General features: G+C 48.2%; 79 protein-coding genes, 4 tRNA genes and 1 other RNA gene. 36 read left to right on the top strand and 48 right to left on the bottom strand.

Annotation, left to right across the window (positions count from 1 at the left end; translation table 11 throughout):
- Positions 1-62: 62 nt before the first annotated feature.
- Genes B7991_RS02125 through purU form a run of 5 tightly spaced genes read right to left on the bottom strand, consistent with a single transcriptional unit; the run spans position 63 to position 4153 of the window.
- On the bottom strand, positions 63-1319 hold the full coding sequence (locus tag B7991_RS02125; protein WP_088629371.1) for a hypothetical protein: 1257 nt from the start codon (positions 1317-1319) through the stop codon (positions 63-65).
- Positions 1316-2011, bottom strand: a complete 696-nt coding sequence (locus B7991_RS02120) for a hypothetical protein (RefSeq protein ID WP_088629370.1) — start codon at positions 2009-2011, stop codon at positions 1316-1318. Before B7991_RS02120 ends, B7991_RS02125 begins: the two co-directional genes overlap by 4 nt.
- A gap of 6 nt (positions 2012-2017) precedes the next feature.
- On the bottom strand, positions 2018-2686 hold the full coding sequence (gene pyrE, locus B7991_RS02115; RefSeq protein ID WP_088629369.1) for an orotate phosphoribosyltransferase: 669 nt from the start codon (positions 2684-2686) through the stop codon (positions 2018-2020).
- A 9-nt stretch (positions 2687-2695) separates the two neighbouring features.
- Positions 2696-3304: a hypothetical protein gene (locus tag B7991_RS02110; protein ID WP_088629368.1), complete on the bottom strand. Its 609-nt coding sequence runs from the start codon at positions 3302-3304 to the stop codon at positions 2696-2698.
- Positions 3305-3313: 9 nt separating this feature from the next.
- Positions 3314-4153, bottom strand: coding sequence for a formyltetrahydrofolate deformylase (gene purU / locus B7991_RS02105; protein ID WP_235002919.1), 840 nt, complete (start codon positions 4151-4153; stop codon positions 3314-3316).
- A 106-nt stretch (positions 4154-4259) separates the two neighbouring features.
- Between purU and B7991_RS02100 the strand changes: the two genes are divergently transcribed.
- Positions 4260-5381, top strand: a complete 1122-nt coding sequence (locus tag B7991_RS02100) for a fibrobacter succinogenes major paralogous domain-containing protein (RefSeq protein ID WP_088629366.1) — start codon at positions 4260-4262, stop codon at positions 5379-5381.
- 90 nt (positions 5382-5471) lie between these two features.
- Here B7991_RS02100 and argS read toward each other — a convergent pair whose 3' ends face one another.
- From argS to miaB, 11 genes are all read right to left on the bottom strand, one after another.
- Complete coding sequence (gene argS / locus B7991_RS02095; RefSeq protein WP_088629365.1) at positions 5472-7184, bottom strand: arginine--tRNA ligase; 1713 nt, start codon at positions 7182-7184, stop codon at positions 5472-5474.
- Positions 7171-7590, bottom strand: coding sequence for a ribosome silencing factor (rsfS, locus tag B7991_RS02090; protein ID WP_012820303.1), 420 nt, complete (start codon positions 7588-7590; stop codon positions 7171-7173). Before rsfS ends, argS begins: the two co-directional genes overlap by 14 nt.
- Positions 7574-8026, bottom strand: coding sequence for a LytR C-terminal domain-containing protein (locus tag B7991_RS02085; protein WP_088629364.1), 453 nt, complete (start codon positions 8024-8026; stop codon positions 7574-7576). The genes rsfS and B7991_RS02085 overlap by 17 nt, the downstream gene beginning before the upstream one ends.
- A gap of 74 nt (positions 8027-8100) precedes the next feature.
- Positions 8101-8688, bottom strand: coding sequence for a hypothetical protein (locus B7991_RS02080; RefSeq protein ID WP_088629363.1), 588 nt, complete (start codon positions 8686-8688; stop codon positions 8101-8103).
- 168 nt (positions 8689-8856) lie between these two features.
- Positions 8857-9414, bottom strand: coding sequence for a hypothetical protein (locus B7991_RS02075; RefSeq protein WP_254917808.1), 558 nt, complete (start codon positions 9412-9414; stop codon positions 8857-8859).
- 93 nt (positions 9415-9507) lie between these two features.
- The gene (locus B7991_RS02070; RefSeq protein ID WP_088629361.1) at positions 9508-11025 is read right to left on the bottom strand and encodes a flotillin family protein; all 1518 of its coding nucleotides are present in this window, start codon (positions 11023-11025) and stop codon (positions 9508-9510) included.
- A gap of 142 nt (positions 11026-11167) precedes the next feature.
- Complete coding sequence (gene panD / locus B7991_RS02065) at positions 11168-11524, bottom strand: aspartate 1-decarboxylase (RefSeq protein WP_088629360.1); 357 nt, start codon at positions 11522-11524, stop codon at positions 11168-11170.
- A 9-nt stretch (positions 11525-11533) separates the two neighbouring features.
- The gene (locus tag B7991_RS02060; RefSeq protein WP_088629359.1) at positions 11534-12265 is read right to left on the bottom strand and encodes a hypothetical protein; all 732 of its coding nucleotides are present in this window, start codon (positions 12263-12265) and stop codon (positions 11534-11536) included.
- Between the two features lie 25 nt (positions 12266-12290).
- Positions 12291-12374, bottom strand: a tRNA-Leu gene (locus B7991_RS02055).
- Between the two features lie 117 nt (positions 12375-12491).
- Positions 12492-13418 carry an SPOR domain-containing protein gene (locus B7991_RS02050; protein ID WP_088629358.1) on the bottom strand — a complete coding sequence of 309 codons (927 nt, stop codon included), beginning with the start codon at positions 13416-13418 and terminating at the stop codon, positions 12492-12494.
- A gap of 136 nt (positions 13419-13554) precedes the next feature.
- Complete coding sequence (miaB, locus tag B7991_RS02045; RefSeq protein ID WP_088629357.1) at positions 13555-14877, bottom strand: tRNA (N6-isopentenyl adenosine(37)-C2)-methylthiotransferase MiaB; 1323 nt, start codon at positions 14875-14877, stop codon at positions 13555-13557.
- A 218-nt stretch (positions 14878-15095) separates the two neighbouring features.
- Here miaB and B7991_RS02040 point away from each other — a divergent pair, with 218 nt between their 5' ends.
- The 4 genes from B7991_RS02040 (at position 15096) to B7991_RS02025 (ending at position 18760) form a co-directional block, all read left to right on the top strand.
- Positions 15096-16040: a TonB family protein gene (locus B7991_RS02040; RefSeq protein ID WP_217898028.1), complete on the top strand. Its 945-nt coding sequence runs from the start codon at positions 15096-15098 to the stop codon at positions 16038-16040.
- A 23-nt stretch (positions 16041-16063) separates the two neighbouring features.
- A complete protein-coding gene (locus tag B7991_RS02035; RefSeq protein ID WP_088629355.1) occupies positions 16064-16675 on the top strand; it encodes a DUF2238 domain-containing protein in 612 nt (203 codons plus the stop codon).
- A gap of 52 nt (positions 16676-16727) precedes the next feature.
- Positions 16728-17972, top strand: coding sequence for a tyrosine-protein phosphatase (locus B7991_RS02030; RefSeq protein ID WP_088629459.1), 1245 nt, complete (start codon positions 16728-16730; stop codon positions 17970-17972).
- Positions 17973-18037: 65 nt separating this feature from the next.
- Complete coding sequence (locus tag B7991_RS02025; protein ID WP_088629354.1) at positions 18038-18760, top strand: hypothetical protein; 723 nt, start codon at positions 18038-18040, stop codon at positions 18758-18760.
- Between the two features lie 14 nt (positions 18761-18774).
- Here the strand turns inward: B7991_RS02025 and B7991_RS02020 are convergent, their stop codons facing one another.
- Genes B7991_RS02020 through B7991_RS02010 form a run of 3 tightly spaced genes read right to left on the bottom strand, consistent with a single transcriptional unit; the run spans position 18775 to position 21606 of the window.
- On the bottom strand, positions 18775-19635 hold the full coding sequence (locus B7991_RS02020) for an ATP-binding protein (RefSeq protein ID WP_073423897.1): 861 nt from the start codon (positions 19633-19635) through the stop codon (positions 18775-18777).
- Positions 19636-19654: 19 nt separating this feature from the next.
- Positions 19655-20776: a cysteine desulfurase family protein gene (locus B7991_RS02015; RefSeq protein ID WP_088629353.1), complete on the bottom strand. Its 1122-nt coding sequence runs from the start codon at positions 20774-20776 to the stop codon at positions 19655-19657.
- A 41-nt stretch (positions 20777-20817) separates the two neighbouring features.
- Positions 20818-21606: an HAD family hydrolase gene (locus tag B7991_RS02010; protein ID WP_088629352.1), complete on the bottom strand. Its 789-nt coding sequence runs from the start codon at positions 21604-21606 to the stop codon at positions 20818-20820.
- Positions 21607-21700: 94 nt separating this feature from the next.
- Here B7991_RS02010 and B7991_RS02005 point away from each other — a divergent pair, with 94 nt between their 5' ends.
- Positions 21701-22375: a hypothetical protein gene (locus B7991_RS02005; RefSeq protein ID WP_217898027.1), complete on the top strand. Its 675-nt coding sequence runs from the start codon at positions 21701-21703 to the stop codon at positions 22373-22375.
- Positions 22376-22492: 117 nt separating this feature from the next.
- A tRNA-Pro gene (locus B7991_RS02000) sits at positions 22493-22566 on the top strand.
- 120 nt (positions 22567-22686) lie between these two features.
- Here the strand turns inward: B7991_RS02000 and B7991_RS01995 are convergent.
- The 3 genes from B7991_RS01995 to B7991_RS01985 are packed head-to-tail and all read right to left on the bottom strand — an operon-like array spanning position 22687 to position 27684.
- Positions 22687-24549 (bottom strand): LTA synthase family protein, encoded by a 1863-nt coding sequence (locus B7991_RS01995; protein ID WP_176421740.1) that lies wholly within the window; start codon positions 24547-24549, stop codon positions 22687-22689.
- 58 nt (positions 24550-24607) lie between these two features.
- A complete protein-coding gene (locus B7991_RS01990) occupies positions 24608-25831 on the bottom strand; it encodes a glycosyltransferase (RefSeq protein ID WP_088629349.1) in 1224 nt (407 codons plus the stop codon).
- Positions 25831-27684, bottom strand: a complete 1854-nt coding sequence (locus B7991_RS01985) for a CHC2 zinc finger domain-containing protein (protein ID WP_254917807.1) — start codon at positions 27682-27684, stop codon at positions 25831-25833. Before B7991_RS01985 ends, B7991_RS01990 begins: the two co-directional genes overlap by 1 nt.
- Positions 27685-28097: 413 nt before the next feature.
- On the opposite strand from B7991_RS01985, the gene ruvC reads away from it, so the two are divergent.
- From ruvC to mpaA, 3 genes are all read left to right on the top strand, one after another.
- Complete coding sequence (ruvC, locus tag B7991_RS01980; RefSeq protein ID WP_088629347.1) at positions 28098-28667, top strand: crossover junction endodeoxyribonuclease RuvC; 570 nt, start codon at positions 28098-28100, stop codon at positions 28665-28667.
- On the top strand, positions 28664-29344 hold the full coding sequence (locus B7991_RS01975; RefSeq protein ID WP_088629346.1) for a M15 family metallopeptidase: 681 nt from the start codon (positions 28664-28666) through the stop codon (positions 29342-29344). Before ruvC ends, B7991_RS01975 begins: the two co-directional genes overlap by 4 nt.
- A 129-nt stretch (positions 29345-29473) precedes the next feature.
- Positions 29474-30172 (top strand): murein tripeptide amidase MpaA, encoded by a 699-nt coding sequence (gene mpaA / locus B7991_RS01970; RefSeq protein WP_088629345.1) that lies wholly within the window; start codon positions 29474-29476, stop codon positions 30170-30172.
- A gap of 86 nt (positions 30173-30258) precedes the next feature.
- On the opposite strand, the gene B7991_RS01965 is transcribed toward mpaA, so the two are convergent.
- The 10 genes from B7991_RS01965 to B7991_RS01920 form a co-directional block, all read right to left on the bottom strand.
- Complete coding sequence (locus B7991_RS01965; protein ID WP_088629344.1) at positions 30259-31056, bottom strand: phosphatidylcholine/phosphatidylserine synthase; 798 nt, start codon at positions 31054-31056, stop codon at positions 30259-30261.
- A 60-nt stretch (positions 31057-31116) separates the two neighbouring features.
- Positions 31117-32898 carry an ABC transporter substrate-binding protein gene (locus B7991_RS01960; protein ID WP_088629343.1) on the bottom strand — a complete coding sequence of 594 codons (1782 nt, stop codon included), beginning with the start codon at positions 32896-32898 and terminating at the stop codon, positions 31117-31119.
- A gap of 83 nt (positions 32899-32981) precedes the next feature.
- A complete protein-coding gene (locus B7991_RS01955; protein WP_088629342.1) occupies positions 32982-35513 on the bottom strand; it encodes a PQQ-binding-like beta-propeller repeat protein in 2532 nt (843 codons plus the stop codon).
- Positions 35506-36222, bottom strand: coding sequence for a response regulator transcription factor (locus tag B7991_RS01950; protein ID WP_088629458.1), 717 nt, complete (start codon positions 36220-36222; stop codon positions 35506-35508). Before B7991_RS01950 ends, B7991_RS01955 begins: the two co-directional genes overlap by 8 nt.
- A 2-nt stretch (positions 36223-36224) precedes the next feature.
- Entirely contained in the window at positions 36225-38186 is a 1962-nt protein-coding gene (locus B7991_RS01945) for a cell wall metabolism sensor histidine kinase WalK (RefSeq protein ID WP_235002923.1), read from the bottom strand.
- A 214-nt stretch (positions 38187-38400) separates the two neighbouring features.
- Positions 38401-39558, bottom strand: a complete 1158-nt coding sequence (locus B7991_RS01940) for a LysM peptidoglycan-binding domain-containing protein (RefSeq protein ID WP_088629340.1) — start codon at positions 39556-39558, stop codon at positions 38401-38403.
- A gap of 39 nt (positions 39559-39597) precedes the next feature.
- A complete protein-coding gene (locus tag B7991_RS01935) occupies positions 39598-40992 on the bottom strand; it encodes a hypothetical protein (protein WP_088629339.1) in 1395 nt (464 codons plus the stop codon).
- Between the two features lie 21 nt (positions 40993-41013).
- Positions 41014-42798: an AAA family ATPase gene (locus B7991_RS01930; RefSeq protein WP_088629338.1), complete on the bottom strand. Its 1785-nt coding sequence runs from the start codon at positions 42796-42798 to the stop codon at positions 41014-41016.
- Between the two features lie 41 nt (positions 42799-42839).
- Positions 42840-44456, bottom strand: a complete 1617-nt coding sequence (thiC, locus tag B7991_RS01925) for a phosphomethylpyrimidine synthase ThiC (protein WP_088629337.1) — start codon at positions 44454-44456, stop codon at positions 42840-42842.
- Positions 44457-44609: 153 nt separating this feature from the next.
- Complete coding sequence (locus B7991_RS01920) at positions 44610-45908, bottom strand: DUF1565 domain-containing protein (RefSeq protein ID WP_088629336.1); 1299 nt, start codon at positions 45906-45908, stop codon at positions 44610-44612.
- A 139-nt stretch (positions 45909-46047) separates the two neighbouring features.
- Here B7991_RS01920 and B7991_RS14750 point away from each other — a divergent pair, with 139 nt between their 5' ends.
- Both B7991_RS14750 and B7991_RS01915 read left to right on the top strand, forming a co-directional pair.
- A complete protein-coding gene (locus B7991_RS14750; protein WP_159462289.1) occupies positions 46048-46221 on the top strand; it encodes a hypothetical protein in 174 nt (57 codons plus the stop codon).
- 3 nt (positions 46222-46224) lie between these two features.
- Positions 46225-47745, top strand: a complete 1521-nt coding sequence (locus B7991_RS01915) for a Na+/H+ antiporter NhaC family protein (protein WP_088629335.1) — start codon at positions 46225-46227, stop codon at positions 47743-47745.
- A gap of 54 nt (positions 47746-47799) precedes the next feature.
- On the opposite strand, the gene B7991_RS01910 is transcribed toward B7991_RS01915, so the two are convergent.
- Positions 47800-48687: a DMT family transporter gene (locus tag B7991_RS01910; protein WP_254917806.1), complete on the bottom strand. Its 888-nt coding sequence runs from the start codon at positions 48685-48687 to the stop codon at positions 47800-47802.
- An 88-nt stretch (positions 48688-48775) separates the two neighbouring features.
- On the opposite strand from B7991_RS01910, the gene B7991_RS01905 reads away from it, so the two are divergent.
- Entirely contained in the window at positions 48776-50443 is a 1668-nt protein-coding gene (locus tag B7991_RS01905) for a glutamine--tRNA ligase/YqeY domain fusion protein (protein ID WP_088629333.1), read from the top strand.
- Between the two features lie 63 nt (positions 50444-50506).
- Here B7991_RS01905 and B7991_RS01900 read toward each other — a convergent pair whose 3' ends face one another.
- On the bottom strand, positions 50507-51130 hold the full coding sequence (locus B7991_RS01900; protein WP_088629332.1) for a histidine phosphatase family protein: 624 nt from the start codon (positions 51128-51130) through the stop codon (positions 50507-50509).
- A 37-nt stretch (positions 51131-51167) separates the two neighbouring features.
- Positions 51168-51264: signal recognition particle sRNA small type (ffs, locus tag B7991_RS01895), an RNA gene on the bottom strand.
- Between the two features lie 230 nt (positions 51265-51494).
- Between ffs and B7991_RS01890 the strand changes: the two genes are divergently transcribed.
- The 8 genes from B7991_RS01890 to B7991_RS01855 all read left to right on the top strand — a co-directional run bounded on the left by B7991_RS01890 (position 51495) and on the right by B7991_RS01855 (position 71398).
- Positions 51495-56942, top strand: a complete 5448-nt coding sequence (locus B7991_RS01890) for a cadherin repeat domain-containing protein (RefSeq protein WP_088629331.1) — start codon at positions 51495-51497, stop codon at positions 56940-56942.
- A gap of 429 nt (positions 56943-57371) precedes the next feature.
- Positions 57372-66113, top strand: coding sequence for a cadherin repeat domain-containing protein (locus tag B7991_RS01885; protein WP_088629330.1), 8742 nt, complete (start codon positions 57372-57374; stop codon positions 66111-66113).
- A 73-nt stretch (positions 66114-66186) separates the two neighbouring features.
- Positions 66187-66513: a stress response translation initiation inhibitor YciH gene (locus B7991_RS01880; protein ID WP_088629329.1), complete on the top strand. Its 327-nt coding sequence runs from the start codon at positions 66187-66189 to the stop codon at positions 66511-66513.
- A 90-nt stretch (positions 66514-66603) separates the two neighbouring features.
- The gene (locus tag B7991_RS01875; protein ID WP_088629328.1) at positions 66604-67920 is read left to right on the top strand and encodes a FecR domain-containing protein; all 1317 of its coding nucleotides are present in this window, start codon (positions 66604-66606) and stop codon (positions 67918-67920) included.
- Positions 67917-70199, top strand: a complete 2283-nt coding sequence (locus B7991_RS01870) for a hypothetical protein (RefSeq protein WP_088629327.1) — start codon at positions 67917-67919, stop codon at positions 70197-70199. Before B7991_RS01875 ends, B7991_RS01870 begins: the two co-directional genes overlap by 4 nt.
- A 2-nt stretch (positions 70200-70201) precedes the next feature.
- On the top strand, positions 70202-71029 hold the full coding sequence (locus tag B7991_RS01865) for a deoxyribonuclease IV (protein WP_088629326.1): 828 nt from the start codon (positions 70202-70204) through the stop codon (positions 71027-71029).
- Between the two features lie 92 nt (positions 71030-71121).
- Positions 71122-71194 (top strand) — tRNA-Asn (locus B7991_RS01860).
- 131 nt (positions 71195-71325) lie between these two features.
- Positions 71326-71398, top strand: a tRNA-Asn gene (locus tag B7991_RS01855).
- Positions 71399-71606: 208 nt separating this feature from the next.
- Here the strand turns inward: B7991_RS01855 and B7991_RS01850 are convergent.
- The 3 genes from B7991_RS01850 to B7991_RS01840 all read right to left on the bottom strand — a co-directional run bounded on the left by B7991_RS01850 (position 71607) and on the right by B7991_RS01840 (position 75220).
- Positions 71607-72434 carry a hypothetical protein gene (locus tag B7991_RS01850; RefSeq protein ID WP_088629325.1) on the bottom strand — a complete coding sequence of 276 codons (828 nt, stop codon included), beginning with the start codon at positions 72432-72434 and terminating at the stop codon, positions 71607-71609.
- A gap of 22 nt (positions 72435-72456) precedes the next feature.
- Positions 72457-73431, bottom strand: a complete 975-nt coding sequence (gene floA, locus B7991_RS01845; RefSeq protein WP_088629324.1) for a flotillin-like protein FloA — start codon at positions 73429-73431, stop codon at positions 72457-72459.
- 250 nt (positions 73432-73681) lie between these two features.
- Entirely contained in the window at positions 73682-75220 is a 1539-nt protein-coding gene (locus B7991_RS01840; RefSeq protein ID WP_088629457.1) for a nodulation protein NfeD, read from the bottom strand.
- 217 nt (positions 75221-75437) lie between these two features.
- On the opposite strand from B7991_RS01840, the gene B7991_RS01835 reads away from it, so the two are divergent.
- From B7991_RS01835 to B7991_RS01805, 7 genes are all read left to right on the top strand, one after another.
- Entirely contained in the window at positions 75438-79577 is a 4140-nt protein-coding gene (locus B7991_RS01835; protein ID WP_254917805.1) for a response regulator, read from the top strand.
- Between the two features lie 297 nt (positions 79578-79874).
- The gene (rpsO, locus tag B7991_RS01830) at positions 79875-80147 is read left to right on the top strand and encodes a 30S ribosomal protein S15 (RefSeq protein ID WP_014547011.1); all 273 of its coding nucleotides are present in this window, start codon (positions 79875-79877) and stop codon (positions 80145-80147) included.
- Between the two features lie 20 nt (positions 80148-80167).
- Positions 80168-82408: a polyribonucleotide nucleotidyltransferase gene (pnp, locus tag B7991_RS01825; RefSeq protein WP_088629322.1), complete on the top strand. Its 2241-nt coding sequence runs from the start codon at positions 80168-80170 to the stop codon at positions 82406-82408.
- Positions 82409-82579: 171 nt separating this feature from the next.
- Positions 82580-84289, top strand: a complete 1710-nt coding sequence (locus B7991_RS01820; protein WP_088629321.1) for an HD domain-containing phosphohydrolase — start codon at positions 82580-82582, stop codon at positions 84287-84289.
- A gap of 23 nt (positions 84290-84312) precedes the next feature.
- Complete coding sequence (locus B7991_RS01815) at positions 84313-86079, top strand: HD domain-containing phosphohydrolase (protein WP_088629320.1); 1767 nt, start codon at positions 84313-84315, stop codon at positions 86077-86079.
- An 89-nt stretch (positions 86080-86168) separates the two neighbouring features.
- Positions 86169-87917: a (E)-4-hydroxy-3-methylbut-2-enyl-diphosphate synthase gene (gene ispG / locus B7991_RS01810; protein WP_088629319.1), complete on the top strand. Its 1749-nt coding sequence runs from the start codon at positions 86169-86171 to the stop codon at positions 87915-87917.
- Between the two features lie 30 nt (positions 87918-87947).
- Positions 87948-89114, top strand: a complete 1167-nt coding sequence (locus B7991_RS01805; protein WP_088629318.1) for a phosphoglycerate dehydrogenase — start codon at positions 87948-87950, stop codon at positions 89112-89114.
- A gap of 5 nt (positions 89115-89119) precedes the next feature.
- Here the strand turns inward: B7991_RS01805 and B7991_RS01800 are convergent, their stop codons facing one another.
- Entirely contained in the window at positions 89120-90889 is a 1770-nt protein-coding gene (locus tag B7991_RS01800; protein ID WP_235002927.1) for a long-chain fatty acid--CoA ligase, read from the bottom strand.
- Between the two features lie 61 nt (positions 90890-90950).
- On the opposite strand from B7991_RS01800, the gene B7991_RS01795 reads away from it, so the two are divergent.
- The gene (locus B7991_RS01795) at positions 90951-91283 is read left to right on the top strand and encodes a hypothetical protein (protein ID WP_088629316.1); all 333 of its coding nucleotides are present in this window, start codon (positions 90951-90953) and stop codon (positions 91281-91283) included.
- A gap of 276 nt (positions 91284-91559) precedes the next feature.
- On the opposite strand, the gene serS is transcribed toward B7991_RS01795, so the two are convergent.
- The gene (serS, locus tag B7991_RS01790) at positions 91560-92846 is read right to left on the bottom strand and encodes a serine--tRNA ligase (protein ID WP_072827301.1); all 1287 of its coding nucleotides are present in this window, start codon (positions 92844-92846) and stop codon (positions 91560-91562) included.
- 449 nt (positions 92847-93295) lie between these two features.
- Here serS and B7991_RS01785 point away from each other — a divergent pair, with 449 nt between their 5' ends.
- Together B7991_RS01785 and B7991_RS01780 are read left to right on the top strand one after the other, a co-directional pair.
- On the top strand, positions 93296-94762 hold the full coding sequence (locus B7991_RS01785) for a carbohydrate binding domain-containing protein (protein WP_088629315.1): 1467 nt from the start codon (positions 93296-93298) through the stop codon (positions 94760-94762).
- Between the two features lie 87 nt (positions 94763-94849).
- Positions 94850-95365, top strand: coding sequence for an LptE family protein (locus B7991_RS01780; protein ID WP_088629456.1), 516 nt, complete (start codon positions 94850-94852; stop codon positions 95363-95365).
- A 150-nt stretch (positions 95366-95515) separates the two neighbouring features.
- Here B7991_RS01780 and B7991_RS01775 read toward each other — a convergent pair whose 3' ends face one another.
- Positions 95516-96001 (bottom strand): 8-oxo-dGTP diphosphatase, encoded by a 486-nt coding sequence (locus B7991_RS01775; protein WP_085492312.1) that lies wholly within the window; start codon positions 95999-96001, stop codon positions 95516-95518.
- Positions 96002-96125: 124 nt separating this feature from the next.
- On the opposite strand from B7991_RS01775, the gene B7991_RS01770 reads away from it, so the two are divergent.
- Entirely contained in the window at positions 96126-96539 is a 414-nt protein-coding gene (locus B7991_RS01770; RefSeq protein WP_088629314.1) for an ATP-binding protein, read from the top strand.
- Positions 96540-96577: 38 nt separating this feature from the next.
- Entirely contained in the window at positions 96578-96874 is a 297-nt protein-coding gene (locus B7991_RS01765) for an STAS domain-containing protein (RefSeq protein WP_088629313.1), read from the top strand.
- Between the two features lie 76 nt (positions 96875-96950).
- Here B7991_RS01765 and gmk read toward each other — a convergent pair whose 3' ends face one another.
- The 3 genes from gmk to B7991_RS01750 all read right to left on the bottom strand — a co-directional run bounded on the left by gmk (position 96951) and on the right by B7991_RS01750 (position 101267).
- Positions 96951-97511, bottom strand: coding sequence for a guanylate kinase (gene gmk, locus B7991_RS01760; RefSeq protein ID WP_012820245.1), 561 nt, complete (start codon positions 97509-97511; stop codon positions 96951-96953).
- A 232-nt stretch (positions 97512-97743) separates the two neighbouring features.
- Positions 97744-98655 (bottom strand): glycosyltransferase family 2 protein, encoded by a 912-nt coding sequence (locus B7991_RS01755; RefSeq protein ID WP_088629312.1) that lies wholly within the window; start codon positions 98653-98655, stop codon positions 97744-97746.
- A 53-nt stretch (positions 98656-98708) separates the two neighbouring features.
- Positions 98709-101267: an NPCBM/NEW2 domain-containing protein gene (locus B7991_RS01750; protein WP_088629311.1), complete on the bottom strand. Its 2559-nt coding sequence runs from the start codon at positions 101265-101267 to the stop codon at positions 98709-98711.
- A gap of 194 nt (positions 101268-101461) precedes the next feature.
- Here B7991_RS01750 and B7991_RS01745 point away from each other — a divergent pair, with 194 nt between their 5' ends.
- The 3 genes from B7991_RS01745 (at position 101462) to B7991_RS01735 (ending at position 105133) form a co-directional block, all read left to right on the top strand.
- Positions 101462-103537 carry a transketolase gene (locus B7991_RS01745; protein WP_088629310.1) on the top strand — a complete coding sequence of 692 codons (2076 nt, stop codon included), beginning with the start codon at positions 101462-101464 and terminating at the stop codon, positions 103535-103537.
- Positions 103538-103623: 86 nt separating this feature from the next.
- Positions 103624-104067 (top strand): transcriptional regulator NrdR, encoded by a 444-nt coding sequence (gene nrdR, locus B7991_RS01740; protein WP_012820241.1) that lies wholly within the window; start codon positions 103624-103626, stop codon positions 104065-104067.
- A 25-nt stretch (positions 104068-104092) separates the two neighbouring features.
- Complete coding sequence (locus B7991_RS01735; protein ID WP_088629309.1) at positions 104093-105133, top strand: class I SAM-dependent rRNA methyltransferase; 1041 nt, start codon at positions 104093-104095, stop codon at positions 105131-105133.
- A 24-nt stretch (positions 105134-105157) separates the two neighbouring features.
- On the opposite strand, the gene B7991_RS01730 is transcribed toward B7991_RS01735, so the two are convergent.
- From B7991_RS01730 to B7991_RS01715, 4 genes are all read right to left on the bottom strand, one after another.
- Entirely contained in the window at positions 105158-106714 is a 1557-nt protein-coding gene (locus B7991_RS01730; RefSeq protein WP_088629308.1) for a sigma-54 dependent transcriptional regulator, read from the bottom strand.
- Positions 106715-106722: 8 nt separating this feature from the next.
- Positions 106723-107097 (bottom strand): response regulator, encoded by a 375-nt coding sequence (locus B7991_RS01725; RefSeq protein WP_012820238.1) that lies wholly within the window; start codon positions 107095-107097, stop codon positions 106723-106725.
- Positions 107097-109391, bottom strand: coding sequence for an ATP-binding protein (locus tag B7991_RS01720; RefSeq protein ID WP_176421739.1), 2295 nt, complete (start codon positions 109389-109391; stop codon positions 107097-107099). The genes B7991_RS01725 and B7991_RS01720 overlap by 1 nt, the downstream gene beginning before the upstream one ends.
- 108 nt (positions 109392-109499) lie before the next feature.
- Complete coding sequence (locus B7991_RS01715) at positions 109500-115340, bottom strand: glycoside hydrolase family 9 protein (protein WP_088629306.1); 5841 nt, start codon at positions 115338-115340, stop codon at positions 109500-109502.
- Positions 115341-115343: the final 3 nt, after the last annotated feature.

Below are 115343 nucleotides of genomic sequence, written 5' to 3'. Positions count from 1 at the left end.
AGTGAGCGCAAATTTAGAAAATAGACGAGAGACGTGAGACGAGAGATGAGAAAAAGCAGGGGTTATAGAGTCCAGTGGTATTCAAACCCGAGGCTTACAAAGCAATCGATGGTAGATTTTCCGATGGTTGTGGGGGCGGCGCCAGCATCGGGTGACGGTGCCACGTAAAGATCCCTGCCACGGCTCGAAACACCAGTACGCAAATCGATACCGTAATGCTTCTTAAATACGAATTGTCCGCCTACGCCAATTAAAGCCCCTTTATAAAGGTCTTCGAATTTAATGCGATACTTGTAGGCTCTGGAGGGTTCTTGTTTTTCGTTCTTTAGTCCGATATCTTCGACGTAGAAGGTGTATTGGAACCCAAGGAAAAATAGCGGAGTAATGTCTAGCCATGGCGTGATGGGGTATGTCATGGAAAGGAGTGCGTTGAGCCCGATATCATGTTGCCCGAAATTCCAATGGTCGAGTTCACGATAGACCGTATCGGACTTGTCTGTTTTCATGTCCCGGTTGGAATAGCGGTACATGAATTCAACACCGATGAACCCGTGCCAAGTCAGGCCCGCATAAAGGCTCAGGAAAGCATCGCTGTCTTCGATAAAGTTCCAGAGGCTAACGGAGTCCTTGGTGACGCGGTAATTTTTGACACGGCTTTTGGTGTGGCTGCTTGTCCAGTTGTCCGGAGTGAGCGGGAAATGGGCCTGGGAATAACCGATGCCTACGCCTGCCCAGACTTTGAGATTCGGGACTTCTTTATAGAGGTCGTCGGGCTCGGTCTGTTTTTTGAGACGTTCTTCCCTGGTGAGGCGGCGCTTGGTGCGCTTGTCAAAAAATGTGGCTGCAATGTCGTCGCTGAGGGCGACTTTGTCATTGTTTGCCTTGACGATGCCTGCGGCTTTGGGTTCCTGGGCTGTTTCGTCAAAAATGGCGACCTGGATGAACTTTCCTTGCGGAATGAGCAAAAGAACGATGTTGTCTTCGAGGGCCTGAATTTTGGCGGCCATGCCGGGGTGTCTTGCGCGCAGGTAACTTGAGGGTAATCCTTTTTCAAGGTTGTTCGAAAGCCAGGAACCGTAACGTGTGGCGACGGTGTCTCGTTCCCATTCACCGAGTTCGCGACACTTGGGTTCTCCAATACCCGTGTTGTTTCGGCGGAGCGAAAGGCAAAATTCATTGGCGTTGACCGGAGAATTGCCATCAAGCGTCCAAATGTAAACGGTTGCGTCTTTCCAGAGCGTAAAACGGGAATCGAAATACACCTCAGATGCGCTTGCCCAGGCGACCAAAATCATCAAGATAACGAGGAGCTTTTTCATTTGACAACTCCTTCGTAAAGGTTCTTGCGAATCTTTTGGATGGCAATTTGAATGAGGTTTGTCAGGTCTTTTAACTTATACGTCGTGATGGGCTGCTGGATTTCGTCAACGGCGCTGAATAGCGGGCGCTGCTTCAGGTTGTCCCAGAGCGTGTAAGAGAATATGGCGCTGACGTTATCTGGCTTGCGGATGCTGCCGCTTTCGTTATGGATAAGAGCGTAGTCAAAGAAATTTTCGCGCTTCAGGTCTGTGCCGATGATGAATTCGTGCAGAATGAGGACTATGGGAGGGACGTTTCCTGCCGAGTCTTTGAGCGTGACGCCTTGTTCCGGAATGTGCCCCTTGATGAATATGCGTTCATCAAGTTTTAGGCTTTCTTCGGGAAATTTGCTGTTGGCTGTATCGGCGAGGACGATGAGGTTCCCGTAGGCCTTGCGCAATTCTGTTTCGAATGTTTTGCGGCAGTGCTCGGTTCCTTTGATCTGGATGCTGTCGGTACTGATTTCGAGACGCTTGGCAAACCAATTGGAACGTGTAATGACAAAAGCGTTTTCGATACCTGTTACCGCAATACCGCCATAAGGAGCCTTATGGTACGAGGGGTGGCTTGCGGTCCAATGATAAGAATCTGCACACCCCATGAGCATGCAGATTGCAAATCCGATGGAAAGTATCGACTTCTTGAACGCCATTAGCTTTTAGACGGCGCCCCACTTTTCGCGGTAAGCGTAAACGCGGTCAAGGATTCCTTCGGGAGCATTAATTGCCTTGCGGTTTTCTTCGCTTTCGAGGAATGCAATGATGTCGTTGATGTCTACGATGGAGTGGGCTTCAATGCCGTACTGTTCCTGAACAGTCTGCAATGCGGACTTGCCATTTTCGAGCTTTTCCTTGCGGTCCACAGAGATGAGAAGGCCGATGACGTTGGCGTTTTCGATCTGGGAAAGTGCCTGCATGGTTTCGTTGACGGAAGTACCTGCGGTAATCACGTCTTCGATAATGACGACGTTTGTCTTTTCGGCGTACTTGTAACCGACGAGGGAACCGCCTTCACCGTGATCCTTGACTTCTTTTCTGTTGTACGTGAACGTAAGGTTCTGGGCGTACAAGTCAGAGAGCTTCATGGCTGTAGCAGCGCAGAGCGGAATGCCCTTGTAGGCCGGTCCGTAAAGGTTCTGAGCCTTGCCGTCGAAATGAACCATAAATGCAGCTGCATAGAATTCAGCGAGCTTCGAAAGGGAGGCGCCCGTACGGAACTCTCCAGTATTGATAAAGTAAGGCGTTTCGCGACCGCTCTTGGTGACGAAGTTGCCGAACTTGAGGGCTCCAGATTCTACGAGGAAGTGTACAAAGTTGTCTTTATTCATTGCTAATTCCTAGGCTTTAGCTCCGACGAGGAGCGCAATAACTTCAGAGATGATGTTGTAGTCGGTAATAAACTGGATTGCGAACATGGCGACCAAGCATATGACGCAAAGTACTAAATAGCTGTGGAAGGATTTTTCAAAACCCTTGATTTTCATCTTGAAAATGAGCCAGACGCCAAAACTCAAGATGGAACTGAAGACCCAAGCTGCAGAAGTGTTCAGGTCAACGAGACGGCTTACTGCAAACGTGATGGTAATGCCCGGCAAAAAGAAGAATGCAAAGCTCAAAACCACGAGAAGAGCAAAGCCGACGTAGTAGGCGAGTCCGCGGTCTTTCTTGACGATGACCTGGGAGCCAATCGAAGTCTGTTCTTCTTCGCCCGTCATCGGATTCACGAATGTTTCCGGCTTGAACTGCTTGTACGGAGAGTTCGATGACTTTTCCTTGGGCTTCTTCGGAGAGATGACTTCGCCTGTCAGCGGATTGACGAGTTCTTCTGTGGAAGAAGTTTCGATACGAGTCTGGTTGACTTCGGTTGTAGCTTCGGTCTTGACTTCGTTGTCTGCGGAAGTAATCGGCTCTTGAGCGGGGGCTTCATTCTTGATTTCTTCGGACATGAGTAACTCCTAGAGAATAAATGTTCTGCCGGCGTGAACGAACACGCGATGTTCAAGCCACAGCTTAAGCGCCTGTGAAAGCGTGCGCTTTTCGATGTCCTTGCCTAGTTCGACGAGTTCATCGATGCTTGCGGTTTCAGGAACGCGCTGGATGTCTTGGCAAATAATCGGCCCCTGGTCGAGGTCTTCAGTGGCAAAATGCGCTGTTGCACCGATAATCTTTACACCCTTGTGCCATGCCTGGTGGTAGGGCTTTGCTCCCTTGAATGCCGGGAGGAACCCGTGGTGGATGTTGATGATGCGGTACTTGAATTCTTCTGTGAACTGCGCAGTCAAAATCTGCATGTAGCGGGCAAGAACGATGGTATCCGTCTTGGTTTCTTCGATAATTTCGCGGAAACGGTTTTCGGGAATCGACTTGTCCGGGTTGGACGGCACATAGTAGAACGGCACGCCAAAGGAACCGCCCACGGGGCCTAAATCCGGGTGGTTACCCACGATGCAGCTGAATTCGCAGGGAAGGTCGCCATCGCGGCGCTTGAGGAGCAAGTCGTAAAGGCAGTGGTCCGTCTTGGAAACAAAAATGGCAACGCGTTCGGTCTTGGAGGTGTCGAACAATTTCCAGTTCAATTGGAGGTGCGGGGCAATTGTTTCGAGGTGTCTTTTGACTTCGGGAATGCCATCCGCTTCAATGTCGAAAACGGCGCGCAAGAAAAATGTTTCGATATCCTTGGCTGTGTGTTGCTGGAGGTCGATAATGTTTGCTCCGGCTTTAGCAAGGACTTGCGTGGTGCCGGCGATAAGCCCTTTTTGGTCAGGGCAAAGGATCTGGAGAATATAACGAGTCATAGACATACTATAATATTAAAAAATTTAGGCCATGTTACCAAATATTTTATTTCCAAGTAGATGAAAAATAACTAACATTACACCAAGAAATAAAAAGTATTGAAAAATGGAGAGAATTAAATTGTTCAGACTGGGAATTTACTCCGTGCTCGCTTTGTCTGTCGCTCAGGTGTTTGCAGCACCTCCTAAGACATGGGATGCCATTTTTAACGCTGAAGGTCAGGGCGAATATGCCGCGGCCAAGATTGACGGAAATATCCGTTTTGGCGAATACACCCATTATAAGAATATCCAGCCGGTTTCCTTCCGCGTTTTGGATGACAAGTTTGACTTTTCTGTTGCTGGTAACATGACTGTTCCGGCAAAGTTGGTCGAAGATCCGAACTTCTACGAGAATTGCCGCAATACCATGGAAGCGTGGATTTCTTATTTCGATAAGCCGCGCCATTTTGGTAGCGAAGACCTTATCATCAACATTGCCGGTGTGGACTTTGCTTGCGGTAACGACTTGTTCAACGTCCATGACTTGCGTATAAAGTTTACCAATCCGCAGGCTCAGAAAGCTTGGGTGAACGAACTTGAAGGCCGTCAGAAGTACAAGCGCGAACAGCTCTCTGAATTCCGCATTGCCGAACAGGAACACCGCGCTGAAATTCGCGACAAGTCCACTTCGTTTACGGACCCGCGCGATGGTCAAGTTTATCGAATCATCAAGGTCGAAGGCCGTGAATGGTTTGCTCAGAACGTGAACTACAATGTCGAAGGACACTCCTGGTGCTACGAAGACAAGGACTCTTACTGCGCACGTAGCGGTCGTCTGTACGACCTCGAAGGTGCTCGCAAGGCTTGCCCGGAAGGTTGGCACTTGCCGCGTGACCGCGAATGGTCCGACATGCTCAAGGGCCTCACGGGTTGCTACGATGGTGTGGACAAGTGCGGTAACTTTGCTACAAAGATGAAGGCTACGACTGGCTGGCAGGGCGGTGGCGGTACCGATGAATACGGTTTCACCATTTTCTCTTCGGGCTATCGCAAGCTTCTTGGCAAGTCTACGGTTCGCTATGAAGATATGGGCGAATACGCTGGTTTCTGGTCTGCACAGAACGGCCGTAACGAAACCATTTGGCTCTGGGCTATGGGTCGTATGAGCGACCAGATGGTTCGCCAGCTCGTCCCGGCAACCGCGAAGAACAACGGTTATTCTGTCCGCTGCATCAACGGTAACTAGGGCTTGCGCAGAGCGCAAAAAAAGAGAGCTTAAAAAGCTCTCTTTTTTTATATGCATAAAAAATGCGTCGCGCCGAGGGCGCGGCGTATTTTACATCTGGCGGATTGGGAAGAGGCCGAGCAAGTCGAGGACGTTTTCGAGCACAATCTGCGTAGACTGTACGAGGAAGAGTCTGGACTTTTCTTCGGCAGATCCGAGCACGCGGTCTTCGTGGATGAACTTGTGTGCGGCTTCGGCAATTTCGAGTGCATATTGTGCGAGCACGCTCGGTTCATCGTCCTTGACTGCGGCGAGAATCTTTTCACCCTTCTTGGCGAGAATGTTGATGAGGCTGTAGGCGGCGTCATCGGTAAGCTGAGCGTAATCCACGTCAGCCACCGGAACGGTGTAGCCGGCCTTGCGCATAATGCTGCAAAGACGGACGTGTGCGTTCTGCACGTACGGACCTGTGTCGCCTTCGAAGCTCATGACGGCATCCCAGTCAAAGCGGACATCCTTCAAGCGGCTGTTCTTGAGGTCGTTGAAGGTAAGAGCGCTGATACCGATCTGGCGTGCAATGAGTTCCTTGTTTTCGAGGCCCGGATTCTTTTCGTCGATGAATTCGAGAATCTTCTTCTGGGCGGCTTCAATCACATCGCGGAGGAGGCTTGCCGTACCGGTACGGGTCTTGCCCTTTTCCCACTTGCCGTCGACCATCTGGAGGATCACGCCGAACGGAATGTGGTACATGTCCTTGTACCATTCGCGGCCCATCTTCTTGAGCACGTGGAACACCTGCTTGAAGTGGAGAGCTTGTCCCAAGTCCACCACATAAAGGCACTTGTCGAAGTTGTATTCCTTTTTTCGGTAAATTGCGGCAGCGAGGTCGCGGGTTGCGTACAACGTGGAACCATCACTCTTGCGGATAAGGCACGGGTTCAGATCGAATTCGTCGAGCATCACCACGTCGCGTTCCTGGCTGTTCACCAACAAGTTCTTTTCGCGGAGTTCGTCGAGCACTGCCGGAATCTTGTCTTCAAAGAAGGATTCACCGGTGTAGTGGTCAAAGCCAACGCCCATCATGTCGTAAATGCGCATGAGTTCCTTGAGCGTTGCGGCGCGGAATGCGGTCCAAAGCTTGCGGTAGAATTCGTCGCCCTGTTCGAGCTTCGTGAATGCAGCGCGTGCTTCGTCTTCAAGACCGGGTTCTTCCTTGGAGGCCTTGGAGAAGCTTGCGTAAAGGATGTTGAGTTCCTTCACGGTGAGTGCGTTCAAAGTAGCTTCGTCGGTCGGGAGCTTTTCGCGGAGGTACATCACGATGAGCTTACCGAATGCAGTGCCCCAGTCACCGAGGTGGTTGATGCGTTCGACCTTGTAACCGGCAGCCTTGTAGATGCGGGCGAGCGAGTTACCGATCATTGTAGAACGCAAGTGGTGGAAGGCGAGTTCCTTACCGATGTTCGGGGAGCTGTAGTCGATGCAGACAACCTTGCCATTCGATGCGGCGTGGCCGTATTCCAAACCCTTGGCGGCGATTTCGTCGAGCGTAGACTTGGCGAGGAATCCGCGGTCGATGAAGAAGTTGAGGTAACCGTTCACGGCTTCAACTTTAGAAAGTCCAGCCGGGAGCTGAACCTTTGCTGCTAAATCTTCGGCAATGAGCTTCGGTGCCTTGCGGAGTGTCTTTGCAAGAGAAAAGCAAGGAATGGTGTAGTTGCCGTGACTTGTATCAGGCGGTACGGAAATAAGTTTCAATGCGGCTTCTTCGTCAAAAGCTCCAGTTGCTGCAAGTGCCTTTGCGATTTCTGCATTAAATGAGTTCATTGTCGTCTCCAGACTTCTTAGCGTCTTCGCGGATGAAGTCATGTTCATCGAGGTTCATGAGTTTGCCGTCTGCATAGAGGCGGTCGAAGGAAATTTCGTTTCTCTTTTCTTCTTCGAAGAGGTGAACCATCAGGTCAAGACCAGCATCGAAGATGGCCCAGCGTACGCCTTCCTTGTATTCAACGCCGACATAGTGGAGCTTGCGAGCCTTAAATTCCTTAGTAAGTTCATTCAGAATGGCCTGCATCTGGGCTTCACTTTCGCAAGTGGCGATGAGGAAATAGTCCGCTTCGTTTTTGACGCCGCGGAGGTCGATGAGCTGCACGTTTTGGGCGCGGAGTTCAAAAAGGATACCTGCACCAAGCTTAACGGTTTCAGAAAAATCTTGGTTATTTGTTGCTGTCATGTTGTTCTCCCTGATCGGGTTCTATTATTTGTTGAAAATCTCTACCAGTGTGTACGACGGCATCGACTGTGGCGTTTTTGTCGAGTAGCACAAGAACGTTCTTTGTTTTTAGGGTGGCGGCGAGAGCCTGTGCGCCTTCCCATTCCGGGTTCCTAAGCACGATGACCGTTTCTTCGTAGTTCTGGAGGCGTTCGTTGTCAATGTAGACTACGTCAAATCCGTTTTTGCGCAAGAAAGCACGCATCTTAGTTGCTGCTCCCTTCATGCTGCAGCTGTTCAGAACTTCCACATCACCTTTGATGGGACGGACTTTGCGAACGACGGCAGGGGCAGGCTTTTCTTCTTCACAGCCTGTAAAGAGGCATGCGGCAAAAACAGCCGAAGAAACTCCTACGGCAAATTTTAGGCGGAGCGCTTTAGAATAGTTGTAGAACATTCTTTGATACAAATCTAGCAAAAATAAAAAAGCCCTCGGAATAAATCCGGGGGGACTATATAGAATAGAAGAGCTTACTGGCAGAGGATGGAACTGCGACTAGGACATTCGTTGTGGAAGAAACTGCGTGGGCCGTAGGCCTTCTGTGCGTCGCGTTCATTGACGTAGGAAATTCTTATTAATGTGTTTTCGCTAGGTTTGTATTCCAGCGAAACATCTGGAATCAACATATTGACATTGCCCTGGCGTAGGTCCTCTCTTGCAATGCGGGAACCATTGCTAATGTTTGCGTAGATTGGCATCCAGAGACCGACATTTGCGTACAAGTGAAGATTCGGTGTGAAATCGTAGGCGAAATGCCCCATAAAGCTTTGGTTTGCGAACGACCCGAAACTACCTGCAACGAAATTGAGTGAATAGGAGTATGCGACTTTTAAGGCCGGGTCGAATGTCTGATGACGGACCATACGGTCTGAATCAAATTCGCGGTTCCAGGGAATTCCATCGTTTCTAAATTCGTAATTGGCTTCGGCTTTATCGCTTTTGGATACTGATGTTTCGGCAATGACTTGGGATGCCATTTCGGACGATTCGATGTTTGTTGTTACGTTTGCAAATGCAAACGTTGATATGCAAAGAGCAGATAAAATAATTTGTTTCATGAAACCGAATATACAAAAGTGTGCAAGGCGAGAGTAGTAAAATTGAACTTGTTCAATTTTATTACCGAGCCGCCGCCACGGACGCCGAAGGCGTCAAAAGTGTGCGAGGCGAAAGTAGCAAGAAAGCTTGCTTTCTCATTACCGAGCCGCCGCCACGGACGCCGTCGATTACCAGCAATAATGCGGGTTTCTCCATGGACAACCGTCGTAGAAGTAACGATGCGGTCCATAAGCTCTGAATGCGTCTCTTTCGTTGATGTACATGACCCTCAAAGTCATCTTGTCACTTGGCTTGTATTCGAGCGTAATATCTGGAATCAATACGCCTACGTTCCCTTGTTTCACATCTTCTCTTGCAATACGGTTCTCGAAATGGATGCTCGAATAGAGTGGCATCCATAAGCCTACATTGGCATACAAGTGAAGGTTTGGGGTGAATTCGTAAGCGAAATGAGCCATAAAGCTTTGTTGTGCAAAAGACCCCAAAGAGCCGCCGATAAAGCTTACAGAGTAGGTGTAGGCCACCTTGAGCGCCGGGTCAAAAGTGTCGTGGCGAATGAGGCGCTCTGGGTCAAAGTGCTCGCGGTTCCACGGGATTCCGCTTTCCTGGATGACGTAAATTGTATCGACAACTGTGTCTTGGACTGCGACCAATGTTTCCGAGAGCGCGGTAGAATCGTCCTTCGCGGGGGAGGCCGCAAAGGCAAGCGCTGCTAGGAATAACACTGTAAGGCTCATGAATCGCATATAATGAATATATAAAAAAAGAAGGCTTCATGATAAAATGAAGCCTCCCGGTCGAGATGAATTTCTCAGGAATTATTTGTTATTGTTGTCGTTTTTTGGATCGTCGCTTTTGGTGACTCCGGCGAGTTTTGCCCCGAACATGGAACCAAGAACCGTGCGGAGGTCAATGCCGAGCGAGTCCGTAAGGCCGTTCGTGACCTGCGTGAGCGTCTTGGTGATGTCTCCAGTGAGCTTTGCTGTATTGCCTTCGCCGTACATCGTGATGTTTCCGATCTTTTCCATCGGCTTTGCAATGGCGGCTGCAATTTGCGGCATCTGTTCGAAGTACTTTTCAATCGTCTTGAGCTGCATTTCCTGACGGGCGGCGTCACCGTAGAGCTTCATGGCTTCGGCCTTCTTGTTGAGTGCTTCGGCTTCGGCAAGGCCTTGGGCCTTGATGGCTTCTGCTTCTGCTAAACCCTTTGCCTTGGTCGCTTCGGCTTCGGCGAGGGCTTTGGCTTTCGTAGCTTCGGCTTCTGCGAACGCCTTTTCCTTTTCGGCTTCTGCAATCTGCTTGATGGCCTTGGCACGCTGTTCTTCCTTGTAGCGGACGGCTTCTGCGTCTTTCTGCTGTTGGAAAAGCTCGGCTTCGGAACGCTGGATTTGAGCCTGGCGTTCGGCTTCGGCTTTCTTTTCGATTTCCGCTTTAAGTTCCTTTTCGGTCACCATGACCATGCGTTCGCGAATTTCAATTTCCTTTTCTTGCTTGGCGACTTCGGCTTCAGCCTGGGCAACGTTGATTTCCTTTTGCTGAGTCTGCTTCTGGATTTCGTAAGCAGCGTCTGCGATTGCCTTTTCTGTATCAGAAATCTTCTGCAAGTTGGCCTTTTTCACGGCGAGGTCGTTTTGCTTCTGGGCGATTTCGAGTTCTGCGGCAACGGCTGCATCGTTAGCTTCTTTCTTGGCCTGCGATTGGGCAACGCTGATATCGCGTTCGGCGTTGGCCTTGGAAATGGCCGCTGCCTTGCGGATGGCGGAAGTCTTATCGACACCGAGGTTTTCAATCACGCCGTTGGCATCTTCAAAGTTCTGGATGTTGAACGTCTGCACCACGATACCGAGTTTTTCAAGGTCCGGGATGGCGTTTTCGAGCACGAGTTCAGAGACCTGCTTGCGGTCGCCCACGAGGTCCACGAGCTGCATACGGCCGACAATTTCACGCATGTTTCCTTCGAGAATGTCGACGATCATGGCGCGAATGTCTTCGGGTTTCTTGTTCAAGAAGTTCTGTGCAGAAGATTTAAGACGGTCCGGATTGTCCGAAATCTTGGCGGTCACGACGGCGTCGACGGATACGTTGATGTAGTCTTTGGTGGGGACCGGGCTTCCTGTCTTCACGTCAATCTGAATCAATTGCAGGGAAAGGTGGTCAGCGCGTTCGAAGAACGGGATGCGCAACCCTGCGCGACCGATGATGACTCTTGGAACCTTACGGATACCGGAAACGATGATGGCTTCGTCCGGAGCTGCCTTGATGTAGGACATCACGAAAACGATAATCAGTAAAAGTATAGCCGCTGCAATAGCGATGTAGTGGATGTTTTCTGGCATTAAAAACCTCATTATTTTAGTTTACATTTAATATACAACATTTACATTGTCATAAACCGCCAAATCGTAAAAAAAAATGGTGTTATGTACAAAAAAAAGCCCGGCAAATGCCGGGACCATTAAACGCGAGTTGTTTGCGCTTTTAGATTTTTTCGATGATTTCGTTTTTGCCGTTGACGCGGATGACGGTCGGTTTCCAGGTCTTGGCTTCTTCCGGGGACATCGTTGCATAAGCTACGATAATCACGAGGTCCCCAGGCTGTACCAAGCGGGCTGCTGCACCGTTCAGGCAGATGACTCCTGATTTTGCCGGGCCTTCGATGACATACGTATCAAGGCGGGAACCATTATTGACGTCAAGAACGCCGACTTTTTCGAAGGGGAGGATGCCTGCTGCATCCATTAAATCGCGTGCGATAGTGATGGAACCTTCATAGTTGAGATTCGCATCGGTAACTGTAGCACGATGAATTTTGGCTTTAAGTAATTCTAGCTGCATTTTTGCTGCTTAGAACTTGACATTAAGGAAGCTTGCTACGCCCTGGTCTGGTGTCGGAATAATACCGAAGCTAAAGCGGTTTGCATCCGGATTGCTATCCCACTGGGTGCTGATGAATGCATCTGCAAAAGACCAAAGGTGTGCGGCGGCGATTCCAAGGAATCCGTACCACCAATAGCTCTTATCCTGAACGGCAAGTACTACGGTGACTGTGATACTACCAATTTCAAGGACATCCATGAAGGTTGCCTTGGCGGTTTGTTTTGTCTTCCACTGATAATAGGATGGAATCAAAAGAGAGATATAAGCGCTGGATTGATCACCATTGCGATAGCGGTAAGAACGGTCGATGTCTGCATCTTCCATACCTTCGGCACGCTGGCTAAGCCAATCTTCTTCGCTCACGCCGAGTCTGTTCCAGGGCTTTTGGAGATATTCTGTCGGGCGAATGCCAAGCTCAACAAGCTTTGTCAATTTTTCGCGAGAAACGCCTTGTTCTTTAGCCTGCTGATATTCCCACTGGGTAAGGCCCATATCTTCGTACTTGAAACCTTCCCACTGGCCACCAACAGCCTGAGCGTTACCAATGTTTGCTTGAGTCGTTGCTTCGGCGTTTGCCTGAGCGATAGAGTCTGCTGTTGCAGCATCTTGGAAATCGTCAGAGAAGAGGTCATCAGACTGAGCAAACGCTAGTGAGCCCGCGAAAAGAACAGCAGAAAGCACTTTGAACATGTTACTCATTTTGATCTCTTTCTTAAACGTTTAATGCCGGGGGAGGGAATCGAACCCTCACACTCTCGCGAGTACTGGATTTTGAGTCCAGCGCGTCTACCAATTTCACCACCCCGGCGGGGGAGCACAACAAATATAGCACTATTTTTGCTTTTTTTGTAGGTATAATGCAAAAAAACGCATGTTTTAGGCGTTAAAATCTGTAAAAAAATTTTTCGAGTATAATTTTATTTGCTTAAAGGGCTTGTTTTACAAGCATTGGCCTGAATTCCACATTGAGCGGGGCGAGTTTTTTAGCTCCGTAATCCACAGCACTTTCCTTTGTATCAAATGGACCTGTGCGTACGATATAGAGGACTTTCCCGCTTTCAAGCGTGTTCTGGCTGATGGTGCAGGCGATGTTGCGCTTTTTAAGATTGTCTACGAGCAAGTCGGCGTTGGACTTGACTCCAAATGCCCCTAGTTGTAGCTGCCATGCGGATTTGTCTTCGGCTGGCTTTGTTTCGGGCGCCTTTGTTGGCGCGGGTTCGGCCTTGGTGTCTGCTACTTTGGCAACGTCATTGTTTGCAGCTGGAGTGCTGCTTGCAGGCTGATTGGTGCTGGCGAGTTGTTCCGCTTTTGCTTGTTCCCTCTTGGCGGCGGCTTGCTTTATGGCTTCGGGATTGCCGAGATTCTTGCAAGCTTCGTTCAAATCTTCGCTATGGGCGCGGTCTTGGACGGCGACGCAGACTTTCTGCAGCACGGTCATTTGATGCGGTTGCGAAGTTTCGATTGCGTGTACGAGGGATTCGGCGGCCTTGTTGTAGCGGCCAAGGTACATCTGGAACTGAGCTTTGGTCATCATGAGGTCCGCGTAAATGGCTTGTTGCGGGTTCGTCTTGTCGATGAGACTGTCGAGACGCTTGCCAGCCTTGCTGAAATCAGCGGCAATGCCCGTTTGAGAAAGGGCAAGAACATTCCATAAATAGCATTCAGTACGAGAGGCTTCGGGCTCGTTCGGGCAAACCTGCTCATATGCGGCTGCGGCGACTTTCCAGTTGCCGTTTACGTAAGCTTTTTGGGCGGTGGCGAGAGTTGGTGCGGCCTCAGCGAAGGATGCTGTGGTGGCAAACGCGCACAGTGCGCCTGTAATAACCAAATTGTGAATAAAATATTTAGCCATATTACCCTCTAGTTACCCTCAAGAGTAAAGATATAAATATTTTTACAAAATGGCTTGCGCTGAACGCGTAACTCGTTGATATTCCGTAAGTTACGTAAATTCGACTAGGGTGCGTGGTCTGTGGCGACCGGTCGTACTACACTAGGGTTCCGCGGAGCGTCCAGCCTCGGATGTCGTCAATTTTCACCTTGACGTAATCGCCCGGCTTGATGATGCGGCCTTCTTCCGGCTTGAAAATGACCTTCTTGAAGTTGTCCGTCTTGCCGACGAGTTCCGTCTTGTCGCGGGAGGAGCCGTGTTCGACGAGGATTTCTTCGGTGCGGCCAATCATCATCTGGTTGCGCTTGAGCGTGATGGCGTTCTGAAGTTCCACGAGGCGCGAATGGCGTGCCGATTTTTCTTCGGGCGTGAGGATTTCGGCTTCGTTGAACGATTCTGTGCCCTTGCGCGGGCTGTAGATGAACATGTATGCCGTGTCAAATTGGCAAGCTTCGAACGCCTTGATCGTCTGTTCGAAATCTTCGTCGGTTTCGCCGACAAATCCGCAGATGACGTCTGTCGAAATGGCGTAGTACGGATCCTTGCTGCGCAACTGCTCGATGACGGTCATGTACTGTTCCATATTGTGCTGGCGGCGCATCTTCTTGAGGATGGCGTCGGAGCCGCTCTGGAGCGGAATGTGCGCGTAATGGCAAACTTTCGGGTTATTTAAAAGAACATCGATAAGTTCGTTCGTATAATGGCGCGGGTGCGGGCTTGTAAAGCGGATGCGCTTGATACCACCGATTTCGGAAACTTTTGTCAGTAATGTCGTGAAGTCAGCGTTTGGCGTCTTGTAGGCATTCACCGTCTGGCCGAGCAACATTACTTCGGTGATGCCCTTGTCGGCGGCTCGCTTGACTTCTGTCAGCACGTCGTCCATGTCGCGGTATTTCTCGGGGCCGCGGAGGTACGGCACGATGCAGTAGCTGCAGCGCTTGTTGCAACCGCGCTGGATCGCGACGAATGCGCTCACGTCATTCTGCAGCTTGGCGTATTCGCCGAGGTAGTTCTCGTCGCGGTCTTCGTCGATGAACATCTTGTGGTGCGTCTTGTGCAGCGGGCTCTGGGCATCCCCGAACAGGAGTTCTGGAATTTTGCGGTACTGGTCCGGGCCTACGATGTAGTTCACGTTTTTGAGGCGCTTGAGCAGTTCCGGCCCGCGATTCTTGGCCATGCAACCGCATACGACGACTTTCACGTCGGGATTCTTCTTGCGCAAGTACTTGAGCTTGCTGATGTTGACGATGGCTGTTTCCTCGGCCTTTTCACGCACGCTGCAGGTGTTCACGATGATGATGTCGGCGTCTTCCTGATTGTTCGTCTCGACGCAACCGCACATGTCCAGCTCCTGCGCAATCATCGCGGAGTCGTATTCGTTCATCTGGCAGCCGTATGTGGCCAAGTGGTATTTTTTCATGCGCGCAAAGATAGTTTTTTAGACGAGAGATGAGTGACGAGAGACGAGGGATAAATGGTGCAAATGGCGGATGTTGCTGCTCGAATATGCGGGAAATGCGAAAATCTTATAATCTTAATGGCAAGTTCTAAAAAACTTTAAGCCCAAACGATGTGAAAAAATTGTAAAAGAAATCTTTTTGCTTTGATTGTTTGTTCTGAATTTTGTTATTTATGGCCATGGCAAATTTCTTTAGCAAATGTTTTAGCGAATTGGCTTTGATGGCTACAGCGATGCTGTGGGCTGGCTGTGGTAACGTCGATAAAGATTCGAAAAATGAAAAGTCGGTAAGCAGCGCTTCGGACAGTTTCGGTGTAGCTGAAGTGTCCAAACCCGCTGAATCGCCTGATTCTGCAGCGTTGCCGCATGTATCGGAAAAAGACGATTCTGTTGCGAGTGAAATTCTCAAAGATTCACTTGATGCGAACGCCCAAACAGTCGTATTGCTGGATTCTGCGGCGCAACTTGAAGTGCAGCGGACAAGAGATAGCTTGATGAAGGCTTTTTTCCCGATTGAATGGAATGATACAGAAAAAAATAAATACGAATATCAAAATGTTTTTATACAGAGATATCTTTTTGCAAAAAATCGTGATTCGGTTAGGAAAGCTAGAGCAGATTTGGGCTCTGTTATGTGTTATTACGGTGTTATTGCAAGACCTAATCGATTCGGTTTAAATAATGGTTCTGAAGGTCGTTTTATTAATGGTCCTGAAAATCAAATGTTGGGTAATACGAATGTAATTAAACTTAGAGGATTTGTGAAAGTTCTTTATGAAAAGATTGAATCCGTTGATAACCTAACTCTTGATCAAGAAATGCTTTTTAGAGTTAAACGTGTTTTTAAGCAAAGAATACCCGGGTTAAGGCTTATATACGGAAAATTTCTCAAAAAAAATAATGCATTTCAAGGTAAAATTGTTTTAAAAATGGCGATTGCTGCTGATGGAACAGTAAAAGAATCTTCTATAAAGAAATCAACTACGGGTGTTAAAGACTTTGATGAAGAGATAAGAAACTCTGTAAGTCGATGGACGTTCTCTAAGGTTAAATCAGGGACGACTGTTGTTTATGTGCCTATTCATTTTTATGAAGATGCCAAGCTATCATCGCAGCCTAAATAATTGAAAATTTATATCTTCTAAGCATGAATAATATTGCTAAATCTCATTTGTTCTTGCTTGGCTTAGTTCTCCTGACAACGCTTTGGTCTGTTATTGGAGTTGAAGATACTTACCTCACCTGGATTCTTGAAGCGGCTCCCGCGATTGTCGGGCTGTTGGTCCTTGTATTTACCTACAAAAAGTTCAGGATGCCCACGTATCTTTACGTGGTAATGGCGCTTCACATGGCGGTGCTTTTGGTTGGAGCGCACTATTCGTATGCGAAGGTTCCGCTTGGATTCTGGATGCAGGATTGGTTTGGCTTTGCGCGAAACAACTACGATAAAATCGGGCATTTGATGCAGGGCGTGACGCCGGCACTTGTGATGATTGAACTTTTGCGCCGCACGACTCCGATCAAGACGGCTGGCTGGACGGGATTTTTGTCGGTGTGCGTGGCCGAGGCAATTTCTGCGCTTTATGAAATTATTGAGTGGCTGGCATCGCTTAGCAATCCGACGGATACGGAAGCATTCCTGGGAACGCAGGGCTACATTTGGGATACACAGACGGATATGTTCATGTGCCTTATCGGGGCGACCATTTCTGTTTTAATTTGTTTGAATGTTAAAAAGTTCCGCAAATTAGAAACTTAAAAAATATATTTAAGTCATGGTTGGTTTTTGGGTTAAAGCTTTATATAAAAAGATGGCGGCGTTTTGCGCGCTAGCCTTTGCGCTGCTTTTTGCTGCTTGTAGCAACGATGATAACGGTTTTGTTTCGGTGAATCCTATAGGTGGCGAAAGTTGCGCTGCCGTTGAAGAATCGAGTTCTTCGGATTACGCTTTGTCCTCGTCTATTGTGGCATCGAGTTCTTCCGCGGATGGGTTAGTTTCGATTTCAACGACTGTTATGGAGGATACGCTTGAAATTTTTGCATTCGGGGGTGTGAAAATTGATGTTGTTGCGGATTCGTTCCTGACAAAGTTTGATTATGGCGATGTCGTGACGGTGATGATTGCGGGGTACGATACGGTGGATGTTCCTGTAGTTGCGGGTTACGGATATGTTTTCCCCGGTGAATTCTTTTTGTATGTCTCTGAGGGATTGAATTATATCAAGCTTGAGGCTCGTTACGGCCAAATGGCTGAGGTCGTTGGTCTCGGGCGCGATTTGAAATTCCCGATAGATGTTGTTGTGCAGATGAAGGAAAAGGGTGGCTATGTGGACCATCTTGAAAATTTGAAGTCGCTTTCAATTGCGAATTATCCGGGGGCTTATCCTGATTTGTCTATTGAGGAGTTTGCGAATTTTAGAATGGTGCGTACAACCGGAATGGGCGAGGGGGTGCTTTATCGTTCTTCAAGTCCGATTGATCCTTCTATTTATCGCAATGCAATTGCGGATTCATTGGCGGAAGTGGCTGGCGTCAAGACTTTTGTGAACCTTGCAGATGAATTGCAATATGCCGAAGAATACAAAGGCTTTGCAGATTCTTATTATGCAACGCAGAATGTGGTCTATCTTAATGTGGAACCTGCTTTTGCGAATTCGCCGTTCAAGGAAGGGCTTGTCAAAGGCTTGCGCTATATGATAGAGCATGAAGGCCCGTATCTAGTGCATTGCACGTATGGTATGGATCGAACTGGGTTTACGATTGCTGTACTCGAAGCGCTGATGGGGGCGACCGCTGGTGAAATCAAGGCAGATTACGCCACGACTCACAAGAATTTTTACAACGTGGTCGATGGTAAACATGTTGATTTAACAACAAAGCAGGTTGAGCTGCTTCAGGCGATTATTGTAAGACTTATGCAGAATGCGTACAAAACGGAAGGCGTTGATATCTCTGATTTCGAAAATGCAGATTTAGCGTCCGCCACAGAAAAGTATTTGCTTGCGCTCGGGATGGAAAAGAGCGAAATCGAAGCGCTGAGAGATCGGCTGAAATAGATAAAAGTCTTTGGGATTATTTATTGGAGTTGTTTGCGTCTCTTAAATTTTGTTATTTATAAAGCATGGTGAAAAACTTTAGCAAATTTCTTGGCAAAATCGTTTTGATGACTGCTGCAGCGTTGTGGTCGGCTTGTAACGATTCTGATAAAAAGGAATCTTCTAAATTTGATACACCTAAAGCGGAGAAGGCCAATGAACAGCAGTCTGATACTCTCAAAGAAAGGGCTATAGTTTATCCGTTAAAATTAAAAAAGGTTGATGTCCCTAAAGTTAATATCGATACTTTCTCGGGACGGATTTCAAAGGGATTGGACGGTCTTTTGCAGAATGCAGCTCTTTATGGTGTCCTTCCGGATGTTGTTCACAAAGGGGGTGATGGCAAGGTGGTCCCTAGATGCCGTATTAAGCCTTTGTCTGCAAAAAACGTTGTCGTTGAAGGTCGTGATATTGATGTTCAGACTTTTTTAAAGGTTTATCGCCAACGAGTTCATGGTTTACGCTTTATCTGCGATAAGAATGTAAGGCGAAGTGAATTTGAAGGAAGAATAGTCTTGACTTTGAAAATTGCTTCAAGCGGCGAAGTTGAAAATGTTCAAATTAAATCGACTACAATTGCCGAAAATAGCCCCTTTAGCGCTATTAATGAAGATGTCAAGGAATCTGTCAGCCATTGGGTGTTTCCGAAATCGAAAAACGGGGCGACATTCTCGTTCCCGATTTCCTTTTACGGGGAGCTTCCGCAACCATCGATGTTTGATGATTCGTCTTCAATAAAGAACAAGTAGCTTGTTGCTGAGTTCTATCCTTTCTGAGGTTCGCGATTTTCGTAGTCTTCTAGGAACGAATGCAGCTCGCCGCCGGCCTTGAATCCGGGGAATGTCTCGATGCAGACGGAGTGCAGGCTGTTGAAAATGCTCTTTTCGATGTTCGGGTTTTCGCGCTTGAGGCGCTTGATGAGCGCCTTGATTTCTTGACGCTTGCTGCCGCCACCGCCGTTGTCGCAGACGGTGCAGCTTTCGGTAAAGCGGCAGGCGCACTGGATAAATTGCAACCCGTTGTAGTTTTTCCAGTTGATGATGTCCTGCTCGTTGATGCAATACATGGGGCGGATGAGTTCCATGCCGCCGAAATTCAGACTATGGAGTTTGGGCATCATGCCCTGCAGTTGCGAGCCGTAGAACATCGCCATGACGGTGGTCTCGATGACGTCGGAGAGGTGGTGACCCAGCGCAATCTTGTTGCAGCCTAGGTCTTTTGCCTTGTGGTAGAGGTGGCCGCGGCGCATCTTGGCGCAAACGTAGCAGGGGGAACGTTCGGTGTTGTTTGCCACGTCGAAAATGTTCGTCTCGAAAACGGTGATGGGGATTTCCAGGAGCTTCGCGTTGCTTTCGATTTTCTGACGGTTGATTTCGTTGTAGCCGGGGTCCATCACCAGGTATTCCACGTCGAATTTCACGTCGCTATGGCGGTGGAGCATCTGGATGAGCTTCGCCATGAGCATGGAATCCTTGCCGCCGGAAATGCAGACGGCGATTTTGTCGCCTTCTTCGATGAGCTTGTAGTTTTTGATGGCGGTAATGAACGGCGTCCAGAGCCTTTCGCGGTATGTTTTTGAAATGCTCCGTTCTACGCTTTGGACAAATGAAAGTTCTCGTGCCATTTTCATTACCTTTTTGCGGTTACTCGCAAAGTTCCTTGTAGCAGCTGTCGAATGCGGCCATGAATTCGTCGATTTCTTTTTCGGTGGTGAGGTGCGAAAGGCTTATGCGCCAGGAGTTCAAGGCGTTTTTGCGGTCGCGGCTGACGGCAAAAACGGCGCGGGAGGGGAGTGCATCCACGCTGCAGGCGGACTTGACCGACACGTAAATTCCTTTGTCCGAAAGTGCCTTTTGGAAAACGCTTCCGCGGACCCCTGCGACGCTCAGGTTCAAGATGTGCGGGACTGCGTCTGCGGGCGAATTGATGCGGACTTTCGGATAGCCGCAGAGTTTTTCTTGCAAAATCTTTCGCAGCTCCTTGACGCGGGCAAATCGCTCTTCGAAATGTTCCATGGCAAGCGACAGCGCTGTTTCAAGGGATGCGTCCAGCGCGAGCGTCGGGGTTCCGCTGCGGTAAATGGTGGTACTGGCACCGCCGTAAATGAGCGGCTCCATGGCGATTCCGTTTTTCTTGTACAAAAGCCCGCTGCCCGAAAGTCCGTAGAACTTGTGCGCGCCGATGCTTGCCGTGTCTGCCAAATTCAGGTTTATGGGCGTTTTCCCGATGGCCTGCGTCGCATCCACGTGAAGGCTGCAGTTCGGGAATTCGTGGACAATCTTGCTGATGGATTCTAGCGGCTGCACGGTCCCGAGTTCGCTATCCACCGCGTTTACCGTCACAAGCACCGTATCTTTGCGTAGCAGGCCGCGCAAGTCTTCCAGGTCAATTTTCCCGTCGGTGCCGATCTTTACCATCTCAATTTCGTAGCCCGCTTCTTGCAGGGCCGTGAGCGTGGCGCTTACCGAAGAATGTTCCAGCGGGTTCGTGATGATGTGCTTGCCCACATGGCGCTTGGCCTGGACGATGCCGCGGATGGCGGTGTTGTTGCTTTCGCTTGCGCCCGAGGTGTAAATGATTTCGTCGGGGTTTACGCCCAAAAGTTTCGCGACGGAAGCTGTCACTTGGGCGAGGAAAGCTTTTGCTGCATGCCCTGCTTCGTGATTCGAATTGGCGTTGCCGATAAACCTGCGTTCAACTTCGCAGAATCGTTGCAAGGCTTCTTCGCATGCCGGGGTGTTTGCCGTGTAGTCGAAATAGGACATAACTATCAAAAAGATAGAAAATTGGGAGGTGCCTTCTGCGGTTAAATGAACTCGGCAAAGTCCTTGATGTGGCCGGCAGTGTAACGCGGCTCTAGTGGGAGCAAGTTTTCCGCTTTGCCGAAGCCTTCAAAAAGCGTGATACAGTCAATGCCTGCGTTTTTTGCTGCTAGAACGTCGGGCGTGTCGTCACCAATTATGATTGCTTTTTCGGGGGCGATTCCTGTTTGGCGGAGAATCTCGAAAATCCCGGCGGGGCTTGGCTTGCGTTCGGGGGTGGTGTCGCCGCAGAGGTATGTGGCGAAAGAATTTTCAAGACCGAATTTTTTGAGAATCTTTTGTGCGGGGGCGACCGGCTTGTTTGTGAGCATTGCCGCGCATTTAGCCCCGGCGCAGTTCCCATTACTTGTCGCGCAATCCCCATCACGGTTTTCATCGGCGATTCGTTGCACGAGTTCTATAACGCCTTCGTACGGTTCCGTATTTTCTATGCAATGCTCCCAATAGAAATCTGAATAAACTTTATGGATTTCCTTGATTTTCTCTTCGCTGTAGTTTTCGCGGGCTAGCGTTTCTGCGACTTTTTCCATGTCGCGGGTGCTTACGACGGGAATGAAATTGGCAGCGACAGCTCGGCGGATCAAGTTCATGGAACCGTTTCCGATGAATGTGCGCACGTCATCGTTTGAATGCGTGTGCAGGCCGAATTGCGTCATCGCGTAGTTCACTGCTGGTGCCAAATCGCCAAGCGTATTGAATAGTGTACCGTCCAAGTCGAAAATGAACAGTTCTTTTTGCGCGATGAGAGCCTTGATTTCGTCGAGTGAAGTCATGGCGCCAAAGCTAGAAATTTTGTATATTCACACCATGATGTCTAAAATTTTTAAATCTGTTTTTGCGACGGCACTCGCTTTTTCGGCGACAGTCATGGCTGAAGATATTATCCGCTTTGTGCCGGATCCGTATCCGATTGGTTATGCAGACCAGGGCGATGTGCGCCATATCGTCATCAAGGGTGCCAATATTACGAATAAAGAAATTGTTCTTGAAACTGTGATGGGCCAGGGCATTGGCATGTCGAACTTCAAGTATCCGACGAAAATTGCGCCGAATGCTCCGGTGACGATTGAGTTCGATATGGATTTTGCAGGCATGGACGGCCAAATCAACCCGGTCGTGGTGATGGTCGATAATCAGGGCAAGTCGTATGCAGCACAGCTCGACGGTTATGTGAAAAATCCGATTTTCTTTGGCGAAAAGCTTTTTGATACGGGCTATTATGCCGCCAATGAAAAGCGTGAATGGACGTTCTACGTCTGGGGAACGGACAAGAAGACTCGCCCGGACTTGGCGCTTGATGAAAATGCCCAGAAGGAATTTAAGCTCAAAACTAAGAACGTGATGCTCAATGTCGATGACATGGGCAAGATCAAGGAAGGTGGCAAGGTGCCTGGCATCAAGGTCACGCTTTCGACCGCTGGACTTACACGCACGGGCTGGGAACTCAAGCAGAAGAGCATCCGCAAGATTGTGGGCTTCAAGAGCAAAAAATTCCCGAAGGCAACGCCCGAAGTGCTGATTGTTGGTTACTGGAAGGACTAGCGCTATTCTAGAAAGGACTGGAACTGCCGGAATGGGCTAATTAATGCTTTTTTCGGGAGTTTGCCTTGAAAAAATACCGTGGTTTAACTAACTTTGGCATACTCTTGTAAGAGACCTCGGGATGTAGCTCAGCCTGGTAGAGCGCTTGAATGGGGTTCAAGAGGTCGCTGATTCGAATTCAGTCATCCCGACTAAAAAGACTCGTCATTGACGAGTCTTTTTTGCGTTAAGGTCTGCGGGCTTGGGGCGCGCATCTTGCAAAACTTTTGCCGTTTGAATTGCGCGCGCCTTGTGCGCGGGCATTTCGTGGATTATAGCCCGTGTTCGAGCGTGTAATCCGAAATCTTGATGAGCGTATCGAGCAGGTTCAGATTCTCAAGCTTGATGGCTTCATCGCTTTTGTTTTCGGCAAGATTGTTTGTCTGGTGTGTATCCCCTTCGTCGAATAGTCCCTGGATTTCTCCTGTAATAGGATATTTGGCGATGAGTCGCTTGCCCTTGTAGCCGATGTCGGCATAGCCGGTGTAGGTCCCGAGGGAGAGGCCTTCTCCGTAACCCCTCAGAAGATTGTGCCCCATGAAAATGTTTGGTGCTGCAATCCCGGCGAGTTCCAAAATCGTTGGTGCGACATCGATTTGTGCTGCGGTCGTTGTGTCGCTAAAGGCGTCAATGCCTTTGCCATGTATGAGGAACGGAATCCAGGTGGCGTTGGAGTAGGCTCCGCCGTTCATTGTGGAAACCCCGTTTTCGCCGAGGGGGAAGCCGTGGTCTGCAATGACAATCAAATAAGTGTTCTTGTACCAGTCTTTATCTTCGAATGTTCGTATAAAGCGTGCAAGTTGCCTGTCGGCGTAGCGCATGGTAATATTGATGCGTTCGGTGAGCGGTTTTTGCTTGTCTTCATCGGACATGCCGGCGGCAAAGTTAAACGGATAATGGTTAGAGCGCGTTGCGAATGTGGCGAGGAACGGCTTGCCTGTTTTCGCGAGCGTGTCGTTGACGTAAATTGCTGCATGGTCAAAGAAGGTGGAGTCGTCTTCGCGATTGCGGTCGTAATGGACTCCGTTGTACCATTTGGACATCCAGACACCGAGATTATCCCAGGCTGGGTCTGCAGCCGAGAAGTAGTGTGTCACATAGCCGGAGTCTGTCATGATGGATGCAAAACTCGGGAGGGTGACATGTGTGAGTTCTGTTGCCTGCGCCAGTCTAGAGTGGTGCGGAATACCGATAAGTGTTGAAAGAACGCCGCCAGTTGTGGGTACGCTGCTGGCATGCATTCGGGTCCATGTTCTGGAGTGCGCTGCGAGAGAATCGAGGAATGGTGTGGGCGAAGGCTGAATTTGCGGATTCATGTAGCCCGTGTTGAGCCCGCGGTGGGATTCCATGAACACGAAAATGAAGTTTGGCTGTTCAACGCGCTTGGCTTTCAAGGTTTCATTTTGGCGGAGCTGTTCAGTCGGAATGCGGTAGAAGGGTATCTTGGATTCTGGACTTGCCTTAACAAATTCCCAAAGACTATCACCTTCGATTTTCTGCCATAAAGCTTGGTAGGCCTTCCCGTATTTTTCCGCATCCTCATCGGATAAGCTTGCGTTCTGGCTTGCATTGAAGAGCTCGTTATACACATTGGAAACGAACGGTCGTAGCTTTTTCATTCGTCCGTTACCGGTCCATATGAAGTTGATGAACAGGTACGAGGCTACGTAGAAAATCGCCATAGCAATAATTGTTTTGGTCACAGGTGCATTTGCATTAGCGTAAGTCCGCTTGCGCATGAAAAGCTTAAATACAAAGTATGTCAAAGGCAGGATAAGAACGAGTACAAAGAACTGCAAATAGGGAACGGAAAGGTCATTTGCCACGTAGTCATAGAACATGGCAATGGACGATACGTCTTTGTATGTATTTGTAAGTCCTAGCGTGAGGTGGCTTCCGAGGAATCGTTGGACCTCGTTATCTAGGAGCGTAAATAGCAAAACAACGGAATGGAATGCGACATAGAATTTGCTAATAAAGGATTTGAATGAAGCCTTGGTGGAAATGAGCGAAATGAGCGCAAATACGATAAGTGCATTGCAAATCCACAGAAAGTCGATACACACGGCATGGAAAATGTACCAGTCCGGTTTCGAAACAAATGGGAATCCGTAAGGGTTGTTACGGAATAGCAAAAGAATTCGCAAAACAATATGCGAAACCCAGAAGGCAAGAGAAATAAAGATTAAGTTTTTAGAAGGTTCTAATCGTGAGACGATTTTCCGTATAAAATCTTTCATTTTTTAGTCCAGAAATTTCTTTGTACAAATCTAGCTGGCGCTTGAAACAATCGTTCCAGCTGAATTTTTCGGCGTACTTTCGTGCTTTAATCTTCTTGTCGGTGAGGTCGGAATGGTAGAGCTCGACAATAGCTTCTGCCAAGGCTTCGGGCGTGCGTTCTTTGAGAATCGTGCCTGCGCCCGATTCCGTGACGTGTTCGAATGCGGCTCCGGCGGCAGCTCCGACGAGTGCGTTTCCGCTTGCCATGCTTTCCAGAATCGAAAGTCCAAAAGTTTCCCAACCAGAAAGTGCAAGCCCCATATCGACGCTTGCGTAATAGCGAGCCATCTCGTCGATGGAATTCACAAAGCCGATATAGCTGACGTGCTTGTATTTTGCGGCTGCTTCTTGCACGAGCGGGAGGCTTGGACCTGTGCCAGCAAAGACAATGGCGGGTTCGTGCCCGAGCTTTTGCGTCAAGATGTCGTAAGCGCCGAGAACGAGGTCAATGCCTTTTTCATTGCAATGCCTGTGCGGGAAAAATATCGTGAGGCGGTTTGGGTCGCCATCCTTGAGCTCGTTGACGAGCGCTTCGTCGCGGCGGCTTGGCGAGAACGTGTCGATGTCGCAACCGAGCGGAATCCAGCGCGGGTCTGGGAGTCCGTTTTTCTTGAGGCGAGCCATCGCTTCTTTCGATGACGCTTGTACGCAATCGTAACCTTTGAATTCTTGTTTCGCGTACCAGAATGCAATTTTTCGGGTGAATACGCCTGCGTTTGCGCCGAATTTTTTTGCAACGGGGCGGCCCACGTATGTCACGGGGAAGTCTGCATGCCAAAAGCTGAATAGTGCGGCTTTGGGGACAACCTTTTTTGCAATGCGGCGTACGGCCGAGGGCAAAATGTAGGGAGAGCCCACTTCGATCACATCCGGCTTGTACTTCTCAAGAATCGGTCGAATTTGTTTGGACTTCCACATAAAGCGGTATTCCCAGTTGCCGGGGAATCGGAATGCTTCCACGTGCTCGATAATCAAACCGTCGCTTCGCGTTTCTGTATAAGTGCTTGCCGAGGGCATCACGAAGACGGAACGGACTTCATTTTGACGTTCGTAAAACGCCATCTTTTGCAAATGATAACGGCGGACTCCGCCGCCTGACGGACTCCAGAAGTTGTTAAAATCGACAATGGTAAACATTAAGCTTCTTTCATGCGGCTAGATTGTGAGTCAATCAAAATCTTGTCTTCATAGACGCGGCTTGTGCCCATGCGCTTGGAATCCACTGAGAGGTTTAGGGCGCCTTCCTTTTCGGTAAGCCAGTAGATGGCGTCAGAGTCGCGGAGGTATGCGCGCGGTCCCAAAAGTCCCATGTTCGAATCGATGAGTTCGCCACCGAGGAATATCGGAATATCGAGCGCCTTGTACAAGTCAAGCATGATGGACGAACGCTTCTCGTGGATGTCCGGGAGTTCCGGGCGGTCGGTGATCTTCATGTGGTCGATACCGTCAATCACGAGAATCAAGTCCGGATGGTCCTTGAGTTCTTGGCTAAACGTCTTGAGCAAGTCGTTAAAGTCAAGCGAAGGCATGTCGTCCCAAATTTCAAGACGGTTGTTGCGAACATAAGCCATTAGGTCGCGTGTAGCATCTGTAATTTTCTTGTTGATTTGGTTGTCTGCATTCTGTTTGCGGACGTTCAAAATCGATTCGCCGATGAGCATGGAAACGAAGCGGTCAAAGATTTGACGGCGCGGCGTTTCGTAAGCCACGTAAATGACCTTGAGGTTCGGGTTGCTCTCGATGAGGTCGAGTGTGAGACTCGAAAGCAAGAACGTCTTGAGGCCGAATGGCTGAGACGATACAAAGAAGCATCCCGACTGAACGCCGTCGATTTCCTTGGTGAGCTTCGGGAATGTGCTGAGCTTGTAGCCCACACTCTGGTCTGGCGGGCAAGCCATCGCGGTATCGAAGTTTTCCTTGATGTCCTGCAACAGCATGGAGCGGCGGTGCGAATGAATGGTATCGACTTCGGTATTGGCAATGAGGTCGATGAGCTGATCGGCGCCGTTCTTGCGGACAAACGTATCGACAGTTTCGTCCTTCGGGAGAACGATGGACTTGAGGCTCATGTGCATTTGTTCGGCGAGCTTCAAGTACTTCTGAATCTTGAGTTCCTGATTGCGGCGGTCTTCTTCGCGGCGCAAAATGACTGTGAATGATTCGGCTCCGCAGGCCTTGAGTTTGTACAGGTGGTTGACGTTCAGTTCCTGGAACATCGTGGAAACGACGCCCGGGATACCGGCGAGGTCCGCCGTGAGCGCATCAAAGAAACCTTGCACGATAATGGGGTTTTCGCTATCTGCCTGGATATTGAACGGAATAACGGTCGGGCCTGAAGCATACGTGATGTAGGTATGGCTCTTTTCGTTGTCGTCGATGAGTCTACCGTAAACGGAATGGATAAATCCCTTGGAATTGCGGGCCGGAATGGTAATTCGCGGTTCGTGGTATGCTTCGAGGTTGTCGAGGTAAAAACTGATCTGGTGGCGTTCGATGCCGGAGAGCATGCAGTAGCTGATGAACGGTTCGGGGTCGCCGCTGTAGTAGCCGAGACCGTAAAGTTGGGCTTGGCCAATGCTCCAGCCGCGGGCTTCGAGAAACTTTGCCGAAGATGGGCTCTTGCAGGCGGCCCAGTGGCAGTAACGCACAAAGCATTCGAGCACCTTGGACTTTTCGCCACCGACTTCCTTGACCCACGGGTGTTCGCTATCCTGATTGTTTGCGAGGTCCTTGTCGAGTGCGCCGAGGAATTCAAAGGCTTCGGAACGGGCACTCTGTTCATCCATGCCGTTAAAGCGGCTCTTCATCAAAAAATCGACCAGGTCGCCTTCGGCTCCGCATTGGAGACAGCGGTAGCGCCAATAACCTAGCGCATCGTAGAAAAACAGCGATGTTTCTTCTGGAGCGTGGAACGGACAGCAGGCGATAAGGTTACGCCCCCAACGGCTCAGGGGAATTCCCAACTGCCTCGGGTGAGCTTTAGTTCTCATATACTCTGCATGTTCTTGATCAATCAGCATTGCGGCCTCCTATAAGAGAAATCTAATAAAGTACGCTCCCGTAAATGCGGTTTTTTTGAAAAAAAGGCAATTCTTTAGTCTTTCATGCATTCTTAGTGATAAAAATCAGGTCTTATTTAGGAAGGATATTATTAAAGGTGTAAGTGTGATATTGAATTAAATAGGAAGAGTATACTTCGTTGAACGAATAAAAGCGTCGGCCACAACCTTAAAAGGCGAGTGCCGCGACCATACTTGTATGGTCATGGTTGAGCTGTAAGGTTGGCGCTTGCGCCAGGATGGGTTAAGAATTTTCCGAGCTGGGGCCCCGCCCGCATGAAGTTCATTCTTGAATTTTTCATAAGCTTTTGGCGATAAGCCCATCTTTATCTATTTTTTGAAATATGGTTATTCTTGGTATTGACCCGGGCTCGATTACGACCGGATATGCGTTCTTGAAAAAGACTGGCAACCAGATTCAGGTGCTGGAATATGGCACGTTCCATGCGAATGCGACTAAAAATCTCGAAGATAGGCTTGTGCATATCGTGACGGAGCTCGAAAAGCGCCTGGACCATTACCACCCGGATGCACTTGCGATGGAAGGCGTGTTCTTTGCGAAGAACGTGAAAAGTGCCTTGGTGCTCGGGCATATCCGCGGGGCGATACTTGTGGCGTGCCACCGTCGAGGAATGACGTACGAGGAATACCCGCCGAAAGTTGTAAAGCAGGCTGTAACGGGCAATGGTGCTGCCTCGAAGGAACATGTGGCGAACATGATTTTTGCACATTTGGGAATCGCTGGCGGGGATCTCCCGCTCGATGCTTCGGATGCGCTTGCTATTGCATGGACTCATGCGACCCCAGCCCCGTTGGCGCAGTCGCTTTTGGGTAAAAAGTCGAAGCCCAAAAAGAAAACGACGGTGCAGCAATGGAAAGACTTGATTGAAAAAATGGGAGGGACGATTCAATGACGGACTTGTCTCAGGATTTGTTGCCCTACGGCCTTGGATCGCCTGACTTGGTGGAATTCCAGCCGGGATACTTTGTAGACCGCGAGATTGTGGATGATTTGTGCGCGTTGTCAAACGAAGCCAAGGCGAACGGTTTTGAACTGCGCATTGAATCGGCGTACCGCTCGTTTGAAAAGCAACTCTCGATTTGGAACCGTAAGGCGCGTGGCGAACTTAAGCTCTTGAATGAAAAGGGCGAGCCGATGGAACGCCCGAAAGACGAAGAAGAGCTGATGTATGCGATTCTCACATGGTCGGCATTGCCGGGGGCGAGCCGTCACCATCTAGGGACGGACATCGACGTGGTCGATGGCGCTGCATGCCCGGAGGGCTACGAAGTGCAGCTCACGCCCGCGGAGTGCAGTGGCATGTTTGCGAAGTTCCATGCGTTTTTGACGTCTCGGATGGAGTCTGGAACATCATTTGGTTTTAGTCGTGTGTTCATTCCCGGACGCGGGAAAATCAAGCCTGAAGGCTGGCACATTGCGCACTTGCCGACATCGCGTAAGCGCTTGGAACATTTCTCACTAGACACGCTGCGAAGCATTTATGAACGCTCGGATATGGAATGCAAACGTGTTGTGCTTGCCCGCTTGCCCAAGCTCGCGGAGGATTACATTTATCCTTACTTTATTTAAAACTTAGATGGCGGCGTCATTCCGCTACGTCATACTGAGAAATGCACTACGTCATACTGAGGAATGCGCTACGTCATACTGAGCCCAAAGGGCGAAGTATCCAGTTAAACTTTACAGTCTTCTAGTCCTATGAATTTTTCTCCAGATTCTCGCGGTATTATCCAGTTGCCTTCTCTTGAATATGGGCGCTCTGTGCTGGGCGCTCCGCTGTTGTACTACCCGTGCAAGAGCGAATGCAAGTTGCTTGTAATGGCGGGAATTCACGGCGAAGAGCCGGAGACAACGTTCCTCCTGAGTCGTGTGCTCCGTGCTTTTGACGAGCCTTTTGAATCTATCGCATTTATTCTGTGCGCCAATCCGGACGGAGTCTCTCTTGGAACACGCGGGAACGCAGGTGGCGTGGACTTGAACCGCAATTTCAAAACGCAGAACTTTTCGACGGAAAAGGTCGGCTCGCGCTCGATTCTCGAAGCGCCGCGCGATACGCTTTTATCGCCGGGATCATTTGCTGAAAGCGAACCGGAAACGCAAGCGCTTGTCGCGTTAATTGAAAAACTGAAGCCTGCGAGCGTGCTTGCGATGCACGCCCCGATGGGCTGCGTCGATGCACCGCAAAAGACAACGCTTGTCGAAGGCGTGATGGAGACGTTCAATTTGCCTTGGCTGTCGGACATTGGATACAAAACGCCGGGGAGCTTCGGAACGTGGTGCGGTGATCGCGGCCTCGAATGCGTGACGCTTGAACTCCCGCGCATGTCGCTAGAACATTTGTTCGACCGTTATGGCCGTGTGTTTGCGGAATTCTTGGAACGCATGTCGTCGCACTAGGACGCAAAAAGAAATGCCCGCTCGCGGCGGGCATAACTCTTAAAAATTACTGGATCCTGCGTTTCACTCAGGAAAACGAGGGACCATTACTTCTTAGCGGCTTTAGCTTCTTCGATAATCTGCTTGCGATAGGCGAGACCCACACCGAAACCGATCAGCATGTAGCTTGCTCCGAGGATGAGCAGGTATTCAAGAATGAACGGCACCTTCGGGTTGTAGAAGAGGAGACCGGCAACGTAGGTGAGCAAAATCAGGACAATCTGGAAAATGTTGAAAGCCTTGTTCTTGCGCGGCTGGAGCTTCGGGAGGAACAGCGGGCTCACCATCAAGAAACCCGTGGCGACAAACACGATGATCGGGAGCCAGAAGAGGAACGTGCTCGAGTCTGCGAAAACGCCCTTGGTCATGAGGAATACGATGAGCGTTGCATTGACCATGCCTGCGAAAGTAGAGGGAAGGCCGGAGAAATGGTGATGATACGTGTCTGAATCGCAAGCATTATACTTGGCGAGACGCATAGCGGCGCAGAGCACATAAACGGCAAGTGCAACCGTCATCAGAAGCCCGTGGTTCTGGAACCATTCCGGTGCGTAAATCTTGTAGGTGAAGAAAAAGCAGAATGCCGGTGCGAGACCGAAAGCAACCAAGTCGGCGAGGCTGTCGAACTGGGCGCCGAATTCGGAGCTGGCGTTTACGAGGCGTGCGGCAAAGCCGTCAAGCTTGTCGAAAAGAGCGCTCAGCATTACAAAGTATGCACCCATGCGGATTTGGTCTGCCGTACTAAACGAACCAAAAGCTCCGGTTGTCCAGCAAATGGAAAATACACCGAGCAAAAAGTTCAGGCTTGTGAAAGTATTAGGCAAAACAAAACGTAATTTTCCCACGATATACTCCTTGAATTGGTTTGCTAAAGATAATTTTTTTACGGAGAAAAAGAAACTTTTTTATTGATTATCCGCTTGATCGACGGGTACAATCTCCCAAAGAGCGCTTACTCCTGCGGCAACAATAAGGTTGTTTGGGGGGGCATACGGGTTTTCTGCCGTAGGGAAGTTCGTCCAGTGCTTGGTCGAGAACTGGTAGAATGTCGATGGCCTGTACATGAGGGGGAGTACAGGGACCGTTTCCATGAACAGTTTGTTGAGTTCCCGGTATGCCTGTACAAGGCTATCTTCATTGGTTATAGTTGGGATTTCCTTTAGGAGAATGTTTATGTCTTCATTCTGGAAACGCCCCTGGTTTACAAAAGTCTCTTCACCGACAGGTTTATAAGATATGGTGCTTAGCATTTGGTAGAACCTGTTCCATGGATTGGCGACGGAGTGCTCTGTCGGTGGAGTCTTCATGGCGAGGTCGAATGTACCTCGGCGTAGATCCGAATCCCATATTGCGTAGTCGACAATCTTAGGTGTTGCAGTAATCCCTATCTCTGCAAACGATTCCACGATGACATTGATGGTTTCAACCCAGTCGTTCCAGCCTTGCGTGCACTCGATGGTGATATCCCGGATAGGCTTTTTCTTCTTGTCGAGGAGTTTCCCGTCGGCGTTCCAGGAATAGCCTGCTTCCGAGAGTATTTCTCTAGCTTTTTCGGTATTGTAGCTGTAGCCGAACTCGTCGGCATCTTCTTTGTTGAAATACTTCTTTTCTAGGCCAAATGGGAGGATGAACCCGGGCTGCATGGCGGGGGTGTAGTTCGAAAGTGCGCGAGCCTTGATTTTATCGAAGTCAATCGAGTGGGCTAGGGCTCGTCTAAAGCTTACGTTGTTGAACGGTTCCTTGGTGACCGCAACGACCAAGGCCGTAATGGTTGCAGGAAGCTGGTACGGTTCTTCGCGACTCCAGGCGCGGATGCTGTCTTTGGCCTTTTCCCAGATTCTAGGCAAGTAGATGGAAGAAACGTCCAGGTTTCCTCGGGTCATGGCATTGTTGAAGTTGTCATTCTTGTCGTAAATGGGGTGAATGATATACTTGGGTGCCGGTTTTCTGCCACCGTATTTGCTGGATCTCCAGTAGTTTTCGCTGCGCTTGAGCACAATTTGGTCCGGAGAATAATTGGCCAAGGTATAGGGCCCCGATGCGACCGGTTGAACGTCGTTCTTGAATTCGAGAATCTTCTCCATGTTGTAGCTCTTGCCGGTCTTGGCGGACTTGAGCAAAGGCTCGAATACGGACTTGGGGAGGATCGATGTCTCGGCTATGGCATTCAGAACCATGAGCGGATTCTTGTTTTCCGTCAGGTGGAACGAAATATGATTGTCTCCATCGTCTGTAATGGTCTTGATGTATTTCCAGTTGTTGTGGTGGGCTGTTGGCAGGATAGAATCCATCTTGAAGGTGTAAATAACATCTTCAGTCGTGATTTTTTCGCCATTGTTCCACTTGGCTTGCGAATTTAAGTGGACCGTAATGCTGGAATCCGTTTGACTATAGGAATCAGCTAGCATTGGATCCAGCTTGCCTGTCAGTTGGTTAAAGGCAAGCAAGGATTCGTACATCAGCCGGATGTTTCCATCCGATGGAAAGTTTGGGTCGGGGTCGAGCGGATTGAAAGTCGCTGGAGGGGACCAGTCGAAACCGCCTACGTAAAGAGTTTCGTTTCGCGGGTATTCAGATGTTTTTGTCTTGATGTTTTTGGTGTTATCGTCCTTGCAACCTGTTGCCAGGAGTGCTACCGCTATGGAGAGGTAGCAAAGAGGGGCAACTTTTTTGAAATGGACGCTCATTCTTTTCCTGCAAAACTTAATGCAGAAAATGTAGTGAGATTTTCTTAAAATGACTACTAAATTTTAGTTTACTATAGTCCAAGTTAGAGCGGAAATGCGTAAAGGACCCGCTTGGGGGAAGCGCTATATAAGGTATGGTTTAAAATAAATGGTGTGCCGGCTCCACCGGGGGTGTTGAATGTCTTTACGACCTTTCCGTCTTTGAGCGAAAGAGCGATGATTTCGTTTCCTTGGTCAATCCAGGCCTTGCCATCGTAAATAAACGGCTTGGAGAAAACGGATTTTTTCCCTTGATATTTCCAAAGCGGCGTTCCGATGTTAGAATAAAGAAGAATGGACTGGTCGGCAAGCGAGATAATGATCTTGTTCTCGTTTTGATCGCGGAGCAACTGCATGGAAATGATGGGGTATTCCATGAGGACCTGTGTCGGGCTAAAATCCTTTCGTTTTGTATTTTGAAGAAATAGCTTGTTTGTGCTGGAAACGAGTACGATTGTCGAGTCGATTCCATCCATGGCGGTGATGTTGACTTGAACTTTGTTCGTTGAATTGTCTATGGTAAGTCCGTTGTCGTCATTGAGCCGCATCAGTTCTCCGTCGAGGTTGCAGAGCTGTAGGTTGCGGGAAAGCTTTACGACATGGAACGGCATGGAATAGACTTTGCGCGACCAGACGATGCTGTTGTTGGAGCGTGATATCTTGAGTAAAAATCCATTCCAGGTTGAAGCGTATATGTAGTCCCCGCTAATCGTGAAGTTGAAAGCCTTGCCTGGCAATTGAATGGGCTTGTTGAACAAGTCCTTGTTCATGTCGTAGATGTGCATCTGGTACCCAGTCGAAATGACGATGGTATTCTCGTCAGACTGGATGACAGGGGCGTTCCCGATTTTTCCGATATACTTGCTCCAGCGCTGTTCTCCGTTTTCTGTATTGATACAGATGAGCTGTTCTGTAGCAGGGTCAACAGTATAGAGGTTCTTTTTGGAACCGAGGAGCTGCGGGTAAACTGTTTTGGGAGATACATTTAGCTGGCTTGCAAAGTTTGCACCAACGGCTTTGCTGTAATACCTCAAAACGATGCGTGCAATTTGCGGACTGCCAGTAGAGAGTCGAACGGCTTCGGCCCATGCCTTTTGGCGATCCTTTTCAGACGCCTTTTCGCGTTCTAGATTGAATGCCTTTAAAAAATGGGCTTCGGCATTGCCTGGTTCTTGCTGAATAATCGAATCCAGGAGTGGCGTGATGTTATCCCAGAGCTTTCGCTGGGCTCTATGGACGGCTTGGGACGCAAGCTTGCTGGAATAAAGCGGGCGTTGTCCATAGTAATGGGCGTCAATGGCGTAAATTCGCTTGTTGTCGAACGGTACGTATATGAATCGTCTTTTGGCAATTGGGCTTGTCATTGGAGCTTTGGCAAGGTTAAAGCCCCATAAGGGACTGAGTAACGTATCGACGGTGATGACGGAACCTTCGTTAGAGAATAGTCCGAGTGTTCCCTGAGCGAGAGGGTAGATGTTTGAAGCGTTTGCACGGACGGCAGAACGGATTGAACCTGTTGCTTGGCTGTAGAGGGTGATTTTTCCGGAGGCTTCGAGCGTGACGATGTTGTTTTCGAAAGCCTGAATGCTTTCAATGTTTCCAACGGAGACCTTCCACAGAGGTTTCTTGGTATCTTGTAACGTATAGCAGAAAAGTTCGTTTCCAGAAACTAGATAAATGTAGTTCTTATGGACATATGTTTTCTGGATATTGTCGTATTGGGCAATTGTGAAAGCTTCGGTTGCAGAACTTGCCGAAATGAAATGGAGGGCGTTATCCGGGCAGTTCAAGATAAAGTTGTCATTGATGAATTGCTCGCTTTGCAATTGGCACGACGTGTAGTCGGCGGTCCCTTTGTTGATGGCTCCTTTGCGGTCAAGAATGTAGAACTCTTTTTCTGTGATGGCTATGGCAGTTCCATTTACGGCGGTGAACTGTGAAATATTCTTGATTTCAAAGGAGGTTATCTGATTGGGCGCGTTGTGGGGCTTGTAAAAGAGGGAATCGCGTGTGGCGTTTTGGTACCACATTCCTTCAGAATTAATATACAGCAGGTGGTCGTTTTCATTGAGCTTCGTGCCGATTTCAATAATCATGCCACTTTCAATTTTGGCAATGTGGCCATTTTCAAATAGAATGTTGGCGTTCTTGCCTTCAAAAAAATGACGGATGGGGCTGCGGAGCGGAATGGTCTTTTGCAAAAGCCTTTCCGGGGCATAGCTTGTGGCCGCATCGCGCTTGGCAAGCCAGTAGGCCTTGCTTGTCGTCTTTGTATATGCTTGGCTTCGGCTGTAAAAGTGGTTTGCCTGAGCTTTGTTGTTTGCCAAGTCGTAAATTTTTCCGAGGTAGAAAAATGCAGATTCCTTATCGTCGTTGTCACCTTGACGGGAAATTTTTTCGAGCAATCGGATGGACTCGTCTACTTCACCCTTCATTTCGAAGAGGTAAATGGCTTCCTGGAGTTGCGAAGCCATCTTGTTTGCCATCGCTTGACTAGAAAACAAAGTGCAGAGGGCGAGGATTGTAAGAATCCACGCCTTGCTAAAGATGTTTCCTTTTTGCAAGTGATTACGCATCGAACTTGTAGCCTGCTCCACGGATAGAAAGGATGATTTTCGGATTTGCCTGGTCGTCTTCGAGTTTACGCCTCAAGTTCACGATATGGTTGTCAATCGTGCGTGTTGAAGGCATATTCTCGGGAGTGTAGCCCCAGAGATCCTGCAACAAATCTTCGCGCAAGACGACTTCGCCTCGACGCTGCCAGAAATATTTGAGGATCTGGAATTCTCGTGTGGATAGCTCCAGCGGAACGCCTGCCTTTGTAGCGACGAATTTCTTGAAGTCCAAGTGGATGTCGGCAAAATCGACGGCATCGACAGATGCGAGCTGCTTTGTCGGGGTTGCTTGTGCCTGCAAGTCGATACGGCGGAGGAACGCCTTCACGCGAGCCAAAAGTTCTAGAATTGAGAACGGCTTTGTCACGTAGTCATCGGCGCCCATGTCGAGCCCTGCGACTTTGCTCGTTTCTTCGGTCTTTGCGGTAAGCATGATGATGATGCATTCCGGGTGCTTCTTGCGAATGATGCGGCAGACTTCAAAACCGCTCTTCTTGGGGAGCATCACGTCCAGCAAAATGAGGTGCGGCTGGAACGAGTCTGTCTTTGCTATGGCTTCTTCGCCGTCGCATGCCGTTTCGACTTCATAGTTTTCGAGCTCGAAGTTATCCTGGAGCCCAAGCCGGATGATTTCTTCGTCTTCAACAATGAGGATTCTGTGTTGCTGCATAATCATTCTGCCTTTTTGAATCTTACGGTGAAAGTGGAGCCCTTGCCGGGTTTGCTGGTGAGTGAGATGGTTGCCTTGTGCGTTTCTGCCACGCGCTTGACGATGGCAAGCCCAAGTCCGGAACCTTTTGTGCTGCGGGTCATCTCATCGCCGACTCTATAAAAATCATTAAATATATTTTTTTGCTCCGAAGACGGGATGCCTATGCCGGTATCTGCTACGGAGAAAACGACTCTGTCTTCGTCAGGGGCGACCGTTATGGTGATGTCGCCTGGAGCATTTGTGTATTTAATGGCATTTTCGATAAGGTTCTGTACCAAGCTGTAAAGAGCTGTGTAATCGCCAATGACAAATAAGCTTGGTTCAATTTTGGTATGGAACAAAAGTCCTTTTTCGACGCCAATGTCTTCTACGTTATCGAAAACCTTCTGGACACATGCAGAAAAGTCTAGCTTTTCCCAATGGAAACCGCCCTTGCCATGTTCCATGCGCGTGTAGTTCAAAATGGCGCCTATCAAGTTTTCCAGACGTGTCGCTTCCTTGCCGATAAGGCCGGAATATTCCTGCACTTTTTCGACTTTTTGCACACGGCCGCGAGCCATCATTTCGGCAAACATCTTGATGGATGTCAGCGGCGTCTTGAGTTCGTGCGACACGCTCGAAAGGAAGTTCGCCTTCATGGCTAAAAGCTTATGTTCTTGCGTGAGGAAGCGGAACATTACGATGGAGCCAAGAAGCACGGTAATGAGCGAGAATGACAAAAGCCCGTACATGAGGAACATGCGCTTGCGCGTGTCGCGCTTGATTTCGCTTAATCCCTTTTCGTACAAGGTCAAATTCCATGATATGACTTTATCTAGAGTAACTTGCGTGAGGACGGCTGAACTGTCCGAAACATGGCCGAGTATAAGCGTCTTGTCGGAACCTTCAGTGATGGAGTAGGGAATGCCCTTCCAGCCTTGGGCCGAAGTCTTGAGCTTGGAACGCATGCGTTCGCGGTATTCGTCGATGTTCACCTTGGCGAGAACCACCTGGTCACCAGAGAGGATCGGGTAGCTCATCTTGATGAACGTCGACTTGTTGTCGCTCATGATGTCGATGCCGTTTTTGGACGTCGTTTCTTTGTTTAAGAGCGACTGGACAATATCTTTGTTGCTAAAGAATATGTCCATATAGCCGAGCTGGCGGTTGAAGTTCTCTCTCAAGTTCCAAAACGCTTCGCGTTTTTCCTGGCTCAGGTTCTCGAAAGAAAGAATTTGCGTAAAGGCGGTTTCAAAGAAAAATTTTGCCGAAGGGAGGTTCTCGATGTTTTCGCTTTGTAAAAACTGGTTTAAGACCGCGATTGTGTAGTCTTCAGCTTCTTTGTGCTTCTTTTGCGCAACGAGAATTTCAAAGTGCAGCAAGTTGACGGAGCGAGTTAAGTCCGAGTGGAGGTAGCCTTGCTGGTGCGGGTGCTCCTCGAGAATGTTCAAGAGGCGGAGCGCTTCGTCGTAGTCCTTGGTCTTGTATGCGATACGCACAAGTCCAAGAATGTTCTGGATCTGGTCGTCCAGGTTTTCGAATGAAAAACGAAGCTGGCGTGCCGAACGCGAAAGGTTTGCCGGTTGCGGCATGGCCGAAGTGACTTCTTCGCGGAACAGCATCTTTTCGAAATGGCTTGCAATACTGTTCGAAAAGTCCGAAGTCTTTGAAAAATGCTTGGACGAAATGTCGGGGTAGATGAGCGTTCCGTTGTTGTACAGGAACATCGCTTCAATGCCGTTCACCGTCTTGAACTGAGTGGCATTTCCGAAGTCGAGCAAGCTATGGGGCTGTTCGTAAAGGTACAGTGAGGCCGACTTGACTTCCTGGAATATCTTGCTCTGTTCTTTGCTGATGGTCGATTCGCATTGTTCTCGGAATGTAGCAACGCTCTCGCTGAAGTTCTTTTGTGCAAGGTAAGCTTCGTTCTGGATGTTTCTCACACTCAAGAACGAGAGGATTGCCGTTGGTAAGACAATTCCCCCTGCAAAAAAGGAGAGAAAGAGAAGATTGCTACGTGATATCCGCATTGGCGTCCATTTCCTTAAAATGGAATATACGCCGACAATTCAGGAAAAATCAGTATAAGGACACTTCCTGCCATCAAAATGGCTAGAAGTGAAATCGCAACACCGATGATAATCAATAAGTTCTTTGTCACTGCGCCAAGTTCGCCTGATGGGTTACAGAAACCTTGTGTCCTACTTCAATGCGACGACTGTTCGAATAGACTTCGCGGACGAGTACTGTCGATTCGTTGTTAGTGGCTCTTGCGATTACACCGCGGCCAAGAAGTCTCGGCGGGAGTCCTGCATCGGATTTGTCTTCTTCCCAGATGGCAATGGCATCACCCGTGTTGAAACCTTGCTTTGCACCCTTGTCGACCAGGATGTAGGCATAGGCGCCAATGATGAGCATCGGGTCCATGGTGTAACGGATCATAGCCATATCTTCGATTTTGGCTTCTGGAATAGCTGTATAACCCGTAACGTTCAAGATATTGAGCGGCTGTTTGAGACGGGCCTTGGAGTGGTCCATCTTGATTTCTCTAAAGCTCTGGACAATCTTTGCTCTCGAAAGGGAATCGCCAATATCGGTAATTTTTGCATAGCCAGTGAGTCGGACCAGTGCAAAATTGTCATAGCTCTTGCCTTTGTGAGCCGGAACTTCGATTGCGCGGGCATCCAGAATTTCAATAAGGTCGCCCTTCTTGAGACTTGCATTTGTCTTGCGGCCGATCTTTACGACAACTTCAGATTCCGGGATATGGATAATCGGTTCTTTCTTTTCGCCAGAGCGGATAGCAAAGAATCGCTCATCCTTTTTAATAGAATCAAGCGTGTAGATTTCGGGAGCGAGAATCTGGTAGTAGCCGTTGAAAATCTTCGGAGCCGGACGCTTCTTGTAAAGGTAGGTGTCCGCAGCTTTTTTCTTCTTGTGCTTCTTGTCCTTGTCGCGGAGGTTTCCAAGCATGTTTTCGAAGTCACCATTGCGGGCGTCACTTTCGTCGCAACCGACGGAGGTGATTCCCTTCGGCAAGTTGGAATCGGCGACAGCTGCTTCGCAGGGTCTCGTTTTGGGGAGACGGTAACTGTCATCCTTGATGCCTTCGCCTAAATAAATGGAGTCGCCCGGATAAATCCAGTGCGGGTCTTCAATGTGCCTGTTATTTTCCCAGAGGTCCGGCCATGCGAACGGATCGTTTAAAAATTCGGCACTGATGTCCCAGAGGGTGTCGCCTTTTTTAACCACATAGGCGGATGCAATCAGAGCCGAAAGACCAAGACAGATCGAAGCACATTTTAAAAATCGCATACGTTTCCCTAAGCAAAAATTTGGTATTTGTTAAATAATTTAATCTTTTCTTTGCTTAAAAGATGGCGTTTTTTGCACAAAATGCGGAATATCCGACGAATTTGAGCGCATGGGGCGTTCTTTCGGGCGCTGGATATTGCGGGAACGGTGTGCAAGGGCGGGGTTTTGGCCCAAAATGCCTACTCTATCCGGCACGAACAAGAAAAGAATTTCAAAAGTGCCACGTCCCGGTTCCATGTAGAGCGGGATGTTCTTGCGGAGCATATAGCCTTCGTTACGGAAAGCCTTGATTGCCTTGGAGGCTGTTTCGAGGTTCCCGGTCTGCAAAAGAATGCGTTCGGGGCGCGATCCAGCAAGCGTCTGCACCATTTCGGAATTGATGGTGTCATTCATGCCCAGGTTGAGGTAGAACGTCCAGCGGCCTTCGGCGTTATCGCTCTTTGAGAAGAATTTCGAGACGAAATTGGCGTCCAAATGGCTGCGGTGGAAGCGCATGTTCTGCGTGGCAAGGTTACGGATATTCAGCTTGGACGACTGCATGGCGGATTCGCGGCAGTCAAGCGCTTCGACCTGCTTGAAGAACGGGGCGAGCGATGCCGAAACGTAAGACGGACCGGAGCAGAATTCGAAGAAACGGTCTTCACGGTTCGGGTGGATGGCGTCCTTGATGCGAACTGGTAGGTTTAGCCATGCATCCTTGATGCGCGGTGTCCAGTCGAGAACGTGCATGCTAAAGCCGGTCGAGGCAATCGGCATAAAGCTACTGCCGAAGGAGCACTTGGATTCGACCTTCATGCCCTGAGCATCGGCGGGATCAAACAGACGGTCCGGCAAGCATTGGATCTGGTGGCAGCTGATGACTTCGGGGCAGCTGCGTTCGATAAAGTCTACGAACGTCTTGTAGCCGTGTGCCGAAATTTTACCCTTGACGTTCACTTGTACGAGGAGCGCAAAGCGGCCGTCGCCTGTGGCGCGGAACCAGATTTGGCGCAAAGCCTTTTTGAAGATGCGCAAATGTTCCTTGTGGAGCTGTTCCAAGACGCGCTTCACTAGCTCGAGCGGCTTCATCTCACGGGACGGAGCGTCAATGACCAGGTTTTCCTGGGCGCCGTGGTATTCCTTGATGATTCTCCAGTCAGAGTTTTCGGGTGTTGCGTCGGCGGTAAACCATGCCTGCAACTTTCCTGGAATGCGATCGTTTTCCATCCAAGCGGCAACCTGGTTTTTGATGTCGTCAAACGAAAGAATTTTGCGGACAACAGGTTTTTCGACCTTTGGCTTCTTTTCGTCGAGTTCATCGTCCTTGCGGACATCGGATTTTCTGGAAGCGTGGAACTTGCCTCCGGCGAGGGGTTTGCCGATTCTGTTGCCCATGGTGTTACGGGCAATGCTGCCTTCGGAGCGGCGTGAAAAACGATTGTTCTGTTTGTACATCTTTATAATCGTGTTGAATGTTTAAACTACAAATCTAGGATAAATCCAGGAGCATTCGCGGGCGAGAGTCTTCGGGAATTCGCGGAATGAACCCTTAATCTGGTAAGTGTTCAGGCTTCCTTCAACCGGTGTGAGCGAAATGACGCTGTCGGCGCGGGATTCTAGGTAGGGATATTCATTGAAATTTAAGGAAGTCACAACGGCGCAACCCGTGAGAGCGATAATCGAATCGACCATCTGCATCAGAATTTGGTGCGGGGAGCCGCTGAGTCTTGAAGACTTCGGATTGTGCAAAACGGCAGAAATCGGGTCGATTACGACGACCTTGTAATCGTGATTTTCGAGCTTCTTGGCGCCTTGAATGCGCTTCGCGATAAGCTGTGCGATTTCAAGCGGTGTAAGCGCTGTGCCGCGGAGGTTCAAGAAACCGAACTTAGGCGTGTTAGGCTGTAAATTGCGCTTTTCGCCAAGCAAAAAGAGACGGTTCAGGAACACGGATTTGGTGAGTTCCAAGTTGATGTATAGAACGTCGTTTGCATTTGTCGTGTTGCCGAGCCAGTCTTCGCCGTGGCAAATGGAAAGCGCCATGTCCATGAGCGCAAGCGACTTTCCGCTTTTCGGCGGGGCTGTGAACAAGAAAAATTCACCAGCGCGGAGTACGTTCTCGATAATGGTAACGTCTTTTTTCGGGGCTTCTTCGCTATCGCTTGCAAGTTCTACGAGCGGCTTTCCATCGAGCGAGTATTCCGCCCATTCGCGCCAGTCTGTGAAGTTCTTGGCTCCTTGTTCCAGTGCGATGAGGTACTGCTGCTTGCCGTTGCGGAGCACGCCTGGCATGCGGACCATCTGGTTCGGGTTGCGGTTGCCGTCATCGACTTTAAAGCCTTGCGATTCAAGCGTCTGGAAAAGGAAGTCTACGCGTTCCTTGTATTCTTCCTGGTCATGCGCTTCAATCTTGATCCAGGCCTGCACGGAGTTTGCGCCTGTGTTTACAAGGGCGGCGCAGGGGAGGTTCAATGCTTTGTAGTAAGCGAGCTGTTTCGCGAGCGTCATCTTCGGGTTGTCTACGACAACGTAACGGTAATGCCAGCTTTCGTCGGTGGCATCGGCGCCGCCTTTCACTGCATTAATCGTGAGGAGCGCTCCGTCCGGACCGTCGAGCTGCTTCATGATTTTCTTGAGCGCTTCGTCTTGCGCGATAATCTTCGAGACGATTTCGCGAGAACCCGATGGCGTGTTCGAAATCTTGAATTCGACAGTTTCGTCTGGCTTGAACGTTGCCGCCAAGAGCTTTGCAAAGTCTTTGCGCCAGTCTGGAGCGGGCCATGGAATCGAGAGCGCTTCGGGGTCAATCTTGAAGTTCTGCAACAGCTCAAGAGACTGGTTGTCGAGACCGAGCGCAATCATCTGCTGCATCATCGTTGCCGAAATGGGCGAGATGACGGTTGGGCCCATGGCTGCGTAGCCCGGAGCCATTCCGGGAGCCATGCCAGGTTGTGCTTGGGCTGACTGAGCTTGCTGCGCTTGTGTTGGCTGCGGAGCGGCTTGAGCGGCTGCCTTTTGTTCGGCTTCGCGTTCGGTACGGCGCTTTTCTTCGGAGAAGGCGTTGCGCAAAATCTTCTCGACATCGTCTGCCGAGAGCCCCTCGTCGCGAGCCTTGCCACCGAGCTGGAATGTGGCGTCCATGAACGTCCAGCCTTCGTCAAGCGCGGCTACGCCTGCTTGGAACAAAGCCTTCTTTAGTTCATTCTGGTCGGCGAATTTGCTCTTTACGAAGTCGTTAAGAATTTTCTTTCCGTTTTCCATGGACACCTCCAATTCTCTCGGATGGTTTGGCTAGTTTCAGTTTACTTCAGCGGGTCGCTATTCGGATCAAGTCTGCCGGTCTTTACGTATTCCTGAATGTCTTTAGAAATGCGCATCGAGCAGAACTTCGGGCCGCACATCGAGCAGAAGTGCGAGGACTTTGCGTTGTTGCCCGGGAGCGTTTCGTCGTGGAATTCTACGGCGCGTTCTGGGTCGAGCGAAAGCGCGAACTGGTCGTTCCAGCGGAAGCTGAAACGGGCGCGCGAAAGCGCGTCATCGCGGAAATGCGCTGCAAAGTGGCCCTTGGCAAGGTCTGCGGCATGGGCGGCGAGCTTGTATGTCACCACGCCTTCTCGCACGTCGTTCTTGTCCGGGAGGCCCAAGTGTTCCTTCGGCGTCACGTAGCAGAGCATGGCGGTACCGAACCAACCAATCATGGCTGCGCCGATAGCGGATGTGATGTGGTCGTAACCCGGAGCGATATCCGTGGTGAGAGGGCCAAGCGTGTAGAACGGTGCGTTGTGGCACATTTCAATCTGGCGGTCCATGTTTTCACGAATCTTGTGCATCGGCACGTGACCCGGACCTTCAATGATGACCTGAACGCCCTTCTTCCAGGCAATTTCGGTGAGTTCGCCGAGCGTATCGAGTTCGGAGAACTGTGCCATGTCGTTGGCGTCTGCAATGGAACCCGGACGGAGTCCATCGCCCAAAGAAACGCAAACGTCGTATTTGGCGAGAATGTCGCAGATTTCGTCGAAGTGCGTGTAAAGGAAGTTCTCTTGCTTGTGGACCATGCACCAGCGGGCGATGATAGAACCGCCACGGCTTACGATGCCCGTCGTGCGTTCGAGCGCAAACGGAATGTACTTGAGCAAAAGACCTGCGTGGATCGTAAAGTAGTCGACGCCCTGTTCGGCCTGCTCGATAAGCGTATCGCGGAACACTTCCCACGTGAGGTCGTCGGCGATGCCGTTCACCTTTTCGAGTGCCTGGTACATCGGCACCGTTCCTATAGGCACGGGGCTGTTGCGCAAAATCCATTCGCGCGTTTCGTGAATGTCCTTGCCGGTCGAGAGGTCCATCACCGTATCTGCACCCCAGCGCACGGACCAGACCATCTTTTCGACTTCCTGTTCAATAGAAGATGCGACAGAAGAGTTACCGATGTTGGAGTTGATTTTCGTGAGGAAGTTGCGGCCGATAATCATCGGTTCGCATTCCGGGTGGTTCACGTTGGCAGGGATGATGGCGCGGCCTTCGGCGAGTTCCTTGCGCACGAATTCCGGCGTGATGGCATCACCGCTACTGCCAAAAATTTCGTCCATCTTCTGGTTTTCGCGGATGGCAACATATTCCATTTCGCGAGTAATCACGCCTTCGCGGGCGTACTGCATCTGAGTCTTGTGGGCGCCGTCTTTTTCCAGGCGTTCGCGGATCCACGGTTCACGAATGCGTTCAAGTCCTTTCTTTACATCAATCGTCTTGTCGGGGTCGCCATAAGCGCCACTCGTATCGTAAACAGGGAGCACAGGGCATTTCGGATCGTCGAGCGAAATTTCGCGCATGGCGACTTTCAAATCCGGGAAAATCTTACCGGGGACATAAATCTTGCGAGACTGCGGAAAAGGCTTGAAAAAGCCGTTGGATTCAGACATATTCGTTCCTTTTGTTCAATTACGAACCAAGTTCAAGGGGTATAATCTCAGCCTGCGTATTGAGTGCAGGCACCCCGCTTATAATATAGATATATAGTCGCCGGCATAAAAAAAGCACCTCGACTGAGGTGCCTATTTTGCAAGTTTTGGGGATTACTTTTGCTTTTGAGCGCCGTAACCTTCCATCAGTCCAAAGAGGTTTAGTGCTTCTTCCATCGGGTACTTGTTCATGAACATAGATACCTTAGACTTGATGGAACCCTGTTTGTTGAGGCCCATGGCGGCTCTGAAAAGGTTTGCCGGGGAATTTTCGTTATACGAAGCCTGTTCTGTGTAAGTGGCGTTTAAGAAGCCTTCCAGATAAGCCTGGTTGATTTTTCCCTTGAAAATGCTAGGATCGCTAATGGAGATGTTTCCATTGAGGCTTTGGATGCTCGGTGCGTCTTCCAAGTCTTCGAATGCGCCGTCGGCGACGTTGAGCCAAAGAATGTTCGGGCTCACGGTAACAGTGACGTCACCCTTCTTGTTCAAGATGAAGGCGTTCTTGTCGAGATAGACCTTCTTTGATTTTGGGTCACCCTTGGTGTTGTCGAATCCGGCCATCATATTGAGGGCCAAAATGTTGTTGTGAACTCGGGTAATGCAGTTTGTGTTGGCTCGAACACCGTAACCCATGTCTTCGAACAGCTTGGTGCGTGTCCAGGTGAACATCACGGTATTATAGGCAAATTCATAATCGACGGCGTCGACTTTATTTTGCTTGGCTTGCACGTTTGCACCAACAATTCTATTGGCAATAAAAATGTTGTTCAAAACCTTGACCTTGCCTGCGACATGGTTTAAGTTCAATGCGATATTACCGGCATTTACAAAGACGCAGTTCTGGATGGTAAGGTCGCCTTCAGAGTTTTCACCGTAGAGGCTGTAGTTGTTAAGGGAGGGGAAGGTGGTGTTTCCCTTGGACGGAGGTTCAAGCCACATGCCGGTTTCGACGCCTTCTGGCTTGCCTTCAACCGGGTGGTAACTGTTGGCTTCGCCTTGGTCAAAAATGAATCCATCGATGACGACCTTCGAATTTGCTCCCTTGTAATTGAGGTGCAGAATACCTTGGCCCTTGGTGCCGTTCATTTCGTTGGTGGGCTGGAATAAGGTCTTGTTTTTAACGACATCGCGACTGGAAAAATCGTTCGAGTAGCCACCGATGATGGACACTGGCTTGTCGAGCTTGATCCACCCCTGTTTCATCTGACCGTTGTAATTACCGGCTGCCACGCGGATGACATCTCCGTCAGAAGCGAGTTCTATGGCTTTCCAGATGTTTTTGAGCGGGGCGGATGTTGATTTTCCCTCGTTCTTGTTTTTGCCGTTAGGGCTTACGTACCAGTCTGTTGCGAACGATTGACCTACGAAACAAAACGCTGCGGCTGCAGCTAAAATTTTAATGGATTTCATTTTTTCTCCTTGATAGGTGTTCGAAATATAGTAATGAATCTTAAAAATGGAGTATCATATGGGTTTTGTAGCTTGAATTTGCAAAATAATATTTAGATTATTTAAGCTATTTTTTAAAAAGAATGCAAAGGAGATTTTTATGTCGGAAAAAGTGATGAACAACCAGAGGGCTATTTATGCGCTTTCTGACTTGAGAATGTATGCTAGTTCGCATTCTTTGGATGCGATTGATTATGCAATTGAAGTCCTGCAAAAATTGGAAAATGCAGGGATAAAAAATCCGCTTGAATCCTTAAAACCTGAGGAAAAGTAATTTATGGAACAGGCCACAAATACAATAATGGCTTATGGAACCTTCTGGGCTCTTGTGCCGGCTCTTGTCGCAATTATTCTTGCCCTTGTGAGTAAAGAAGTTTACTCGTCGCTTTTTTTAGGCATCATTGTCGGTGGACTTCTTCTTTGTCAGGGGACTGGTTCGGGATTTTTTGATGCCATTTTCAAAAACGGCTTGATTGCAAAGGTCGCAGACCCTTATAACGTGGGCATTCTCGTGTTCCTTGTTATGTTGGGTGCTATGGTCGCGCTCATGAACAGAGCCGGTGGTTCTGCCGCTTTTGGCAACTGGGCCAAAACGCATATCAAGTCAAAGGTCGGTGCGCAGATTGCGACGATTTGCTTTGGTATCTTGATTTTTATTGATGACTATTTCAATTGCCTTACGGTCGGTAGCGTGATGCGTCCGGTGACGGACCGCTTCAAGGTGAGTCACGAAAAACTTGCATACCTGATTGACTCTACCGCAGCTCCGATTTGCATTATTGCACCGATCAGCTCCTGGGCTGCTGCTGTCTCGGGATTCGTGGAAGGCGAGGATGGCCTCACGCTCTTTATCAAGGCGATTCCGTTTAATTTTTATGCTCTCTTGACGATTCTTACGTTGTTCTTGGTTGTCATCTGGAATGTGAATATCGGTCCGATGAAAAAGCATGAACAGCATACAAGTGCAGTTGGCCTTGGTCCTGAAGAATTGACTGTAATGGAAACCAAAGGTAAGGTTTTGGATCTTGTCATGCCGATTGCGTCATTGATTGTATTTTGCGTGCTTGGCATGATTTATACGGGCGGTTATTTTGCGTCGGGCGATGCGGCAAAGGGCTTTGTCGATGCGTTTGCATCTAGCGATGCGTCTGTCGGTCTTGCGATTGGTTCGTTTGGCGCGTTCATCTTTACCGTTTGTTTCTACATGAGTCGCCGCGTGTTGCGTTTCAGCCATAGCATGGCTTGCTTGCCGGATGGCTTTAAGGCTATGGTTCCTGCAATTTTGATTTTGGCTTTGGCATGGACGCTTAAGGGCACGACGGATGCTCTTGGTGCAAAGGAATTTGTGGCAGGCCTTGTGAAGGGTGGTGCCGCGGGATTCATGAACTTTATGCCTGCGATTATCTTTGTGATTGCGGCGTTCCTTGCTTTTGCGACGGGTACTTCTTGGGGCACATTTGGCATCCTCATCCCGATTGTCGTCGCTGCGTTTGGCGGTGTGGATTACAGCCTCATGGTCATCTCGATTTCGGCTTGCATGGCGGGTGCCGTTTGCGGTGACCACAGCTCTCCGATTTCGGATACGACGATTATGGCAAGTGCGGGTGCAGAATGCAATCACGTGAATCACGTCAATACGCAAATCCCGTATGTGCTTATTGTGGCTGCGATTTCATTTGTCACCTACATTATCGCAGGGTTCACTCGTAGCGCAGTACTTTCGCTCTTGTTCGGCTTTGTACTGACCTTCGGTACGCTCGTGATGATTAAAAAACGTGCCAAGAAAAAAGGCGAGTAATTTGTCATTCCCGCCACTGAGCGGGAATCTCCCTCTGGTTATTTAAGTATGCTTCTATCGGCGTTTGATTTTTATTTGTGCAAGGATGACGGCTGTAAACATTAGCACGCAGCCGATTCCTTCTTGAAGGGTGAATCGCTCACCGAGCATCACCCATCCAGAAATCACGGAAAATACAGATTCAAGGCTCATCAATAGCGATGCTATGGTGGGCCTTAATTTGTTTTGCGCGACAATTTGCAATGTGAACGCCACACCGCTCGAAAGGATGGCGGCGTACAAAAGCGGAATCCACGGCTTGAAATGCGAATAGACGTCTATCACCGTGCCAAACCCCGCAAAATTTCCTTTCAAGTCCACGAAAAACATCGGGAAAATGGAAAGCGACGCCACCACTAGAAACTGTATTGCCGAAAGTCTCACATTGTCCATGTAAGGGCCGTACTTTCCGACGATAAGAATGTGTGCCGCAAAGGCGAGCGCGCAAAGCAACAGAATAATATCAGATGGCTGGATGGTAAAATCTTCCTTGATGCAGAGCAGGTAAAGCCCTTCAAGCGTGATGGCTACGCAGAGCCAAATCTTAGGGGAAATCCTCTTGCCGAAAAATGTGCTTAAAATCGGTACGAAAATGATGTAGCACGCGGTCAGGAACCCAGCCTTCCCGGCGGAACATCCGAGGAAAAGCCCTGTCTGTTGCAAGTTCATGGCAAAGAAAAGCGTAAGCCCGCAGAATAGGCCCGCTTTCCAGAGAGCCCTGTTTTCTTCTTTTGTTTTCGGCTTTCTAGGACTTTTGTTGAATTTGTCCAATACCTTCGCCAGTCCGAAAAGGACACCTGTGGCAATGAAATTTCGCATGCACACGAAAGCGAACGGGCCGACGTCGTTCCCTTCGATTTGGGCGACAAATGTGGAACCCCACAGAAATGCCGCCAGTACCATTAAAAAACTATATCCAATATTTGCCATCTCGGGTGAGAAAGTTAGAAATTCCTATATTTCGGCTGTAAAATTTTAAAAGGACCCTGTTATGGAAATCCCCGAATCTTCGAATTTTATTCAGGACATTATCGTTAACGACCTCCAGACCGGCAAGCGCGATCACGTGCTGACGCGTTTCCCGCCAGAACCGAACGGCTATATTCACATTGGACATGCCAAGTCCATCTGCTTGAACTTCGGCACCGCCAAAAAGTTCGGCGGCTTTACGAACCTCCGCTTCGACGACACGAACCCGACCAAGGAAGATGTGGAATACGTCGATTCCATCCGCGAAGACGTGAAGTGGCTCGGCTTTGAATGGAAAGAAGAATTTTTCGCAAGCGACTACTACGACCAGATTTACGCCTTTGCCGAAAAGATGATTGAAATGGGCAAGGCTTACGTCGAAGATTTGACTCGCGACGAAATGCAGGAATACCGTGGCAACGATGCCGGCAAACCCTCTCGCCCGAGCCCCTACCGCGACCGCAGCGTTGAAGAGAACATGAAGCTTTTCCACGAAATGCGCGATGGCAAGTATGCCGACGGTGAAAAGTGCCTCCGTGCCAAGGTCGACCTCGCAAGCCCGAACATGAACATGCGCGACCCGGTCATTTACCGCATCAAGCATTGCACGCACCATCGCACTGGCGACAAGTGGTGCATCTACCCGATGTACGACTTTGCCCACCCGATCAGCGACTGGATCGAAGGCATCACGCACTCCATCTGCACGCTCGAGTTCGAAGCTCACCGTCCGCTTTACGACTGGTTCCTCATTGAACTTGGTTTGCAGAACCGCCCGCAGCAGATTGAATTTGCCCGCTTGAACCTCACGTACACGATGATGAGTAAGCGCAAACTCCTCGAACTTGTGCAGACGAAGGCTGTGCTTGGCTGGAACGACCCGCGTATGCCGACCGTTTGCGGTTTCCGCCGCCGTGGCTTTACCCCGAGCTCCATTCGCGAGTTCTGCAGCCGCATTGGTGTTTCCAAGGCCGACTCCATGGTCGACGTGAACCTCCTTTACTTCTGCATCCGTGAAGAATTGAACCAGACCGCTAACCGCGTGATGGCCGTGATTGATCCGGTCAAGCTCGTGATTGACAACTGGGAAGCAGGCAAGGTCGAAATGATCGAAGTCGAGAACAACCCGAACGACCCGAACGCTGGTACGCGTAAGGTGCCGTTCAGCGGTGAACTCTACATCGAAGCTGACGACTTCATGGAAGAACCGCCGAAGAAGTACTTCCGCTTGAAGCCGGAAGGCGAAGTCCGCCTCAAGAGCGCTTACTTTGTCACTTGCAAGAGCGTCGAAAAGGATGCAGACGGCAAGGTCAAGGTTATCCACTGCGTCTATGACCCGCTCAGCAAGGGTGGCGAATCTCCGGATGGTCGCAAGGTCAAGGGCACGATCCACTGGGTTTCTGCAGCACACGCTGTGGATGCCGAAGTGCGCCTCATTGATAACTTGTTCACGCTCGAAGATCCTGCTCAGGTCCCGGAAGGCGAAGACTGGCACGATTACCTGAACCCGAACTCCATGGTCGTTAAGCACGCCAAGGTGGAACCCGCTCTCGCCGACGCGAAGCTCGAAGACCGCTTCCAGTTCATGCGTCAGGGCTACTTCTGCCTTGATAGCGAAGACTCCAAGCCGGGGCACCTCGTGTTCAACCGTACTGTTGGCTTGAAGGATTCTTTCAACCCGACAAAGTAATATTCGTTCGGTTCTAATCCGAATCTGATTTAAAAGCCCCGGCTCGATAGCCGGGGCGTTTTGTTATAAGGATTCCATTTTCAGCGGTGGCATTTGAAGGCCATCGTGGATTTTTTCAAAAGATCCGTGGTATTTCCCGTCGCTATTACGAGTAAATTCAAAACGAGTAACCATGGCGTAACTGAACATGCCTTCGACAAATATGTTGTCTGGTAGTCCGCAACGAGAGTGCTGTAAAGAGGCGATTACGCCAGCATGTGTAATGCACAGAAATTCACCATCGTCTGGGAGCGTGTCTATGAACGATCCTGCGCGTTTGTCTATATCGTAAAAGTTTTCACCGTTAGGGAACCTATAGCCGCGGAGGTCGCTTGTCCAGGCATGCATCTCAGAACGGGGGACCGCCGTGAGCTTTTGACCTTCCCATGAGCCGAAGTTAAGCTCGATGATGGCGGGTTCTTTTTCGACCGGGAGCCCCAGTAACTTGGATGCTTTGTCGGCGAACTTGACGCAGCGGATGAGCGGGCTTGAAAACAAACGAGTTGGCTTGGCTCCTTTGTTTGTGAGAGCCTTGAGTGCTTTGTCTGATTCTTCTTCGAACGTGGGGGAGACGTCAAAGTCCAGTCTCCCGTAACAAACATCATTTGGGTTGTAAGGCTTGGTATGTCGAATTGTCCAAAGAATCATATTTATCCATAAAAAAACGCCCTTGGCGGGCGAAAAAAAGTCCTAGGCTACCTGAGCACATAAAGATCCGCAAGTCCGTTGCTGCTTTCGCCCTGGCGAGTTGCCCGCAAATAATCATTGCGCAGGGCCTAGGACTCACAAATATAGAAACAAACTATATTTTTTTCAAGGGTTAATTTTATAGCCTTGAACGGGCCAAAATGTTCCATATAATACGGAATTGTTATTGTTCCTTACAAAAAGTGGTCGAAAATACCCCGTTTTTCGTACATTTTACCGTAACGAATGTTTTACAGTTAAAAAAATGTTACTATATTCAGTAATAGGTGTTTGAGGTTGTAGATCTTAATTGTTGGGGTCTGTTATGAAAAAAGGAAATCTGTTTTTGAGAACTGTATTGAGTACAGTCATGACCGCACTAGGCATGGCGGTTCCCGCTATGGCACAAGATGATGTGCCGGAGGTTGAACGCATTGTTGTCAAATTGGATCCGTTACAATTTTCCGGAGTGATGGACGAGGATCAAGGGCAGAAGCTCTGGAACGACCTCATGAAGTACAAACTATGGGGTACTCAAACCATAATTTTCAATAAGCATGATTTTAAAATTGCCGAAACTAGTGGGTACACGGGAACGGCTGTTGGTGATGTTGTCTTCAATGATTATGGGCATACACTTGGTGGTCCGATTGTTTCGGGCCGTGATATTGTTTTTGCAAAAGGTGCGGCTACGGAAGATTCTCTAATAGGAGGATCAATATATGCCAGAAAACTTTATTTGCCAGATAACTATAAAGTCGAAAATTCTCGGTATGATGGGAATATTTGTTTTGAAGACGATATCGTTTTTTCTGCGCCTGACAAAAATGGAGCTGAATGGGAATATTATGAGTGGATTAATACTTTAAATCGTTTTATCGAAAATGCTCACAGAGCAATTCTTAATGACGACCGTAGAAAAGAAGGCAAGGTTTATGCTAACTGGGCCAAGGATCTTTCTAATCCGTCTGCTGTGAATCTTGATGGTGTCTTTAGTGATGATGAAGGTGCTGTTAAATGTCCTTCGGATGTTCCGAGACCAGATGTGGGACTGACCGTACCTGTGCTTGATGAGTCTGGTATTAATTGGGAACCCTCCGTTAGTTTGAGCTCAAGCTTTTATGGCGAAGTCCAGTATATTCACGTTCCGCCCATTTCTGAAGATGATATCAAGAACGAACATACTTGGTTCGATAAGTATGTCGAGAATATTGAATTTTTCGGAAATTACGGAAAGAAGCTTTATATCTTGATGCCGTCCAGTCAGCAGAACGCTGATAAAAAGACGACTGGTCGCTTGACGCGTATCTTTACACAACAAGGTATTAATATTCAAAGTTCTGCAAATGATACAAAGATTCAGGTGGCTTATGTCGGTAGTGATGCTACGTGGGACTCCGAAAATAAACGATGGAATTTTGACGAAAACGAAATAACCGTAGTCCATGATACCGCTTATGCTGGTAATCTTTTGTTCTATACGAACGCGGACATCAATTGGCCTGCAATGAATAGTAATAGGGAATCTGATTATCAGGGAACCTTTATTACTACGGGCGATTTTACAATCAACGATCATTTAAGTGTTGCTGGTCAGCTGATTGCTGGTGGAACTCTTTGGTTTGAATCTGAATTTAATGGGGAATTCCACTATGTTCCATTCAATACTCCTGAAATTAAGACAAATGTTTTTGCGGGTGATAAGTTCAAGGAAGATGACAATACATGGTATGACATGCAGTTCTACTTGACGGATACCGCACATACCGAAGTATCTTTCGATTATTGCTTTGCTTTCTTTGATGAAATTGAAGATGCTGATACGAAATTTGCCGCTTATAAAAGTAAGGAATACGGCAACCTTTCGGGTGAGTTTGCTAAACGTGAAGATTTAGGTGTAAATGATGATAACCATAAAATGCCGTTCTGCAAGGATGGTGAATCAAGACATATAGTCATTAGAAAGGGAGAACGTCATCCAGATGTTCCTGAATATTCAGCATGGCTCAAAGTCATTGATGATGATAAGATCGAAGGCGATGAATACATGTTATTCAAGATTATGAACTTGAATGGTGCTGCTATTTCGGGCAACAAGTTCGGTGGTGGTCTCGTGGTTAAACTTGTGGATTCCAATAATAAGCCGCCACACTTTGTTGATTTGGATAAAGTTAATCTCGCTGTTCCTGAAAATGCCACAAAGGCTGTTGCTGATACTCTTAAGGCTGAAGATTATGAAAAAGATGAATTTGGTTATGAAATAGTTGGTGGTTCTGCTGAAGAATTGTTCCAAATTAATGATAAAGGCGTGGTTTCTATGAAAAACGGTGTTGATCCGTTCGATTATGAAGCTTGGAAGGCTGCCGGTACAAAGCTAACCCTTGATATAGAAGTTTGCGATACAAAGGATACGCAACATAGTACGTTCCTTTGCGACAGCCGTACGTTCACGGTCAGCATTGAAGACGTTAACGAAAAACCATATTTTGACTACACTGCAGAAGAGAAAAAGGAAATCAAGATTGCCGAAAATTCAATGAATGCTGATGAAGCGGTGAAAACGGCGGATCTTGATACCTATATTGATAAATTGGGTATTGTTGTTAAAAATTCGAAGTTTACGAATAACGAAGTCGTAGTAATTGGTGGTGATGTCGATGACTTTGGCGTTTCCAAGGCAGGTGTTATCTACGCAAAGCATAATCTTGATTATGAACTGAAGAGCACGTATAAGATTACCTTGCGAGTCCGTGATGTGGATACGGAAAAATATCCGGATCTTTATGACGATATGGAATTTACCATTACCGTAACGGATGTCGATGACGGTCCGAAGTTTGAATTTGCCGCCTACAATGGAACTGTTGATGAAAACTCCGTCGCTGGTACTGTAGTCGATTTAGACCATGCTATCGTGGCAAAATCAACTCTTGAAGATGCTACGATTACTTACAAGTTGCTTGATGAAACCAAGTCGTTTGTAATCGACCCGGTTACGGGTGTCATCACGGTGGCTGAAGGTGCTGTCCTCGATTTCGAAACGAAGGATACTTACGAGATGAAGGTTGTTGCTTCTGATGAATCTGGTGTTGAAGGTCAAATAGTGCAGACCGATACTGCCGATGTTATCATCAAGCTTAACGACTTGAAGCATTACCTGAAGGAAACTGTATTCGAAATTGCAGAAGATGCGGCTAAGGAATCTAAAATCAAGCCGTCGCTTGAAACCACTGAACCTGGCATTGTTGATGATGCCAAGTATACCTACTATATCCTCGACGGTTCCAAGGAAGTCTCTTCGAACAAGGTCTTTGAACTCGATCCGGAGACTGGTACGTTCTCCGTTGTGGCCGGTCTGGATTATGAGACGAAGGACTCCTATTCCATCAAGGTCCGTGTGAAGAATGCTATTGGCAATTCTTCTGATACAACAGTGACGATCAATGTTATCGATGTGAATGAAGCTCCGTCTATCCTTGTGGATACAATCTATGTGAAGGAAAATCATCCTGTCGATGAACCGTTCAGCACTGTCAAGACGGATAAGGACGATCCGGATACAAAGAATCCTGATTTCCGCAACAACGTTTATACCAATACTGATGGTAGCAAAATCTTCAAGGTGGATTCGAATGGCGATGTCATTCTCCTGAAGCCTCTCGATTACGAAGCTGATTCAGTCTATACGATTGATGTACGCGTAAGCGATAAGGAAGACAATACGCTGACTTCGACCAAGAAGGTTGTTGTTAAGGTTGTGGACGTCTATGAAAGGTCCGAAGTCGAAATTACACGTGTCGAAGATAGGGATTCTATCTATCTCAAACCGGATTCCGTCTTTGTGAACGATTCTGTCGTGAACATTGAATGGACTCGTGACGGTAAGATCGATTCTAGTGTCGATTCGCTTAAAGAAGGCTGCAATGTCATTATCAAGAAATTCCATGACAAGACTAAGAATGCTCCGGGTGCCGATACGGTTGTCGTTTGCTACAGCTCTGCCGCTCCGATTGTGACGGTCTCTGCCAATGGTGATGATGTTACTGCAGATAACATTTATACAGTCGTTGAAAAGGCGACAAAGAACGATACTGCTGTTTACGTGAATGAAAAGAAGAATGATATCAAGGTGACGGTCAATGACACTGCGTCTCATGTTACTAAGTCGTTCACGGTAAAGCTGGAACTGGATACGGTTGCAGTCTCTTCGAAGAATTTCAAGAGTCTCAAGAGTGTAGCGGACTCCGAAATTACTCGTAAGAAGAATCCTGATTCTGGAATAACATCTGTTCCTGAAAATGGAACGACCTATAAGAATTCTTATACGGATGAAGTAAACGGCGTCAAGGTGACTGTTTCTTACTACACCGATAAGAATGGTAAGGATGTCAAACGTTCTGTTATCACTTCTTCTGGCAAGACAAAAGATCTCGCTGTAATCGAAGTCTCGTACACGACAAAGGTCAATGGCAAGGAAGTTACGATTTCGTACTTCGCCGATGCGTCGACGGGTGAACGTGTCACGCTGAATACTGGCCTTACCGATAGCGAGTCTGTGCTCTCTGCAGATGGCGAATACGTGACGGCTTCGTACAAAGTGTACTATGATTATGTTGACAAGAACGGCAACACCGTCGAAGTCTCTTACTATCTGGATGACAAGGGCAATATCGCGAAGAACAACGAAGGAAACATTGGTTACAATGTCGCTTATACTTATGTGAACAAGTATGGCAACTCTTCGAAGAAGGACGTGTTTATCGTTCTTGACCAGAAGGGACCTGTTGTAAAGATCGTTTCTCCGCGTGAAGATGACGTTCTTACCGCAAACTTTGCTGTGGTCAAGTGGACTGTCAATGGTGAAGAACAGGATACGCTCCGCGTTCAAGGCCTTGACAATGGCGTGCAGACGATTGTCCGTGTGTTCCGCGACAAGGCCGGCAACGAATCCCGCGATTCTGTGCATGTCTTGGTCAAGAAGGCTAAGGACATCAGTATTGATGTTGAAAAGCCTGTAACGAAGGTCGATCGCGACTCTGTCGAAAAGTACTACAAGGATAGCAAGCCGAGTGATGACCAGACTTATAGCGTGACATTCTTCAACTATGAAAAGGACGCCGAAACCGAAGCCATTGTTGGAATTAAAGGCAAGGCCAAGAAGGGCTCTGGCGAAGAACCGTATTCTGGCTTGAAGGGCCACCTCGGACCGACACTCAAGGTCGACGCTCGCGTTCCTGTGGTAAGTGCTGTGGGTGGACTGGCAACGCTGGACGACATCATGAGCGGTGATGGCCTTGTGGCCGTGGAAGGCGTTGATGCCGCTAACGGTAAGAAGATGGCTGTGGACGAGTACGTTGAAAAGCACTGTACCGAAGAGTTCAGAAAAGCTTTGAAGAAGTCCAAGGATTACAGCCACATGAACCTTTACTGGACGACGCTCAAGGTTAAAGTCTGGGTGTACTCGAATACGGGTGTGTTTACGGACTACTATAGCTTTGACTACGACCTTGATGATCCTGAATATGTGAATGAAGCTGGTCTTTTGAAGTTCTACTTCGAACTCAAGCCTGATGAAAACGGTGACGTGAGAACTAAAGATGGACGTCTCTATGGCACCGGGGCTTACCTCTTCAAGACCGAAGTCAGGATGAGTTCTAAGCTTCGCTGCGACCTTCCGCCGATATCCGACGAAGGCAAGAAGAAAAACTCCGTTGTTAAGACGAGCGACGACTTGCTCAAGTCGTTCGGCTACAGACGTCCCGTTAACAAATAGGTGCATCGCCTGTTGATAAATTGTAGGGTGGAACTTCGGTTCCGCCCTTTTTTCTTATCCACGCCTCATGCTAAGCTCATCGACAACACTGAACGTTGCTTTTTCATCCTGTCGTTCGCATCTTCGACATCCTGAATGCCTCGCCTCTCGTCATCCTGACGCCACGTTTCTCGTCATCCTGACGCCGAAGGCGGAAGGATCCAGTGACCTTCCATAGCTCATATAATACGCATGATACAGATTCCGTAAATCAACTCCTGAAAATCGGCGAAAATGATACTTAAATCTTACAATTTTACAAGATTTCACATTTCTTTAGATTGAGCCGTTACTATATTTCATTAGAAAAGTGTTTGGATGATTTGGGAAGGAAACTGTGACAAATTTCTGGAGTGAAATTTGTCGTAGCAAAAGGAGCATAAGGTTATTATGTGGTTTGGCAAATTAAGTCTTAAAGTGGCGGCCTTAGCCTTGGTCGGTGCGGTTTCATCCATGGCTCAGGCACCGATGGATATCAGTGCAGACGACTGGAATTACCTGGCAAAGTTCAAACTTTGGGGTACAAAAGGTATCGAAACCTATAACAGACCTGAATTTTATGATTCAAGGTTTTACAATCATGAGAAAGAAAGCGATTTTAGCGGTTATAATGATGTAGACCCCGATACTCTTGGTTGGGTGGGTACTGCTAAAGGTGACTTGAAGACGGATGAAAAAGGATGGTTTGACGGCCCTATTATTGTGGGTGGTTCTGTTTCTGTTCCTGCCTATGCCGCTGAACGTAGAGCTTATCTTTTGACCGGTCCTATTCGTACTACGAGTGGAATTAGTAATGCTAGGTCTAGAGGTACCGTGTGCCAGGGAACCAATAAATCGGGGGCTTGTGCTAATGTTCCTGAAATTCGACCGAATTTGAGTGTTCCGAAACTGACTGGCGCGAATTTGTCGGGTTCTTTTAATGTTAGTGGTCGAACTATTCTTAATATCAGTAACTATTGCGCTGAAAACCAGGTTTGTGATATCTTTTTTGATTCTATCAATTTTGGTAATGATAGCCGATTGGTTGTTCAAATGCCTGATGGTGGACAGCCGACTCGTATTTTTGTAAATAAGCTTAATTTTGGTACTCAACCAGAAATTGTTGTGAACTATGGTAAAGGTGATTTAACTGCGAAAGAGTATCGTGGCAATTTATTGTTTTATGTTAATGGTAATATTAATTTTACCGAAACTAATGATCGTCCTATCATGGGTACATTTGTTAGTAAAGGTAAAATAACATTGAAGTGTAATGTTATTTTTGCGGGACAGTTTATCGCAGACGAAATCTATGTTGGTAATGAAGTTCGTGCTGAGAACTTTGTCTTTGTACCGTTTAACGAAAAAATTGAACTTGAAATTTTGGATGAAAAGTCGAAGAAAATCGTAGAAAGTGATACTTGGGTAACGATGAAAGTTGGCTTAAGTGATGCTGCGAAAAAAAATGTGTCTTTTAGTTATTGCTTTGCTTTCCACTCTAAAGATGGCGTTCATGGAAAATATGCTGGACATGCTGATGTTGGAGCTAAGGATGCCTCTCATGCATTCCCGATTTGCGGAGAAAGCAAAGTTAAGGTTACAATTCCAGCAGGTGAGAAAGAAACCGATAAGATTTATATCAAGCCTTTGAAAGATGGCTTGGTTGAAGATGACGAAGCCCTCTGGTTCCAAATTTCTGATTTGGAAGGTGCTAAGTTAACGTCTGAATATGAAACTGGTAAAGGATATAAAATTTACATTGTAAGTAATGATAAGGTCCCGACTGTTAAGACTGCACTTACTTTTGATGTTAACGAAGATGAAAAGCATACGTTTACTAAGGCTGAATTCCAATTCCAGCATGCAACGCAGGAATTCGCTTCTGTTATCATAACGAGCCTTCCGAATAAGGGCTCCTTGGTTTTGAATGGTACAAAGCTTACCTCTGCGGGGGCGGGTATAACGGTTGCCGTCAAGGATCTTGGGAAGCTTACATACCAGGCTGCTGCTAATGAATTTGGAAATAAGTATGCAACTTTCAAGTACAAAGTTGTTGGTGATGGTGTTGAAGGCGGTAACACGTCTGGTGAATATACGGCTACAGTGAATGTTATCCCGGTCAATGACAAGCCGACTGTTGCTGATGCGGTGTTTACTGTGAACGAGTTGGACCATGTTGTTGCTGGTGGCCCGATTGTCGTTACAGACGTTTCTAATGAAAGAAATGATGCAGATACTTATACCTATAAGCTGGTTAATGTCTCGGGTAGTGATTATGCTGCATTCAACAGCCTGTTTGAAATCAGCAAATTGAGCAATCAGAATGCTACGATCAAGGTCAAGAACAATGCTGTGATTAATTACAGCCAAAAGAACAAGTATGTTGTTTATGCTACTGTTACGGATGATGCTGCTACAGAAACAAAGACTGTGAATGGTCCGCAGACGTCTGCTCAGTTCAAAATTACGGTTACGATTAAAAACGAAAATGATTCTCCGACTATTAGAGATACAACTTTTACGATAGCCGAAAAGCAGTCTAATGGAAAAATCTGGCCGGCTGGTACGAGCGTGGGCAAGGTCACTGCAAGTGACCCTGACGGTGATCCTTTGACCTTTAGCATCATAACTCCGAATGTTCCGTTTAAGTTTAGTTCTAACGAACTTGTTATTAAGGATGGTAGCGTACTTGATCATGAAACTACTCCGACTTATACTTTGAAGGTCCAGGTTACGGATGGTGAATTTAAAGCTACGGCTACGGTTACCGTGATTGTTGCGGATGTTAATGAAGGCCCTGAAGGACTGGTTTTGCTGAACGAATATTCTGTCAATGAAAATACGGATGAACATCCTGCGGTTACATCTATTGGTACGTTTACGGTCTTTGACCCTGATGCTGGTGACGTCTTGTCTTATTCCTTGACGGGAGTCTTGACAGGAGCCGTTGATGCTACAATCTCCAAAAAGAATTTGTCAGATATCTTTGTACTTAAGGAAACTAAAAATGCCAATGGCACAAGAACGGTGGCTATCAATGTAAAGAATGGCGCTTTGCTTGATTACGAAAAACTCTTCAATAAGAATAAGGGCAATGCAATGTATCAGGCTAAGGTTACAGTCAAGGATGCTGCTGGTCTTTCCGTTTCTAAGACGACGAATATCGCCGTTAAGGATGTTAATGAAAAGGTTTCTGCAAAGGGTGGAACGTTTGTTTTGAATGAACATTCTCCGATTGGAAGCCCTGTTTGTGCCGAACCATATAAAGATGATGAAAATAATCCGTTGGATTGCGGTAAAGTCGCTCGTGTAGAAGGCTCTGATCTTGACATCTATTCTAATGACGATGTCTATTCCAATAATGACACGTTTAACAAGTTAACATACCAGATTATTCCGAGTAAAAATACAGGAACTGATTATACAAAGTTTACCGTTAACAGAAATACGGGTGCCTTGTTCACTAACGATGAATTCGATTATGAATCTGGTAAGCATCAGTTTACGTTTGTTGTGACTGTTTCTGATGGTGAAGGACTTACAGCAGATGCTAAAGTTGTTGTAAATATTGATAATATTCAAGAACCTACAATTTCGATAGAATATGAAGGGAATGTTACCGTTAAAGAATATGCTCCAAACGGTACATCTGCAGGAGCAACTGTTGTTGACTTTTTGAAAATTCTTGAAGATATAAAGGCTGAAAACGATGAAATCAGAGAAAATCTCGAAAAAATTAAGGGAAAGGTTAGCTTCAAGATAAATCAGGAAGCTTCTGCTAATGCAAATGGGGTTTTTGCTATCACCACGACTGCGGGTAAAGCTATTGTCAAAGTAAAGGACCCGACAAAACTGAATTTCGAAGCCCTTTATTCTAAGGATAAAACTAAGGATAAAACGACATTTAAGGTTGTTGTAGTTGCTTCTGGAGAAGATGCTAACGGATTTGACGTAGAAGTTCCTATTACCATGGGAATTACTGTAACCGATGTCAATGAAGAACCTGAAATTACGAATACAGCTCCGCTATCTGTGCCTGAATCGTACACGAATGAGGATGGTGAGTTTGGTAAAGTAACTGCAACTGATCAGGATAACGCCTATGGAACGCTGCATCCTTGGGGCTTCAACAAGTTGACTTATAAGGTTGAAGAAGTTCTTGCTGTTGATGGTAGCACGGAGTTCCCGTTTGAACTTAATCCCAATACGGGGGTATTTACGGTTGCTGACGGTCAGAAACTTGATTATACCAAGCAGAATCAGTATAAGTGCATTGTGAAGGTTGTAGACAATCCGAAGCTCTTTGATGATGATGGAAATCTTGTTTATCCGGCTCAACCAGCTACAAAAACAATTGTTATTAATGTTACGGATGTCAATAGACCTTCTGAATTCAAGGTGCTGACGAACCCGTACGAAGTTGAAGAAAATGTAGATAAAGGCACTGCATTGGAAGGCAAGCAGATTGTCGTCTATGACGAAGATGATGCTGACCTTGATAAATTGACGATTACCATAACGGATAACAATGCTACTACAGCTCGTGATGCTGCAAAGCTTTTCGAAGTTGTTCAGGTGGGTAAAACCGACGAGACCACTCATTTGAGCACGTTTGTTATCAAGACAAAGGCTGGTATCAATTACGAAGACCTTTATGATGAATCGAAATCTGAAGCTGCGTTCGATATCACTTTGACTATTGTTGATACTGAAACAAGAATAAAATATCCGCAGCAAGATACGAGAATTCAGATTATTGACGTGAACGAAGCTCCTGCATTTGCAAAGACTTCGTATACATTCACGGTTGCTGAAAATGTTGCTAAGGAAACGTCTTTGGGCGTTGCAAAAGCAACGGACCCGGATTATTACAATACAAGGTTTAATACTCTGTACTTCTCGCTTGAAGGAGACGAAGCTGCTCCGTTCGATATCAATGGTAGCACAGGTGAAATCACGGTCTCCAAGTCTGCTAAGCTTGATTACGAAGTCAAGAAAATTTATGAATTCTATGCCGTTGTGACGGATAAGAAGTTCACAAAAAAAGTTCCTGTAACGGTTAATGTTACGGATGTCGAGGAAGTTCCGGTATTCCCTGTTGTTCCTGAATTGGCTGTTGATGAAAACTCTGCTACAGGGACTAAGGTTGGTGTTGTAACTGCCGATGATGATGATTGCAAGAATAGTAATACCTGCAAAAAGCCGACTTATACGCTTGAGGCTACTGACGTTGCCGCTGATGACTACAAGTCGTTCTCTATCGATAAAACTACGGGAACCATCAAGGTTAACGGAGACTTGAACTTTGAAAAGAAGGACGAATATTCTGTTCGCGTTGTTGCTACAGATGGTGATGATCCGACACTTACTTCTTATGTCGATGTTACGATTAAGATTAATGATGTGAACGATAAGCCGACTTACGCAGAAAGTGAATATGTATTCGAAGTACATGAAAATGCTCCGATTGGTGAATTCATTGGCTCTGTTGTTGCCGAAGATGAAGATACATGGAGCGAACTCACGTATGCACTTTCGGATTATGAAGATAATTCCAAGGATGCGGCAGCCTTTAAGATTGTTGATGGTAAGATCTATTTGAATTCGAGTTCTTTGAACTTCGAAAAGAAGAAACAGTATCAGATTGTGGCGAAGGCTACGGATAATGGTAAATCCTATGGCGCAACAATCGGAAGAACGGACTTTGAAAATTACACTGCTACAACACTTGTAACCATCAATCTCATTGACGATCCGGATGATCCTGTTATTGAGGATGATGGCAAGAAGAGTTATGGTGTTGAAGAGAATACTGTTGATGGCAATACTCCGACAGGTAAGGAAATTGCATGCTACTTGGTCAAGGACGAAGACAAGGGTCAACTTGCTACTCTCGTTGCTTATGTAACTGATATTGGCAATACGGATGCAGACCGCATATTTGATGCCAAGATGAAGGGCAATAGTCTCTGCCTTATTGTGAAGGACGCTTCAAAGCTCAATTACGAAACGAATAAGCATGTTCACAAAATCACTGTAGAAGTGATGGATGCCGACAATCGTACTGCCAAGGTTGAAAAGACCGTCAACATTGTTGATGTGAACGAAATGCCGATTATTTCGGGTAACAAGACATTCTCGTTCTATGAAAACAAGGGTGAAGGTTATGTTGTAGGCAGGCTTTATCCTGATGACATCGACACTTCTAAGGCATTCACAAATAACGTGTTTAAAGCTATTGGCGGCGATACGGATCTGTTTACGATTACCGAAGATGGCAAGATCAAGGCAAAACGCGACTTTGACTATGAAACTGAAAAGCGTCATACGTTCGAATTGGAAATTTCTCTGTCCGATAAGGATTCCAAGAAGTATCTGAAGTTGACTACTTCGACAACGGTTTCTATTACACTCAAGGATATGCCGGAATTCCCGGAAATCACGAGTACGGAATTCGATGTCGACGAAAATTCTGAAGGCGGAACGCTTATCGGAGTCCTTGAAGCTGTTGACCCGGACGGTGATACTGAATTCCTGTTCGCTCTTGCTGAAGACAATCCGTATGTGTCTGTATATACGACCGGTGAAATCAAGGTTCTCCCGGGTGCCAAGATTGACTATGAAAAGACTCAGAAGTTTACAATCTTGGTGAGTGTCACGGATATGGATGGCATGTCTTCTGAAAAGGAAATTGTCATCAAGGTCAATGACTTGAATGAAGCTCCGAAGATTAAGCCGCAGGAATTCACGTTCCCGGAAGATTCCAAGCCTGGAACCAAGAAGGGCCCGGTCAAGGCTGACGATCCGGATACGAAGAATCCGAAGTTCAATGACTTGAAGTTCTATCCTGTTGAGGAAAATGATAAGTTCGAAATCAAGCCGAATGGTGATATTGTCTTGAAGAGCGAACTCGATTATGAAAAAGAAAAGTCCTATGTTGTCAAGGTCTATGTCACTGACGGTGAATTCAATGACACTACGGATGTGACGATTAAGGTTGGCAACGTTGTTGAAAAAGCCGAAGTCGAGATTACTCGTGTTGAAACTGGCAAGTCTGTTTATATCAAGCCGACTCCTAAGGATACGATCTTTACGAATAAGGATCTCGTCTCGGTGGAATGGAAGCAGGAAGGCAAGACGAAGTCTAGTATTGATACTCTGAAGAGTGAAGGCTGCCACGAAATTGTTAAGACATATAAGGACCCGAGTAAGGATCTCGCTGGTTCTGATACGGTTGTCGTGTGCTATAGCACAGCTGCCCCGATTGTCGATATCGGTGCCAAGAAGACGACGGTCGAAGCTGACAATATCTATACGATTGTCGAAAAGGTCGATAAGAAGGACTCTACAATTTATGTGAACAGCAAGTCTAAGGACGTCCAGGTTTCTGTGCAGGATTCTGCATCTGGAATCAAGAACTCCAAGAGCACTGTTGAGGTTAAGCTGGATACGGTTGCCATATCGGATAAGACTATAAAGAATATGGTGGATGTATCCAAGTCCGAAATCGCACTTGAAAAGAATCCGAAGACTGATGTTTATGAAACCCCGATTGGCGATAAGACCAAGATCTCTTACGACAAGGTTGTCGATGGCGATACGGTAACGGTTTCTTACCTCGTTGACGAAGATGGCGATATTGTTAAGACTACTGTTTATGACGAAAATGGTAAGAAGAAGACCATTGAAGTCATTGAAGTGTCTACGGTTATCGAAGTTAAGGGCAAGGAAGTTACTGTTTCTTACAAGGCCGATGCCGAAACAGGCAATATTTTGTACGGTGACTCCGAAGGCAACTTGATGTTTGATACTCCGAAGAGCTCTTCTAGCAAGGATTCTAAGGACAATAGCGCTGTTGACCTGAAAACTGGTGTCGGTGCATTTACCGTGACTTACGATGCTCAGGGTGTCGAAGGCAATAAGACCACTGTCTCTTACGTCGTTGACGAAAAGGGCAAGATTGTTGCTAACGAAGAAGGTGACAGAGGCTATCTCGTGACCTACACCTATACCAACAAGTATGGCAACTCTGCTGAAAAGTCCGTGTTCATGGTGCTCGACAGGATTGCTCCGAAGGTTATTATCAGATCTCCGAAGAAGGATGCTGTGGTTTACGCAAACTACGTCGATGTTGACTGGTGCATTGCCTACGATGGCGACGAAGACAATTGCGTTACTCAGGATACCTTGAATTTCCAGAGCCTTAACAAGGGTATGAATACCATTAAGCGTATTTATCGCGATAAGGCCGGTAATGAAACCGTTACTGAAGTTAGCGTCTTGATGAAGAAGGCTAAGGATGTCGATATCGAACTCGAAAAGCCGATGGTTCTTGTCTCGATTGACTCGGTGAACAAGTACTATGACATTAACCCGCCTGAAAAGGATCAGACATTCGCTGTTAGCATCTTGAATCCGAGTACCCAGAAGGAAATGGAAGTTATTAAGGGCTTTAGCGATGATAACAAGAAGGGCTCGGGTGATGAACCGTATCCTGGTTACGATGGACATCTCGGTCCGACGATCGATATCAAGATGAAGTTGCCGCTTGTCAGCGCTGTTGGTGGTCTCTCCACTTTGGATGATATCATCATCAACGGTAACATGGTGCCTTTGGATGGTGTCGATGCAGACAATAGTCCTAACAAGGTCTCTGTAGAAAAGTATGTTGAAAAGTACTGTTCTACGGAATTCCAGACGGAATTGGAAAAGAACCACAATGACTATAGCAAGGCTAACCTCTACTCCACAAAGGCTCACGTCACGCTGTGGTTCTACACGACTGGCGGTCAGTTCGTTGACAAGTACAGCTTCGATTACAAGATCAATGACCCTGATTATGTGGACAAGTCTGGTCTCGTGAAGTTCTTCTTCGAAATGAAGCCGGATATGAATGGCGAATTGAGGGATGCTGATGGACGTCTCTACGGTACGGGTCCGTACATCGTAAAGACTGAAGTTGAACTCCGTTCCAAGCTTCGCTGCGTAGTTCCGCCGGTGGATGGAAATGCCAAGATTGGCGATGTGCTGAAGTCTAGCGACGAAATGATGAAGCGCTTCGGTTACAGACGCCCGGTGGTTCGCGGAAACGAAAAGTCCTCTTCTTCTAAGAAGGATTCTAAAAAAGGATCTTCTTCAAAGAAGAAAAAGTAAGGCGTAAAGCTTAGATTCAAATCCCGGTCCATCGACCGGGATTTCTATTTTTGTACAAAAAAGAGGTTATTACATGGGTATCGAAGAACGTTCTACTTTAGTATTTGCTAGTGGCGTCGGCCGGATTAAAGAAGAAAAGCCCAAGGCGAGCCGACCGCAGGGCGATGGAATCGTACGAATAACTCTGAAACGCCTTGGGGGCGGTAAGATGGCGAGTGTTGTTTCTGGCATCCCCGTAGACGAAGATGAACTTAAGGATTTGGCCCGTGCGTTGAAGCAAAAGTGCGGTGTTGGCGGTTCCGTTAAGGATTTCAATATTGAAATCCAGGGCGATAAGCGAAATGTGTTAAAGGCTGAACTAGAAAAAAAAGGTTATACCGTCAAGCTTGCTGGCGGGTAATGTGTTTTGTGTCATCTTCTATAAAACTTCTTCACAAATTTTTTGCAAAAAAAGTAAATTTCTTGTAAGAAAAATAAATAGAGAGGTCTTATGTTTAAGCATCTGTCTTTGTCTTGTTTGCTACTTGCAATGGTTGTTCCGGTGAGTGTTTCTGCTGCAAAGGTTGGGACCACTCGAACTGTTATACCGGTTGCAGAAAAGAGTAAAGGTAGCTGTGATGACGATGCCAAGTGGAAGTCGGCTAGTGGCAAAATTGATAGCAAAGATTGCTTTAGAACGAGTAATGAGGGCTCCATTGAATTGCAGTTGAATGGTGACAAGAGCATTCTCACGATTGAGGAAAATTCCACTGTCCGTATCGATACCCTTGTGGAGCAAGATGAAGATGGCTTTTTCAAGATTAAAACCAATATCCAAAAGGGATATATGGGTTTTAATGTCGAAAAGAAAAACAGGGTACATTTCTCTACTGGAACGGCAGCCGCTTCGATTCGTGGTACGAATGGAGCTATTGGCGGTAACCAGACGACTATGTTTGCCGGTCTTAAGAATGGTTTTTTGTGGGTGAGTGACACGCTTACAGGGGATTCTCTTGTTATCAGCGATGGTGAAACTGTAATTGGCAAGGGGCAGTTTGCTGTATTGAAACTCAAGTCCTCGGGAGATATTAATTTTGCAAAAATCCTGAATGAACTTATTGCGGATTCGACGTTGTCTTTGGAAGATCTGAAGGCAGCCGCTATTTCTGCTGATTCTGCTTATCAGGAATCGCTTGCGGCAAAGGCTTCTGCTCAGACTCCTGCTACAGAGGTCGAGGACGCTGCGTTGAAGGTGCCGCAAATAAAGTATTCCTCTTATGATTCTTTGCGCTGTGTTGCAAACGTTACTGTGTCAGATGTGCAGAAAGGGACCGAAGCCCGTGTGTCTGCCGTGATGGACGGAACTCCGATTTCTGAGGTCAGCGTAAAGCGCAACATGCCGAAGCACCTTGCACTTCGTAGCGGAGTTCATGAATATGAATTTGTTGTAGAAAATGATGCCGGCCGCAATAGCGTGAAAAAGACTTTGGGCTGCTATCCTATGAAGCCTTTCTCTGTCAAGGTTTTTGGCAAAAAGTATGAGTTTTTGCCGATCCCGCCAGCACCTCCGGGAGCAGAAGACGTCATTATGCAGACTTTGCATTTCCAGATTCGAGTGCCGGAATACGATCCGAGTTTCTTGAATAAAGTTACTGTCCGTCAGGATGGCAAGGTTATTTTGCAGGAACGTTTATCGCAAATCCAGAACCTGGATTACCAGATTCCTGTGGAATTGAAGCGTGATCACAAGAACCGCTTTGATATTGAAGTCATCCATAAGAGCGGTTTTGCTGTCAAGACGACCAAGGTCTATGAGGTGGGCAAATGATTTTTAGGGGACTTGCTCTAGCTACTGTTGCTGTAATTCCTGCTTTGGCTCAGGATTCGTCGTGGACTGTAAATGGTTCTGTTGGTGCTGAGTTTGGTTTTCATTCCGTCGTGACGGAAAAGAATGATTCCAATGAAGTTTTTGTGAATGGCAAGGATTCTATTTTGCCAGGCAAGAAGTACAAAAACTATTTCCAGGTGCCTGGTGTTTTTGGAGCCTGGAATGCGTTTGTGCAGATGGAATCCCCGATGGGGCAGAAGATTGAATTTACGATGGATGTATCCCATGACAAGTGGAATTACTTTGATCCAAAGTTTGTTCAAATTTCGTATGAAGATCGCTTGCAAAAGTTGATTTTGGGCGACTTTTATGTTTCCAAAGGTGATTTGTATTTAGCTGGCGTTGATGTCTTTGGCGCTAGCTATGATTTTAATTTGAATTTGAACAAGTCCGTTGATCCGTTACTTGTCTTTAGCGTTTTTGGTGGCGAAAATCGCGCTCCAAAATTGCCTGGAGAAAAAGACCCGGACCAGTACAACAGGTACATTGGTCTTGATGAAGTCGAAGCTCAAAAGATGCTGATTGGCGGTAAGGTTCTTTGGAATGCTTCCGAAAATTTTGATGCTACTGTAGGCTTTATTGGCAGTAAGGATTATCTGGAAGAGCCGTATTTCCGAGATGGAATTTCGAGAAACGTCAATCTCTCGAATCCCATGTTCTCATCGAAGACGTTCTTTGGCGAAGTGAATGGCAAGGTCCTTGGTGGTCGTGGCACGTATAATGTGCAGCTCGGCTTTGGTGGTGCAGATACGGTGAATGTTGTTGCTCACCGTGCTGTGAATTCCGTTTTTGAGGAGGCTGGACTTGACGTGTCTCGCTTTGCGCAGTTGCGCCGCCTGATGAACAATTCTTCACTTGTAAACTATATGAGTCGCGATGAACTGGAACTCATCTTTGGCGACAATATGGATATGAGTGTAGATGATATGCGAAGTGAACTCAAGCGCGTGTTGAAAGATGCTCAGAGCGCCCTGAAAAAATATCGCGATGAAAAGAGTGATGATCCGACGGAATGGTCTGCGCAGAATCTTGCGTTGTCCGGCTCTTACAACTGGAAGCATAAATCGACGAATGTTGATGCTTATTTCCGCTTTGTCGGTCGTGATTATTACAGCGCTGGTTCTCCGGACCTTTTGCAGAATTCTCGTCAGTTTGGCGCTAAAATAGAACAGGATATTCAAGATTTCTGGAAGTTGAATTTTGGGTATGAATTGAATATCGAAAATGCATCAGGTGAAGATGATACATATAACGTATTTGGTTTTGCCGAAGGTTCTGAACTTGGGCTTTTGCCGGGCGCCGATGAGGACTGGTTGAAAAAGCATGAACAGGATGCTTCGAGAACGCTTTATATTCACGACTTTAATTTGAAGAATACGTTTAAGGTACGTGATTCTATCGAGGTTGTTGCCCGCTATGCTCTCAACTACCGCACTCGCAGTACACCTCAGAGATTGCATGGCAATTATTTTGCATCCTCGGGAATTTATTCTGATTCCTGGTTTGATGTGCAAAAAGGAAAGCCGACGGTTGATGTGATATCCGATGACGATACGATCAAGATTGACTCTGCGCGATGGGCTAAGTATGCAGCCCTGCAAGACGAACCGTATCTCGCAACTCAGTTCGAAGAACGTTTGCTGAAGCACACCATTGAACTTGCAGCTACGTTTAGATTCCCCAAGAATGTACTGAAGGTCGGAGGTGTATGGACGTACCGTACGGATTTGTCCAAGTTCAATCAGGATGACCTGTTGGATGGTTTTGATTTCTCTGATGAAACTTATGGGATCCTTGGATATTATTTCCACGGTGGCGATTACTTTGATGCCCGCTATCCGATTTCCTTGACGACAACGCTTGACCGTGTGCGCAATACGGTTTCTGTGACGCCGAGATTCCGAATTTATAATCGCAATGAAATGAGCGAATTTGAATGGAATCTCATGGACAATGCAACGATTAAGTTGAAGCCAGGTTTCCTTGACTTGATGTTGCATGGTAGCATCCGTCAGAACTTCATGAGTCGTGAAGAAAATGGTCAGGATGTGGACGAAATGGAAATGGATTTGGATCTCTCGGCGGGAGCAAAATTCCAGTTGACCGAAAAGCTTAGCACGGAATGCACGCTTGGTGCTTTCTTTAACTATCGTCCGGATAATGCTTCTGAAGATTACAGAGACATTTACGGCAGTGTTTCCGTCAATTACGATTTCTAGTTATGCATATCGGTTGTCATTTGTCCTCTTCGGGTGGCTTCTTGGCGATGGGCGAGACCGCCCTTTCCATTGGTGCCGATACATTCCAGTTCTTTACGCGTAATCCGCGTGGCGGTACCGCAAAGCCTTTTGACAAGGCCGATGCCGAAGCTTTGAATACGTTTATGGATGCGCATGACTTTGCCCCGATTTTGGCTCATGCGCCTTACACGCTCAATGCTTGTGCTGCGGATCCGTCGTTGAGGCAATATGCACAGGACGTGATGAAAGATGACTTGTTCCGCATGGACCATTTCCCTCGTGCGATGTATAACTTTCATCCGGGCAGTCACGTAAAGCAAGGTGTTGAGGTCGGAATTGAACTCATTGCGCAGCATCTGAACTGCATTTTGCATAAGGATCTCAAGACGAAGGTGCTGTTGGAGACGATGGCGGGGAAGGGTAGCGAAGTTGGCCGTACTTTTGAGGAATTGCGTGCGATTATAGACCGCGTAGAACTCGCTGAAAAGCTTGGCGTCTGCTTGGATACTTGCCACGTTTTCGATGGCGGTTACGATATCGTGAATCACCTGGATGATGTGCTTGAAGAATTTGACAAGGTGATAGGGCTGAAGCGCTTATGCGCGATTCACTTGAACGACAGCAAGAATCCGATGGGTAGCCATAAGGACCGTCATGAAGTCATTGGTGGCGGAAATATCGGGCTTGAAGCGCTTGTGAATGTCGTGAATCATCCGGCGTTGAAGGGGCTTCCGTTCTATTTGGAGACTCCGAACGAGCTGCCTGGCTATGCCGCAGAAATCGCTTTGATGCGTAGCCGGGAACGCTAATAATGGTTCAACGTCTATCGCAAAAAAAAGAAAATTTTTAGCCTTAATGCCTTGACAAAAGAATAAAAAACATCTATATTTGGACCCGTCGATGCTTCATAGCTCAGTTGGTAGAGCCCGCGACTGTTAATCGCGTTGTCCTTGGTTCGAGTCCAAGTGAAGCAGCTCAAAACCCTCGATCGGAAGATCGGGGGTTTTGTGTTTTTGTGCAAGATAACGAAAAATGAATAAAAGCGAAAAATGCGCGCAATCCCCTTGACAAAAGAATAGAAAACGTCTATATTTGTGCCCGTCGATGCTTCATAGCTCAGTTGGTAGAGCCCGCGACTGTTAATCGCGTTGTCCTTGGTTCGAGTCCAAGTGAAGCAGCTCAAAACCCTCGATCGAAAGATCGGGGGTTTTGTGTTTTTTGTTTAAAAACATCATGGCGGACTCCTGTGCTGAGCATCGTCGAAGCATGGTCTGCCATCTCCCGCATTAGTTGCAAAAATCCCGGGCGGTGGAACCGTCCGGGATGAATTTTAAGATTTGGGCTGATTGCGCGTTTAGCAGATTGCGCATTGGCAAATCGCGCGAATTATCTGCTTAGGGCTGTCCAGCGCTTTTTGAAGCGGGGCTCATCGATAATCTTGCCCCAGATGAATCCGCGTCGGACACTTTCCCTGCTTATCGAGCGCACAACGGTGCGCTTGTTGATCGGGTCTGCAATCTCGCTAGGATCAACTGAATAGCCGTTTTCGATGTCGCTTCGGCGTGCAGCTTCTGCAGCCTCTTCACGGGCCTTGCGGGCACGTTCCTCGAGGATTTTCAGCTGGTTCTGCTTATCGCTTGCTGCCGTTGATGCGCTTGGCTTGGGTGTGGTTGTTGATGCTTGGGCAAAAACTTCCGCTTTCTGCTCGTGCGCTAGCAAGTTGTTGAGTTCGTCGATGTCTTGCACGAGAACGTCGTATGCGCCATCTCCCATATCGTGGCCGATAATGCGGTGTTGCTGAAGTTCGTGGATGAGCTCGATAGCGCGAGCTTCGGACACTTCGAATTCGATCTTGAGGTAGTCGATATCGACGATGCCTTGCTGTACGATATCCTCGGCGACTTCACGCATGGTCACCTGGTCGCCCAGGCGATGGTAGTTCTCGGGAATGGGCGGCGGCATGGGCGATTCCATCGTCCCTTGTGCGGCTTCGCGCTGTGCTTCTTCGAACTGCTTGATGTACTCTTGCAGTTTTCGATTTGCAGAAGGCGACTGCTCAAGAGAGGGTTCCTCGCTTTCGTCGAATTCCTCGTTTTCGGTTTCATCGGAATCTTCGTGGAGTTGCTTCTCTTCAAGAGCTTTTTTCTTAGCATTAGCTCTTTTGATAAGCGCGTCGATGACGAAAATCGCAATGAATATGAGTAATGATTCCATGGGCTAGACCCTTCTGGTCAAATTACTTGCTTGCTTCCGGTGCAGAACCGATTTCTTTACGCATCTGCGTGTCGGCTTCGATGTTCTTGAGGTTGTAGTAGTCCATCACGCCGAGCTTTCCGTCGCGGAGGGCGGTTGCCATAGCCATCGGGATCTGGGCTTCGGCTTCGACGAGCTTTGCCTTCATTTCCATCACCTTTGCCTTCATTTCCTGTTCGGCGGCGAATGCCATGGCGCGGCGTTCTTCGGCCTTTGCCTGAGCAATCTTCTTGTCGGCTTCGGCACGGTCGGTTTCAAGGATAGCACCGATGTTCTGGCCCACGTCCACATCAGCAATGTCGATGGAGAGGATTTCGAATGCAGTACCTGCGTCAAGGCCGGAGGCGAGCACCTTCTTGGAAATCATGTTCGGGTTTTCGAGCACTTCCTTGTGGCTTTGTGCAGAACCGATGGAGGACACGATGCCTTCGCCAACGCGGGCGACGACCGTTTCTTCGCCGGCACCACCGACGAGCTTCTGGATGCTGGCGCGCACGGTGATACGGGTAATGGCGTGGAGCTGGATACCATCGAGAGCAACAGCGGAAACCTTCGGAGTTTCAATGACCTTCGGGTTCACGGACATCTGCACGGCTTCGAGCACGTTACGGCCAGCAAGGTCGATAGCGGCTGCTTCCTTGAAGTCGAGCTTGATGTTTGCCTTGTTGGCGGCGATGAGTGCCTGGATCACGCGGAGCACGTTACCGCGGGAAAGGTAGTGGGCTTCGAGCAAGTTTGTATCGACGGGAAGGCCAGCCTTGCAGCTGAGGATTCGAGCTTCCACAATGACCTGCGGCGGCACTTTACGGAGGCGCATACCGATGAGCTGGAAGATGCTCACGTTTGCCTTGGAGAACAAGGCCTGGAGCCAGAGGCTAAAGAACTTGCCGATAAAGGCGAGAACGATGATGACGACGATGGCGGCAATGATAATGCCAACGGTAAGAAGTGTATCCATTTGTTTTTCTCCAAGTTAGTTGTTTTTGTTTTAAATTTTTTGTCATGCCTGTTTTTTCTTGTCATGCCCGCCACCGAGCTCTTTGATCACTTAGTGCTTTGACGCTTTGCGTCAGCATCTTCGGCTCAATCATGACAGTCTGCAAGCAGCCTGTCGCGACACTCGCCTTGAATGCAACTAGCACTTATGTGAGCATGATCCGCGTATGGGGAGGGCATCTCCTTTTATTTATTGGATAGGAGATCCCCGCCTACGCGGGGATGACACGAGAAACCCATATATGACCTTCCTGTATTGCTTCTATCTTGACGTTTTCGCCGGCCTCGATGATTTCTCCGTGAGTCTGCACGTCAAAAAGCTTGGTGCTTCCGTCCGGCATGGTAAAGCTTGCTTGGCCTACAGGGCGAAGGAACGTTTTGGCGGTTCCGACAGTGCCGATGGCGACTTCTTGCACAGCTTCGGTCGGGGAAACGGCTGTTTCCATGTCGGTCTTGAGCATCGGAGTCCAGCCTTCGGGTAAAAGCGGAATCAGGTACTTGCTTGCGGCAATCGGGATGATGAGTGCAATTGCTGCACTCCCGAGAACAAAGAATAGCCCAAATAGCCATGGGGTTGCATCGAATGTCGTTTCGACGGCTTCAGGGACGTATTCCGGGATGTTTGCTGTGTCAAAGCTCATGATAAGTGCGATAATCATGCAGGCGATGCCGCCAATGCCAAACAGGAACGTGCCCGGCATGACGAATATCTCGACTAAGAACAGGATCACGCCCGCGACAAGCAGGATGGCCGGGATGTAGCCGTCGAGCTGCGGTGCGAACTGTCCGAAGAATACGATGCCGATAAGGATAATGCCGATAATGCCGAACATCCCGAATCCAGGCGTCTTGAATTCAATATAGAGGGCTCCGAATCCGAGAATCAGGAGAATGCCAGAGATGGCGGCGATGGCGCTTGCAATTTTCTCGCCGGTGTTCGTCTCGACTTCGCTTTTGCGTTCGATAGCAAGCTTTGTTTCAAAGTCTTCGCGGCTCTTGAATGTGCCTCTAGAAAAGCCGAATTCTTCGGCTTCCTTGTCGGTCATGGTTAAGAGTTCGCCTTCTTTCACGAGAATCTTGGGCGAGCCCCAGAACTTCTTTTCGGTGCTGTCCATGACGGCGAATTTTTTGCCTTCGATAATGAGAGTCGTGTCGCGCTGTGTCGGCAAGTCCTTATCGAGTGTGGCGGTGAGTTCGAGTACCTCGAGTTCCGGCGTCACAAACGAGGAGGCGAGGAGCTCTGGGTAGTTGTTGCGCTGGGCGAGGTTTCTGAACTTCGCGCGGAGCGGGGACTGGATCTTTTCACCGACGATTTGCGGAGTGCCGTCGCCACCTTGCACAATCGGGGCGCAGTCGCCAATGGTTGTGGCTTCGAGCATGTAGAGGCGCTTGCAGGCTAGAGCAATGAGCGAGCCTGCGCTTATAGCCTTCTTTTTCACAAGAGCAATCGTTTCGGGGCCCTTGACCGCCATGATGGTATCGACGAGGTCGAATGCGGCATCGAGGCGACCGCCAAACGTGTTTATTTCAAAGACGATGTAGTCCGGTTTCTTTTCAAGAGCCTCTCCAATAGCACGGGCGCAGAATTCGTACATGGCGGGGTCGACGTCGCCTTCCAGTTTTATCCAAACGGCCTGCTTTTTAGGGGCTTTAATCTCGGCTTTTGCGGTATCGACCACAGTTGTCGTGTCGGCAAACGTAAATGAGGCTAAAAATGCTAAAAGGAGAATTAATTTCGGTAATATTTTCATATCGTCAATGTATAAAGATTTGTTTTCGTATGGACACATTTTTGTGAAAAAAAGCACGTTTTTGCAGAAAACTAGTACAAAAGCATTTATTTTTTTGAAATTTCCCGTCAAAACGTGTTTTCAAAATGTATAATATACTTGGAAATGTTACAAAAAACTTATGAACAATAATTTTTTTAAAAGAAATCTAATTGTATCGCTGCTACTTGTTGCGTTTTTGTTTATTGTAACAAACGTTTCTTTTTTGTACATAAACAGGCAGGCGATTGACGATAGCTGGGACTCCCTTGACGAAGTTGCCTATGCTTCTGAAGCGAAAATTGGATTTTTGGGACGTTCTCTGTTGAGCGCCTTGTCCAATATTTCGACTGTGGTGGGGATGGAAGAGAATCTCCTGTCTGAAAACATGATTCGTTTGATTCGCGGATCCCGTATTGGTCCTCTGGTTTCTGTGGTTCGCTTGTATTTGCCCGATGGTCATATTATTGCAGACCATGCGGTCGTTTTTGATTCCTCGTACATAGAGAACTATCAAAAAATCGTATCTCCAAAGCCGTATATTTCGAAAGTCGGCCGCGATGTTGTTCATTCCGAAAATATTGTGTTTGAACAGATGGTGCCTGTCCGCCGTAGGGGTCAGGTGGTGGCTATGCTTTCTGCGGTTTCCGAAATCAAGCCGTTATATGGCTATGTTGCATCAAATGCGTTCAAGGGTAAAGTTTCTCTGATTGTGGTTGACCGTCGAGATGGGTCTTTTGTTGTCGAAAAAACGGGAAAATGGAAGAACTTTAACGAGTTTGTTAGGACGATTAAGTCTAAGAAAGGGTATTCTGTAGATGAGTGGGCGGCAACCGTGATGAAGGGGGAATCTGCGCATTTGGCGTATGAGGAAACTTCCTCGGATGATGCTAAGCTTTTGGTTGCGCTCCCTTTGTTTGGCGGTAGCTGGACTCAACTTTTGTATGTCAATGAAAATATCGCCTTTGCGCGCGTGGATAAAATCCGCAAGTTCTATATCGGAATTTCGGCAATTGAACTTCTCGTGATTCTTTTGTACTTGCTGCGCACGGTGTGGAATGCTCGCCGCATGGCCGAGGCCGAAAGTAACGAGTATTCCGAAATTGCCGATGCCTTGAGCGGAACTTACGAATGCATTTTCTACGTGAACGTTCTGGACGATACATTTGACACGTTCCATTCCGACAGGCTTATGGATAAGCTACACGAAGAGGTTCACGGAAAGGACTTCTTCTTTGAATCGATATCGAGCTTGCGTCATAATCTTTATGAAGACGATCTTGAAGTTGTCATGCACTTTATGGAAAAGGGTTCCTTCTTAAAACGTCTTGAAGAAAATCCAAGTGCATCTGTAGAGTACAGGCTTGTCATTGATGGAAATCCACAGTTCTATCGAATGAAGGCGATTAAGTCCAGCAAAGATGAAAACCATGTCATTGTTGCTGTGGAAAATATTGATTCTGAAGTCAACAAGGCTATTGCCCAGCGTCAGGAAATGGACCGCAACAACAGGGTGATTGAATCTCTGGCTTCGGACTTTGATTTTGTGAACTACGTAACGCTTGGCGAAGATTCTTCTTCGGACTTTGTTGTGACGTACCGCGCCAGTTCTGTGCTCTTGAAAGCGATTCCGGGCTGGTCTTCGGAAAAGAGCTTTGCCAAGAGAATGAATTTGTTGCTCAAGTATCTTGTCTGTGATTCTGACAAAAATCAGTTCCAGAAGCAGACGAGTCGCGATCGCCTTGTCTCGACGTTGAAGAACGAATCGGTGATTCATGTCAACTTCAAGATCAAGCTTGAAGGTAAGGAAGTCTGCTACCAGATGAAGATTATTGCCGACAAGGATGAAATCGGCAATCTCAAGGGTATCGTTTTTGGTCTGCACAGTGTCGATGAAGAAATCAAGAAGCAGATGGAAATCCAGTCGAACCTGAAGCAGAACCTTGAAATTATCGACATTCTTTCGGAAGACTATTCGTCACTCTTCTACTTCAATCTTGTCGATGACACAAGCGGAGTCCTTGCTGTTCGTGAGGATATTAGGGCTGCTTTTAAGGATCCTTTTGCCAACTGCGAAAGGCTGGAAGATGTCTTTAAGGCGTTTGTCCTGAATATGGCGCACCCGGATGACCGTGAAAAGCTTATCGGGCTTGCTTCTAGAGAGTATGTGGCCGGACAGCTTATGCACCAGAAGCGCCTGACTATTGTATTTAGGCACCTCTATGGTACAGAATACAAGTATACGCGTCTTGTATTTGCCAAGGCAGAACCTGTCGATGTTCCGCCAAAGCTTATCGCTGTTGGCTTTGTCGAAGTGGATGCCCAGTACCGTGCAGAAACGGAACACCAGGAAAATATTGAACGCATTATGAGCCTTTCGGACCAGTATGAAGTCGTGTTCGATGTCAATATCGATACGGGCTTGTTTAGCGTTTCGTTAACAGGCGGAAAGTTCAAGGATGTCGTTAATGAAGAGACTGGAGAAGGCGTTGACTTCTTTAAGGACAGGGTGAAGGATGTTCGCAAGATTGTCTATAAGGACGATGTTGATTCCGTGCTCTCTTCGCTTAATCGCGATACCGTAATTGCTCGCTTGCAACACGATAACTCCTTCTTCCTGGATTATCGTCGAGTGACTAATGAAGGGCTCAAATGGTACCGTATGAAGGTGACCAAGATGGGCGACTGGTCTAAGTCTCGTCGAGTGCTTGTGGGACTTTTCAATAACGATGTCGTTTACCGCAAGGAAATGGCGCAGCAGGCAGCTCTTGAACAGGCGCTTGAAATGGCTAAGTCTGCATCGCGTGCAAAGACGATGTTCCTCAACAACATGAGCCATGATATCCGCACTCCGATGAATGCTATTATTGGTTATACGGAACTGGCGACCATGCACATTGGCAACAAGGAACAGGTCAAGGGATTCCTCGGAAAGATTGAACTTTCGTCGAACCATCTGCTTTCGCTTATCAACGATGTGCTTGACATGAGTCGTATTGAATCGGGCAAGCTTAACTTGAACGCAAAGCCTGAACGCCTGCCCGATATTGTTCATACGCTCAAGGATATTGTACAGGCGGATATCAATGCCAAGAAGTTGCAGTTCTTTGCCAATAGCATAGGCATTCACAATGAAGACGTTGTCTGTGATAGGCTCCGTTTGAACCAGGTTCTTCTGAACGTGATTTCTAATGCTATCAAGTACACGCCGACGGGTGGTTCTATTTGGTTCTCCGTGGAACAGAAGGAATCTCCGGAACCGGGCTTTGGGGCTTATGAATTTAGGATCAAAGACTCAGGCATTGGCATGAGTGAAGATTTCTTGCCGAAGATTTATGATGCCTTTACGCGTGTGAACTCCTCGACGGTTTCTGGTATTCAGGGAACGGGTCTTGGCATGGCGATTACAAAGAACATCGTCGATATGATGAAGGGTTCCATTGATATCAAGAGCAAGGTAGACGAGGGAACCGATGTCGTTATCGACTTTAAGTTCAAGCTTGCTGGGACTAAGCAGGAATCGTCTCGCATCAAGGAACTGGAAGGCAAGAGAGTTCTTGTCATTGATGATGATGTGGATTGTGCTAAGAGCATTCCTCAGATCTTTAAGGAGCTTGGTATCGAAGCGGATTGTTGCTATTCTGGCGCTGACGCTTTGGAACATGTAAAAGCTGAAAAAGCTAATGGTCGTTTGTATGATGCGTTCCTCGTGGACTGGCGCATGCCGAACATGGATGGCATGAAGACGACACAGATGCTTCGCGAATTGTTGGGGAATGATATCCTCGTGATTGTGATGTCGGCTTATGAATGGTCGGATATAGAGGACAAGGCAACGGAAGTCGGAATTCACAACTTTGTAAGTAAACCGGTGTTCCCGTCGGATGCCCGAGATTCGTTGATGCGTAGCTTTGGGCTTCTGCAGGCGGAAACTCCAGTTTCGGATAAGAAGTTCTCTTTCAACGGCAAAAAAGTGCTGCTTGTCGATGATAACGAACTGAACCGTGAAATCGCTCAGGAAATCTTGGAAGACTGTGGCATTCAGGTGGCTACGGCTTGCGATGGCGAAAAGGCTGTGGAGTACATGAAAAATGTACAGCCGGGCGCCTGCGACTTGATCTTGATGGATGTCCAGATGCCGATTATGGATGGTTACGAGGCAACGCGACTTATCCGTAAGCTCGATAACAAGATTGCGGCGGATATTCCGATTATTGCTATGACGGCAAACGCGTTTGCTGATGACCAGCAGGCGGCTTTGGATGCCGGCATGAACGAGCATGTGGCAAAACCCGTGAACGTCAATAAGTTGAAGGAAGTTCTGTCAAGATTCTTGTAGAGCAGTAAGACAAGGGCTTGGAAAATTGACTGGATCCTTCACTATCGTTCAGGATGACGATTGTGTTGACGTCATTCTGACCCTGAAAGGGGAAGAATCCAGTTAAAAAGACCCTTTTTCCTGCATTTTCTAATAACTAATAACTATTAACTAATAACTAATTTTCTATATATGAGCTCAAATTGCATTTTTGCCTGGGTCCTGTGACCAGATTCGCCAATTCCACTGGTGCTAGAGCAGTAAACTCGGACAAAAACATGTAATGAAACAAACAATCAAAAAAAAGGAATGGCTACAATGGCTACTATCACTAAAGAAAAGGCTGCAGAACTCACCGCTAAGTTTGGTGCTAACGAAAAGGACACCGGTAACGTCCGCGTTCAGATCGCTATCCTCACGGAAAAGATCAAGAACCTCACCGAACACATCAAGACCAACAAGAAGGACTTCCACTCTCTCCGCGGTCTGTCCATGATGGTTGCAAAGCGCAAGAACCTTCTCAAGTACTACGGCGAAAAGGACATTATCGCTCAGCGTGCATTGATCAAGGATCTCGGTCTCCGCGGCTAATTCTCTGACTGGAGATTTTTATGTCAACAGAAGCTTATCAAGCTAAATACGGCAAGATGCTCGACCCGAAGGAAGTGTCTGTAAACCTTCCGGATGGCCGTGTCATTACGTTTGAAACTGGCCGTATCGCAAAGCAGGCACGTGGTTCTGCTGTCGCCAAGATGGGGGACGCGTTTGTCCTTTCTACCGTTTGCTACGGTGAAGAAAAGGATGGTGACTTCTTCCCTCTGACAGTTGAATACCGCGAAAAGTCTTACGCTGCCGGACGCCTGCCTGGTGGCTATAGCAAGCGCGAACCGGGTCGTCCGAGCGATGAAGAAATTCTTTCTGCTCGTATCATCGACCGTCCGATTCGTCCGATGTTCCCGGAAAACTTCACTCGTGAAGTCCAGGTCATCGTTCAGGTTCTTTCTTCCGACAAGAAGTTCGCTCCGGACGTTCTTGGTGTAAGTGCTGCATCTCTCTCTATTGGTCTTTCTGAACTCCCGTTCGAACAGCAGGTCGCTGCCGTTCGCGTGGCTGTCGTCGATGGCCAGAACATTGTGATGCCGACTTATGACCAGGTTGCCGTGGCCGATCTAGACCTCGTGGTCGCCGGTACGGAAGACTCTGTGTGCATGGTCGAAGGTGGTGCTTACGAAGTGTCCGAAGACACGATGATTGGCGCTATCCTCGCTGGTCACGAAGTCATCAAGCAGATGTGCAAGGCCCAACAAGAACTGGTGGATCGCTGTGCTAAGCCGAAGATGGAACTCAAGCCGAAGTTTGTTGGTGAAGAACACGACAAGCTCGTTGCTACGGTTAAGGAAGTTGTCTGGGACGAACTGAACAAGGACGTCCACTCTAACATGGTGAAGACGGACTTCTATCCGGCTATGGCAGACCTCTGCGCTCGTATGCTCGAAGATCCGCGTATCCTCGCTATCATCGGTGAAGGCGAAGCACAGAATGCTCAGCTCGCTGCAGATGCAAAGGGCATCTTCAGTGACCTCGAACGCACGGCTATGCGCGAAATGATTTTGAACGAAGGCGTTCGTCTTGACGGCCGTACCACGACCGAAGTCCGCCCGATCGAAATCGAAATGGGCGTGCTCCCGCGTGCTCACGGTTCTGCAATCTTCCAGCGTGGCGAAACTCAGGGTCTCGTCATTTGTACGCTTGGAACAAAGGCTGACGAACAACGTTTCGAAAGCTTGCAGGGCGAAGGCGCAAAGAGCTACATGCTCCATTACAACTTCCCGCCGTTCTCCGTCGGTGAATGCAAGAAGCTCGGTCTCTCTCGCCGTGAAATTGGTCACGGTCACTTGGCCGAACGCTCCCTCGCCGCAGTTCTTCCGCTCCCGGAAGACTTCCCGTACACGATCCGCGTGGTTTCTGAAATCATGGAATCCAACGGTTCTTCTTCCATGGCCTCTGTTTGCGGTGGCTGCCTCAGCTTGATGGACGCTGGTGTTCCTATCAAGGCTCCGGTTGCAGGTATCGCCATGGGCCTCATCTCCGAAAAGGGCTCCGTCAAGGAAGGCGGCAAGATCAAGATCTTGTCCGACATTACTGGTACGGAAGACCACCTCGGCGATATGGACTTCAAGGTGACGGGTACTGCTGAAGGTATCACGGCATTCCAGATGGACATCAAGATCCGCGGTATCACCCCGGAACTTATGCGTGAAGCTTTGGAACAGGCTCGTCAGGGCCGTATCCACATTCTCGGTCGCATGGCTGAACTTGGCCTTCCGGCACCGCGTCCGCACGTTTCTGAAAAGGCTCCGACGATGCTCAAGATGCGCATCCCGACCACGAAGATTCGTGACGTTATCGGTTCTGGTGGCTCTGTCATCAAGGGTATGCAGGCTCAGACGGGCTGCACCATCAACATTGACGACAACGGCAATATCGACATCGCCGCCCCGACGGGTAAGGCTGGTGAAGTTTGCCGCCGCATGATCGAAGAACTCACTGCAGAACCGGAACCGGGACGCAAGTACAAGGGCAAGGTCAAGACGATCCAGCCGTTTGGCGCATTCGTCGAAATCCTCCCGGGTCGCGATGGTCTCGTTCACATCTCCGAACTTGCCGACCACCGTGTCGAAAAGGTCGAAGACGTTGTTCACGTTGGTGACGAAGTCGAAGTGCTCTGCCTCGGTGTTGACCCGAAGGGCAAGGTGAAGCTCTCTATGAAGGCTTTGCTCCCTCCGAAGGCTGCCCCGGCTGCTGAAGCTGCTCCGGAAGCACCTGCTGCCGAAGCTCCGACTGAAGCATAGTCTTGGATTAGTCCAAATAGACTCTATTAAGGAAGCGCATGGTTTTGGCCGTGCGTTTCCTTTTTTATATTTAAAATTGTCCTTTTGCAAAATGAACATTTTAGGAGGTGGCTTGTTCATTTTTTGCAAAAATAGATTAGCTTTATAAACGGTAGAATACCGGATGTGGATATGGGTTACATCTATTTAACATTGATGTTTGTTTTGTCCGCTGTCAATTTGGCAGTGCTGTCCCTCCGTTTTCAAAATCAGCGGAACAATTACGTTTATTACGTCTTCTACGCAATACTTGTAGCTAATTTTGGCCATTGGCTGTTGGGCTTTTCGGAATCTGTTGAAGGAGCCATTATCGCTAACAAGGTGAACTACCTTGGCGGGTCCTTCCTCCCGATGTTCATGTTCTTTGCGCTTTTGCAGATCTGCAAGATGAGTATTCCTAAATGGTTGCACTTGTCTTTGATTGTCTTGAGTTTTACAATTTGCGCACTGGCTATGACGGTCGGATATTTCCCGGCGTATTACAAGACAGTGGAATATGTGGTCCAGGCAGGTGTCGGTAACTATGTGGCGACTTATGGATGGGCTCATGGCTTGTTCAATGCCTTCTTGATTGGATTTGTTATCCTGGACATCTGGATTATTGTAAAGGCTCTCCTCAGTCAGAAAATGGTGTCGCTGAAGAATATCATTGCGATGATTGTCGGCGAAATTGCAACCATCCTCTCGTTCTTCTTGGCGCGCTATTTGGGGAGTGACATGCTCATTATGCCGCTACTGTATGTGTTTGACCAAATTCTTTTGCTCTACATTTGCAGTAACGTCAAGTGGTACGATATTACGGAATGTGTGATTGAATCCATTGAAACGGAAAGTTCCTGTGCGTATATGTCTTTCTCGATTGACGGCGCGTATCTTGGTGCCAACCGTATCGCAATGGACTTTTTCCCGGAACTTGCCAAGATGAGAGTGGACGCTCATCTGAAGGGCGAAACCGAGTTGCAGCAACTCATCATGTCCTGGATTGAAAAGTACAGAAAGTCCAAGATCCTGACGGATTACTGCCAAATGACTGAATTCAATCATTCGGGCCGCCATTACAAGTGCGAGGTCAAGGTCTTGAGGCAGGTGCATGGCCGCAATGTTTTCTTGTTCAGAATTGAAGACGATACGCAGGAACAGCAGTACATTGATGCCCTTGGCCGTAGCAATTCCATGTTGCAGAAGAACATGGTGAAAACGGAAAATGAAAAACTCTCGGAACAGGAAAAGCTGATTGTCGGTATGGTGCAGATGGCCGAAAGTCGTGCCGAAAAGGACATGGCTGGCCATATCAAGCGTACAAGTGAAGTCGTAAAGATACTTGTATCGATGATGCGCAAGAAGGGCTTTGAAGACCTGTCCGATAAGTTCCTTGATGTGCTTATCGCAGCTGCGCCGATGTATGACCTTGGCAAGATGGCGATTGACGAAGCCGTTCTCCGTAATGAGGGGCGCTATAATATAGACGATTATGAGATTATGAAAACTCATGCGGAGAAGGGGGCTAACATCATTGAAAAACTCCTTTCCGATGTGAAGGACAATTATTTTGTGCGTGTCGCCAAGAATATGGCGTTATACCATCATGAACGTTGGGATGGCACTGGTTATCCGGAACAGCGTTCTGGGGAAAGCATCCCGATGGAAGCTAGAATCATGGCTTTGGCAGATGTGTACGATGCCTTGGTGAGCAAGCGCTGCTATAAGGAAAGAATGTCGTTTAGGGAAGCTCGCGATGTGATTCTCGCGTCGATGGGGAAGCAGTTTGATCCGCAACTGAAGGATAGTTTCTTGGAATGCCAAGATCAGCTGATGGATTACTATTGTTCCGTAGATCATTGATTGAACTTGTTTGAGAGAGTGGTATGTTTGTTATCTATTACTTGATCGCCATGTGCGTCTTTTCAGGGATAAACGCCTGCCTGCTTTCGTATTTCTATCGCAGGCCGTTAAATACGTATTTTACGGCGTTTTTCTTCTCTATTGTCCTTGCCGATTTTGGGTACCTCTTCTTGGCTCTCTCGACAACGATTGAAGGCGCTATTGTCGCGAACAAAGTGTGCTATCTGGGCGCATGTTTCTTGCCGCTCTTCTTGTTCTTGCTGATTTGCCGTCTTTGCTCGTTCAATTTATCTAGATGGATTAAGCTTGCTTTGTTCCTGTACAGTGCGCTTGTCTTTGCGTTGTCTTGTACTGTAGGCTTTAGCGATGTATTCTATGAATCTGTACGCTATGTTGTCTTGAATGGCTTTGGCAGCTACATGCCGACATATGGCCCTGGGCATGTCTTGTGGAATATCCTGCTGTACTTTTATATGGTGGCCAATGTCGTTGTCATTGTTATTGCCGCAAAGAAAAAACGCAATGTCAGCTATAAGACGTTGATTGCTATTGCCGCCTTGGCTTTTGTTTCGATCGGTGCTTTTATCCTTGCTCGCAACATGGAAAACGACACGTTGCTGATGCCGCTTGTCTACTTGATTGATGAGTTTGTATTGCTCTATGTCTGCGCCTTGGTAAAGATGCATGATGTCATGAATAGCGTGCTTGAATCGCTTGAAGCCGAAAATAAGGCGGCTTACTTGGCATTCTCTCCGAAGGGACTTTATTTTGGCTGTAACGATATTGCAACGCGCTATTTCCCGGAACTTTTGGAATGCCGTGTGGATCATTGCTTGCCGCCGGATACTGAGATCGCTAAGATTTTTAAGGAAGGCATGACGCAGCTGAAAGGCGCAAGTGGCGATAAGATTTACCGTTTTATGTATAGGGAAAGCTATTATAAGGCGGTGATGAGGAATGTTCTCCAGAACAAGAAATTGCAGATTTTGCTGTTCCGCATAGAAGACGAAACCACGATCCGACGTTACATCGAGCGTTTGGATGCGAATAATACGGAGCTTGCTGCCCTTATCAAGAATAACAAGGATCAGATTCGCTTGTTCCACAATCAGATGCTTGTGGGCATGGCCGAAGTCGTCAATAACAGGGATGGCTTTACCGGCGCGCATTTGAAGCGGACTAAGGAAGTCGTCCGTATCCTTGTCTCGAAAATGCAGAAAGACCCGAACTTGAGTTACTCGAAAGAATTTTATGATGATATGATTGCCGCGGCTCCGATGCATGATATTGGTAAAATTGCCATTAAGGATAAGGTGCTTTGCAAGCCGGGCAAATTTACGCCTGAAGAATTTGAAGAAATGAAGAAGCATGCCCAGCAGGGCGCTAACATTATTAATAACCTTCTCTCGAATTACAATTTCCAGAGCAAGCTGTTTGTGGATATCGCTAAAAACATGGCCGGCTATCATCATGAACGTTGGGATGGCAGTGGTTATCCGGATGGCTTGAAGGGCGAAAATATTCCGCTGGAAGCACGTGTGATGGCTGTTGCGGACGTGTATGATGCTCTCGTGAGTAAGCGGTGCTACAAGGAAGCGTTCTCTTTTGAAGATGCCTATAATATCATCGATCAGTCGATGGGTAAGCATTTTGATCCGAGTCTCAAGAAGTATTTTGATCAGAGCCGTGAAGAGCTTGAAGAATATTACCGAAAGGAATGTGCAGAAGAAAGGGTTGAAGAGAAAAACACTGCTCCGGACAATGCTGCTGCCGAGATTGAGAAAAATTGATGCTTTTGCGCTTGTGACTAAGGCTTGAAAATGCGAAAATATTTTTTTCGCGCTTTGCTCACGTTATGTAAAATTTCTAGATTTTCGGCATGCTAGATTTTACTACACTTCCGTATGTTGATGACCGTTTTAAGGCGGTTCGCAGGGAAACTGTTCAGGTCCGCGTAGGCGAGGCCTTGATAGGGGGCAACGCCCCCATTTTAGTTCAATCCATGACGACGACCAAGCCGAAGGACGTGGACGAAACCGTCCGCCAGACGCTTGCTCTTGCTAAGGTAGGATGTGGCTTGGTTCGCATCACGACTCCGACTTTTGCCGATGCTGCAGGGCTTGAAGAAGTCATGAAGCGCGTGCGCGCAGCTGGTTGCACGGTGCCTGTTTCTGCAGACATCCATTTCCAGCCGAAAGCTGCATTTGAAGCGCTCAAGTGGGTCGAAAAGGTCCGCATCAATCCGGGTAACTTTGTGGATACCGGTATTTTGACGCTCGACCAGCAGACGGACAAGTTGTTTGACGAAGGCAAGGAAAAGGTTGCCGAAGCATTTACGCCGTTTGTGCAGGAGGCTAAGCGCCTCGGCCGTGCGATTCGCATTGGCGTGAATCACGGCTCGCTTTCGGCACGTATGATTTACCGCTATGGCGACACCGTGGAAGGCATGGTGGAAAGCGCCTTGGAATATTTGGCAGTTTGCGAAGCTGAACATTTTGACCAGGTGGTCTTGAGCCTCAAGTCGAGCAATCCGCGTGTGGCTATTGCCGCTTATCGTTTGCTCGCTGCACGCTTGAAGCAGGAAAACTTCAAGCCGTATCCGTTCCACGTGGGCGTGACGGAAGCGGGTGCCGGTGCAGATGGTCGTCTGAAGTCTGCTGCTGGCATTGGCGCTTTGTTGCTCGACGGCCTTGCCGATACGATTCGCGTTTCGCTTACCGAAGATCCGGTGGCCGAAGTTCCTGTTGCCCAGGACTTGATTGAAGCTTGCGAACTCAAGGCTGATGCTCCGAAGTTTGAAGTGCCGGTGTTCAAGAAGGACCCGTATCATTATGAACGTCGCGAATCTTCTGTGGTGAAGATTGCTGGCGTGGAAATTGGCGGTAGCCTTCCGGTGAAGGTGGGCGTGAAGTCTGATGCTGCAAGCCTCACGGGTGAACGCCGTGGTCCTGAATTTGCTTTGGCTGGCTTTGATGCTTCTGCCGGTGCAAACATCGTGACGTTCAAGGACGCTATGGATGTGGCTGGCTTTGCTGCAAATCCGAGTGCAGTTCCGGCAGGTTCGATTTTCTGCTACACGGGTAGCGATATGGTCTATGGCGTGCGTGCGCTGGCCTCTGCTTTGGCTGCTGCTGACCGCAAGGACCCGATTCTCCTTTATGCAAAGATTGGCAGTTCCGATAAGGACATGCTCCGCGTTTCTGCGGACTTTGGAAGCCTTTTGACGGATGGCCTTGGCGATGCCGTTGTGATTGACGGTTACAAGAGCGCTAAGGAATCTGTTGCACTCGCATTTGATATTTTGCAGGCGGCCGCGTGCCGCCGCAGCAAGACGAACTTTATCAGTTGCCCGGGCTGCGGTCGCACGCTGTACGACATTCGCAAGGTGCTTGGCAAGATTAAGGAACGCTTTGGTCACTTGCAGGATATTTCCATCGCCGTGATGGGCTGCATTGTGAACGGCCCGGGCGAAATGGCGGACGCCGACTTCGGCTACGTCGGAGGTGGCCCCGGCCGCATTACGCTTTTTGAAGGCAAGACCGCAGTGAAAAAGAACATCCCTGAAGAGAACGCGATTGAAGAACTCGTGAATCTTCTCAAGGAAAAAGGTCGCTGGGTGGAACCGTAAAAGTTTTAACTTAAAACAAAGGAATGAAAAATGGCAACTATTAAGACAATGAACAACATTTCCAAGAAAGGCTTGGGCTTGTTTGGCCCGTTCTACCAGATTTCCGATTCTATCGAAAATCCGGATGCTATCTTGGTGCGTTCTGCTCAGGTCGATACGGATAATTACGATGGCCTTTTGGCCGTCGCTCGCGCCGGTGCTGGCGTGAACAACATCACGATTGACAAAGCTTCTGCAAAGGGCATTTGCGTGTTCAACACTCCGGGTGCAAACGCAAACGCTGTTGCTGAACTCGTGATGACCGTGCTCGGCATGGCTGTCCGTAACGCTGACAAGGCTGCTGCTTGGGTCAAGAATCTCGATGTGAACGATCCGGATCTCGCAAAGACTGTTGAAAGCGGCAAGAAGAAGTTTGCTGGTATGGAACTTGCCGGCAAGACTCTCGGTGTTGTTGGCCTCGGCAAGATCGGTGTGCTCGTTGCTAACTATGCCCGTTGGAAGAACATGCGCGTGGTCGCTTACGAACCGTATCCGAACGCAAATAACATGCATGAACTTTCTAACAAGGTCGAAATTGCTGACCTCGACACCGTGATTGCAAGCTCTGACTTCCTCACGGTTCACGTTCCGTTCATCAAGGGCGTTACCGAAAACCTTCTCAACCGCAAGAACCTCGCACAGTTCAAGGGTTCCTACATCATGAACTTTGCTCGTGGCGGCATTGTTGAAATGGATCCGGTGAACGAAATGCTCGCTTCTGGTTCCCTCCAGGGCTACCTCTGCGACTTCCCGACTGCAGACCTCATCAAGAACGACAAGGTCACTTGCTTCCCGCACCTCGGCGCTTCTACTGAAGAAGCTGAAGAAAACTGCGCAGTCATGGCTGTTGAAGAATTGAAGGACTACATCGAATACGGTTGCGTCCGCAATTCCGTGAACTTCCCGGCACTCGTCGATCATCCGCATGCTGGCATCAAGAGCCGCGTGGTCGTAATCAACCAGGACGTTCCGAACATGATTTCTGAAATCACGAAGGTGTTCGGTGCTGAAGGTATCAACATTGCTTCTTTCAGCAACAAGAGCAATGGCAAGATCGGTTACAACCTCGTTGACGTTGAAAGCAAGGTCGATGATTCCATCGTCGAAAAGCTCTCCAAGCTCGACAAGGTCATCAAGGTTCGCGTAATCCACTTCTAATAGGATTACTCGTACATTTTCTCGATTTGTTCGGCGTACCGTTTTTCAGCAACGGTGCGCCGAATTTTTAATGTGGGCGTCAAAAGCCCGGATTCAATTGTGAGCTCATCGCCAACCAGAGTCCATTTGCGAATTTGTTCCCAATGGTTCAGCTTTTTGTTGATATGCTCAATATGACGATTGATGGAATTCAAAATAAGCGGTGACTTTAGCGCGTTTTCGACATCGTAATCTTCGTTTTGCGGTTTGAGCATACGGCGGGCGCCTACAGGGTTTAGCCAGATTATGGCCGATGCAAACTTGCGGTCATTGGCAATGACGAGCGCCTGTTCTACGAGCGGATGACGCGTGATTTCAAGCTCGATGGGGTTTGGGCTTACGTATTTACCAGTGCTTGTTTTTAGCAGTTCCTTGATGCGTCCAGTAAAATAAAGGAATCCATCTTTGTCAAAGTAGCCTTGATCCCCTGTGTGGTAAAATCCATCGGGCGTGAAAATGTTGCTATTCAAGTCGGGGCGATTGTGGTAGCCCTTAAAAACGCTTTCTCCACGAACTAGGATTTCGCTGCAATTACCGATTTTTACATCGAGATGGGCTAGCGGCTTGCCGATGGATCCTGGCTTTATGGCTTGTTTGCAATTTGCAGAAACAACGGGGGAACATTCCGTCATGCCGTAGCCTTCGAAAACGGGCAGGCCGATGTTCAAAAGGAATCGCAAAATAGACTTGTTCAAGGCGCTGCTGCCCGAGATGATCATTCGGAAATTGCCACCGACAGCATTCCTCATTTTTTTGTAGACAAGTCGATTGAATACCCAATGGAGTGGTTCGAATCGCCTATTTGGGTCTTTGATCTTTGCAATTTTAATGGCTTGCTTGATCAGGAAACGCTTGATGCCTTTGGCGCGGTCTGAGGATGTCGTCATGCTTTCGTAAAGACGCTCGAGAATGCGCGGGACGACAATCATGATGGAGGGGCGGACTTCGCGCAGAATGTGCGAAAGATTTTTGGGATTGTCACCAAAGTAAATGGCAACTCCGCTTAGTGTGTAAAAATAGACCGCCATGCGTTCGAGAACATGTGCTACCGGTAGGATTGTGAGACATGTGTCTTTTTTGATGTCGAATCGGAACATCGGCTTGATGTTCTGAATTTGTACCAACATGTTCCGGTGCGTTAGCTCAACGCCTTTGGGGCGTCCTGTAGAACCGCTTGTATAAATGATGCTGAAAATGTCATCAGGATTTGTGGTTGCAAGCTGGTTGTCTATCCATTTGGCACGAAATGGATCAGCGAGTGCATCAAGCCCTCGTCTAAGGAGTTCATCCCAGTAAATTCCGTTGTCAGGGAGGAATGATTCACTGTCGATGCAAATGATTTTTGAAAAAAGGGGTATTAAATCGTAAAGAGGTTCATCAAGTTCTTCGAAAGAATTGATGATGAGTATCTTGATATTGCTATCGATGCTCTGGTACGCAAAGTTTTCCGATGAAATGTTTGGAAAAAGCGGTACAACGCGTGCGTGGTTCAGTTGAACGGCGATGTCTGCGATAATCCAGTTTGGAGAACTTGGCGCGATAATGCCGACGCTTTCTTTTTCTTTTAGCCCGAGCGAATTTAAGGCGAGTGCAAGTGCCTTGGTGTTGCGTTTGAGTGTTTCTTTGGAATAGTGGATCCACTCGCCGTTCTTACGGTGATGCCATCCTTTAAAATCGGCTCTGTCGCAGTTCGCAAAGAACATGGACGGCAGAGATGTGAATTCCAACGACTCCATACTTTTAAAATAACATTCTATTTTGCAATAGCTCATTTTTTTTGAAAAATTTCAGTATATTATGGATATGCTGAAAAAGTTGAGCGATTACGAAAAAGAACTTTTGAAAATGGTTGCGGCAGGGGCGCCTTTGACGGCGGAACAGCTCTTGTCGGTGCGGACGCACATCGGCTTTTTTCAGCATGAGCGTTTGGTGCACGAGCTCGTGATGATCTTGTTTGCGCTTTTGACCGTTGGCGGGATTCTTTTCTTGGTGGTTGTGCCGGAAATACCGGTGCTTGCGTTGGACGTACTTTTCTTTGCGCTCTTGGTGCCGTACGTGAAGCATTACTACGGGCTTGAGAATGGGGTGCAAAGGCTGTATGACGTGTACGATAAATTGGAAAAATTGTAGGAATGGCGACCCCGGCACTCCGGAACATGTCCGGGGCAAGCTCAGGCCGGGGTGACAGTTCGGAGGCAATGAAAAAAAGCAAGTCCATGGGGACTTGCTTTTAAAATTCGATGGATCCTGTCTTGCCATAACAAGAGGGAGGTGCCCGGTCAAGCCGGGCATGACAATTCATTACTTCTTCGGGGTGATGAATTCCAAACCACCCCGATGAGCGGGCAAGGTTTCTTGCGAAACCTCGCACTCGGATTTTTCTTGCGAAAAATCCTCACTACATGGTTAGGCTTTCGGTTTGATAAACTCAAGCCCACCCATGTACGGACGCAGTACTTCAGGAATCTTGAGCGAGCCGTCTTTCTGCTGGTAGTTGTCGCAGATGCCGACCATCACGCGCGGAGTGGCGAGGCCAGAACCGTTAAGCGTGTGGAGGTAGACGTTCTTGCCGTTGACCTTCGTCTTGATGTTGGCGCGGCGTGCCTGGTAGTCTTCGAAGTTCGAGCAGGAGCTGACTTCGAGCCACTTCTTTTCGACCGGAGCGTAAACTTCGAGGTCATAGCACTTGGCTGCACCGAAACCGAGGTCGCCCTTGCAGAGTGCAAGGCGGTGGTACGGGAGGCCGAGCTTTTCGAGGAGCTTTTCGCCGAAGCGGGTGAGTTCTTCGTGGTCTTCATAGCTGTGTTCCGGATGAGCGAAGTAGACCATTTCAACCTTGTTGAACTGGTGCAAGCGGAGAAGACCTCGGGTGTCCTTGCCGTAGCTGCCAGCTTCGCGGCGGAAGCAAGCGGAGTAGGCGCAGATGCGCTTCGGGAGTTCAGATTCCGGAATCACTTCGCCAGAGTAGAGGTTGGTGAGCGGAACTTCTGCAGTCGGAATGAGGAACAGGTCGTCATCCTTGTCGCAACGGTACATGTCTTCTTCGAACTTCGGGAGCTGACCCGTGCCACGCATGGTGTTGCGGGTAACGAGGTACGGCGGAGTGAATTCTTCGAAACCGGCCTTCTGGTGTTCGTCGAGGAAGAACTGGATGAGGGCGCGTTCGAGGCGAGAGCCGAGACCGCGGTAAACCGGGAAGCCGGATCCAGAAATCTTGGCGCCACGTTCAAAGTCAAAAATGCCAAGGCGTTCGCCGAGAGTCTTGTGGTCAACGCGGGCGAAGTCATCGTTCTTGGTGTAGTAGTCAAACGGGATCGGGCCGTCTTTTTCGACAACGTTATCGCTGGAGTCCTTGCCTTCCGGAGAACGCGGAGCGATGTTCGGAACGTGCATGAGCATTTCGGTCTGCTTGTAGTCAAGTTCCTTGAGCTTCTTGTCGAGTTCATCAATCTTGTTGCCGAGTTCGCGTGTTGCGGCCTGGGCTTCGTCTGCGTTTTCGCCCTTCTTCTTGAGTTCGCCAATGCGCTTGGACTGGGCGTTGCGTTCGCTCTTGAGGCGTTCGACTTCGGTGAGCAGCGGGCGACGTTCGTTATCAACGGCGAGCACGTCACGAAGGCTTACGGTTGTATATTTCTTTTCTGTTTCAGCAATATAATATTCCGGATTTTCGCGGATCTTTTTAATATCAAGCATTTTATGCCTCTGTTGAAAATTTTACGAGGGGAAATTTAGCAAAAGGCGAGTGCCGCGGCAAAACAATTTTTTGTTTTGACATGGCTGAGCCGAGCTAAACGCGCTCAGAATGAGCGCCAATTTAGAAACTTTTGCGTAAGGCGAGTGAAACGGGACTGTTTACAGTCCCACTTTTGAGCCTAGCAAAAGACACTCGAAGAGTGTCAAAGGCGAGTGCCGCGGCAAAAGTGTGCAAGGCGAGAAAGCGTAAAAAACTTGTTTTTGCATTTTCAATAACTAACGACTATAGACTAATGACCAATGACTCTTTATTTAGTTCATCTGTTGTTTGCGTTTACACCGGTAATTGAGCGGGACGTGTTGTCCCGAAATTTTTTGAATATACATTATAACTTGGGAAAGGAAGAGAACAATGGGTAAACAAGGAAGGAATCTAGAGGAGTACAAACATGAAATTTCCTTTACTGCTTTTAGTGGCCGCGTCGTTCTCTTTTGCCCAATGGGGCGGTGGTGGCGGAAAATCGCTAAACGACTATAAAAAAGAATCGGTGTCGGGGAGAGATATCCACGTGTATGCGCCGAGCAACCTTGCGCCAAAGAGCCCGTTGCTCATTTCGTGCCATGGCATGGACCAAGACCCCAATTACCAGCAGTCCAATACGCATTGGGAAGCGGTTGCCGATACGGCGGGATTTGTCGTCGTGTATCCTAGAGGTGGGACAGGGATGAGTACCTGGGATATTAGCGGTGACAAGGATACAAAATGGGTGGTGCAAATTATCGAACAGATGGTCAAGGAATATGACATTGACCAAAAGCGTGTTTACCTTTCGGGATTCTCAATGGGGGGCATGTTCACTTACCATGCTATGAGCAAGATTGCAGATAAAATAGCGGCGTTTGCGCCAACATCTGGTACAAATGTGATGGGTGCGTCAAAGGCGATGCGTCCTGTGCCTATCATTCACCCGCATGGAACAAGTGACGATGTCTTGAATTACAGCCAGGTTGAAGGCTTTATCAAGAATTACCGTGATCAGTTCCATTGCCCGTCTCAGGCCGAAGTTCAAAATAATTATCCCAATAGTGAAAACAGGGCGACGATGTATACTTGGGGCCCTTGCGATGAAGGTGTTTATATTAAACACCTTAAGCTTGAAGGCCGTGGCCATAGCCCTTCCAAGGCCGATGTTTCTGACATCTGGAATTTCGTGAAACAGTATTCTCTGGATGGTGCCTCGATTACGCCGTCGATTGAAGTTCCTACAAACAGGGATTCCGTGTTTAACGGCTCTTTCTCGGATTCGCTTAAGCTTGCTGGCTGGACTTTGCAGCAACATAGCGGCGAAGGATCCTTGAAGTTGACTGAAGGCAAGGCCGAAATCAACGTGACCAAGACGGGTACGAATGCATATGACATTCAGATGATCCAGAACGGAGTTCATTACGAAAAAGGTCAAAGCTACAAGGTAACTTTTGATGCCTATGCTTCTGTGGCAAGAATGCTCGAAGTGAATATCGAAAAGGATACGGATCCATGGACGAGTTACTTGGGCGAGGCAAAAACTTTTGATCTCGGCACTGAGAAAAAGAATTTTGAAATTGTGTTCACGATGAATGAGGCTACGGACGAAAATGGTCGTGTTTCCTTTAATGCCGGCCTTGCCACGGGTAGTGTATTCATTGACAACGTTGTGCTTAGCAAAGTTGATGGCACGATTGGTATTGCAAACGATGTCCGCGTGCTCTCTGGCGAAAGAACGCTTGATGTCTACAATATGAAGGGTGGCTTAGTATGTCGGCTGAAGGGAACCTGTTTGGGCGATGTCCAGTCGAAATTGAATTCGATGAAGCTTGAAAAGGGCTTGTATGTTGTAAAGAAAGGCTCTTTCAACAAGATTTTCTCTGTGAAATAGCAGAAACCGGTTAAAACGTATTATGTGAAGTCCATGGCAATTTTGTTGTCATGGATTTTTTTTGTCCCATTTATTACATTTTGTAACATGATTTTTTGCAAGAATATTTCTCGCCTGTTTTGTGCTTTGATCGTGGCGATGGCTGCGTGCATGCTTTCTGGTTGCTATAGCTTTACCGCGAGTACGCTCCCGAGCCATATCAAGACGGTTAACATCCATGAGGTTGATGATAAAACTCTAGATCCGGTGCTTGCCAATAACATTCATACCGCAGTTGTTGATATGTTCAAGCGTAATGCTGGCGGTGTGCGCCTCGTCAATGATAATGCCAATGCCGATTTTGAAATAACTCTGTTAAGCTATTCGAACAAGCCCGAAAACTACAACAGCAATAGTGATGTCGAAACGTACCGCGTCACGATTCGTGTTGAAGTTAAGTTTTACGATAACGTAAAAGAAAGAATCATCTACGAGAGCAAGTCCCTTTCGGCAGATGGTGTTTATGACGTCCAAGCGAACGAGACCGAAGACCGCCATGGTCAGACGCGTGCCGTTGAAAAACTCCAGGACTTGATTGTCTCGAACGCCCTTGCCAAGTGGTAATAAAAAAAAGCGACTCGGCAATATCGTAGGAATACGCATCTTGCCGAGTCTGGGGTTGGTTTGGAGTATTACAAATATGCTTAATTTTGTCGCTTTTGTTAAGCCCTGCTTTGAATAATACCCCCAAAAAGTTGCGAATAATCACATTTGCTATAGAAAATCTTGTAGCGTAACGGGCTTTTCGTTGAGCAGAGCTTCGGTGAGTGTGCTGCCCTTGTAGGTGAGCTTTAGCGAAAAGAACGGTTCGCCGCGTTCCAGGAGGGCTAGGAATATCAGGTCGCCGTCCCAATGGGGGAGTTCCTTCACTTTTTGCTTGTCCACCCATTCCAGTACGCCTTCGTCGCACTCCTTGATGGAGCCTGTAAATTCGGTTGCGGTAAAGAGGTGCATGAATTCGGTCTGGTCCATGCCGTCGCTGATGAACGTGACGATGCCGCGGTACTTGGGGCGGATGAGTGTGAGCCCTGTTTCTTCGAGTGCTTCGCGGTGGATGCAATCTTCGGGCGATTCCCATTCTTCGAACTTTCCGCCAATGCCGATCCACTTGTCCTTGTTGATGTCGTTTTTCTTTTTGATGCGGTGGAGCAGCAGATACTTGCCGTCTTGTTCGATATAGCATAGGGTTGTATTGATCATGTACAGAAATATAGAATTGTTTGCATTTAAGCACATTTTTTGAGGCTTTTTGCAGAAATGTTGGCAAATTCCGCAATATAAATGTATAATTATCGTATGATTTACGAAACTTTTGGCTGGTACTATGCAGAATTGGGTTAAAGAAATCGTCGTAGATTCAAAATTTGAAAATGTTAGGACTTTGACTGATTTTGTTGAAAGCTCCTTGGAGCCGCTGAATCCGTCGCCTAAGGCTATCATGCAGATTGGCGTAGCCATTGATGAACTGTTCAGTAACGTTGTTCGCTATTCTGGTTCGTCGAATATGAAACTTATCCTGAATGTCAATGAAGATGTGCTGACTGCAAAGCTGACCTTTATTGATGAGGGGGTGGAATACGATCCGCTGAAGAAAACGGATCCGGACGTTTCGCTCTCGGCGGAAGACCGTGAAATTGGCGGGCTCGGAATATTCCTCGTGAAGAAAATCATGGATGGCGTTGAGTACAAACGTGATGGTGAGAAGAATGTTTTAACTGTTGTTAAAAAACTGGGTTAATTTATTACAGATTTTATAAATACAAAGAGAGGCTGATAATGAAAATCGAAAAAAATGTGGATGGTTCCAATACCTCTTTCGCTTTGGAAGGGCGCTTGGATACGATGACGGCTCCTTTGCTCGAAGCTGAAATTCAGGGCAAATTGGATGGTGTCTCGGACCTGGAATTTGACTTTGCCAAGCTGACGTATATTTCTTCGGCAGGTTTGCGCGTGTTGCTTTCCGCCCAGAAGATTATGAACAAGCAGGGCAAGATGACCATCAAGAATGTCTGCGATGAAATCAAGGAAATTTTTGAGGTGACGGGATTCTCGGACATTCTGACTGTCGTGTAGTTTGGTTAAGAATTTGTATAGATGAAAAAACGGCACCTGCGCGGTGCCGTTTTTTGTATAATGAATTCTTTAAAAGTTACTTCTGACTCAGGATTGCGCGGAGTTCGTCAGCGGCTTTCTGAAGATCATCGTTCACGATGGTGTATTCGTACTTGCCCTTCGTCTTTGCAAATTCGATTTCTTTCTTCGCGTTTGCAAGGCGGAGCTGGATGACTTCTTCGCTATCGGTGCCACGGCCACGGAGGCGGCGTTCGAGTTCTTCGTCGCTTGGCGGCAAAATGAAAATGCCTGTTGCGTCAGGGTAGACCTTGTCAAAGTTCACCTTGCCGAAAACGTCAAGGTCAAACAACACGCGGTTTCCTTCGGCGAGAGTCTTCTCGACAAAGCTCTTGGGCGTTCCGTAGTAGTTCCCGTGAACCAGGTTGTATTCGACTAGGGCGTCGTCCTTGATCATCTGCTCGAATTCTTCCTTGGTCTTGAAGAAGTAGTGGACTCCGTCAATTTCGCCTTCGCGCGGTTTGCGCGTTGTAGCCGAAATGGAATACTTGATGTCCGGGAAATCCTTGATGACAAGATCCTTGAGGGTGGTCTTGCCTGCGCCACTGGCGGCACTCATAACGAAAAGCTTGTTTTTCATAGTTAAATTCTGTAATTACTCCATAATCACTTTCATATTGTCATGCCTGCGAAAGCAGGCCTCTCCTTAACTTAAAAATTCTAAGCAAGGAGTTTCCCGATTAAATCGGGAATGACAATCTTAAAAGCATTAATTCCGAATTGTACTTTCGCTTCGCTCAAGCACCAACTGCTCGGCTCGGAAATGCCAATGCAAGCATTGGCGCTTCTCTCGCCTTATGCAGTTGTCCGAATTACTTTTTGTCTTCGATGTACAGCGGACGCTGCTTGACTTCGTCGTAGATTCGGCCGATGTATTCGCCGAGAATGCCGATGGTCAAAAGCTGCACGCCTGCGAAGAACACGATGGCGGTCATGAGCGATGCCCAGCCCGGAACCGTTGTTGCAGGGGAGAGGAACTTTTCGAGAATCGACCAGACGAGAAGCACAAAGCCAACGATGGTTGCAATGAAGCCCATGTAGAAGCTGAGCTTGAGCGGAGCCGAGCTGAAACCCGTGATGCCGTCGAATGCGAGGCGAAGCATCTTCTTGAGCGGATACTTCGAAGTGCCTGCGGTGCGTTCGGCGCGGTCGTACTTGACGCCAATCTTCTTGAAGCCGACCCAGCATACGAGTCCGCGCAAGAAGCGGCTGCGTTCCGGGAGGTTCTTGAGCTGGTCCACCACGCAGCGGTCCATGAGTCTGAAGTCGCCGGTGTCAGGCGGAATGTCGATACTCGTGAGCTTGCCAATCAAGCGGTAGAAGCAAAATGCCGTAAAGCGCTTGAAGAGTGTCTCGCCTTTGCGCTTGTTGCGCTGGGCGTAAACGACCTGGTAGCCTTCGCGCCACTTTTCGAGCATCTCGTGGATGAGGCTCGGCGGGTCTTGCAAGTCGCCATCGATGATTACCACGGCATCGCCAATGCAATGGTCGAGGCCTGCGCTAAATGCAGCCTGGTGGCCGAAGTTACGGCTAAAGTTGATAATCTTGTTGTTCGGGTTCCCGGGGAGGAGGCCTTCCACGATTTCTCGGGTGCGGTCCTTGGAACCGTCGTTGACAAAAATGAGTTCGTGCTCGATATCCTTAAGCTCTTCCTCCAAGACGCGGTAGGTTTCGGCAACGATCTCTTCTTCATTAAAAACAGGTATAATTACGGATAAAAGCATAGTGCAATTATAGCAATTTTATAATTAAGTTGTTAGTTGTTTTTGAATAATGACTACGGTATAAATACCGGGTTAATGATGTCTACGTGGCTGCAATTGATGCCCTCTTTGGGGAAGGATCTAATCGTGAGCTTTTGGACTCCTGCAATATTTGCCTCGACATTGTGCAATTCGCCATTCCTAAAGAATGGTGTCTTTGCAAGTGACTTGCCATCACCGAGAACTTCAACACCAACGCCTTCGCTGCAGAGCGATTCGTCATCGAGGCCGACCGAGAATTTGACCGTTGCAAATTTCTTGGCGACGTCAAAGATCGTTGTGGAAGAGGCGTGCGTACCAATACCGTTTATAAAGCTTTGACCGTTCACACTGAGCTTGTTTCCTTCAATGCTTTCGTTCCTGTGCAGATTACCCCATTCCTGCTTGTGGTTTTCGATGGGGTAGTCTGTGAGTGCAATCGCTCCATTTGCAGCTTCGAAATAGAATTTTGAGACATCGGCAAGTTTGCTCTTTGTTGAGAGGTCCTGTATGACAAAACGTACCTGGTTGAAGCCGGGCTGCAAGCTTGCAAGGTTCACTTCTTTATCATAAGAGCCGAATTTGTATAGCCCTTGTTCTAGTACTTTGTCGTTGACGGAAATCATGATATTCCAGTTGGCTGCAACGCTGCTTTTTTCTTTCAGTTCATAATGGATTTTTAGCGTTGCTGCTTTTTTGGTCGCGGAATCTGCAGGAACGACTTCTAATTCGCTAGTCGTGATGATTCTCTGCGGATTGTAATTCTTACGTCCGTTGAATTTTGCAATCTGGACCCAGTAGTTGTTCGTAATCAAGATGTTCTTGACGCCAGTCAAATCCATTTCGCGTTCGAATACGTCGCAGGTCGTGGCGATGCGGTGTTCCACAGCTTTTCTGTGGTAAGTGTGGCTGTCCCAGCAGTCTAAGCCGCGAATGTAATAGACTTCGCCTTTGTACTTCTCGATTAATTCCTTCATCTCGCTGTTCGTCATTCTGCGAGCGTTGTCGTAATGAATGGACGACATGCCGTAACCCACGAAGTGCCAAGGACGACCGTAAATAAAGAATCGGTCCGCTTGCGGCAGTTCCTTGAGCCAACCAAGAATTTCGTGCTCTTCGATGGTCAAGTGGTTGCGGTTGTACATGATATTATCGTTGAAGTTCTTCTTGTAATGGATTGTCCAGCCGGTGAAAAGCAAGGCGGCAATGAGCATGCCGACAAAGGCTGTCTTGCTGTTCAGCTTGCCGCCGGTAGGCGTTGCGAAGTACTGGATCATGTGGGTGACCGGGAGGGCCGCCACAAAAGCCATGGTCGGCAACATCACAAGGCTATAGCGCTGGTTGATTTCGATGCTGAAGTCGCCAGAGACGTTTTCGAGAATCACATACGTTTGCAGGTGGTAGAGGAGCAAAAATGCGAGAATCTTGAGGTAAGTAAAGTTCCTCTTTCTTGCGCCGTTAATCGCGCGGAAGGTAAGATAGATGCCGCCAATGGCAAAGAGATAGTTGAAGTAACTCAGGAACGGATTCGTCAGATTGCCATTCTTATCGAGCTTTGTGGTCATCACTTCCCAGTTCTTGGCGAGATCTTCGAAGAAGTGTCCGTGGGCTTCAAATTCGCCTCCCTGGAAGCCGAATCCTTGGAAGTAGCTAATTGTAAGGAGTGCCGGTATGGAGAAAAGCGAAAGCGTCACAAAGAAGACAGGTGCTTTATAATCTTTCTTGTTGAGAAGTTTCGGGAGCGCAAAAAGGACGAATGCGAAGATGCAGAAAATTGTTTCTTGGCGGGTCTGGGCGAAGAAGGCCAGAATGAGGGCGAGGAGAGTCCAGTGCCAAACGGTGTTCCTGTCATATGCCCACTTAAACACGAACAGAGCTAAAGCCGAGAGGAATATATAGAGCGGTTCAACGGACATGGCGCGGAACTGGAAAAGTACCGTCGGTTGGAGTGCCATGAGTAGCGAGGCGAGGAAGGCAAGGAGGGGTTGTCTGGTCCAGGCGACAATCGCAAGGAACATGAGGAGGAACGCAAGCGGCAGCATCAGGAGTTCTGCGGTGAAAATCCAGTGGAGGTCGCTACCAAATAGCGGCATGCCGAGGTAGTAAAGGAAAGAGAGCCCTTTAGTTTTAAAGCTGTTGGATGTGGATTTGCAGCTCAGTGTGCCGTTGTCGAATTCGCCCTGGTTGCAGGTGCCGGATTCGTGGTTGTAGTACATGTTCTGGGCAACAGCCATGAAGACGCTTTCGTCGCTCTGGACGCGGTGGCGGGCTTCTATTTGCGTGCCTGCGAAAATGGAAATGGCGACAGCAAATACGAGAGTCATGATGCTCACGGACTTTGCGGGGAGGATTCCCTTGAGCCATTCTCTAAAATCTTTACTCAAAAAACAGAAAAGGACAATCCCGAGAATGAACTGAATTCCAAAAAGCGGGAGCGGCCAGTTCAAATCCATCTGTCGGATGGTTTCCCTGTGCTTGATGTTCGGGGCGAGGTAAATAAGGAAGGGGATGGCTATAGCAACGAGTGTGCCGAAAATGCCTGCGGGGTGAGCTAAGTTCTTGAATAGTCTCAAGATAGCGTCTTTGATATTCATTGGGTTCCTTCTCGATAACACGTAAAAGCGCTCCAGGAATTGCTTCTTTTGGGGCGTTTGTGGATTATTTTAGGTTGTTGCGAAAATATAACTTTTTATTGCTTTGGGCTTTTCATTTGACAATATACCTTGAGAGTTTCGCAAGAAAAAACTAAATTTGCCGCGTAAAAACAAAACTCTAAAGGGGTTAGACCGTGCAAGATTCATTAGTTACAAAAGCAGCTGACAACGTCCGTATCCTTTCTGCCGCAATGGTGCAGAAGGCCAAGTCCGGACATCCGGGTGGAGCCATGGGCGCCGCAGACGCCATTACGCTTTTGTTTGCTGAATTCTTGCGTTACGATCCGGACGATGCCAACTGGATGGCTCGCGACCGCTTCTTCATGGACCCGGGCCACATGAGCCCGCTCCTCTACTCTGAACTCGTCCTCACGAATCGCCTCACGCTCGAAGACGTGAAGAACTTCCGCCAGCTTGGCAGCCGCACTCCGGGCCATCCGGAAGTCGACGTTGCCCTCGGTATTGAAAACTCCTCGGGCCCGCTCGGTATCGGTCACGGCATTGCTCTCGGTGGCGCTATCGCCGAACGCTTCATGGTTGAACGTTTTGGCTCCATCCTCGAACACAAGACCATCTGCCTCGTTTCTGACGGCGGTCTCGAAGAAGAAATCGCATACGGCGTGGGCCGCATTGCTGGCCACCTCAAGCTTTCGAACCTCATTTTCTTCTACGATGCAAACCAGGTCCAGCTCAGCTGCAAGACTGAAGACGTGATGGACCACGACTTCGTTGGTCAGTACGAATCCTGGGGCTTCCGCGTGATTGAATGCGACGGTTCCAACATTGCAGAACTCCGCAAGGCTTTCAAGGCCGCTTGGGCAGAAACTGAAAAGCCGGTGCTCGTCTACGGTCACACTACGATGGCCAAGGGCGCTATCGCCGAAGACGGCAAGAGCTACGAAGGCGCTGTCTCTACGCACGGTCAGCCGCTTAATGCTGCAGGTGCTTCTACCTCTGCTACGGTCAAGAATCTCGGTGGCAATCCGGACGATCCGTTCCAGGTCTTTGACGATGTGAAGGCTGGCTTTGAAGCGCGTGCCAACGAACTTCGCAAGCAGGTCGCCGAATGGAAGAAGGCCAAGGCTGCTTGGGACAAGGCTAACGCCGAAAAGTCCGCAACCCTCAACGAATGGCTCTCGGGCAAGGGTCTCAAGATCGACCTCTCCAAGCTCAACATCAAGGAAGGTGTTGCAACTCGCGTCACGAGTGGTACGGTTCTTGGCTACCTCGCCGAAAATTATCACAACATCATCTGCAGCTCTGCAGACCTTTCGAACTCCGACAACACGCAGGCATTCCTCGACAAGACGGGCATCTTCCGTGCTAATGACTTCAAGGGTGCATTTGTCCAGGTCGGCGTTGCAGAACTCACGATGGGCGCCATTGCAAATGGTATCGCTCTCCACGGCGGTCTCTATCCGATTTGCGCAACGTTCTTTGTCTTCAGTGACTTCATGAAGCCGGCAATCCGTATGGCCGCTCTCATGGGCCTCCCGGTCAAGTACGTGTTCACGCACGACAGCTTCCGCGTGGGCGAAGACGGCCCGACGCACCAGCCGATTGAACACGAAACGCAGATTCGTTTGCTCGAAAGCCTCACGAAGGCTAGCGGCAAGGCCGAAATGCTCGTGCTCCGCCCGGCAGACGCTTACGAAACTCTCGCCGCATGGGAAATGGCTTTTGAAAACAACGACAGCCCGACGGCTCTCATCCTCACTCGTCAGGTCGTGAACACGCTTCCGGGTGAAAACCGCTACGAAGCTGCCAAGGCTTGCCGAAAGGGCGCTTACATTGTCAGCGACAACACTGCCGCAGGCAAGAAACCGGATCTTACTTTGGTTGCAAACGGCAGTGACGTTCTCCTCGAACACCAGGCTGCTGAACTCCTCCGCGACGAAGGCAAGTCTGTGCGCGTAGTTTCCATGATCAGCCCGGCTCTCTTCCTCAAGCAGCCGAAATCCTACCGCGATAGCATCATCGCTCCGTGGACTCCGGTGTTTGCAAAGTCCAGCGGTCTTCCGCTCTTGTTCGCCCAGGTCGTGGGGGGCTTCGGTAAGGTCTCCGGTCTCGAACGCTTCGGTGCTTCTGCTCCGGCAGGCGTCCTCGAAAAGGAATTCGGTTACGTTCCGGAAGCTGTTGCTGCAGCCGCTAAGGAATACCTCGCTGAATACGCCAAGAACGTCGAAGACTTCAAGAAGGCAAACGCTTAAAAATCGGGGCCGCAAGGCCCCTTTTTCTTTTGTAATTTTATTGTGATTTTGCGCACTTTCCCCTTAAAAAGTGCTATATTCAAAGCATGATTTGCCCGTTTTGCAAGAATGATAACGACAAGGTTGTCGATAGTCGCGTGAGTGGCTCGTCGATTCGTCGTCGTCGTGAATGTTGTGCTTGTGGCCGTCGCTTTACGACCCGTGAATATATCGAAGTCCAGCCGTTGACCGTTATCAAGCGCAGTGGCGAACGCGAACCTTTCCAGCGCGAAAAATTGCAACGTGGCATTATGAACTCCTGCAAAAAACGCCCGGTGTCCATGGACGATATCGAACAACTGGTGACGCGCGTGGAAAATTCGTTGCAGATGTCGGAAGGCTTTGAAGTGAGCTACGACCAGATTGGTAACCTCGTGATGCAGGAACTCAAAAAGCTTGACGCTGTGGCGTATGTGCGTTTCGCTTCCATTTACCGCGAATTCAAGGAAGTGGGCGAGTTCGTCGACCAGATCAAGACTCTTGATAAATAGACGATAGAACGCTCGCTGAGCTCGAATGGCTTTTGATTTAAAAAACAAGTTAGCGATTGCGCTCGAAAAGCGCGCTCCGTTATTCGATGTAACGGATGCTTTGCGCATTGTGAATGGCGCTGCCGACGGTTTCCCGGGACTCACGATAGACAAGTTCGGTGACCGTTACCAGATGCAGTTTTTTGGACCGGAGCTATTGACGAGCAAGACCGAAATTGTCGAGGCTTTGGCCTCTCTTTTCAATCCTATTTGCGTTGTGACAAAGGAACGTCTTTCGAGCTCTGGAAAATCGCTTGAGAACGCTCCGATGGATGTTGTGGTTGGCTCACGTGAAGATGCTGTGGGATCAGTTCGCGAAGGCAATGCCAATTTTCATGTGGACTTGCTCGATACGATTAATCCGGGGCTTTTCCTCGATATGCGCCATGTGCGTCTCGAAGTCGAAGAACGCTTCCGTGAAATGTCCGGCGCATCTCCGGCGAATTTCGAAGCCTCGGCGCATCTCGCTGACTTGGCGAATCTCGAAAATTCCGCGCAAACCGGCCTCCGTTTTTTGAACCTATTCAGCTATACGTGCAGTTTCTCCGTACACGCCCGTCTAGGCGGTGCTGCGGTCGCTACAAACGCCGATATCAGCGGCAAGATTCTCGACAAGGGCCGTGAAAATTACGCCTTAAACGGCCTTGATTTGCGTCCTGGAGAGTTCTTCCGCGGTAACGCTATCGAATACGTGCATTGGGCTCAAAAGAAGGGCTTACGTTTTGATGGTATTGTACTTGACCCGCCGAGCTTTGCGCGTTTTAAGGGCTTTAACTTTAACGTACGTGAACACTTGATGCCGCTCGTTGCCGATTGCGCGACGCTCCTGAATCCGGGCGGATTCTTCATGGTGAGTTCCAACTACAGCGAATTCAACCTGTCCGCATTTGCCCGCGATGTGCTTGCCGCCGTATCTTCCGTGCACCCGAATGCAAAAACGTCTTGGAAAAAATCCCAAGACGTAGACTTTGTCGGTAGCGGTTCTACGAAAGATTCTTGCTTAGTCGCGACTCTTGTAGAGGTGTAGGAGCCTGCGCGATTCTTGACCGCGCTAGTCTTCGCCGCCGTCCATTTCGATTTTGAGCTCTTTGAGCTTGCGCCAAAGTGTGGCACGGCTGATGCCGAGCTTCTTGCAGACTTCAGTCTTGTTGCCTTTGCAAATGCTTAAGGCATGCAGAATGTGCCTGCGTTCCATCTCGTCGAGCGAAAGAATTTCTTCTTCTTCGGGCGCAGGATTATGCGTGATGAACTTCGTCGGGTTGTGCGTCAAAAGCCCTGCTCTATCCGTCTTGCCCGAAATCGGTTCAAAATGAATCGGCTTTCCGAGAGGATTCTCGACAGACTTTTCATTCTCTTCCGCATCTTCGGCGTTGTCGAAAACAGGCTCGCTAGCGCTTTCTTTAAGACTAGCTGCATCCTTGATATGTGGAATCGCAACCGTCTTTTCGCGGGCTTCCACTTGCACATATTCCGGCAAGTCTTCGAGCTTGATGACTCCACCTTCCGAAAGCACAATCGCATGCTCCATGATGTTTTCGAGCTCGCGGATGTTTCCGGGGTAGGGGTACTTTGTCAAAGCATAAAGAGCGGCGGGTTCAAGGTCATGGATTTCCTTGCCCTGCGCTTCCTTGTTCTTTAAGATAAAGTAACGAATTAAGTTCGGGATGACAGGCTTCCTGTCGCGGAGCGGCGGGAGCTGCAAGTGGAACGTGTTTAAACGGTAGTAAAGGTCTTCGCGGAAACGACCTTCGTGCATCGCTTGTTGCAAATCGCGGTTAGTTGCTGCGATAATGCGGATGTCCAAGTAACGGGCGTCCGTTTCACCCACGCGACGAATCTCGTGGCTTTGCAGAAAACGTAAAAGCTTGACTTGTGTTGCCAGAGAAAGCTCACCGACTTCATCGAGGAACAGCGTACCGCCATTGGCGGATTCGAACAAGCCCTTCTTGTCGGCGGTAGAACCTGTATACGATCCCTTCTTGCTTCCGAAGAGTTCACTTTCCACGAGGTTCTCGGGGATCGCTCCGCAGTTGACTGGCACAAACGGTTCGTTCGCGCGTTTGCTGTAGCGGTGGACGACGTTTGCCAAAAATTCCTTGCCCGAACCGGACTCGCCGGTTATAAGCAAGGTACTGTTGGTCGGTGCGACCTTATAAACTGTTTTTAGAATTTTGCGCATCTCGGGCGTGTCGCCGAGAAGGCTGTCCAACACCTGGGATTCCATGAGCTGCGTGTTGGACTTGTTTTGTTGCTGAGCCTGGATCTTGCTTGTCGTGCTCTCAAGGAGCGATAGCGTGACCGGCTTCTTCAAGAAGCTGCTTGCTCCACGAGTAATGGCGCTAGCGGCCCCCTGCCAGTTGCGGTCATCGCACAGCACGAAGATTTCAATACCAGGCTGGCGTTCCTTCAAATAGCTGATCAAATCCATATTGTCGAGCATCAAAAAAGGAACCTCGATAAACGCAAGGTCTATCGACGTCTTCTTAATTAGCGGCATCAGAGTCTTATCGTCGGAGCAGACCAGTAGGTTCGTTCCGGCTACAGACCAGTTCCGCTGTAGCTCCTCGACAAATTTCCGATCAAAATCAGCGATCAGGATATTCATCATTTATGCTATTACGAATGTGCCTTGATAATCTCGTCAACTTTGTTGCGGAGCTGCTGGAGATCCAGCGGCTTGCTGAAAATTGCGGCTACATCGAAGTGCTGAGCCGTTGCAAGATAGTCTTCAGCAGACGTACGTCCACCACCGCTAATCGCGATCGTGCGGTCGCTCATGCCCATACGGCGAAGGTCAAGGACAACTTCAAATCCGTCACCTTCCGGCATGATGATGTCGGTGATGATTACATCGTACGTGTTCTTCTGATAAAGAGTTTTTGCTTTCTTACCGTTGCTAGCAGTATCGACAGTATAACCTTTCAATTCCAGAGCAGACTTCAACATGAGGTTGAGCTGAGCGTCATCGTCAATGATGAGTATTGTAGACATTAAGCCTCCATTTTCTCGTTTCTTATAGACCAATATAGATTAAAAATAGTTCCTTCGCCCAAGGTTGTTTGTACTGTGTAGCCCGCATTGCCTTCTTTTAGCAGTCTAAGTGCCGAAGAAAGGCCCAATCCGAGGCCTTCACCCGGTGCCTTGGTCGTAAAGAACGGTGAAAAGATGCGTTCGAGGGTCGCCGTGTCCATGCCGGTGCCTGTATCTTCGACGGTAATCTTGGCATAGGTGCCCGCTTCGATCTGCGGGGCGTAAGGCGTGATGAGCGGTTCCGTGAGCACTTCTCGCTTGAGGGCAATCGTGAGTGTACCGCCATTTTCCTTCATGGCGAAGATGGCGTTGTTTGCAAGGTTGCTGATAATGCGGTCGAGTGCCGAGACGTTTCCGACGATGCGGATGTTCTTGTCGAGGTTGTCTGCCTTGACCTTTACGTTCGGCGGGAGCGTAATCCAGAGCTTCTTTACCACGTCGTCGATAATCATGTACGGCGCAAATTCCGTGAGCTTGTCCTTTTCGGAGGTCTTGCCGCGGATTGTGTTCAAAAGCTCTTCGAGGGATTCCTTGCCGCGTGTGGCTGCCTTGCGTGCTTCCTGGATGAACATGTAGGCCTGGTTATCTTTGTCGAGCACTTCAAGCGCCAGATCGCAGAACCCAATCTGAGAGCCAAGGATGTTGTTGTAGTCGTGTGCAAAGCCACCGCAGATGGTACCCAGTTCTTCGAGCCTCGAGTGGATGTGCTTTTGTTCTTGCAACATGTCGCGTTCTTTTTCGAGACGCATTTCCTTGGTAATATCGATCTTAATGCCGATAATCTTGTACGGCTTGCGCGGGGCCATAATGGGGATGAACATGTTGTTGAAAATCATGATATCCTTGGCGATCCCTTTACGGACGGCCATGTTGTAGTCGTCCTGCTTCAAAATCTCGATATCGTCTTCTTCTTCGTTATTCTCGTTGAAAGTCTTCTTAATTCGTTCGTAAGAAATGAAACTTTGCGGTTCGCCTTCGTTACGAGCTAAAAGTTCTTGAGGCAAAATCTTGCTGTCCGGTTCAGAGGTCTGCAACAGGTTTCCGCGACTCTTGATATCGGTCTGGTTCTGCGTCATGAACACGCCCTGTTCGTTCTTGGACCAAAAACGGAATGGGAGTGTACTGATAAGCGTATCCAGGAAGTATTTACTTTCATCGACCTTCTTTTTCCAGATGTTCAATCGTTCCTGGTAGCGGATCTGGTCAAGCTGGTATTCCTTGAACTGCTCGTCGCGGGTCTTGATAATCTGCTGGTAATGCAGCGTGTTCGAAACATCGCTAAAGAAAGCTACGTTGTAGTTTGTTGTCAATGATTGACGAATCTGGAAAATGGAAACGTTGAAAATATGGTCTTCGTTGTCAATCTTGATTCTTATTTTGTTGTAAGTCGCTTCACGTGTAGGGTCTTGAATCTGCGGAAATACTGACGTGATTTTCTTGTCGTGGAGTGCTTCTTGTGTGGTGTGCAAAATTCCAAGAGCTGCCGGGTTGGCAAGCTGGATTTCGCCTTTATAATTGTAGTATAAAAGACCATCCACCATTTTGTCTTTTAGCTTGTCCAAAAACCAGGATGCACTTTTGTTCTTGAATGAGACCGAAGTGAAATATTGCCCGGAAAGGATGGCCAAAAAGACCGAGATGAACTGAGACCATTTTAAGAACTGGTCATAACCGTTAAATTTCGTGGATATGGGAATGATAAAATCAAAAAGGACGGCTAACGCGACAAAAAACGTGAACGAGGCCAACATGTATATGCTAACCTGGTGGGGGAGTGTTGTATCGCTTGCCTGCACTATGTTGCGAATTATGTCATATGAAGTGACAATGATGTTTGGCAGTACAAATAAGGCCAAAAGAAGGCTGTAAAAATTAAATATGGGCCTTTCTGCAAAAGGTCTGTAGCCAAAGAAATCTAGGCTTGGGATATAGCTTGGATCATTGATAAAGAAGTAGGTCGAAATAAGAACCGCTAAAGCTCCGAAAATGTTCATGAGCTTCCAGCCGTTCTTGCGCTTCATCTTGAGACTGATTTCTGCGGTATGGTGTATGGCGTTCCCGAGCTGGATCCAGCCAAGGGCTGCCGCGCAGAATATGAGTTGCCTTGCCGTATAGGCTTTGGTCCCTGCAATAAAGTTATCGCCACTAAAGAAAATGTCGCCAATCAAGTTGCTCGCTTGCCAGAATATGCTGATGATGACCAGCTGGTGTATGGGGCGAGGGAGCTGCTTGACGGACGTCTTTTGACCAAGCATGATGGGAAAATAGCATACGATGATCAACGCTACTACAGTAAGCGTTATAACGTAGGGCGAGTTTGTAAATAGACTCTCGTGCATATTTTCCCAGCTTCTTGACCTTTTTTACTTGGTTCTCTTGATACCGAAAGTCTTTTTCTGCTCGAAGGAGTTCTTTGTAGAGAAGTTCTTGATAACCTTCGGGTTGCCCTTGACTTCGGAGTTGTTCATGTTAGGTGTAAATTTAGTTTCGATTTCGGCCTTGTAAATATATGCACCTGTGCCAACTGCTCTATCATCCTTGCTTCTGATGCCCGATGGAGCCTTATTTGCCCATTCAATGACGAATTCCACCTGGTTGTTGGGCGTGAGATAAAGCTTCGGGTCTACGTTGAAGGACTTGTTGAAGCGGTTGACAAAGCTTCCGAGGTTAGAATAGATCGGAATGCGGAACTTGACGTTCAGGTTGCTCCATGCGCATTCGGTGCTTAAGGAGGCGCCGCGAGGTACGGAGAGCTTCACGTCAAAGATGGCACCACCGATATCGGTAGAATCGATACCTGTCAAGGTCACCTTGCCGTCCTGAATCAAGTCATACTTGTTGCTAGACGGATTCTTGACGTAGAGTCGCATGGTTTCCTTGACATCAACCTTGGTGCGGTTGTTCGAGTTCAAGTCGGAGACGATGTCGCGCAATTTCACGTCGAACTTGATCTTCGGTGCGCCATTGCCGTTGACCAAAACCCAAGGAACATCAAATTCCGGATAGTTGCCATTAGCATCCTTGAAGGCGCTTGTCATCATGGAGCCCATTCTCACAAAATCGCCTTCCATGACAGTTCCCGAAAGATCGTTCATGAAGAGGATGGACAAGCCCGTATTGTTTTGGGCAAAGTTCCAGAGCGAGAATGCGCTGCTGAATACGTTGGACTGTTTTTCGGCGCGCTTGTGTCTGTAGAACTGCTGCGTCGAATCTGCCAAGACGAGAGGTTCACTTGCGGTAATGGAGAGAATGTCTGCCGTAGAGGTTTGGCTAATGACCGCAGAAACAAAGACCGGTCCAACCTTATCTTCGGCGAGAACGGAGTTCGTTTCGGTGGCAGCACCTGTTCCGAGATATTGCGTGACCTGACCTGCGTGGACAAGCTGCTTGCCGCCTGGGAGGGCGCCTTCAAAGTTACCGGCCGTATTGCCGAACTGGAACGGCTTTTCAAGGTCGATAGAGAGGTTTTCGCCGTTAAACACGAACAGGCTCTTATCGACGGTGAGCGTTTCGGGCTTTGCCGTACCGAAGATGATTTCCAGGTATTCCGGTGTATGCTTTGCATCAAGAGGTTTCTGGAAAGAGACGTCGACATGGCTTGCATAACCGTTTTGGAGCTTGTCTGTGATGACGGCGTATGTCATCGGAATCGGCAAGATCTTCAGGAGAATTTCAACCTTTTCCGGTGTACAGAGGCCTGCGACGCCATTGCCGTTCAAGTCGGTGATGGTGCCTGCCGGGTCGAGCTGACCCCACATGCCTGCAGTTACTAGGGATCCTGCACTTGCATCGATTTCGAAGTCCCAGATGTTCTTTGCGTCATTATAGAGCTTGGCAGAAAGGACTGTCGGCGTTGCGGCCTTGGTCACCTGGTCGGCCGCATAGAGAACGAGCGGGAAGTTTGTACCTGGTGCAGAAATCGGTTCGCTGAATTGCAGATAGAGGTGGTCCGGTGCGGTCGGTTCAGATTCAAGGCGTTCAAGAACCGTTGCCGAGAGAAGTGCCGGAGCGATTCCGTCTGCATACGAGTCGTCGACCGTTTTGACGTTACCCTGAATGTCGCTTGTGAGAGTGATTTTTCCGGTAGCGTTCGTCACGATTTCCTGCGGAACGTTGATTTCAACAATAAGCGACTTGCCGTTCAGCGATTTAACCTTGTTGGCGGTGATGGTCTCGCTTCCGTATGTGAACGTAATCGAGGTGAAGTGCTGGTTTTCCGCATATTCAGAGGAAAGCGTAATGTCCATGGCGTCAGGAATGTGGTCGCAGTTCAAGTCTACAATCTTTGCGACGTCGATAATCGGCCATGGCGGAAGCTCTTCAATGGTAAGCGTTGCTGTTGCCGGCGTGTAAGAATAGTCCTTGGTGTTGGAATGCGTTGCCGATATGGTTGTCGTTACGGCGACCTTGGAGCTCACATAGAATGTGGCCTCGCCATCGTAAAGCGTTATGGTTGTGACCGGAATCGTTGCCGTAGGATCCGTGTAGAAGAGAACGTTCGGATCTTCGCTGACGAGTTCTACGTTCAGGTTCTTTTCGCTCTTGAGAAGTTCGAGGGCGCTGTCGAGGAGCGATACGTGCACTTCGACAAACTTGTCCTTGTAGCCGACGATATTACCGCTGTTAAAGACGAGATAGCGTTTTTCGAGTGGCTTCGTGATACTGTCGATTTCAACATTGCTACGGACAACAGCGCAGGCGCAATCGTACTTGTTTTCGGTTTTCTGGTTGGCGTTCCTGTTGTGCCAGCTGACCCATTCCATGTAGTTGTTGCCGTAAGAGAGCGTCGTATCGCCACCGAAGGTGATGGCATCGGTACGGTTGGCCTTGTTATAGGCAAACGGGTAGGAGAAGCTGTTCATTTCTACGGCGTCGAGGAGGCCGTTTGGCTTAACAGTACTCGTGGCGAGATATGTTGTTTGCGGATTTTCTTTTTCGATCGTGTGTATTGGAGTTGCAAACGGGCTTGTGAATGTAATATTGATTTCTCGGTTTACCTGCGGGCCGTTTTCTGGCGTGTAGTCCGGACCATAGCCGTAAATATGCGTGCCGTGGTAGTAAACGGGAACGTAGGGGTCGTTTGTAAAGGCTTCAACTCTTTCTCCGAATGAATTTGTTTCAACTGGCGTTGTTTCGGACTGTTTGAAGTAAGGGGCTTGTCTGAGATCGATGCCTTCAAAATATTCTGGGTCATCTTCGGCTGTGTGCGGGATAATGGACCAGCCCTTTTCAAAGCTAGCATTGGTTGTGTTTAGCCATTTGAGTTGGAATAGCAAGCGTCCAGAAACGAATAGTGTATCTTTTATGATAAGTGGGTAGTAGTAGGCGCCTGTGGCGTCTGTTTTTTGTTGGCCAATTTCGAGATCAAAATAGCCTACACATTGTCCATTGCCCTTGCAATTTTGTCTGATGTTGCTTATAGGCATTTCTGAATTATTTTCACTATTGACGTATAGACGTATTTCAAAGTCATTAAAGTTGATGGTGTCGTTATTGAGCATTTCGATAATGAATGTGCCGCATTTTTTCCAGTCGCCTGTAGCAAGACAAAGGGAGTCCTGGTAAGCGGTAGGCTTGATTCTAATGGTCAAGTCAGCATAGGTGGCGTGCGTTTCTGTGGTAAACGAGTATTCTTCAGATGTTGTGGAGCCAGAGGATACCGTAAAGTAATAGGTTGTGCCTGCTTCAAGCCCTGTGAGTTCGGCTTCGTGGAAGAGGACGGCGCTGCCACTTGCATTTTTGGATTCTGTATAGAGTCCTTTGTTCTTGCCGTAGTTGACAATGCCATTTAGACGGTCTGTACTCCACCAGTAGATTTTTGCGCTGCGGTGGTCGACTTGACAGATAGTAACACCCTTGATTTGTGTACTTGTGGGGGTCATGGTAAAGGAATACCAATAACCATGGTTGTCATCCGTAGAAATGTTGTTCTTTGTGTCCTTGCCTTCGAGGAAGAAGTAGTAGGTCTGGCCAGGAATGAGGCCGGTAAGCGTTATTGAACCACCTTTAGACGGCTCTTTCTTTGTGACATCTTTTGCGGTGTTTACATTCGTTGTGATGTCGTAGAATACAGTGACGATAGAAATTTCGTTTGCATCCCAGCTAATAATCGCTGTTGAATCCGTAATGGGGATACCGACGATGTTGCTGAAAATCGGGCCTTCGTTATCGGGTGGCAATGTTTCGGCAAGGCTCTGTGCCGGGAAGAGGAACTGGGCGGAAAAGTCGATACACGTTTCGGTAGATGTGTATTTATCCCAGTCTTCGATAAGCGTTTTATTCGGGTCTCGGCCACCCATAAGGGCGCCAACAGGGCATCTGTACTTGTATGGGGCTGCTCCGGCGTTGTAACCATCCGGGTTTGCAGAACGGTTATGCGGGTGTTGCGGGTTCTTGTCGCCTGCACCCATGAGGAGGGAAATATCCCACGGGTTTGCGCCAAGGGCGTAGTACATGTTGTCTAATGCCACATTTAGATAACGTTCGTCCTTTGTGAGTTCGTACATCAAGAAGATGGAAACGGCTGTACCCAGGTTGTAGCGGATGACACCCCAGTCAAAGGATGTCCATACAAGGTTGTAGGGCTTGATGACTTTGAGGTCTGTCGGACCTTCGTGGGGTTCTCCGGAGGGAATACCTGGATTCACGAGAACCGTGGAGTCACCGTCGTTCGTGGAATCGTTGAGGATCTTACGGAATGTCGCCATGGTACGCATCGAAAGCGTATCGCGTTCTGCTTCTGTAAGGCCGTATTCGGCGGCTACAGCCGGGTCTTTCAAAATCAGGTTCTGGAAAGCAAAAAGCACGTAGGTGTGGATATTCTGGTAGTCCGTTGCCCAGCCGCCAGGTGAAAATCCGCTTTCATTGCCGAGGAAGCCGGCTTCGAAATAGTCTAGGTTGAAGTGTGAGTTTGTGGGGTTGTTAAAGATGTTGGTGTTTTTGTAAAGGTCGTAACGGTAGGTCGTGTCCTTGGTGGCGTACCACAATGCAAGGGCTGCTGCGGCACCGTCATCGTAACGCGGACCACCACCCGTATAGAAAGCAGGGAACGATGTTTCTCTACCAATCTGGTTTCCGCTACCGTAGTCAAAGAGCGGCATCATCACGTTCTTGTAGATGTCTTTTGCTGCAGCAAGAAGTGTATCTGCGTAGTCAAAGTAGAAGAGTCTCTGGAATCCCACAGCGACGTTTGCGAGTGTGGCAACGAACATGCCGGCGGTATTTGCGCCGATACCAGTAAGGACGGCTCTATGAGGTCCGCCTTGAGTAGAATCCTGTGCGTCCTGGCGTTCTGGCAAGTCCCAGTATTCGTGGTCTGCCTGAGCAACGCCTACAGAATGGTACATGTCATTTTTGGCAATCAATCCATCTTCTTTGGAAGCCTTGTAAAGCTTGAGAATGTAATCTGCTCCGATCTTTGCTTCATAGAGAATGTCGGGGATACCGTTTGGAATCGTGTCTCCATAGGAATCTCCATAGCGGTCTTCCGCTTTGTCGGGGTAGGTGAGGTAAACCATGGAGAGCACATAGGCGGTATAGCCAAGCGTTTCCGAAACCTTGAAATGGTCACCGCAGTCATGCCATCCGCCGGTGAGGTCATGGCCGACTTTTGAACCGTCTTTTAAGTGGCAGGGCTTGTGAAAGTGGGATTTGGTGTTACCGCAACGCTGAATGCCGAAGAACTGCAATGAGTTTTCGAGAATGGAGTTGTAAATGGAGGGGTGTACATGGAATGTGGCCGAGGTGTCGTTCCCGACAACGATGAAATATTCACCGGTTGTCGAAAGCTTTGTAAAGTCGGCTCGGTAGAGCGTTTCCTTTGCTGCGCTTGAATCAAGGCTACCAAATTCATAAAGCTGGTTGTCTTTCAATGAGTTGTAAGAGCCATTGATATAGATGTTTGGCTTTGTATAGTTGCCGATTAACGACAAGTTGCCACCACCTGGAACTTCTTTACCGCTGTTAGCGTCAATGACCTTGAACGTCTTTTCCTTGGTGTCTGCAACGTAGGCGTATTTGTAGTCCTGTGGCCTGAATCCGCTCTGGTTTATGCGGATGGGGCGCCTGTTGTAGGCGTTCAAAGAGTCGAGGTATCGACGGCTGCAAGTCTTGCATGTCCTGTCGATATTAGGGAGTTCCCCTGCAATAGAATAGTCCATGCAGAGTAAGGCCAGTAAAGAAATTGCGCTAAGTAGTTTTTTCATACT

Source organism: Fibrobacter sp. UWB3 (assembly GCF_002210405.1).
Lineage (GTDB): Bacteria > Fibrobacterota > Fibrobacteria > Fibrobacterales > Fibrobacteraceae > Fibrobacter.
Note: the sequence above shows the minus strand (reverse complement) of the source record. Positions and strands in the feature narration are given on the sequence as shown.

Bases quoted from the DNA above. Each gene is read 5' to 3' on its own strand.
- B7991_RS02125 (WP_088629371.1), bottom strand. From the start codon at position 1,319: ATGAAAAAGCTCCTCGTTATCTTGATGATTTTGGTCGCCTGGGCAAGC.
- B7991_RS02120 (WP_088629370.1), bottom strand. From the start codon at position 2,011: ATGGCGTTCAAGAAGTCGATACTTTCCATCGGATTTGCAATCTGCATG.
- pyrE (WP_088629369.1), bottom strand. From the start codon at position 2,686: ATGAATAAAGACAACTTTGTACACTTCCTCGTAGAATCTGGAGCCCTC.
- B7991_RS02110 (WP_088629368.1), bottom strand. From the start codon at position 3,304: ATGTCCGAAGAAATCAAGAATGAAGCCCCCGCTCAAGAGCCGATTACT.
- purU (WP_235002919.1), bottom strand. From the start codon at position 4,153: ATGACTCGTTATATTCTCCAGATCCTTTGCCCTGACCAAAAAGGGCTT.
- B7991_RS02100 (WP_088629366.1), top strand. From the start codon at position 4,260: ATGGAGAGAATTAAATTGTTCAGACTGGGAATTTACTCCGTGCTCGCT.
- argS (WP_088629365.1), bottom strand. From the start codon at position 7,184: ATGAACTCATTTAATGCAGAAATCGCAAAGGCACTTGCAGCAACTGGA.
- rsfS (WP_012820303.1), bottom strand. From the start codon at position 7,590: ATGACAGCAACAAATAACCAAGATTTTTCTGAAACCGTTAAGCTTGGT.
- B7991_RS02085 (WP_088629364.1), bottom strand. From the start codon at position 8,026: ATGTTCTACAACTATTCTAAAGCGCTCCGCCTAAAATTTGCCGTAGGA.
- B7991_RS02080 (WP_088629363.1), bottom strand. From the start codon at position 8,688: ATGAAACAAATTATTTTATCTGCTCTTTGCATATCAACGTTTGCATTT.
- B7991_RS02070 (WP_088629361.1), bottom strand. From the start codon at position 11,025: ATGCCAGAAAACATCCACTACATCGCTATTGCAGCGGCTATACTTTTA.
- panD (WP_088629360.1), bottom strand. From the start codon at position 11,524: ATGCAGCTAGAATTACTTAAAGCCAAAATTCATCGTGCTACAGTTACC.
- B7991_RS02060 (WP_088629359.1), bottom strand. From the start codon at position 12,265: ATGAGTAACATGTTCAAAGTGCTTTCTGCTGTTCTTTTCGCGGGCTCA.
- B7991_RS02050 (WP_088629358.1), bottom strand. From the start codon at position 13,418: ATGGCTAAATATTTTATTCACAATTTGGTTATTACAGGCGCACTGTGC.
- miaB (WP_088629357.1), bottom strand. From the start codon at position 14,877: ATGAAAAAATACCACTTGGCCACATACGGCTGCCAGATGAACGAATAC.
- B7991_RS02040 (WP_217898028.1), top strand. From the start codon at position 15,096: ATGGCAAATTTCTTTAGCAAATGTTTTAGCGAATTGGCTTTGATGGCT.
- B7991_RS02035 (WP_088629355.1), top strand. From the start codon at position 16,064: ATGAATAATATTGCTAAATCTCATTTGTTCTTGCTTGGCTTAGTTCTC.
- B7991_RS02030 (WP_088629459.1), top strand. From the start codon at position 16,728: ATGGCGGCGTTTTGCGCGCTAGCCTTTGCGCTGCTTTTTGCTGCTTGT.
- B7991_RS02025 (WP_088629354.1), top strand. From the start codon at position 18,038: ATGGTGAAAAACTTTAGCAAATTTCTTGGCAAAATCGTTTTGATGACT.
- B7991_RS02020 (WP_073423897.1), bottom strand. From the start codon at position 19,635: ATGGCACGAGAACTTTCATTTGTCCAAAGCGTAGAACGGAGCATTTCA.
- B7991_RS02015 (WP_088629353.1), bottom strand. From the start codon at position 20,776: ATGTCCTATTTCGACTACACGGCAAACACCCCGGCATGCGAAGAAGCC.
- B7991_RS02010 (WP_088629352.1), bottom strand. From the start codon at position 21,606: ATGACTTCACTCGACGAAATCAAGGCTCTCATCGCGCAAAAAGAACTG.
- B7991_RS02005 (WP_217898027.1), top strand. From the start codon at position 21,701: ATGGCTGAAGATATTATCCGCTTTGTGCCGGATCCGTATCCGATTGGT.
- B7991_RS01990 (WP_088629349.1), bottom strand. From the start codon at position 25,831: ATGTTTACCATTGTCGATTTTAACAACTTCTGGAGTCCGTCAGGCGGC.
- B7991_RS01985 (WP_254917807.1), bottom strand. From the start codon at position 27,684: ATGAGAACTAAAGCTCACCCGAGGCAGTTGGGAATTCCCCTGAGCCGT.
- ruvC (WP_088629347.1), top strand. From the start codon at position 28,098: ATGGTTATTCTTGGTATTGACCCGGGCTCGATTACGACCGGATATGCG.
- B7991_RS01975 (WP_088629346.1), top strand. From the start codon at position 28,664: ATGACGGACTTGTCTCAGGATTTGTTGCCCTACGGCCTTGGATCGCCT.
- mpaA (WP_088629345.1), top strand. From the start codon at position 29,474: ATGAATTTTTCTCCAGATTCTCGCGGTATTATCCAGTTGCCTTCTCTT.
- B7991_RS01960 (WP_088629343.1), bottom strand. From the start codon at position 32,898: ATGAGCGTCCATTTCAAAAAAGTTGCCCCTCTTTGCTACCTCTCCATA.
- B7991_RS01955 (WP_088629342.1), bottom strand. From the start codon at position 35,513: ATGCGTAATCACTTGCAAAAAGGAAACATCTTTAGCAAGGCGTGGATT.
- B7991_RS01950 (WP_088629458.1), bottom strand. From the start codon at position 36,222: ATGCAGCAACACAGAATCCTCATTGTTGAAGACGAAGAAATCATCCGG.
- B7991_RS01940 (WP_088629340.1), bottom strand. From the start codon at position 39,558: ATGCGATTTTTAAAATGTGCTTCGATCTGTCTTGGTCTTTCGGCTCTG.
- B7991_RS01935 (WP_088629339.1), bottom strand. From the start codon at position 40,992: ATGTACAAACAGAACAATCGTTTTTCACGCCGCTCCGAAGGCAGCATT.
- B7991_RS01930 (WP_088629338.1), bottom strand. From the start codon at position 42,798: ATGGAAAACGGAAAGAAAATTCTTAACGACTTCGTAAAGAGCAAATTC.
- thiC (WP_088629337.1), bottom strand. From the start codon at position 44,456: ATGTCTGAATCCAACGGCTTTTTCAAGCCTTTTCCGCAGTCTCGCAAG.
- B7991_RS01920 (WP_088629336.1), bottom strand. From the start codon at position 45,908: ATGAAATCCATTAAAATTTTAGCTGCAGCCGCAGCGTTTTGTTTCGTA.
- B7991_RS14750 (WP_159462289.1), top strand. From the start codon at position 46,048: ATGTCGGAAAAAGTGATGAACAACCAGAGGGCTATTTATGCGCTTTCT.
- B7991_RS01915 (WP_088629335.1), top strand. From the start codon at position 46,225: ATGGAACAGGCCACAAATACAATAATGGCTTATGGAACCTTCTGGGCT.
- B7991_RS01910 (WP_254917806.1), bottom strand. From the start codon at position 48,687: ATGGTACTGGCGGCATTTCTGTGGGGTTCCACATTTGTCGCCCAAATC.
- B7991_RS01905 (WP_088629333.1), top strand. From the start codon at position 48,776: ATGGAAATCCCCGAATCTTCGAATTTTATTCAGGACATTATCGTTAAC.
- B7991_RS01900 (WP_088629332.1), bottom strand. From the start codon at position 51,130: ATGATTCTTTGGACAATTCGACATACCAAGCCTTACAACCCAAATGAT.
- B7991_RS01890 (WP_088629331.1), top strand. From the start codon at position 51,495: ATGAAAAAAGGAAATCTGTTTTTGAGAACTGTATTGAGTACAGTCATG.
- B7991_RS01885 (WP_088629330.1), top strand. From the start codon at position 57,372: ATGTGGTTTGGCAAATTAAGTCTTAAAGTGGCGGCCTTAGCCTTGGTC.
- B7991_RS01880 (WP_088629329.1), top strand. From the start codon at position 66,187: ATGGGTATCGAAGAACGTTCTACTTTAGTATTTGCTAGTGGCGTCGGC.
- B7991_RS01875 (WP_088629328.1), top strand. From the start codon at position 66,604: ATGTTTAAGCATCTGTCTTTGTCTTGTTTGCTACTTGCAATGGTTGTT.
- B7991_RS01870 (WP_088629327.1), top strand. From the start codon at position 67,917: ATGATTTTTAGGGGACTTGCTCTAGCTACTGTTGCTGTAATTCCTGCT.
- B7991_RS01865 (WP_088629326.1), top strand. From the start codon at position 70,202: ATGCATATCGGTTGTCATTTGTCCTCTTCGGGTGGCTTCTTGGCGATG.
- B7991_RS01850 (WP_088629325.1), bottom strand. From the start codon at position 72,434: ATGGAATCATTACTCATATTCATTGCGATTTTCGTCATCGACGCGCTT.
- floA (WP_088629324.1), bottom strand. From the start codon at position 73,431: ATGGATACACTTCTTACCGTTGGCATTATCATTGCCGCCATCGTCGTC.
- B7991_RS01840 (WP_088629457.1), bottom strand. From the start codon at position 75,220: ATGAAAATATTACCGAAATTAATTCTCCTTTTAGCATTTTTAGCCTCA.
- rpsO (WP_014547011.1), top strand. From the start codon at position 79,875: ATGGCTACTATCACTAAAGAAAAGGCTGCAGAACTCACCGCTAAGTTT.
- pnp (WP_088629322.1), top strand. From the start codon at position 80,168: ATGTCAACAGAAGCTTATCAAGCTAAATACGGCAAGATGCTCGACCCG.
- B7991_RS01820 (WP_088629321.1), top strand. From the start codon at position 82,580: ATGGGTTACATCTATTTAACATTGATGTTTGTTTTGTCCGCTGTCAAT.
- B7991_RS01815 (WP_088629320.1), top strand. From the start codon at position 84,313: ATGTTTGTTATCTATTACTTGATCGCCATGTGCGTCTTTTCAGGGATA.
- ispG (WP_088629319.1), top strand. From the start codon at position 86,169: ATGCTAGATTTTACTACACTTCCGTATGTTGATGACCGTTTTAAGGCG.
- B7991_RS01805 (WP_088629318.1), top strand. From the start codon at position 87,948: ATGGCAACTATTAAGACAATGAACAACATTTCCAAGAAAGGCTTGGGC.
- B7991_RS01800 (WP_235002927.1), bottom strand. From the start codon at position 90,889: ATGGAGTCGTTGGAATTCACATCTCTGCCGTCCATGTTCTTTGCGAAC.
- B7991_RS01795 (WP_088629316.1), top strand. From the start codon at position 90,951: ATGGATATGCTGAAAAAGTTGAGCGATTACGAAAAAGAACTTTTGAAA.
- serS (WP_072827301.1), bottom strand. From the start codon at position 92,846: ATGCTTGATATTAAAAAGATCCGCGAAAATCCGGAATATTATATTGCT.
- B7991_RS01785 (WP_088629315.1), top strand. From the start codon at position 93,296: ATGAAATTTCCTTTACTGCTTTTAGTGGCCGCGTCGTTCTCTTTTGCC.
- B7991_RS01780 (WP_088629456.1), top strand. From the start codon at position 94,850: ATGATTTTTTGCAAGAATATTTCTCGCCTGTTTTGTGCTTTGATCGTG.
- B7991_RS01775 (WP_085492312.1), bottom strand. From the start codon at position 96,001: ATGATCAATACAACCCTATGCTATATCGAACAAGACGGCAAGTATCTG.
- B7991_RS01770 (WP_088629314.1), top strand. From the start codon at position 96,126: ATGCAGAATTGGGTTAAAGAAATCGTCGTAGATTCAAAATTTGAAAAT.
- B7991_RS01765 (WP_088629313.1), top strand. From the start codon at position 96,578: ATGAAAATCGAAAAAAATGTGGATGGTTCCAATACCTCTTTCGCTTTG.
- gmk (WP_012820245.1), bottom strand. From the start codon at position 97,511: ATGAAAAACAAGCTTTTCGTTATGAGTGCCGCCAGTGGCGCAGGCAAG.
- B7991_RS01755 (WP_088629312.1), bottom strand. From the start codon at position 98,655: ATGCTTTTATCCGTAATTATACCTGTTTTTAATGAAGAAGAGATCGTT.
- B7991_RS01750 (WP_088629311.1), bottom strand. From the start codon at position 101,267: ATGAATATCAAAGACGCTATCTTGAGACTATTCAAGAACTTAGCTCAC.
- nrdR (WP_012820241.1), top strand. From the start codon at position 103,624: ATGATTTGCCCGTTTTGCAAGAATGATAACGACAAGGTTGTCGATAGT.
- B7991_RS01735 (WP_088629309.1), top strand. From the start codon at position 104,093: ATGGCTTTTGATTTAAAAAACAAGTTAGCGATTGCGCTCGAAAAGCGC.
- B7991_RS01730 (WP_088629308.1), bottom strand. From the start codon at position 106,714: ATGATGAATATCCTGATCGCTGATTTTGATCGGAAATTTGTCGAGGAG.
- B7991_RS01725 (WP_012820238.1), bottom strand. From the start codon at position 107,097: ATGTCTACAATACTCATCATTGACGATGACGCTCAGCTCAACCTCATG.
- B7991_RS01720 (WP_176421739.1), bottom strand. From the start codon at position 109,391: ATGCTTGGTCAAAAGACGTCCGTCAAGCAGCTCCCTCGCCCCATACAC.
- B7991_RS01715 (WP_088629306.1), bottom strand. From the start codon at position 115,340: ATGAAAAAACTACTTAGCGCAATTTCTTTACTGGCCTTACTCTGCATG.